Source organism: Hyphomicrobiales bacterium (assembly GCA_002869065.1).
Classification (GTDB): domain Bacteria; phylum Pseudomonadota; class Alphaproteobacteria; order Rhizobiales; family Rhodobiaceae; genus Rhodobium.
The window spans coordinates 1-115,343 of record PKTR01000004.1 but is presented as its reverse complement, the minus strand read 5'-3'; the positions used below and the strand labels follow the sequence as shown (position 1 = coordinate 115,343).

Genomic DNA, 115,343 nt, shown 5'->3' with positions numbered 1-115,343 from the left:
CGTCGACTACCTCTTCCACGACTACAAGAAGGCCGGAGCCGAGAAGGCTGACCTGGAGCGCTGGTGCGCTTCTGCCGGTTGGGAGAAGGTGATCAACCGTGCCGGCATGACGTTCCGCAAGTTGCCGGACGAGGCGAAGGCCGATCTCGATGAGGCCAAGGCGATTGCGCTGATGCTCGACAAGCCGTCGATGATCAAGCGGCCGATTGTCGAAACGGGCGGCACCATCGAGCTCGGCTTCAAGCCCGAGCGCTACGCCGAGATCTTCGGCAAGTAGGTCAGAGGCGGGCGGCAGTCTTTCCGCCCGCGCCACATACTTCATAAAACTCGGGAATTTCAGGCGTCGCCGGTTTCGCCCGTGTCGAGCGATGACACCGCTTCGAAGGTGCGCTCGATGTGGTCGGTCATCAGCCGGCACGCCTCGTCGGCATCGCGGGCAAGGGCGGCTTCGAAGATCGCCTTGTGCTCGGCGTGGACATCGCGCGGCACCGGGTTTTCGACCAGCGCAAGCCGGCGGTAGCGCTCGGACTGCTGGTAGAGCATCTCGCGCAGGCGGAACAGCCAGTTCGACTTCGAGGCCGCGACGAGCGCTTCGTGGAAGCCGCGGTTGCGCTCCTCCCAGTCGTCGGAGAGCGCGCGGCGGTGTTCGTCCATCCGCTCTTCCACCTTCGACAGACGATGATAGGCGGCGACAAGCTCGGCTTCCCAGTCGTCATCGCCATTCTCGATAGACTCGCGAAGGGCGGTCACTTCCATCAGCGTGCGCACGCGCGTGACGTCGCGCAGATCGTCCATGGAGATCGGGGCGACGCGGAATCCGCGCTGGCCTTCCGAGGTCACCAAGGCATCCGACAACAGCAGCGAGAGCGCTTCGCGCAGCGTGCCGGCGCCGACGCCATAGTCGTTTTTCAGATGCTCGACGCGCAGCTTGGCGCCCGGCTTCAGCGCACCGCAGAGAATGTCCCGGCGCAGCCTTTTGTAGGCAAAGTCGACCAGGGTTCGCGCTGAGCGACGCTCTTCTTCCAGGTCGTCCTGGCGTGCCGCCGTCGCGTCGATGGTGATGCTCTGTGCCATGCCGTTTCTGTCGTCTCGCAAAAGCCGTTCGCGGCCAAATGTCCGCGTTGCCTAGGTTTTTCACCGGAATCGAGGTTTCGCGATGCACGGTGTCCGTGTGCTTTCATAACAGAAAGCCTACCCGATGTGAATTTCGATAAAGTGAATATGTTTTGGGAAAAATATAAAATCTCGAGATTTTGATTGACCGCCGAAATTTTACGCCGTATCACACTGCCAACCACAGCCGCATGCGAGGTCGGTCACTAGCCGACACAACAAGAAGCGGCAGAAACAGGGATGAAACGGAGCCAGCGCGATGCAGCAAGGTTCGCTCCAGTTCGAAGCGGCAATGGCAGAAATGCCTGGCTCCGCGCGCGTCATCCCCGGCACTTCCACGAATTGGCATCCGTATGTTCAAGCGCGGCCTTTCGGCCTGCGGCTTGTCGCGGCCTGCCACGGGTGAGGAGAGGGACGATGTTCGCCGTCGGTCCGCATTTCGAGGTCACCATCCTTGAGACCGGCGAACAATATCGTTGCTCGGCTTCCCAGCATCTTCTCGGCGCGATGGTTTCGCTTGGCCGCAAGGGCATCCCTTCAGGGTGCCACGGCGGCGGTTGCGGCGTGTGCAAGGTCAAGGTGACGCGCGGCACCTACACGACGTTGCCGATGAGCCGCGCCCATATCAGCGAAGCCGAAGAACGCGACGGAATCATTCTCGCCTGCCGGGCGCTGCCGACCTCGGATCTCGAGGTCTCGGTGATCGGCAAGCTGAAAAAGGCACTGACCAAACCAAAGAAATACGGCCTGGTCTGATAGCAGGAACGACGAGACAAAAACCGCCCTCGTAAAGGAGAAACACCCATGGGAGTGATGCGCATCGGGCATATCAATCTCCGTGTCTTGGACATGGATGAGGCCCTGAACTACTACGAGAACGTGCTCGGACTGATCCGCACCGACGTTGACGATGCGGGCAACTACTACCTCAAGGGCTGGGATGAATGGGACAAGTACTCCGTCATCCTGACGCAGTCCGATCGCGCCGGCATGAACCACATCGCCTACAAGGTCGAGAAGGACTCCGACCTCGATGAGTTCAAGCAGCGCATCGCCGACTATGGCGTTGCCGTTGAGGAAGTGCCGGCGGGCACCCTGCGCGACACCGGCCGCGCGCTGAAGTTCAACCTGCCGAGCGGCCATGAGTTCTACCTTTATGCCAAGAAGGAAGTCGTCGGTAAGTCGGTTGGCACGACCAATCCGGCGCCGTGGCCGACGGACAAGAAGGGTGCCGGCGCGCACTGGCTCGACCATGCGCTGCTGATGTGCGAACTCGACCCGGAAAAGGGCATCGACAAGGTCAAGGAATCGACCGACTTCATGATGAAGGTGCTCGATTTCCACATGAGCGAGCGCGTTGCGGTCGGCCCCAATCAGGAAATCAACGCCGCCGTCTGGCTGTTCCGCACCTCGACCCCGCACGATCTCGCCTTCGTCGGCGGTCCGGTGATGGGTCTGCACCACGTCGCGTTCTTCCTCGACGAATGGAACGACGTGCTGAAGGCGGCCGACGTCATGGCGATGAACAACGTCAAGATGGACGTCACCCCGCAGCGCCACGGCATCACCCGCGGCTACACGATCTACTGCTTCGACCCGTCGGGCAATCGCATCGAGACCTTCGCCGGCCTTGGCTATCTGGCCCAGCCGGACATGCCGGTGATCACCTGGTCCGAGGATCAGCTGTGGCGCGGCATCTTCTATCACACCGGCGAGGAAGCCGGCGCGTTCACCTCGGTCTACACCTGATCGAAGGAGAGGGCAGGGCCATGCGCCTCACCGAACCCTCACTGACGCTGACCCTCGAGGCTGCGGAGGCGATCGTCTCCGCAGCGATCCGGGCCGGGCTCGATGACGGCTGCAAGTTGAATGTCGCCGTCGCCGATCAGGGCGGCAATCTGCTCGCTTTTCTGAGAGCGCCGGGCGCGTTCCTGGAGTCGGCCAACATCGCTCAGGACAAGGCCCGCACGGCGGCCGGTTTCGGGCTGGCGACCGATACGCTCGGCGAAGCATTGAGCGGAATGGGATCTGACGTCGCGACGGAATCGCGCTGCGCTCGGGCGTTTCCGCCTTCGGCGGCGGCCTTCCGATCCGTGTCGACGGCGTGCTCGTCGGCGGCATCGGCGTTTCCGGCGGCAGTGCCGACGAGGACAAGCGCGCGGCGCTGGCAGGCCTCGCGGCGGTCGGCATCGACGCGAACTGAACACGACAACGGGCCGCGCCTGCCGCGCGGCCAGACCTTTCGACAACGCGGGTGCGGGGCATCCGCGGCGACCGGTGACGAGCCGGCCAGACAATTCCGTTTGGAGGAGATCCAATATGACCCTGCAGGTCGTCAAGGCATCGAGCGGTACGGCTACCGTCGATCGTCTCAACTTCATCGGCGGTGAATTCACCGTCGGCTCGTCCGGCAAGACCTTTGAAAACCGCTCGCCGACCGATGGCCGGCTGCTCGGCCTCGTGCATGAAGCCGGCAAGGCGGATGTCGATGCCGCGGTGCGTGCCGCGCACGATGCGCTGTCGGGTCCGTGGGGCCGCATCAACATCCAGGAGCGGGTCGATCTGCTCTACGGGCTTGTTGACGGCATCAACAAACGGTTCGAGGACTTCCTCGAAGCCGAATGCGCCGACACCGGCAAGCCGCGCTCGCTGGCGTCGCATATCGACATTCCGCGTGGCGCCGCGAACTTCAAGATCTTCGCCGACATCATCAAGAATGTCGGCTCGGAATTCTTCACCATGCCGACGCCGGACGGCACCGGCGCGATCAACTACGCGCTGCGCCGCCCGAAGGGCGTCATCGGCGTCATCTGCCCGTGGAACCTGCCGCTTCTGCTGATGACCTGGAAGGTCGGCCCGGCGCTTGCCTGCGGCAACACGGTTGTCGTCAAGCCGTCGGAAGAGACCCCGTCGACGGCGACGCTCTTGGGTGAAGTCATGAACGAGGTCGGCATCCCGCAGGGCGTCTACAACGTCATCCACGGCTTCGGACCGGATTCCGCCGGCCAGTTCCTTACCCAGCATCCGCTCGTTGACGCGATCACCTTCACCGGTGAGACGCGCACCGGCGAGGCGATCATGCGCGAAGCCGCCAAGGGCGTGCGCGATGTGTCGTTCGAACTGGGCGGCAAGAACCCGGCGATCGTGTTTGCCGACTGCGACATGGAAAAGGCGATCGAGGGCACGCTGCGCTCGGCATTCGCCAATTGCGGCCAGGTTTGCCTCGGCACCGAGCGCGTCTACGTGCAGCGGCCGATCTTCGATGAATTCGTCGCCAAGCTGAAAGAGGGCGTCGAGGTCATGAAGCTCGGCGTGCCGGAGGATCCCGAGACCAATATGGGTCCGCTGATCAGCATGGAGCATCGCGAGAAGGTGCGCGGCTACTACAAGCTCGCGGCCGAACTCGGCGCCAATGTCGTTATCGGCGGCGGCGTGCCGGATATGGGCAGCGACGAACTCAACAACGGTGCATGGATCGAGCCGACCATCTGGACGGGCCTCACCCAGGATACGCCGATCCTGCGCGAGGAAATCTTCGGCCCGTGCTGCCACGTCATGCCGTTCGACACCGAGGAAGAGGCGGTCAATCTCGCCAATGACACGGTCTACGGCCTTGCCGGTGCGCTTTGGACGGAAAACCTGACCCGCGCCCACCGCATCGCGCCGAAGCTCAATGTCGGCATCCTGTGGATCAACTCGTGGTTCCTGCGCGACCTGCGCACGCCGTTCGGCGGTTCCGGCCATTCCGGCATCGGCCGCGAGGGTGGCGTCCACAGCCTCGAATTCTACACCGAGACGTCGAACGTCTGCATCAAGCTCTAGGGGCCAACTATGTCTATCGATACGTCCACTATCGAGCAGGCCGCATTGCGTCTGCGTAACGCGGAAGCCTCCGGCACACCCTGCGATCCGGTGCGCGACCTGATCGGCGAGACCGATCTCGACGCGGCCTATGCGGTGCAGGAACTCAACACGGCGGCACGGATCGAAGGCGGGACCCGTCTCGTCGGCCGCAAGATCGGCCTGACCAGCCGCGCCGTGCAGAAGCAGCTCGGCGTCAGCCAGCCGGATTACGGCATGCTGTTTGCCGACATGGATGTGCCGGAAGGCGAGGCGATCCCGCTCGCCGGCATCATGCAGCCGAAGGCGGAGGCCGAGATCGCCTTCGTCATCGGTGCCGATCTCGACGACGATCAGCTCACTATCGCCGATGTCCTGTCGTCCATTGACTACGCGGTGGCGGCGATCGAGGTGGTCGGCTCGCGTATCGCCAACTGGGATATCCGCATCACCGATACCATCGCCGACAACGGCTCGTCCGGTCTGTTCGTGCTCGGCCATGAGCCGCGCGCGCTCGGCGAGTTCGATCCGCGGCTGTGCGGCATGGTGATGGAACGGCGCGGCGAACCGGTGTCGGTCGGTGCGGGCGCTGCCTGCCTCGGCTCGCCGATCTCCTCGACGCTGTGGCTCGCCCGCGCGATGGTCAAGGCCGGTCGGCCGCTGATGGCCGGCGACGTGGTGCTGTCGGGCGCACTCGGCCCGATGGTCGCGGCTGCCCCCGGCGACGTGTTCGAGGCGCGCATCGAAGGGCTCGGCTCGGTCCGGGCGATCTTCGCCGCCGAGTGATTTCTCCTCCCAAGATTTGGGGCCGTTCTTGTCTGAACGCCCCGACACGACTGGAAAGACCTCTATGTCCAAGATCAAATGCGCGATCATCGGTTCCGGCAATATCGGCACCGATCTGATGATCAAGATCATGCGCCTGTCGAAGTCGCTCGAAATGGCGGCGATGGTCGGTATCGATCCGGCCTCCGATGGTCTGGCGCGCGCCGCCCGTCTCGGCGTTGCCACCACCCATGAAGGCATCGACGGGCTGACCAAGCTCGATTGCTACAAGGATATCCGCATCGTCTTCGACGCGACGAGCGCCGGTGCTCATCACAAGCACAACGAGGTGCTGCAGGCCGACGGCAAGCAGGTCATCGATCTGACGCCGGCCGCGATCGGCCCGTTCACCGTGCCGCCGGTCAATCTCGACGCCAATCTCAGCGAAGCCAACGTCAACATGGTGACCTGCGGTGGTCAGGCGACCATCCCGATGGTTGCCGCGATCAACCGCGTCTCCAAGGTGCATTACGGCGAGATCGTCGCCTCGATCTCGTCGCGCTCGGCGGGGCCGGGCACACGCGCCAATATCGATGAGTTCACCGAGACGACCAGCCACGCCATCGAGGCGGTCGGCGGCGCAACGCGCGGCAAGGCGATCATCATCCTCAACCCGGCGGAGCCGCCGCTGATCATGCGCGACACGGTCTATTGCCTGACCGACGACGCCGACCAGGACGCGATCCGCAAGTCGATCGAGGAGATGGTGGCGGAAGTGCAGAGCTACGTGCCGGGCTACCGGCTGAAGCAGGCGGTGCAGTTCGAGCGTTTCGGCAACAACAAGCCGCTGTTCATCCCGGAAATGGACCGTGAGTTCACCGGCCTGAAAACCACCGTGTTCCTCGAGGTCGAGGGCGCGGCGCATTACCTGCCGGCCTATGCCGGCAATCTCGACATCATGACCAGCGCGGCGATGAAGACCGCCGAACGGCTGGTCGAGAAGCGTAACTGGAGGGACGCGGCATGACCGGCGGCGAACATTTTCAACCGGCTCGCAAGCTCTTTCTGCAGGACGTCACGCTGCGTGACGGCATGCATGCGATCCGCCATCAGTACTCGCTCGACCATGTGCGGGCGATCGCCAAGGCGCTCGACGAGGCCCATGTGGACTCGATCGAAATCGCCCATGGCGACGGCCTGACCGGGTCGACCTTCAACTACGGCTTCGGCGCGACCACCGACTGGAAGTGGATCGAGGCGGTGGCGACGACGGTGAAGAACGCCAAGGTCGCGACGCTGCTCTTGCCGGGGATCGGCACGGTGGAAGACCTGAAGCGGGCGCACGGGCTCGGCGTGTCCTCGGTGCGCGTTGCGACGCATTGCACCGAGGCGGATGTTTCGAAGCAGCACATCCAGGCTGCCCGCGACCTCGGTATGGATGTCGCCGGCTTCCTGATGATGAGCCACATGACGACGCCGGAAAAGCTCGCTGAGCAGGCGAAGATGATGGAAGACTATGGCGCCCATTGCGTCTACGTCACCGACTCCGGCGGCGCGCTGACCATGGACGGCGTTGCCGACCGCTTCGCCGCCTATGACGCGGTGCTGCGGCCGGAAACCGAGCGCGGCATTCACGCCCACCACAATCTGTCGCTTGGCGTCGCCAACTCCATCGTCGCGGTGCAGAACGGCGCGATCCGGGTCGATGCCTCGCTCGCCGGCATGGGCGCCGGCGCCGGCAACTGCCCGCTCGAAGTGTTCATTGCCACCTGCGACACCTATGGCTGGGAACACGGCTGCGATCTCTACAAGCTGATGGATGCGGCCGAAGAGCTGATCCGTCCGCTGCAGGATCGTCCGGTTCGGGTCGACCGCGAGACGCTGACGCTTGGCTATGCCGGTGTCTACTCGTCGTTCCTGCGCCATTCGGAAAAGGCCGCGGCCGATTATGGCATAGACGTGCGTGACATTCTCGTCGAGCTCGGCAAGCGCAAGATGGTCGGCGGTCAGGAAGACATGATCGTCGACGTGGCGCTCGACATTCAGAACCAGCGTGCCGGGGAGGCAGCCCAATGATCGACGTTGCAGAACTCGGGAAATTCGTCGACGACGCGGCGATGTCGGCAACCGCCATTCCGCAGATCACCGAAAAACATCCGGACATGTTCGTCCATGATGCCTATCGCATCCAGAAGGCGTCGATCGACCGTCGGCTTGCCCGCGGCGAAAAGCTGATCGGCGTCAAGATGGGGCTGACCAGCCGCGCCAAGATGGTGCAGGTCGGCGTCGACGAGGTGATCTGGGGCCGGCTGACCGACCGTATGCTGCTGGAAGAGGGCGCCACGCTGAGCCGTGGTTCCTACGTCCATCCGCGCGCTGAACCGGAGATCGCCTTCCTGATCGGCAAGCCGCTTTCGGGTCTGGTCACGGCGATGGAAGCGATGGCGGCGGTCGAAGCGGTTGCTCCGGCGATCGAGATCATCGATTCCCGCTATCAGAACTTCAAGTTCACGCTGCCGGACGTCGTCGCGGACAATTCCTCGTCGTCGGGCGTTATCGTCGGCGACTGGTTCCCGCGGGAAACCCGCATCGACAATCTCGGCATCGTGCTGAGCGAGAACGGTATGCCGGTTCAGATCGGCTCGACGGCCGCGATCCTCGGCAATCCGGTGCGTTCGCTGGTGGCAGCCGCCAAACTCGTCGCGCGCGACGGGCTGGTGCTCGAGCCTGGCATGATCGTGCTCGCGGGCGGCGCCACGGCGGCCCATCCGCTCAGCGTCGGGGCCACCGTTGATGCCACGTTCCAGACCCTTGGCAAGGTGTCCATCACGGTCGCGGAGTAACGTCCGCGGCCAATGCGAAACAGCGTCGTCGCATCCTCCCAAGCGGCGTCCTCCCAGGACTCGGGCACGAACATGAGCGATGGCAGCAACACGGAAACGGAAGTGCTGAACGGCGATGCCGGGCAGGCGGACGGTCCCGTCACGGTGTCGATCGCGCGTCGTGTCCAGGCCGGGCACGAGGCCGAGTACGAAGCCTGGGTGTCGGGGATTTCGCAGACGGCGGCGCAGTTTCCTGGCCACCTCTCGGTTGCCGTGTTGCGGCCGAGCGCGGCAACGCGCGGCGACTATGTCATCATCTACCGCTTCGACAGCTACGAGCATTGCCGGGTCTGGGAAGAATCCCGCGAGCGGGCCGAATGGGTCGAGCGGCTTGCCGATATCGTCGAGGGCGACAGCTCGGTCAAGCGGGTGACGGGGCTCGAATTCTGGTTCGACCTGCCGGAAGTGCCGGCGGCGGCCGCGCCCTCTCAGCACAAGATGGCGCTCGTTCTCGTCGTCGTCGTCTATCTCATTCTGGTCGGGCTCAACTGGGCGCTTGCTCCGCTGATCTCCGATCTGCCGTCGCTGGTGCGCACCTTCATCATCGTCGTGTTGCAGGTTGGGCTGCTCACCTATCTGGTGATGCCACGCGTCACCCGGCTGCTGCGCCCGTGGCTCTTCCGCCGCTAGAAACTGAGGTTTGTCATGGCCGAACCGCAGGACGTCATCCTGTTTTTCAATTTCCGCAGCCCGTACTGCTACCTTGCCAGCAAGACGCTGTGGCGCATCTTCGACGACTACGAGGCGCGGCTCGTCTGGCGGCCGTTTGGCGGCTGGACCGGGCGGTCCGACCCGGAGCGATTCAAGATCAAGGTCAAGGCGGTGCGCCAGGATGTGCGGCGGTTTGCCAAGAAGCTCGGCATTGCGTTCAACCCGCCGCCTGTGACGACGGATCCGACGCGGGCAGGTGCCGGTTCGCTGCTGGCCGAAAAGAAGGGCCTGCTGCGGCCCTACATCATGGAAGTGATGCATGCCGAATGGGCCGAGGGGCAGGACATCGGTGAGACCGACGTGCTGAAGGCGGTCGCGGTCAAGATCGGCCTCGACCCGGACGAACTTGCCGCGGTGGTCGACGATCCGGCCTACCTGGCGATCCTCGATGAACATTCCGCGCAGGCGAAAGAGGCCAATGTGTTCGGTGTGCCGTCCTTCCTCATCGGCGAGGAAATCTTCTGGGGCAACGACCGGGTCGACTTCGTCTGCGATGCGCTGGAGGAGCTCGGCCTGAAAAAGGCCTGAGCGTTTCCTTCGCGCGGGACAAAAGAAAACGGACGCTGCCTTGCCGGCCGCGCCCGTTGTCGTTTCTGAAATCGTGTGCCGTCGATCAGTGATGAATGACGATGCGGGTGCCGCCCTTGCCGTAACGCTTCACGAGGTTGAAGAGCTGCTTGGCGTTGGCCGGATGCAGTCGGATGCAGCCATGCGAGGCCGGACGTCCGAGCGACTTGATGGCGTTGGTGCCGTGGATCGCGTAGCCGCCGAGGAAGAAGATCGAGTGCGGCATCGGCGAGTTGTGATACTTGCGGGAATAGTGCATGCGGCGCAGCACCTTGGGGCGGAACGTGCCCTTTGGGGTGCGATAGCCGCGGCGCGCGGTCGACACCTTCCAGGAATAGGTGTGGCGACCGTTGACGATGACCGACATTTTCTGGCTCGAGATGTCGATCTTGGCGACGACGCCGGCGAATGCCCGTTCGGGCGCCGCGATGACCAGCATCAATGCGGCGATCAGGAACGCGATAGATTTCATAAAAGCCTCCAGCCCTGCTCTGGAAGACGACCAAAGTCGTCGTGATCCGTCCCACCGAAACGTTGCTCATTTCTGGTCGACATTCCGCAATGTCGACCGTTTCGGCAGAGTTGCTCCGTGACCCCCGGAATAGCTTCTAGAATGAAGGGGTTACGAAAACGAATCAAGGCGATCACAAATTCTTGAGGACAGAAGTCCCAGGGACCGGCGCAGAGGGATTTGATTGTCGGGAGCGCGATGAATTGGCTCGGGCGTATATCGTACGCCGCAATTCTTCGATTTGTGGAGAATTGGATTCTCGTGCCGCGCTTTGTCAGGGACAGCGGACGGCATTATTTTTCCCGCGAGGCGGCGCAGGCGATACAGAGCGCCGCGGTCGGGTCGATCTGCAGGCGCTTTTCGGCAATCTCGTCGCCGCAGTCGAGGCAATAACCGTACTCACCTTCGGCGAGGCGGTGCAGGGCGGCGTCGATGCGGGAAAGCTCAGCGGTGCGGGCGCGGTCGTTTGCCTGCGCCATCGCCTGCTGCTGCATGGCGTCCATGCGAGACAGCCGGCCGACGCTCTGCTGGTCGAGCGTCACGGGGCCGCGCGCTTCGGCTGCGCTATCGGCGAGAGCCTGAAGTTCCTCGCGCCGGGCAATCAGCCGGTTGCGTATTGTCGTATCGTCGTCGGTCATGAGATGAGCCTACACGATGTCGTCGAGATCAACGCCGAGGCGCTCGGCGATCGTTTTGAGGACCGAAACGCTGCCCTCCTTCTTGCCGGTCTCGATCTCGGACAGATAGGCCGCGCTGATGCCGACATCTGCGGCGAGTGCTTTGGCGCTCAGCTTGCGGTGTTGTCGCCAGACCCGGACCGGGTTTTCGCCATCGAGAATGCGGTCCACGATATCACCGGGCACGAGTTCATCACGTCCGGCCTCGATATCCGCGCGAGTCCTGTCCGCGGCGGTGATATCTGCCGCGTTCACCAGCGCATCATACGTCGACTTGGGGAGGACCACGAGGGTCTCACCTGCTTCGGTGATGATGGTCTGAACCTCAGTCATAGATACCTCCGCGCGGGCCTATCTTGAGAATGTCGAGTACGTCGCCCTTGTCGTTCATGATGACCCGCCAGTCGCCGACCCGCAGGCGGATATGGGGCGATCCGGTCAGCGCCCTGACATTGTTCGCCAGACTCGCCGGGTCTTGCGCATACTGCCTGACCTTGTCGCGTATGCGTCTTGCGTCATTGGCCGGCATCTTGCGCAGCACTTTCAACGACGATCGGCTGTATGCGACCTGCTTCATTGGGGAAATATACGCCTTAAGCGTGGAAAACTCATCAAGAAAATAGCTATCAGCGAATTTATGGGTTTTTCTGTGCTATCGGTGCCCTTGCCTTTGCCCTCACTCTGGTCCATATGGCTTTCATCGTTGATCGACGATAAACGATGAAGAGTCGAAATCATGAATCTTGAAACCCTGCCGCTGTTGCCGGATGACGAAACGATTGCGCTCCGGCTAAAGGCGCTGAGCCATCCGGTGCGGGTTGCCATTGTGCGTGCGCTCGCCCGGCAGGATCATTGCTGTTGCGGCGAACTGGTGCGGCCGCTCGCACTTGCACAGTCGACCGTATCGCAGCATCTCAAGGTGCTTCGCGAGGCGGGGCTGATCTCGGGCAAGGCGGAAGGCGTGAAATCCTGCTACCGCATCGAGCGGCAGGCGTTCGACGAGCTTGCCGTGATCCTTGACCGTATCCGGGGCGACCTCGATTCCTGCCATGGCGCATTCTCCGGCGGGGCCGGAGCCGATGCGTGTTGTAACGATCCCGCCCTCCTTGCCGCAGCGGATGAGGGATCTGTCCCTGCCGCTTCGAAACAGAATAGCTGAAAGCGAATTTCATGAGCCCACATATGGGAGCCAATCGCCGGGTTTCCGCCGATGAGGGGGAGCTGTTTTCCACCATCGGCAATCTCTGGCCATATATCTGGCCGGCGGATCGGTCCGACCTGAAAGGGCGCGTGGCTGTCGCCATCGTCGCGCTGGTCGTGGCCAAGGTCGTGACGGTTCTGGTGCCCTATACCTACAAATGGGCGACGGAGGCGCTGACGGCGCCGCAGGCCGAGGGCGGGCTCGGTGTACCGGCCTTCCTGACCGTGCCGCTGATGCTGGTGATCGCCTATGGCGTTGGCCGGATCCTGATGATCGGCCTCAATCAGGTGCGCGACGCGCTGTTTGCCAAGGTCGGCCAGCATGCGGTGCGCTCGCTCGCGTTCAAGACCTTTGCCCACATGCACACGCTGTCTCTGCGCTTCCACCTGCAGCGGCGCACCGGCGGCCTGTCGCGGGTGATCGAGCGCGGCATCAAGGGCATCGAGTCGATCGTTCGCTTCACCATCCTAATCACGCTGCCGACGATGCTGGAATTCGCGCTGATGGCGGCCGTGATCGGCTACCAGTTCGACTGGACCTATGTGCTCATCGTCGGCGTGATGATCTGGCTCTACATCTGGTTCACCGTGAAGACCTCGGACTGGCGCATCGCGATTCGCCGGCAGATGAACGAGTCCGATACCGATGCCAATTCGAAGGCGGTCGACTCGCTGCTGAACTTCGAGACGGTCAAATATTTCGGCAATGAGGAACTGGAAACCCGTCGTTTCGACGGTGCGATGAAGGGCTACGAGCACGCGGCGGTGCGGACCTGGACGTCGCTTGCCTGGCTCAACTTCGGCCAGACGGTGATCTTCACCGCCGCCATGGTTGCCTGTATGGGGCTGTCGGCCCAGGCGGTCATTAACGGTACGCAGACGCTCGGCGACTTCGTCATGATCAATGCGCTCTTGATCCAGCTCTATCAGCCGCTCAACTTCATCGGCACGATCTATCGCGAGATCAAGCAGGGGCTCACTGACATCGAGGCGATGTTCGACCTGCTCGACGTGCCGGCCGAGGTTGCCGACAAGCCGAATGCACACACCCTGACGGTGGATGCAGGTGTGATCCGCTTCGAGAATGTCTCGTTCCATTACGATCCGGACCGGGAGATCCTCAAGGACGTGTCGTTCGAGGTGCCGGCCGGCAAGACGGTTGCCATCGTCGGTCCGTCGGGGGCGGGCAAGTCGACGATTTCGCGGCTGCTGTTCCGTTTCTATGACGTGACCGACGGGCGGATCACGATCGACGGCGCCGATTTGCGCGATGTGACGCAGAAATCGTTGCGCGCTGCGATCGGTATGGTTCCGCAGGATACGGTGCTGTTCAACGACACCATTCGCTACAACATCCGCTATGGCCGCGCCGATGCCACCGACGATGAGGTGGCCGAGGCCGCCCGCATGGCGCAGATCGGGCCGTTCATCGATACCCTGCCGAAAGGGTTCGAGACCGAGGTCGGCGAACGCGGGCTGAAACTGTCGGGCGGCGAGAAGCAGCGTGTGGCGATTGCCCGCACCATCCTGAAGGCGCCGCCGATCCTCATTCTCGATGAGGCGACGTCTGCGCTCGACACCCACACCGAGCAGGAAATCCAGACCGCGCTCGACACAGTGTCGCGCAATCGTACGACGCTGGTCATCGCTCACCGGCTTTCGACGGTGGTGGCGGCGGACGAGATTCTCGTGCTCGAGGCGGGTCGTATCGTCGAGCGCGGCACCCATGCGGCACTGCTCGAAAAGGCGGGGCTTTACGCTTCGATGTGGGAACGCCAGCGCGAGGCGACACGGGCGGAAGAAATCCTGCGCGCCGCGCTCGAAGAGGAAGGTGGCGAGGGGGTTCCGATCGCCACGCCGCAATCCGACGGCGTGGGCGAGACCGTATGAGCGGGCGCAACGCGCTCCTTTGACGGCTTCACAAGGCGGGTGGTCTGTGCCAAACCTCGGCAGGCGATGATCGCTGCTGGGGTGGCGAAACGGCGCGGTGCGCCAATATGGAAAAGACTGGGTGCTGGAACTGCCGGCTTTTCGGTAATGGGCAGCCCCGTTTCAGGCGGAAGATATGAGTTCTCTGTACGACACGATCACCAAGTCCCTCGCGCCGGTTCATCGCGAAGGGCGCCCGTTCATTGCGATCGCGGCGGCCGCGGCGCTGTTTCTCGGCTGGTTTTTCACCCCGCTGTTCTGGATCTTCCTGTTCCTGACCGGCTTCATCGCCTTCTTCTTCCGCGATCCGCGGCGCGTGACGGCGGTGCATCCGGGCATACTGGTCAGTCCGGCCGATGGCCGCGTATCGAAGATCGGGCAGTTCACGCCGCCGCCGGAGCTCGGCCTTTCGGACGAGCCGATGCAGCGCATCTCGATCTTCATGAGCGTGTTCGACGTGCATGTGAACCGCGCGCCGATCTCGGGCCGGCTGGCGCGGATCGCCTACAAGCCGGGCATTTTCCTCAATGCCGACCTCGACAAGGCGAGTGAGGACAACGAGCGCAACAGCCTGATCATCGAGACGGATGAGGGCGCGCGCATCGGCGTGGTGCAAATTGCGGGGCTCGTCGCGCGCCGCATCGTTTCCTTCGTGCGCGAGGGCGAGAACGTCGAGATCGGCCAGCGCTTCGGCCTGATCCGGTTCGGCTCACGGCTCGACATTTATCTGCCCGAAGGTGCGACGGCGCTGGTCGCGGAAGGCCAGCGGGCGCTTGCCGGCGAGACCGAAATCGCCGACCTCAGCGGTGCCCGCGCTGCGCCTGCGGCGACGCGCGAAAGCTGAGGGCGCTGCCGTGGAGCCGTTATTTCCCCCCTTTGAACCGGGCGAGCGCAAGAGCGGCACCAGCCGGCGCCAGCGCCGGTTCAACCGGCTCCCGTTGCGCATCATCCTGCCCAATCTGGTGACGCTGCTGGCGCTCTGCTCGGGGCTGACGGCGATCCGGCTGGCGCTGGAAACCCGGTTCGAGCTGGCGATCGTCGCCATTCTCGTCGCCGGCGTCCTCGACGGCGTCGACGGGCGGCTCGCACGGATGTTGAAGGGCACCTCGGAGTTCGGCGCGGAACTGGATTCGCTCGCCGACTTCGTCAATTTCGGCGTTGCGCCAGCGATCATTCTCTACACCTGGGGTCTGCAGGAAGCTGGCTCGCTCGGCTGGATCGCCGTGCTCGTCTTTGCGATTTCGACCGGTCTTCGGCTGGCGCGCTTCAACGTCATGCGCGACGATCCGGGCAAACCGTCCTGGCACGCGGATTTCTTCGTCGGCATGCCGGCGCCGGCCGGTGCGCTGACCGTGCTTTTGCCGGTTTATCTCTACTTCCTCGATCTGCTGCCGCAGTCTGTCGCGATCATTCCGCCGGTGATCGGTTACATTCTTTTTGTGGCCTTCATGATGGTCAGCCGCCTGCCGACCTTTTCCGGCAAGCGCATCGGCGCGCGGATCCAGCGCGAGCATGTGTTGCCGATCCTCGTCGCCATCGTGGTGGTGGTCGGCGTGGTGATCAGCTACCCGTTCGCTTCGCTTGCGCTTGTCGTCTTTGGCTATCTGGCGACGCTGCCCTTTGCCTGGCGCTCCTGGCACAAGAAGGCCGCGGCGATGGCGGACGGCACTCTGGTCGATGATATCGATGATGGGGCCGACGATACCGACGACGATGACGAGGCGGCCAAGAGCTAACCGCCGGTCTGCCAGGCCTTCACCGCCTCGATCGGCCACAACAGCATCAGCACATTGAGGGTGAGGTTGTCGCGGATGACGGCGCCGACAATCAGTTCGGCGGCGATTGCGAGCGTCACCGTCAGCCAGACGGGCGCGCGCCAGGCAATGGCAAAGCCGACCAGCATGGCGATCACGTCGCTGACCGAATTGATGACGCTGTCGCCGAAATAGTCGAGCGCAATCGTCGCTTCGCGGTAGCGGTTGATGATGAAATCGGTGTTTTCGAAGATCTCCCAGGCCGCCTCGATGACGATTGCCGCGAGCGCCCGGTAGCCGACCGGTACACGGCGGGCGACCAGCCAGAGGCCGAAATAGAACAGCATCCCGTGGATGACATGGGAGGGCGTGTACCAGTCGGTCAGGTGCTGGGAGTTTTCCGAACTGAACACCTCGCCATGCCACAGCTTGATCGTGCCGCAGGTGCAGATCGGGGTGCGCCCCATGGCGTAGAGCGTCAGCGCGGTCGCGGCGATCAGCGCTGCGCCGAACAGCCAGAGATGCAGATTGGAACGGGATTGCGGCACGGGCGCTGCTCCGGGGTGATTCTGCGAAATACTGTGTGAGCCTAGTGGACGTCAGGGTGGTGCGCGAGCCGCGATTGTCCTCGAGCCGGGCTGTCGACGAAATGTTGTGTCGCGTAAGAACTTTGTCCGTGGACGTCGGGCGGTCGCTCGCCCAATATGTCTTGCCGGAAATGCTGTCGTCCCGAGTCGGGGCGCGGCGCGCAGAGCGCAAAGTGTGGCCGGCAATGTCAGGGCAGGGAGCAGCGCGATGTCTGACAGCAAAGCCAGCAAGAAAACCGCAAAAGCCGAGCGGGGAAGCGACACGGGAAGCGACACCGGGGAGGCGCTGACGGCGCTGTTCGACGACTACTGCGCCGGGTTCAATGACTTCGATCCCGAAGCGATCATCGATTGCTTTACCTTTCCGGCCACCATCTGGCAGTTCGACAAGGGCTACGTCTTCGACGACGAAGAGGATCTGGCGGAGAATATCGACGCCCTGCTCGCCGCGCTCGACAAGGAAGAGGTCGTCAGCTCGGAATATGCCGTGGTGAAGAGCCACGTTTCCGGCCCGACGGCGCTCGTCACCCTCGACTGGCGCCAGTTCGACGGCGAGGGCGAGCCGGTCTTCGTCTTCACCTGCCACTACCATCTCATTCATGAGCACGGCGAGTGGCTGATCGCCATGATCATCAACGAGGACGAATAGACTCGCTGCGACGCCACGCGGACGCAGCGTCGTCGCCGTGATTTTTTTCGCAGAAAACTCCGACGATCAGCTCGGTGTTGCCGGCGGCTGTTCCTCGGCGCTGGCTTCGACGCGCTCGACGGATTGCACGGCGCCGTTCTGGTCGATCAGGCAGCGGGCCTGGCCGTCTCCGACATTGAGGTCAACGTGGTAGATGCCGGCCTCGGCGACGCCGGAGCTGACCGGCAGGACCTTGGTACTGTCGACGCCAAGGCGTGTGGCTGCCTCGGATGCACACAAGAGCTGCAGGTCCGCCGGCGCGGTCTGTCCGCTGGCGCGTACCGTCGGCTTGTCCGGCGCGCGAATCCCGCCCGACGACGAGCACCCGCCGAACGCCAGAACGCTCATGCCGACAAGCGCCGAAAAGAAAACGCCACCCCGTCCAAAACGCATCACACTGTCCTCCCTGTGGGGCCTGTCCGGCACCCCGATCAGATTCCCCGGTAAAGCGCGGCGCCCTGCATCAGCACCACCACCTTTGCGCCGACCTCGACCCGGTCGAACAGGTCGACGATGTCGTCATTGTTCAAGCGGATGCAGCCGGATGAAATGTTGAGGCCGATCGACCACGGCTCGGTCGTGCCGTGAATGCGGTAGATCGTGTCCGTATTGCCTTCGTAGAGATACATCGCGCGGGGTCCGAGCGGGTTGTCCGGGCCGCCCGGCATGCCGTCCTTGTACTTGGCGGCGAACGGGCTGCGTTCGATCATCTCGGCGGGCGGCGTCCAGGTCGGCCATTCCGCCTTGCGGCCGATCTTGACGATGCCGGCCCAGCCGAAGCCCTCCTTGCCGACGCCGATGCCATAGCGGATCGCCTTGAAGCCGGGCTGCACGAGATAGAGGAAATGACGGTTGCCATCGATGATGATGGTGCCGGGTTTCTCCGCCGTACGGAAGGTCACAAGCTGGCGCTTGAAATCCTCGGGAACGCCGCCGTTCATCTTGTAATAGGACTTGGCCTTGCGGACGTCGTACTTGACCCATTTGCGCGTCTGCGGGTCGAAGATCTCGGAGCGGAAGGCCTGTGCAAAGGCGACGCCTGTGCCGGCAACAATGGTCAGTGCGACCAGCGCCCAGGCGATACCGCGGCGCGCCGTGGTGCCGTGCCGTGCAGCCGTTTGTGTGGTCCGATTGTCGTTTTGCGGCCGATTGCGGCGGAAGAGGTTCATCGTACCCACTCCTCGATGCGGTTCCGGTTGGCAGCGATCCATTCTGCGGCTGCGTCGGCGGGTGTCTTGCGTTCGACCTGAACGGCATAGCTCATCGCTGCGGCGTCCTCGGGCTCCAGAGTGATGCGGCGCAGGAAACCCGCGACCTTGGGGTGCTCGGCGTCGAGCAAAGCTGCGTAGGCAATGTGGAAATGGGAGAGATCCCACGCGGTTTCGGCTTTCGATTTGGCCAGCCAGTCGCTGTCCGCTGCCGGCGCGACGATGGTCCATGTCGCCGGATCGTGCGCCGGTTCGGCGAGCTTGCGGATCTTGTGCAGGTCAAAGACGTGATGCGGGCTGTAGCAGTAGAAGACGATCGGCTGCTCGAGCGACACGGCGACATCGACGGCCGCCATCGCCACCTCTTCCTTCTCGACCAGCAGCGTCATCGTCTTGTCGTAGCCGTAGCTCCTGGCGCGAACCCGCTCGATATTGGTCGATGACCAGCCCTGATCGCCAATCCACATTTCGCCCTTGCCGTCGCCGTCGGTGTCGAATTGTGCTGCGATCTTCGGGTTGGCAAGATCGGCGACGTTTGTGATGCCGGTGTTTTGTGCGGTCGCTTCGGTGACGCACAGGTTCTGAGTCGCGGCGACGCCCTGCGGGCTGACCCGGATAGAATTGGACTTGGCGTTGAACCGCTCGACCGCCTGCTTGTGGTTGGGGAACCAGACTTCGGGATGGATATGGGTCTCGCCGGTCGCCATCCCTGAGAGAATGCCCATGGTGCCGCGGTCGACGAGTTCCGTCTCGACGCCGAGATCGGTTTTGATGACGGAGGCTATCACGTTTGCCGTTACCTGCGCGGACGGCCAGGAAGGGACGCCGACGACGATGTCGGCCGCCGCGGCCGGTGCCGTGAAGGCGAGGCATGCGGCGATGGACAGTGCGGTCCGCCAATGGTGAAACGGTTGCATTCGAACAAACTCCCCATGCTCGCCGGCGTCGGCATCGGCAATCGCCGGTCGATACGGCTCAGCTTAGGTCAACCGTTGGGGATGGTCCAGTTCGCCACCGGCGTTTGGCGCATTGTGCTCGCTAAAAGCGCGTCAGGCGCGCGGCCCCGGTGTCGGGAGAAGTTGAGGCAACTATCCGCCTGGCGCCAAAAACGAATCCGGGCGCCGAAGCGCCCGGACAGAGTTTGCTGCTTTCCTGCAACGGGGGAAAGGGTACCCCCGTCCACCTTCCACGATCAGGAGCAGCCGCTCGTCGAACCGCAGGTGTCGCACTTCAGGCAGGTCCCGTTGCGCACCATGGTGAAGTTGCCGCATTCGCCGCAGGCCTCGCCCTCGTAGCCCTTCAGGCGGGCCAGCGCGACGCGGTCGGCGACATCCGGCGATACCCTGGTTTCACCCTCGGGCGGGGTGTCGATCGCCGGTGCCGGATCAAGCGCTTCGTCGGCATCGATGTCGCGCTTGAAGGCGGTTGCCGTGTTGCCGCCGGTGGCGGACACGACGGTTCCCTTGGCAAGCGTCGTCACCGTGTTGCCGGAGGCCTTGGCGCCGGCGCCGGCTTCACCCTTCGGCTCGCCGGTGAGCACGCGGAAGCGCTCGGTGCGGCCGCGCACCAGACCCTTCGAGACGACGTGTTCGGCGGGCTTGCCCTCGATGACGCCGGAGCCCATCGCGGTGTTGCCGATGTCGTTGGGGTCGACATGGGCGAGGTCGTGGCGGGCGAGGTAGGAGACGGCCAGTTCGCGGAACACATAGTCGAGGATCGACGTCGCGTTCTTGATCGCCTCGTTGCCCTGAACCAGACCCGCCGGCTCGAAGCGGGTGAAGGTGAAGGCATCGACATATTCGTCGAGCGGCACGCCGTACTGCAGGCCGAGCGAGACGGCGATGGCGAAGTTGTTCATCAGCGAGCGGAAGGCCGCGCCTTCCTTGTGCATGTCGATGAAGATCTCGCCGAGGCGGCCGTCATTGTATTCGCCGGTGCGCAGGTAGACCTTGTGGCCGCCAACGATGGCCTTCTGGGTGTAGCCCTTGCGGCGGTCGGGCAGCTTTTCGCGATCGCGCACGTGACGTTCGATGATGCGCTCGACGATGCGTTCGGCAACGGCTGCTGCGCGGCCATTGGCGGATTCGGCGAGCAACGCTTCGGCCGCGTCTTCCGCATCGTCCTCGTCGTCGGCCAGCAACTGCGAGTTGAGCGGCTGCGAGAGCTTGGAGCCGTCGCGGTAGAGTGCGTTGGCCTTCAGCGCGAGCCGCCAGGACAGCTCGTAGGCGTTCATGCAATCCTCGACCGTGGCGTCGTTGGCCATGTTGATGGTCTTGGAAATGGCGCCCGAGATGAACGGCTGTGCCGCGGCCATCATGCGGATGTGGCTTTCCACCGAGAGGTAGCGCTTGCCGATACGGCCGCACGGGTTGGCGCAGTCGAAGACGGGGAGATGCTCGTCCTTGAGCTGAGGCGCGCCCTCAAGCGTCATGGCTCCGCAGCAATAGACGTTCGCAGCGTCGATCTCGCTCTTTGAGAAGCCGAGATGGCTGAGGATGTCGAAGCCCGGATCCGTCATCTTTTCGGCCGGGACTTCCAGCGTCTTGGTGCAGAACTCCTCGCCGAGCGTCCACTTGTTGAAGACGAACTTGATGTCGAAGGCCGAGCCGAGCGCCTTCTCGACCTTGTCGAGCGCGTCGCCGGTGAAGCCTTTCGCCGTCAGCGTCTGGTGGTTGATGCCGGGGGCGTCCTTCAGCGTGCCGCGGCCGACCGCGTAGTCGACGATGGCGCGGATCTGGGCTTCATCATAGCCGAGCGAGCCGAGAGCCTCGGGAACCGCGCGGTTGATGATCTTGAAGTAGCCGCCGCCGGCGAGCTTCTTGAACTTCACCAGCGCGAAGTCCGGTTCGATGCCAGTGGTGTCGCAATCCATCACCAGGCCGATGGTGCCGGTCGGGGCGATCACCGAGACCTGGGCGTTGCGGTAGCCATGCTCTTCGCCCAGTTCGAGCGCGCGATCCCAGGCGTGGCAGGCCGCCTCGACGATCCGCCCATCCGGGCAGGCGCCGTGGTCGAGCGGCACCGGGTCGGTCGACAGCTCTTCGTAGCCTTCGGCCACGCCATGCGCGGCGCGGCGATGGTTGCGGATAACCCGCAGCATCGAGTCGCTGTTCGGGGCGTAGCCCGGGAAGGTGCCGAGCTCACCGGCCATTTCGGCACTGGTGGCGTAGGACACACCGGTCATCAGGGCAGTGATGGCACCGGCCAGCGCGCGGCCTTCCTCGGAGTCGTAAGGCAGGCCCGACGACATCAAGAGGCCGCCGATATTGGCGTAACCGAGGCCAAGCGTGCGGTACTCATAGGAGAGTTCGGCGATGCGTTTGGACGGGAACTGCGCCATCAGCACCGAGATTTCGAGGACGACGGTCCACAGCCGCACGGCATGCTCGAAGGAGACGACGTCGAAGCGCTTCGACTGGTCGCGGAACTGCATCAGGTTGAGCGAGGCGAGGTTACAGGCCGTGTCGTCAAGGAACATGTATTCCGAGCACGGGTTGGAGGCCTGGATCTCACCGGCCGCCGGGCAGGTGTGCCAGTCGTTGATGGTGGTGTGGAACTGGATACCCGGATCGGCCGAGGCCCATGCGGCGTAGCCGATCTGTTCCCACAGCTCGCGCGCCTTGATGGTCTTGTGCACCTTGTTGGTGGTGCGCTGCATCAGATCCCAGTCGCCGTCGGCCTCGACCGCTTCGAGGAAGCCGTCGGTGACGCGCACCGAGTTGTTCGAGTTCTGGCCCGAAACCGTCAGATAGGCTTCCGAATCCCAGTCGGTGTCGTATGTCGGGAACTCGATCTGGGTGTAACCCTGCTTGGCGAACTGGATGACGCGACGGATGTAGTTTTCCGGCACCAGCGCCTTCTTGGCAGCGCGGATCTCGCGCTTCAGCGCCGGGTTCTTGTGCGGATCGAAGCAGTCGTTGCCCGAGCCCTGGCAATTGACGCAGGCGCGCATAATGGCGGTGAGGTGCTTGGCGCAGATTTTCGAGCCGGTGACGAGGGCCGCGACCTTCTGCTCTTCCTTCACCTTCCAGTTCACATAGGTCTCGATGTCGGGGTGATCGACGTCGACGACGACCATTTTGGCGGCGCGGCGGGTGGTGCCGCCCGATTTGATGGCGCCGGCGGCGCGGTCGCCGATCTTGAGGAAGCTCATCAGACCGGAGGAGCGACCGCCGCCCGACAGCGGTTCGCCTTCGCCGCGCAGGCGGGAGAAGTTGGAGCCGGTGCCCGAACCGTATTTGAACAGGCGGGCCTCACGGGTCCACAGATCCATGATGCCGCCGTCATTGACGAGGTCGTCGCCGACCGACTGGATGAAGCAGGCATGCGGCTGCGGATGTTCGTAGGCCGATTCCGAGGCGACCAGTTCGCCGGTCCGGAAGTCGACATAGTGATGGCCCTGGCTCGGGCCGTCGATGCCATAGGCCCAGTGCAGGCCGGTGTTAAACCATTGCGGCGAGTTGGGGGCGATCTTCTGGGTGGCGAGCATGAAGCGCAACTCGTCGAAGAAGGCGCGGGCGTCTTCCTCACCGTCGAAATAGCCGCCCTTCCAGCCCCAGTAGGTCCAGGTGCCGGCGAGACGGTCGAAAACCTGCTTGGCGGAGCGTTCGCCGGTCATGCGGTCGTCGTCACCAAGCTCGGCGAGCTTGTTCTCGTCGGGGATCGAGCGCCACAGCCAGGAGGGAACCGTCGATTCCTCGAAGCAGGCCAGATGCGCCGGCACGCCGGCCTTGCGGAAGTACTTCTGAGCCAGAATGTCGCTGGCTACCTGCGACCACGCCGCCGGTACTTCAATGTCGTCGAGCCGAAAGACGATCGACCCGTCGGGATTGCGAATTTCACTCGTTGCCGAGCGGAATTCGATATCCGCATAAGGTGACCGGCCTTTCGTGGTGTAGCGCCGCTCGATCCGCATCAAATAACCCCCAATAATCCATCGTGCGGGCGCACAAGCCCGCTCCGGTTATCGAAAACCGGCTCCTGGTTTCATCTGTTTGAACTCGCCTCGGCCGCATTCGCGGGCAGCGGACCTTCGACTCAGGCCCGTCTATCTTGTATGCCGACCCTGGCAGTAAATACTATATATAGTGTTAACCGCCGGGCCGGCGCAACGCTTTTGATGACACGGCAGCGCGCAAAAAATCCCTTTTCCCGGTCCTTCGCCATTTTGGCGCCGGATTGAAAAGCCTAGACTTTACAGGAACTTGGAACTTCTTGAGAGTTGCCGCGGCCCGTTGGCTGCGACCGAGGTCCAAGCTAGTCCGACTCGGCCGGAATCGTCAAGCAGTAGTGTCCCGAAAAATAATGCCGGCTAAATCTTGTGTACGGGTTGTGGAAAGCGGGGATGGAATGCCGTTGTGGCCTTGCCGGAAGTTTACCGGGCGAGGCGCCGGGCGGGCTTTTTTCCGCGATAGCTACAATTAGACCGGTTTTTTTCAATTGGGCTTAGTTCGCCTGTGAGACGGTATCGGCTCAGGAGTTTCCGCCTGAAAAAGCTGAAACGGGGAAGCGGGTTACGATGACGCACCATTTGGCCTACGGCCTTTCGACTCAGGACCTCGACATCGTCGTGGTCGAGGATTCGAAGCCGATGCAGACGGTTATGCGCTCGATTCTGGCGCCCATGCGCCCGACGCGCATCCGTGTCTACGACTCGGCCGAATCCGCCCTGCAGGCGATGATTCAGGATCCGCCGAATCTGATCATCACCGATTACCGACTCGGTCAGGTGTCCGGTTACGGCTTGCTGCGCACGATCCGCCAGCAACACATGCAGCCGCTCAGCTTCGTGCCGGTCATTTTCGTCACCGCGCATGCGACGCGTGAGCTTGTGGAAAAGACCCTGCGCGGCGGCGCTCAGCATCTGCTGGTGAAACCGCTGGCACCAGCGCGCCTGCAACAGTGCATTCAGTGGCTGCTGGAAGACGATCGCATCATGCTGTCGGACGAAGAGGGCAGCATCCATGTCGACGGCGTCGAGCGCAAACTCGATCAGGACCGCGAACGCTGGCAGACGGCGGAACGCGCGCGTGCCTACCATCGCCACATGGACAAGCTCGCCGAGGAATTCCAGGTCGAGGTCGACACGATCATATCCGACCCCGAACGCGAGGATGGCGATATCCCGGCGCCCATGCCCGAGCCCTTGCCGATGGTGGCAGAGGAGCCTGAGCAGCCGGCGGATATTGAGCCCGAAACCGTCGAACCGCCGCCGGCGCGTGCACCGACTTTCGCACCTGTGCGGCCGCGAGCGCCGACGAGCGATTTCGCCGATGTGGTCCGCCGTTGCCGGCAGGTGTCGCAGACTGGACAAGGGGCGGCCTAAGGGGCATAGTCCGGCGCGTTCAGCCGGAGTCCCGAGGGATATGAAAAACCTTCTTCTGCAAATCTTCACATGGTGGAACGGCCAGACCCTTGGCACGCGCTTCTTCACGTGGCGCAAGGGGACCTTCGTCGGCGAAGACGAGTTCGGCAACCGCTATTACAAGAACGAGAACATTCCGCCGTTCGGTGAGCGCCGCTGGGTCATCTACAATGGTGTCGCCGAAGCGAGTGCGATCCCGCCGGGCTGGCATGGCTGGATGCATCACCGGGTCGACGTTGCTCCGGTCGATGAAGACTACAAGCCGCGCGAGTGGGAAAAAGCCCATCAGCCGAACCTGACCGGAACGCCCGGCGCCTATCGGCCGCGCGGTTCGATCCTTTCCGGCGACAATCGTCCGACCGTGTCGGGCGACTACGACGCCTGGTCGCCGGGCGCCTGACCGGCGTACCGGTTACCGCAAGAACGTCCTGCGGCGCGGGGCGTTGAGAAAGACATGAACTCATCTCAATCCTGGTCGCCCGATTCCTACAACAGGGATGCGGGCTTCGTTTCCGTGCTTGGATCCGCCGTTCTCGAATGGCTGGCGCCGAAGTCGGGCGAACGCGTTCTCGATCTCGGTTGCGGCGATGGCTCGCTGACCGAACGTCTCGTCGAGGCGGGCGCCGACGTGGCGGGTATCGATGCGAGCCCGGATTTCGTCGAGGCGGCACGGGCGCGCGGGCTTGCGGTCACCTGTGGCGATGGGCACGCGCTTTCTTTCGACAGAGAGTTCGATGCGGTGTTTTCCAACGCGGCTTTGCATTGGATGACGCAGCCCGAAAAGGTCGTGGCCGGTGTCGCGCGGGCCCTCAAGCCGGGCGGGCGGTTCGTTGCCGAATTCGGTGGCCACGGCAATGTTGCGGCAATCGTCACCGCGATGCGGGCCGCCGCACAACGCTTCGGTGGCGATGCGACGCTCGCCGATCCCTGGTTTTTCCCGACCCCTGACGAATACGCGGCGCTGCTCGAAGAAAAAGGCTTTTCGGTCGAGCGGATCGCGCTGATCCCGCGTCCGACGCCGTTGCCGACCGGGATGGCGGCGTGGCTTGAGGTATTTCGGGCGCCGTTTTTCGACCAGTTCGGCGTCGAACGCCAGGCGGTTCTCGATGCGGTTGTGGAGCTGCTCGCGCCGAGCCTGCGCGATGTGTCCGGCAATTGGACGGCGGACTATGTGCGGTTGCGGGTTTCGGCGACGCTTGCGCAAAAATAGTGCGGGCGTTTCCTTTCCACTCACCTTTGCGTGAGCGGTTGGCGGAAATCCGGCTTTCGCAATATTCCGATTTCCGGTTTGCGCATCAAAGCCTTGCCAATGTGTCTGCGCGCTCGTAAATACAGAGTACGGGATTCCTTTTCCGGTCGATTGCTCCCCGTGAGCTTCAGGGAATAAGGCGTGCGCGGTTATCCGGTGCGAATGGCGTGCCGGGCGCGAACGCATGATGCGGTTCTCTGACTGACGGTCTTTCGAAGTCCGGTAAGGCTTTTGGACAGCCCGCGATGCGGGGCCGCCGTGATGGCGTGTTCCGAGGAGTGTGGCGATCCGACCGGTTGATGACCGCGAATGGGAGCATTGCGGTCGGCCTTTTTGAACAGACGCCGGTTTTCGGCGCGACAATTCGCATACTGAGGGTATGAGAACGCTGGCTATTCCCGAGACGAAATACCGTCTCACACAGGACAAACGCGAACCGCACACAAGCCGCCTTGGCGGCGCGGTGTCGCGCGGCCACGACTCTCTGCGTCCCTCTTTCCTTCATCAGAACAACGGCGTCGGGCCTGGAAGGACGGGAAAGCTCATTGAGCGGTCCACTCCGCCGGACAGCCGTGGAGCTTTCGCCACATGGCCAACAAAATGCTTATCGATGCCGCCCACCCGGAAGAGACCCGGGTCGTGGTGGTTCGCGGAAATCGGGTCGAGGAGTTCGACTTCGAGGCCGCAGCCCGCAAGCAATTGCGGGGAAACATCTACCTTGCCAAGGTAACGCGGGTCGAGCCGTCGCTTCAGGCGGCGTTCGTCGATTACGGCGGCAACCGGCACGGGTTCCTCGCCTTCAGTGAAATCCATCCGGATTACTATCAGATTCCGGTCGCAGACCGGCAGGCACTGCTCGACGAAGAGCAGGCGATTGCCGATGCGGAAGCGACCGATCATGACGATGACGTCGAGGCGCAGGCCGCCGATGCCGAGATGGACAAGGTCGAGGATGCCGGCGCCGCCGCTGGTGAAGACAATGCCGACGATGCCGGAGATGACGACGATCACGGCGACGACAACGGCAACGGTGACGATCAGGTCGAGTCGGTCGGCGCCGAGGATGCACTGGAGGAGCTGCCGCGGCGCGGCCCGCGACTGCGCCGCCAGTACAAGATCCAGGAAGTGATCCGCCGCCGGCAGATCCTGCTGGTTCAGGTCGTCAAGGAAGAGCGCGGCAACAAGGGTGCGGCGCTGACCACCTATCTGTCGCTCGCCGGCCGCTATTCGGTGCTTATGCCGAACACGGCGCGTGGCGGCGGGATCAGCCGCAAGATCACCAACCCGACCGATCGCAAGCGTCTGAAGCAGGCGGCGTCGGAGCTTTCGGTGCCCGAAGGCATGGGCGTGATCCTGCGCACGGCCGGTGCAAGCCGCACCAAGGCCGAGATCAAGCGCGACTTCGAATATCTGCTGCGTCTCTGGGAGACCGTGCGGGAACTGACGCTGGAGTCGTCGGCGCCGACGCTGGTCTATGAGGAGGGCAGTCTCATCAAGCGTTCGATACGCGATCTCTACAATCGCGATATCGACGAGGTGCTGGTTGCGGGTGATGACGGCTACCGTGAGGCCAAAGGCTTCATGCGCATGCTGATGCCGAGCCATGCCAAGAACGTGCAGCCCTACAAGGACGCGACGCCGCTGTTCACCCGGTTCGGGGTGGAGCCGCAGCTCGATGCGATGTTCAGCCCGCAGGTGACGCTGAAGTCCGGCGGCTACATCGTCATCAACCAGACCGAAGCGCTGGTCGCGATCGACGTCAACTCGGGGCGTTCGACGCGCGAACACTCGATTGAGGACACCGCGCTTGCGACCAATCTGGAGGCGGCCGAAGAGGTCGCCCGCCAGCTCCGTCTGCGTGACCTTGCCGGCCTGATCGTCATCGACTTCATCGATATGGAGGAGAAGAAGAACAACCGGTCCGTCGAGCGTCGGATGAAGGATTGTCTGAAGTCCGACCGGGCGCGCATCCAGGTTGGCCGGATCTCCCATTTCGGTCTGCTCGAAATGTCGCGGCAGCGTATTCGTACCGGCGTTCTGGAGAGCTCCTCCGAGGTCTGTCCGCACTGCCGCGGTTCGGGCACCGTGCGCTCGACCGAGTCGGTGGCACTGCATGTGCTGCGCGCGCTCGAGGATCATCTGATGCGGGGCGTCAGCCACCATCTGACCGTTCGCACGCGGGGCGCGGTTGCGCTCTATATCCTCAATCAGAAGCGCGCACATCTCTCCGAGATCGAGGAACGCTTCGGCCTGACGATCACGATCGAGGCCGACGAAGCGATCAACGGTCAGCATTACGTGCTTGAGCGCGGCGATCCGATCGACCGGGCGGAAAAGGTCGTGGCGCGAGCCATGATGCCGGTGACCATGGACGATCTCGACGACCTCGACGCGGTTGTCGAGGAGACGAGCGAGAGCGACGAGGAAAAGGCCGAGCAGAGCGAACCGAGCTCGAGCCGTCGCCGCCGCCGCCGCCGTCCGCGGCGCACGTCCGACAGCGACAACGCGCGTGATACGGCAAGTCAGGACACTGACGAAGATGGCGCCGAAGCTGCTGAGGCCGCCGACGCCGCGAGCGAAAACGGCGACGACGAAGGCGAAGACGGCGAGCCGAAGAAGCGCCGCCGTCGCGGTCGCCGTGGCGGTCGCCGCAGTCGCCGCAGCCGCAAGGACGGCGATGGTGCTGAGGCGAGTGCCGAGGGTGAAGCCGGCGAGGAGAGCGAAGGCGAGGCCGAGGCCGAGGGCGACGAAAGCGTTGCAGCGGAAACCTCCGCTGAAGCCCCGGTGGATGACGAAGTGACGGAGGCGGAAGCCGAAACGGACGAGGCCCCGGCCGCCGAGAGTGCTGACGAAGCTGAAACGGGCAGCGAGGATGCGTCTGCGGACGACGCGGGCGAGCCCGACGAGGCGCCGGTGGTGGAAGCTGCTGCGGAAACGTCAAGCGACGTGACTGAAGGTGAGGCTGAGGCTGAGGCTGAGGTGGAATCTTCGAGCGAAGAAGCTGCCGAGAGCGAAGAGCTCGTTGCTGCTGAAGCGGGAGCCGAGGTGGTGGCCACCGAAGAGGCCGCGCCTGCCGAAGAAGCCGCGCCTGCCGATGAGGCAGACGAGGCGCCGAAGGGTGATGGTGAGGCGAGTGAAGACGTCGCCGAGGCCGCCCCGGAGGAGGCTTCGGGCGAAGCCACTGACGCCGAGCCTGCCGGAGACGACGAAGGCGGTGACGATCCCGATGATACCGACCCGGCCGACAAGCGTTCGGGCTGGTGGCAGCGGCGCTCATTCTTCTGATCGCGCAAAGCCGAATAGCTAATAGCTGACAAGGAAAACCCCGCGACCGAGCCCGGCCGCGGGTTTTTTCGTTTCTGTCAGGGCTTCACAAAATGAGTCGTAAAACGGGCGCAACCGGTTGAATATTCGCGCTATTTACGTTCAGTCCGCTTTCAGCCAGCCAGCAAGGCGGTCGATGCCCTCGGCGATGTCGTCGGTGTTGCCGGCAAAGGAAAACCGGATATAGCGGTGGCCTCGGTCGAGATCGAAATCGGGGCCGGGGGTCGCCGCGACGCCGGCCTCGGCCAGCATCTTCTTGGCGAAATCGGTCGAATCGTTGGAGAAGCGGCGGATATCCGCATAGACGTAGAACGCGCCATCGACCGGCAGCAGGTCGTCGAAGCCTATCTGCGGCAGGCGCTCCAGCAGCATGGCGCGGTTGCGCGCATAGACCGCCTTGATCTCCTCAAGCTCCTCGGTGGCATCGAAGGCGGCGATTGCGGCGCGTTGCGACAGCTCCGGCACAGAGATGTAGAGATTCTGTCCGAGCCGCTCGATCGGGCGGATCAGCCGTTCGGGCACAACCATCCAGCCGACACGCCAGCCGGTCATGCAGTAGTATTTCGAGAACGAGTTGATGACGATGGCGTCGTCGGAAAAGGTCAGCGCGGTCTCTGCTTTTCCCTCATAGACGAGGCCGTGATAGATCTCGTCGGAAATGAACCAGATACCGAGATCGTGGCAGGCGTCGATAAGCGCCGACAGCGCGGGGCCCTGCATCATGGTGCCGGTCGGGTTGGCGGGGCTCGCGATCAGCACGCCCTTCAGCGGTTTTTTCGCGTGTTCCTCGGCGATCATTTCCGGCGTCAGCGCCCAGCGGGTCTTCGCCGTCGTTTCGATCTCGACGCATTCGAGCCCGAGCGCGGAGAGGATGTTGCGGTAGGCCGGATAGCCGGGTGCGGGCAGGGCGACACGGTCGCCCGCATCGAAGCCGGCGAGGAAGGCGAGGTTGAAGCCCGCCGACGAGCCGGTCGTGATGACAATACGCTCTGCGGGAACGTCAACGTCGTAGGTGTCGCGGTAGTGCCGCGAAATACGCTCCCGCAACTCGATGATGCCGAGTGCTTCGGTGTAGCGCAGGCGGCCGTGGTTGAGCACTTCGCGGGCGGCATCGAGCACCATTTTCGGGGCAGGCGCGCCGGGCTGGCCGACCTCCATGTGGATAATCTTTTCGCCGGCGGCTTCGCGACGGTTGGCCTCCGCGAGCACATCCATGGCCAGAAACGCGTCGACATTGCTGCGCCGGGAAGGGCCTGGCGGTGTGGTCATGATCTGTCCTTTCGGCGGCGGGTAGGCATGGGCGGGGCTGTTCCCGGAGGTGCTCCGTCGTTCGCTGTCGGTCTAGCCGATCAGGCGACGGCAATCTAGAGCAGCGGGGCCGCAAGTCGGCAAAGCGCGTGGCGCACAACGGGTTTAGGGGTTTGTCGGGCGCTTTTGTCTCAAGCGAAAGTGAAGCGCGCTCGCCCGTAATGCCTTTTGGTGGGCGCAATGGTGACCTATAACCCGGATCACGAGCCAATGATGCGGCCTCTGCCGCTTTCTGGAGGAGAATTCATGATTCACGTTCTGCGCGCCGCTGCCGTGGCGTTTGCTGTCTTCGCCATCGGTGTGCCGGCCGCGTCCGCGCAATCGGTCACGCCCGAGCAGCGCTCGGAATTCGAGACGATCATCCGCGACTATCTCGTCAGCAACCCGGAAGTGATCGAGGAGGCGATTGCCGCCCTGCAAAAGAAGCGCGCCGACGCGGAAGATGCCGAGCGCGCCGCGACCATCTCGAAGAATTCCGACCTGCTGTTCAATTCGACCCGTCAGGTCGTGCTCGGAAATCCGAAGGGCGATGTCACGCTGGTCGAGTTCTTCGACTACAATTGCGGCTACTGCAAGCGCGCCTTCAAGGACATGGTGCGGCTGCTGCATGAAGACAGCAATCTGCGCATTGTACTGAAGGAGTTCCCGGTTCTCGGCCAGGGCTCGGCGGAAGCCGCGCAGGTGGCGATTGCGGTGAAGATGACGGATGAGGCGAAGTACGCCGCGTTCCATCAGGAAATGCTGACGATGAAAGGCCGCGCGGACCGTGCCGCGAGCCTCAAGGCGGCTGAAAAGGCCGGGCTCGACATCGATGCTGTCACGAAGAACATGGAAAGCGACGAAGTCAGCGCGACCATCGAAGAGGTCTATGCGATGGCCAACGATCTCGGCCTGACCGGTACGCCGTCCTACGTGGTCGGCAACGAGGTTCTTGTCGGCGCCGTCGGCTATGATCAGCTCAAGTCGAAGATCAAGTCGATCCGCGCCTGCGGCGAGACCTCCTGCTAGGGGCAGCCGACGGGTCCTGACCCCGTGATCAGGTTTGACAAAGGGCGCGCCGGTTATCTCCGGCGCGCCTTTTTTGTGTGCGAACGGGGACTTGCAACGTTGCTGCGCGGCGTTTTCCCGCCCGCAAATGCGGCATGATGGCGTGTCGAGCCCTTTTTTTTGCCACGGCAGACGCCTATAAGAAACGACGGTCTTAGCGGGTCGCGAGCGATTCCGCGCAACAGGTTGATGCATGGCGAAACCAGTCTTCGTTCTGAACGGTCCCAATCTCAATCGGCTCGGCACCCGTGAACCCGATGTCTATGGCGCGACGACGCTGGCGGACATCGAGGCGATGTGTCATGAGGCTGCCGGCGCGCTCGGGCTTTCCGTCACTTTCCGGCAAAGCAACCATGAGGGCGAGTTGGTCGACTGGGTGCAGGAGGCCGGTGATTCCGCGCAAGGACTCGTGATCAATCCTGGCGCATATACCCACACATCCGTGGCGCTTCATGACGCCATCCGCTCGGCCGGGTTGCCGGTCATCGAGGTACACATATCGAATATTTTCGCCCGCGAAGCGTTTCGGCATCATTCCTATATTTCGCCGGTCGCGCGCGGTGTCATCTGCGGTCTTGGGCCGAACGGCTATCCTCTTGCCCTTCGCGCCCTGGCCGATCTGCTGAGCTAGAGCGGTGCCCGGCGCACGAAGGATCGTGCGGGCCGGGACTGCTTCGTAACGTGAATGCGATCGAGGCCCTTTGTCAGCGGCGAAGCCGCGGCGCAGGCTGAGCGCAATACTGACGGATCGAGAGGCATGTCCAACAAGAAATCAACGATCGATCAGGATCTTATCCGCGAACTCGCCGGACTTCTGGTCGAGACCGATCTCTCCGAAATCGAGATCGAGCAGGACGACCTGCGCATCCGCGTCGCGCGCAATATCACCGTGACGGCGTCCGTGGCGGCGCCTGCTGCTGCGCCTGCCAAGGCCGCGGCTCCCGCGGCGGCCAGCGGCGAAGCCGACCACGCGCAGAACCCCGATGCGGTTCTCTCGCCTATGGTCGGCACCGCCTATCGCTCGCCGGAACCGGGCGCAAAGACCTTCGTCGAGGTCGGAGACCACGTTGCCGAAGGCGCGACGCTGTTGATCGTCGAAGCGATGAAAACCATGAACCAGATCCCGGCGCCGCGTGCCGGCACGGTCAAGAAGATCCTCGTCGAGGACGGTCAGCCGGTCGAGTACGGCGAGCCGCTGGTCATCCTCGAATGAAGGCGGATGCGCCGATGTTTTCCAAGATCCTGATTGCCAATCGCGGCGAAATCGCCCTGCGGATACTTCGCGCCTGCAAGGAGCTCGGCATCTCGACCGTGGCGGTGCACTCGACCGCCGATGGCGACGCCATGCATGTCCGGCTTGCCGACGAAAGCGTCTGCATCGGGCCGCCGGCGGTTCACGAGAGCTACCTCAACATTCCGCAGGTGATGGCTGCCTGCGAGATCACCGGTGCGGACGCGGTGCATCCGGGCTACGGCTTCCTGTCTGAGAATGCTCGTTTCGCCGAGATCCTCGAAGCGCACAACATCACCTTCATCGGCCCGACGGCGGAGCATGTCCGCATCATGGGCGACAAGATCGAAGCCAAGCAGACGGCGGAAAAGCTCGGCATTCCGGTTGTTCCGGGGTCGGACGGCGAAGTCACGACGCTGTCGCGGGCGCGCAAGGTTGCCGCGGAGATCGGCTATCCGGTGCTGATCAAGGCTGCTGCCGGTGGCGGCGGGCGCGGCATGAAGGTCGCGATGACGGCGGAAGACCTCGACATCGCGTTCTCGACGGCACGCGCGGAAGCCCGCGCGGCGTTCGGCGACGATGCGGTTTATATCGAGAAATATCTCGCCAAGCCGCGCCACATCGAAATTCAGGTGCTCGGCGACGGGCGGGGCAACGCCATCCATCTCGGCGAGCGCGACTGCTCGCTGCAACGGCGCCACCAGAAGGTCTGGGAAGAGGCGCCGTCGCCGGCGCTCAACGAGGCGCAGCGGGTCGAGATCGGTGCGACGGTCGCGGCCGCGATGCGCAAGCTGAAGTATCGCGGCGTCGGTACGGTCGAATTCCTCTACGAGGACGGCGAGTTCTATTTCATCGAAATGAACACGCGCCTGCAGGTCGAGCATCCGGTAACGGAGAGCATCACCCGCATCGATCTGGTCAACGAGCAGATCCGCATTGCAGCCGGCGCGCCGCTGACCATCCGTCAGGAAGACATCGTCGTGAACGGGCATGCGATCGAATGCCGGATCAATGCCGAGGATCCGCAGACCTTCACGCCGTCGCCCGGCATGATCACCTATTACCACCCGCCGGGTGGTCTCGGTGTGCGCGTCGATTCCGGTGTCTATCAGGGCTATGTGATCCCGCCCTATTACGACAGCCTGATCGGCAAGCTGATCGTGCACGGGCGTAACCGCGTCGAATGCATGATGCGTCTGCGCCGCTGTCTCGACGAGTTCGTCGTCGACGGTGTGCGCTCGACCATCCCGCTGTTCCGCCGGCTGGTGGAGCATCCGGACATGGCCGATGGCGCCTATGACATTCACTGGCTTGAGAAGTTCCTGGCGGAAAACAAGGCCGAGAATTGATCCGGCAAATGCCGGGTCTTCTGTGGAGCCAGCCAAAAGACCGATGAGCAGGGGGGAAGCGACGGCCGATCATGGCGGGCGCTGACGACATTCTTCTTGAAATCACGCCGCAGGTCCTGCTGAAGGCCTATGCCTGCGGCATCTTCCCGATGGCGGAATCGGCTGACGATCCGGGTCTCTATTGGATCGAGCCGGAGATGCGCGGGGTGGTTCCGCTCGACCGCTTCCATGTCTCCAAACGCTTGCAGCGCACGGTCCGGCAGGATGTGTTCGAGGTCCGCATCGACAGCGATTTCTCCGGCGTGATCGAGGGCTGCGCGGCGCCGGGACCCGGGCGGCGAAAGACCTGGATCAACCAGCGCATTCGCCGGCTCTACGGAGAATTGTTCCGCATCGGACGCTGCCATACCGTTGAGGCGTGGCGGGATGGCAAGCTGGTCGGCGGGCTCTACGGCATCCGGCTCGGCGGCGCGTTTTTCGGCGAAAGTATGTTCTCGCGCGAACGCGATGCCTCCAAAGTGGCGCTGGTGCATCTCGTCGCGCGGCTGAAGGCCGGCGGCTTCCGGCTGCTCGACACGCAGTTCGTCACCGAGCACCTGATGCGCTTCGGCGCGCTCGAAGTGCCGCGCCGGGACTATCACGTCAAGCTGGAGGATGCGCTCGAACTCGAGGGCGACTTCTTCAAATTGCCGAAGGACGTCAAGGGTGCGGATGTGCTCGCCGTGCTGGCCGGTCAGGCTGGCTAGCCGTTGACGGGTTTCCGTCCGGATTTCCGCTCAATCGAACGTAATCACCTTGTGGCCGATATAATTGGTGACGGCGCCGCAGAAGATGGCGATGCCGTGGGCGATCGCTTCGGCGAAGAACAGCGGCAGCACCATCGTCAACAGATACGCGAGCGCCAGCGACAGGCCGAGCACGATGACGGCGGAGAAGGCATTCACCGACAGGAAATGCACGATGCGGGTGTGCGCCTTCTTGGCGTCGTTGCGCGGGCCCTGGAAGACGAAGCGGCTGTAGAGCGTGTAGCCGACGCTCATGCCGATCATGTAGGCAAGCAGCACCGCCAGCCAGAACGGCATGAAGAACGAAAGGCCGATGCGGATCAGCCAGTTGACGGCGGCCGCGAAGCCGCCGGCAAAGAGAAAGCGGACGATCTGCTGCAGCTCGGGGCTGGTGTTGTACCGGGCGATCAGGGTGCTTGCCGCTTGCATCAGCCGATCTGACCTCCGAGCCAGGCAAAGATGAAAAACAGGCCCATGATGCCGCCGAGCGCGAGGCTCGGGCGGTCCTTGACCGCGAACACAACCGGGTCGTCGTCGAGCAGCTGGCGCTGGCACATCAGCCAGATGCGGCCAAGCCACAGGAACAGCACAACCGGAAGACCCCACAGAGCGACGGGCATCGAGTAGAAGGTCGCGTTGAAGGCCTCATTGGTCAGATATAGCACCATGACGAGCACGGCGGCGACACCGCTGGCCGAGCCGAACGCCATCAGCACGGGATCATCACCTTCGGTATAGCCGCGGCCGTGGATGGTCTTGCTCTTGCCCTTGTGGCCGTTGCGGATCACCTCGGTGTAGCGCTTGGCGAGCGACAGCGACAGGAACAGGAACATCGAGAAGACGAACAGCCAGGGCGAGGGCGGTACGTCGACAAGTACGACGCCGAGGCCGAGCCTGAGGGTGAAGAGGCTCGCCAGCATCGCCGTGTCGAGGAACGGGACGCGCTTGAGATAGAGCGAGTAGGTGAGTGTCGCCGCCAGATAGACCAGCAGCGCGAGCACGACATCGCCGCCGATCGCGGCGCCCAGTGCCAGCGATCCGCCGATACCGAGCGGTATCAGCCCGAGTGCGGTGGTAATTCCGAGACGGCCACTGGCCAGCGGACGGAACTTCTTCGACCAGTGGGCGCGGTCGGCGTCGAGGTCCCACAAATCGTTGATGAGATAGGTGGCGGACGCCATCATGCCGAGAGCGATGAAGCCGGCGAAGGCGGCCATCCAGGCGGTCGGGTCGAGCGACAGACCTCCGAGGATGAGCGGCACGAAGAGCAGCGCGTTCTTTGCCCATTGATGCAGGCGCAGCACCTTCACGCCGAATTTCAGCGTTGGTTTCTCACGCGGGAAGACGGTCTTGACGTCGGCGGTCGCCTTGGCCGCGCGCTCCATGCGCTCGCTCGGGTGAACGAGGATCGCCTGGCTGGCGGCGGCGAACACGGGGACGTCCGCCATGCTGTCGCCGGCATACTGGAAGCCTTCGGGGAAGCGCTCCTTCAGGTGCGCCGCCTTGGTCGCCGATTTCAGGTTCACCGTGCCGGTCGAGGCGTGCACCTCGTCGATGAAATCGAGGCGCTCGGCGATGCGATGGGCAATCGACTCGTGCGACGCGGTCGCCAGATGGATCGGCCGGCCGTTTTCCGCCTCCCAGCGGGCATAGGTGATGAGGTCGTCATTGAGCGGCAGATGCTCGATGTCGAGTTCGACGCGACGCGAGAGCTGCTCTTTCAGATGCGCCTTGCCCTTCATCAGCCACAGGCCGAGCTTGTAGAACTGCCAGGGTTCGCGGCGTAGGAAGACAACCACCGACTCGTAGAGCAGGTCGGTGTTGATCACCGTGTGATCGAGATCGAGAATGAGCGGCTGAAGCCGTTCTTCAGCCTGATCGAGCCGCGCGGAAGCTGTCGATTCCATGTCGTCTGACGTCCCTTCGGTCTGTCTTTCCCACCGATTGGCGCTGACGATAAGATAAAGTTGTAAATTTCGGCTGTTCTAACGTGGTTTCAAATCCATTTATATTTGGAAATTGTTTTTATGTTTCAAATAAATATCTGATTAACCCTGTGGCGGCGGACGCGCTCGAGTGCTTTCCCGCAGGGTGCACAAGAATACGCCTATTCGGCTGTTGCTTCTTCGTACTCCGCCGACATTTCGAGCCAGGATTCTTCCGTGCTGGCGATTTCGGCGGCCGTGTCCGAACGCTTCTTGGAAAGCGCTGCGCCCTTGGCGGCGTCGGAGGTGAAAAGCGCGGGGTCGGCGAGTTGCGCGTCGAGCTTTTCGAGTTCTGCGTTCAGCTTTTCGATGCGCTTTTCGGCATCCTGGATCTGCTTGCGAAGCGGTGCCATTTCCTTGCGGCGGGCCGCGGCGGCGCGGCGGCGATCCTGCGCCGAACCTTTCCCGTCATCATCGGATTTTGCCGTGTCATTTGCAGGGGCGCCGCGGCGCAGAACGAGGCGACGGTAATCCTCCATGTCGCCATCGAAGGGCGAGACGGTGCCGTCGGCGACGAGCCACAGCCGGTCGGCTGAGGTTTCGACCAGATGGCGGTCGTGGCTGATGACGATGACGGCGCCGTCATAGGCGGCGAGCGCCTGCACAAGCGCCTCGCGGGCATCGATGTCGAGATGGTTGGTCGGTTCGTCGAGCACCAGCAGGTTCGGCCCGTGGAAGGTGGCGAGGCCGAGCAGCAGGCGGGCCTTTTCACCGCCGGACAGATCGCGCGCCGGCGTTTCCATGCGGTCGGTCGGCAGGCCGAAACGGGCGACGCGAGATCGCACCTTGGCTTCCGCCTCGTTCGGCATCAGCGCGCGAACATGGGCGACCGCCGACTGTTCCGGCTTCAATTCGTCGAGCTGGTGCTGGGCGAAGAAGGCGACGTCGAGCTTCGGCGCGCGGGTGATCGATCCTGCCTCGGCCTCGAGACGGCCGGAGATCAGCTTGGCGAGCGTCGACTTGCCGTTGCCGTTCTGGCCGAGCAGGGCGATGCGGTCGTCATGGTCGATGCGCAGCGACACGCGTGACAGGATCGGCTTGCCCGGCTCGTAGCCGACCGCGACCTTGTCGAAGGCGAGGATCGGTGGGGCGAGCCGCGTCGTCGGTTCCGGGAAGGAGATCGGCTGCATGTGGTCTTCGATGACGGCGGCGATCGGCGTCATCTTTTCCAGCATCTTGAGGCGCGACTGGGCCTGGCGGGCCTTGGTCGCCTTGGCGCGGAAACGGTCGACGAAGGCCTGCAGGTGGGCGCGCTGAACGTCCTGTTTTTCCTTCGCCTTTTGCTGCAGCACGAGCTGTTCTCGGCGCTGACGGTCGAACTGGTCGTAGCCGCCGCGGTAGATGGTGAGCTTGCCGTGCTCCAGATGGGCGATGTGGTCGACGGCGCTATTCAAGAGGTCGCGGTCGTGGCTGATGAGTACGACGGTCTTCGGGTAGCGGGAGAGGTAGTTCTCCAGCCACAGAGTGCCTTCGAGGTCGAGATAGTTGGTCGGTTCATCGAGCAGGAGAAGGTCCGGCTCGCAGAACAGCACGGAGGCGAGCGCGACGCGCATGCGCCAGCCGCCCGAAAAGTCGGAGCAGGGGCGCTGCTGGGCGTCGTTGTCGAAGCCGAGACCGGCAAGGATGGTGGCGGCGCGGGATTCCGCCGCGTGCGCATCGATGTCGGCGAGGCGGGTGTGGATTTCAGCGATGCGGTGCGGATCGTCGGCGGTCTCGGCTTCGGCGAGAAGCGAGGTGCGTTCGCTGTCGGCGGCAAGCACCCAGTCGATCAGCCGGTCCGGTCCGCCGGGGGCCTCTTGCGCGACGCGGCCGAGTTTTGCCGCGCGCGGCATCTCGATCTCGCCGCTTTCGGGCGCGATCTCGCTGCAGATCAGGCGGAACAGGGTGGTCTTGCCCGTGCCGTTGCGGCCGACGAGCCCGACCTTCATGCCGTCGGGGATCGTCAGGGACGCTTTGTCGAACAGGGTGCGTTCGCTGAGCCGGTAGGTGAGATCGGTGATGCGCAACATGGATGCTTGGTGGCCGATCCTGACGCCGCGTGCAAGATCAGAAACGCGCGGTTGCGCCGTTTTTGCATTGCTGTGGTGAATGGGTGAGGGCGGGCGGCCGTGATTTCGCCCTGTCGGCCGTGTAGAGCTTTTCGCAACGCTGCGCCGCTACGGTCGTCGCAGAATGAGAATGGAGGGCTCTGTCGTATGGCTCCAAGGATGTCCGCCTGTTTCGCCGCCGCTCTGTCGATCCTGATCATGGCCGGGCCGGCGCTCGCTGGTGAGGGCGACAGGATCGTTCAGCAGCCGGGCGGTTCCTACCGGCTGGAAGCCACCTATCTGGCGCCGAACGGCTGCTATCGGATCGAAAGCGTCGAGATCAAGCCGGTGATGCAGAGCGGCTACGCGCCGGTGATCGTCGAAATCGGCGCCCATGGCGAGATGTGTACCATGGCGCTGAAGCCGCTGATGGCGACCGCGACGCTGCCGCCGCATCATGCGTTGCGCGGCGCTCTGGTCGATTTCCGGCAGGACGGCCGGCTGCTCGAACAGCGGCGCGTCACGATCGATCCTTGAGATTCAAGAGTCCGGTTTTCGGAGTCTTGAATCCAGTTCCGAATATCAAGAGTCGGCTTTTGGCTTTCAAGACTCTCGTCACGTGCATGGTTGCGGACACAAAAAAGGCGGGCTTTTGGCCCGCCTTCGGTCTGCTGCACTGAGAAGGGGTCAGGCGGCCGCCACGCCGACGCCGATGTCTTCCTGGAAGTGGATCATGTCGATCGGCGCCGGCTTGTAGCCAAGCTGGCGCAGGAAGGCGTGGATCTGGCCACGATGGTGCGCATGGTGGGTAAAGAAGTGCGCCATGGCAGCCAACAGCGGCTTTTCGACCAGTACCGGTCGCCGCGTGGTGCGGAACAGGATCGGCCGCTCGAAGTCGACGTCGGTCATCTGCTGCACCAGCGACAGGATGCGTTCGTCGAGCACGACGCGGGCCTCGCGCAGGTCGGCGAGGTCCTCGAACAGGATATCGTCGACGGAGGTGAGGATCTCGCCCTCATTACTGAACCGCGCCAGCCAGACCATGTCTGCGGCGTACATGTGGTTCAGTGTGCCGTGAACGGAACGGAAATACGCGCCAATGTCGCGGTGATACTCTTCTTCGGAAAGTTCCGCACTGGCCTCGTAAATGATGCCGTTGGCCCAGGCATTGTATTGCGCCTGCATTAAGAAAAATTTCTTCATCGTTCCGCCTCACCCGATGTCGCCCGGCAAGTCGCCGCAGGATTTATTCTATTGGAATGACGGATTTCTGCAATTCCACTGGGACAAAATGGCGCGAATTCAGCGTCTTTAACCGCTCGTTATGGTTAACGTGCCTGTTCCAAGGGCGCTTTCCTGCTGTTGTTTTAGGCAAAAAGGGGAAAGCTGGCGGCGGATTGCGGGGTGGGGCGGCAGGCAGGCTCAGCGTTTCGGCGAAAACGCCCGCTTGCCGGGGCGTTGCGGCACGGCTATACGTCGCCGCAACATTCAACCGACACCCTCTCGATACACAAGGAAGGATCCCATGGCGATCGAACGCACGTTCTCCATGATTAAGCCCGATGCCACCAAGCGTAACATCACGGGCAAGATTGTCGACCGGCTGGAAAGCGCCGGCCTGCGCGTCGTGGCGCAGAAGCGGGTCTGGATGACCCGCGCCGTCGCCGAAGGCTTCTACGCCGTGCACAAGGAACGCCCGTTCTTCGACGAACTGTGCGAATTCATGAGCTCCGGCCCGACCATCGTGCAGGTTCTGGAAGGCGAGAACGCCATTGCCAAGAACCGCGAAGTGATGGGCGCGACCAATCCGGCCGACGCCGCCGAGGGCACCATCCGCAAGGATTTCGCCGAGTCGCTCGGCGAGAACTCGGTGCACGGTTCGGACGGCCCGGACACGGCCGCGGAAGAAATCGCATACTTCTTCGCGCAGACCGAAATCGTCGGCTGACGTTTCTTTCTGCGAATGAATTCGGAACGGGCCGGCCTCTCGCGGGGCTGGCCCGTTTTCTTTTTGGCGCGGCGGTCGACGTTCTTCTTTGTGACGTCGTGGCGGGTTATGCTCTGCGCCACATCGGGGCGGGCCGGCGGCTTGCCCCGCAGCGTTTTTCAGTCAAAGCGCGTCTCCCAAAAGTGGATACCGGTTTTGGGCTAAAGACACGCGGCTCAATGCCTACGAGGTGGTGATGACGTTCCATATCGGTCACTCGACCTGTCCGCATGATTGTCCCTCGACCTGCGCTCTCGATGTCGAAATCGACGAGAACGGCAGGATCGGCCGGCTTCGCGGCGCCAAGGACAACTCCTATACGGCCGGTGTCATCTGCGCCAAAGTCGCGCGCTATGCCGAGCGTCTCTACAATCCGAAGCGGGTGCTGAAACCGCTGAAGCGTACCGGGCCGAAGGGTTCGGGTCAGTTCACGGAAATCTCCTGGGACGACGCGCTCGATATCGTTGCCGAGAATTTCCTCAAGGTCGAGGCCGAGTTCGGCGCGCAGGCGGTGTGGCCGACGCATTACGCCGGCACGATGGGGCTGGTGCAGCGGGATTCCCTGCAGCGGCTGCGCTATTCGAAGAGTTACTCCCGCCAGTTCGACAGTTTCTGTTCCAACATGGCGACCACCGGCTTCGTCGGCGGCACCGGCAAGCTCGCCGGTCCCGACCCGCGCGAGATGGCGAAGTCGGACTGCGTCGTCATCTGGGGCACCAATCCGGTCGCCACCCAGGTCAACGTCATGACGCACGCAGTGGCTGCGCGGAAAAACCGGGGCGCGAAGATCGTCGTCGTCGATGTCTACCGTACCGAGACGGCGAAACAGGCCGACATGGCGCTGATCCTGAAGCCGGGCACCGATGGCGCGCTCGCCTGCGCGGTGATGCATATCCTGTTCCGCGATGGCCATGCGGATCGAGCCTATCTCGAGCGTTACGCGGAAGGCACGGAAGCGCTCGAAGCGCATCTCTCCACGCGTACGCCGCAATGGGCGGCCGAGATCACCGGGCTTTCCGTGGAGGAGATCGAGACCTTTGCGCGGCTGATCGGGACCACCAACAAGACCTTCCTGCGACTCGGTTACGGCTTCACTCGCCAGCGCAACGGCGTGGTCAGCATGCATGCGGCAATGTCGATCGCAACGGTCGCCGGGCTCTGGCAATACGAGGGCGGCGGCGCATTTCACAACAACGGTGCGCTCTACAAGCTCGACAAGACGATGGTCGAAGGGCTCGATGTGCTCGACACTTCGGTGCGTGCGCTCGATCATTCGCGCATGGGCGAGATCCTCACCGGCGAGGCGGAAGCACTGCTCGGCGGGCCTCCGGTCAAGGCGGTGTTCACGCAGAACACCAATCCGGTGCTTGTCGCACCGGACCAGAACAAGGTGCGCAAGGGGTTTTTCCGCGACGATCTGTTCGTCTGCGTGCACGAGCAGGTGATGACGGAAACCGCCAGGATGGCCGACATCGTGCTGCCGGCGACCATGTTCCTCGAGCATGACGATATCTACCGTGGCGGCGGGCACCAGTATTTCATGCTCGGCCCGAAGCTTCTCGAAGCGCCCGGCGAGGCGCGCGAGAATGTCGATGTCATCGCGGAGATTGCCAAACGCGTCGGCGCCGAGCATCCGGGCTTTGCTATGTCGGCCCGTGAGCACATCGACTGGATGCTCCAGCGGGCCGATCTCGGCTCTTACGATGAGTTGAAGGAAAAACGCTGGATCGACATGCAGCCGGACTTCGAGACATCGCACTATCTCAATGGCTTTGCGACGCCGAGCGGGCGCTATCGTTTCGCCGTCGACTGGGCGACGGTTGATTCGCCGTGTAAGGCGGGACCGTTCGGTCCGGTCGAGGCGATGCCGTCGCTGCCGGATTTCTGGCCGGTGATCGAGGCGGCCGACGACGAGCATCCGTTCCGGCTGACGACGTCGCCGGCGCGGAACTTCCTCAACTCGACCTTCAACGAGACGGAAACCTCGCTCGCGCGCGAAGTTCGGCCGGAGGTGATGATCCACCCGAGTGCGGCGGAGCGGCTTGGTATCGCCGAGGGCGATCTGGTCGAGATCGGCAATATGCGCGGCACCGTGCGGCTGCATGCGCGGTTGTTTGACGGTCTGCAGCAAGGGGTTCTGGTGTCCGAGAGCATCTGGCCGAGCGAGGCCTTTGTCGACGGGCGGGGCATCAACTGCCTGACCGGATCGGACCCGATTGCGCCCTATGGCGGACCTGCCTTCCACGACATCAAAGTCTGGCTGAAACCGGCGGCGGCTTGATCCCCGACGGATTTTGTTGAAAAAACAATAGCTCAGGGGCGCGAGTCACAAGATCGGGTGGAGGCCAACGAGCGATGCGGCATTTCAAGACAGTCATGTTGGCGGCAATGAGCGCGAGCGTTCTGGGCGCGGGCATTACGCTCACTGCGAGCCCGGCGGCAGCCGGCAGCGCCGACGAGACGCGGGTGGCCATGGTCGACGACTGTCTCTATAGCGAATGGAAATATCCCGGCCGCCGCAAGAAGGCTGCCACGGCGTGCAAATGTGCGGCGAAGAAGGCGATCGGCACGCTGTCGAAGGCAGACGCCAGCGACACGGGCTGGAGCGGCGGGCTCACCAGCACGCAGAAGGCGGCGTGGCGCGACGCGCTGAAGAGCTGCAAATAATCTTCAAGAATGTTCGAATCTGAGCCGGGCGGGCTGCTAGCTGGCCCGCTCAGTCGTCCTTCGGCCACAGGAAGGGGGGCGGCACCGGGCCGCTGTCGTCGTGGATCACCCGATCGTCGACGACGCGCACGGCGCCCGAGGCAACCAGCGCCAGTGCCTTCGGGTAGATGCGGTGCTCGGCGGCGAGCACGCGTTCGGAGAGCGTGTCTTCGCTATCGGAGCTGAGCACCGGCACAGCGGCCTGGATGATGATCGGGCCGTCGTCCATTTCAGGCCGGACGAAATGCACCGTGCAGCCATGCAGGCGGACGCCTGCCTCGATGGCGCGCGCATGGGTGTTGAGGCCCTTGAACGAGGGCAGCAGCGAGGGATGGATATTGATCATCCGGTCGCGCCAGCGCTCGACGAAATGGGGCGTCAGCAGTCGCATGAAGCCGGCAAGACAAACGATGTCGGCGCCGCTTTCGGAGACCGCGGCTGTCAGGTCGTCCTCGAAGGCCTCGCGGTTCGGATAGTGCTTGTGGTCGACGATGGATGTGGCAATGCCGGCCGCTGCAGCCGTTTCCAGACCCTTGGCGTCGGGCCGGTTGGCGATGACGACGGCGATTTCGGCCGGGTAGTCGGGATCGCGGGCCGCTTCGAGCAGGGCGGCCATGTTCGAGCCGCGCCCGGAAATGAGGATCGCTACCCGTTTCTTGCCCATCAGGCCGCGCCTCCGAGCGTGAGGTGATTGTCGTAGACGACCGCGTCGCTGTCGCGCGGCTCAAGCGTGCCGAGGCGGACGACGGTTTCGCCGGCCTCACCGAGCATCGCCGCAACCTCGTCGGCGCGGTCCGCGGCGACCACGACGGTCATGCCGATGCCGCAGTTGAAGGTCCGCAGCAGTTCGTTCTCGTCGATTTTGCCGAGCTCGGCCAGCCAACCGAAGACCGGCAGGGCGGGAACGGTCGCCAGATCGATACGAGCGGCCAGTTCGTCGGGCAGCACGCGCGGCAGGTTCTCGGTCAGCCCGCCGCCGGTGATGTGGGCGAGCGCCTTGATCGCGTCGCCGGTTGCCTTCAGCGCGGCGATCAGCGGCTTCACATAGATGCGGGTCGGCGTCAGCAGCGCGCGGGCGAGCGACTGCTCCGCGTCGAATGGTGCCGGCGCCTGCCAGTCGAGACCATGATCGGCGACGAGACGGCGGACCAGCGAATAACCGTTCGAGTGCACACCCGATGAGGTGAGGCCAAGCACCACATCGCCTACGGCAAGCGTTGCGCGCGGCAGCACGGCGTCGCGCTCCACCGCGCCGACGGAGAAGCCTGCGAGGTCGAAATCGTCGCCGCCATACATGCCGGGCATTTCGGCCGTTTCGCCGCCGATCAGCGCGCTGCCCGCCTGACGACAGCCTTCGGCGATGCCGGCGACAACAGCGGTGGCGGCCTCGACGTCGAGTTTTCCGCAAGCATAGTAGTCGAGGAAGAACAGCGGTTCGGCACCCTGTACGACGAGGTCGTTGACGCACATGGCGACCAGGTCGATGCCGACCGTGTCGAAGGTCTTGGCTTCGATGGCGACGCGCAGCTTGGTGCCGACGCCGTCGGTCGCGGCGACGAGCAACGGCGATGTGTAGCAGGCCGCGGCGAGGTCGAACAGGCCGCCAAATCCGCCGATGGAGCCCATCACGCCCGGCCGCTCGGTGGAGCGGACAGCGGGGCCAATGGCCTTGACCAGCGCGTTGCCAGCGTCGATATCGACGCCGGCCGCAGCATATGTGTAGCCGCTCGGTGTATCGTCAGAACCGCTCATGACAGCCTGCCTGCCTCACTTGAAAAGCTTGCTTGGAATCGGTGAGGCATCCAAACCATATGGGGCTGAGAAAGCAAGCGGATTGCTCGGTTTTCGGGGGATATGGGCGGCTTTTTTCTTTGCAAAGCGGGCAATCCCCGCACATATGGGGCAAGGGCCTTCGGGAGGAAACCGGGTGACGATACCCAACCTGATAACGGTGCTGCGTCTGTTGCTGGTGCCCGTGATCGTCTGGCTGCTCGGCGCCGGGCACTTCACGGCCGCGTTCTGGGTGTTCGTCGCCGCCGGCATCTCGGACGGAATCGACGGGTTTCTGGCGCGCAGTTTCGACATGGGAAGCGAACTCGGCGGCTATCTCGATCCGATCGCCGACAAGGCGCTGCTGGTGTCGATCTTCGTCATTCTCGCCATGATCGGCGAAATCCCGCTGTGGCTGACATTGATGGTGGTGAGCCGCGATATTCTGATCGTCGGCGGCGTCCTGCTTGCCTGGATGATCGGCCGCCCGGTGGCGATGAGGCCGCTTTTCATCAGCAAGTTCAACACCGCCGCGCAGATCGTTTATGCGTCCGTGGTCGTTGCCGATCTCGCCTTTGCGTTCGATCTGTCGGGCCTGCGCGCGACGGGGCTGGTCTTCGTTGCGGTCTTGACGCTACTTTCGGCGGCAGCCTATCTCATCGACGGGCTGCGCCATCTGACCGAAGACGACGATGTCTCCGGCGATGCACAAGGCGATGGCGGCGCCGGAGACCACCAGTCGGGGAACAGCGGAGCATGACGCTAAGCCGTCAGATATCGTTCTGGATCGGCACCTTCGTGGTGCTGATGCTGTTCCTTTATGTCTTCCGCGACATCCTGCTGCCGTTCATCGCGGGGATGGGGCTCGCCTATCTGCTCGATCCGGTCGCCGACCGGTTGGAACGCATTGGCTTCAGCCGGATGTGGGCGACGGTCTCCATCCTGTTGATGTTCCTTTTGTTGTTTCTTCTGACCCTGATCATTCTCGCGCCGGTGCTCGGCCATCAGCTTGCCGGCTTCATCGAACGGCTGCCGAGCTACGCGTCGGCGCTGCAGACGCTGATCGCCGATTTCGCCGACGGACGCGAGAACACGCTGCTCGGAATGAGCCGCGAGGATCTGCAGGTGCAGATGGGCGACCTGTTGACGCAAGGCGCGAGCTGGCTCGGCAAGCTCATGAAATCGCTATGGAATGGCGGTCAGGCGCTGCTTTCTATCCTGTCTCTGTTCGTGGTCACGCCGGTGGTTGCGTTCTATCTGCTGTACGACTGGGACCGCATGATCGACTCGATCGATTCCTGGCTGCCGCGCGATCATCTTGACGTCATCCGCCGTCTCGCCAACGAGATGAATGACGGCGTCGCCGGCTTCCTGCGCGGCCAGATGGCACTGTGCCTCATTCTCGCGGTCTATTATGCGGTGGGCTTGAGCCTTCTCGGGCTCAATTTCGGCTTGCTGATCGGCCTCACCGCCGGTTTCGTCAGCTTCATTCCCTATGTCGGGGCGTCGCTCGGCTTCGTGCTTTCGGTCGGCGTCGCGCTGGTGCAGTTCATGCCGGACTGGGTGATGATCGTGGCGGTGTTCGTCGTCTTCGTGGTCGGCCAGTTCCTCGAGGGCAATATCCTGCAGCCGAAGCTGGTCGGCCAGAGCGTCGGCCTGCATCCGGTGTGGCTGATGTTCGCGCTGTTTGCCTTCGGTTATCTGTTCGGCTTCGTCGGCATGCTGATCGCCGTGCCCGCAGCGGCGGCGGTCGCCGTCCTCGTCCGCTTCGCCCTGACGCAATACCTTGCCAGTCCGCTCTACCGCGGCAAGGACGCGCCGGCGACGCCGGAGGAGTAGGCGGCAATGGCGGGCAGGGGCGAAGGTCAGCCGGCACAATTGCCGCTCGTGCTGCCGTTAGAGACGGCGCTCGGACGCGATGATTTCCTTATCGGCGACAGCAACCGCGTGGCGATCACGCTGATCGACCGCTGGCCGGACTGGCCCGCGGATGTCGTGCTGCTGGCCGGCCCGGTCGGCGCCGGCAAATCGCATCTGGTGGCGATCTGGCGCGAGCGGGCGAACGCCACGGTGATTACGGGTGCGGATCTCGGTGCGACGGATCCCGTGGCGCTTGTTGCCGGTGGCGCACTGGCGATCGAGGATACCGACAACGGACCGATCGACGAGACGGCACTATTCCACTGCCTAAATGCGGCGCGGGCGGCGGGCGCGAGTGTGCTGATAACCTGCCGGCAATGGCCGCAATCCTGGGGGCTGACCCTGCCGGATCTGGCGTCGCGCCTGCGGGCGGCGGCACCGGTTGAAGTCGGCGAGCCGGACGACGAACTTCTCAAGCATGTTCTCGTGAAGCTGTTCGCCGACCGGCAGCTCTCCGTCGAACCGTCGGTGATCGACTATCTGGCCGTGCGCATGGAACGTTCGCTGGCGGCGGCGGCAACGTTGGTCGATGCGCTCGATCGCGAGGCGCTGGCAAATCGGCGCGGTGTCACGCGGCCGATGGCGGGCACGGTCTTGCAGCGGCTTTGGCAGGGCGGCGCGCATGGTTCCGAGGCGCCGGACGAGGCGCCAGGGTCGGCGTAGGGCGTCAGCCTGGAGCTGGCGACCATCGGGCGCGGGCGGCGAAGAAAAAAACGCGCGGCGTTGGGCGATTTTGTCATATTTTTGCGGTATTGGTGACGTTGATCACATGACACGATCCCGGTCGGATGAGGAGCGCGTCACGGCGCTGGCCGTCTGCGCCTTTTTCATCGATCCCGCGCGCTCTTTGTCGTTTCCACTCTAGCGAAGGCGGACAGGGTTTTCCGGTATCGTGCCGCGCCCGCACGATTGTGTGCGAACCAGAAAAAACATTACGCCGAGGTTGATTGATGGACGCTCCCGATACCGCCAATTCCGGTCATGACGAGAAGCCCGCGCCCGTGAACGACGCGGCCGAGGCGCTTGCCGGCAGTCCGGCGCGTTTCATGAACCGGGAATTGTCGTGGCTGCAGTTCAACCGCCGTGTGCTCGAGGAATCGGCCAATCCGAATCATCCGTTGCTCGAGCGGCTGCGGTTCCTGTCGATCTCGGCGAACAACCTCGATGAGTTCTTCATGGTGCGCGTCGCCGGCCTGAAGGGACAGCAGCGCGAAAAGGTTGAGTCACAGAGCATCGACGGGCTGACGCCGACCGCGCAGCTGGCGCGCATCCGCGATGCCGTGACCGGGCTGCAGAGCGAACAGCAGCAGCGCTGGGTGGCGTTGCGCGACGAACTCGCTTCGGCCGGCATCTTCATCGTGACCGAAGAGAACTTGTCGCAGGCCGATGTGGACTGGCTGACCGATCAGTTCCTGATCAGCATGTTCCCGGCGCTGACGCCGCTTGCGATCGATCCGGCGCATCCGTTCCCGTTCATCCCCAATCTCGGCTTCTCGTTGATCCTCAACCTCGTGCGGGAAGGCGAAGACGAGACGATGACGGCGTTGTTGCGCATCCCGCACAAGCTCGATCGATTCATCCAGCTTCCCGACCCTGAAGACGCGCCGGGCGTTGCCCGTTTCATCGCGCGTGAACATGCCATCAGCCTGTTCATCACCCGCCTGTTCCCGGGCTACACGGTCAAGTCGAAGGGCGCTTTCCGGGTCATTCGCGACTCGGACATGGAAATCGACGAAGAGGCCGAAGATCTCGTGCGTACCTTCGAGACGGCGCTGAAACGCCGGCGTCGCGGTTCGGCGATCTGGCTCGAGATCGAGTCGGCGACGCCTCCGGGTCTGCGCAATTTCGTGGCCCGCGCGCTCGATGTTTCCGAAGAGGAGGTGTTCCTTGTCGATGGTGCCCTGGCGCTCAACGATCTGTCGCAGCTCGTCGATGTCGATCGCCCGGAACTGAAGTTCACGCCGTTTTCCGCGCGTTTCCCCGAACGGATCCGCGAACATGGCGGCGATTGCTTTGCGGCTATCCAGCAGAAGGACATCGTCGTTCACCACCCCTACGAATCGTTTGACGTGGTGGTGCAGTTTCTCAAGCAGGCGGCGGAAGATCCGGACGTCATCGCCATCAAGCAGACACTCTACCGGACCTCGAACAACTCACCGATCGTCAAGGCGCTGTCGGAAGCCGCCGAGGCCGGCAAGTCGGTCACGGCGGTTGTCGAGCTGAAGGCGCGTTTCGACGAAGAGGCCAATATCCGCTGGGCGCGCGACCTGGAACGCGCCGGGGTGCAGGTCGTCTATGGCTTCATTGAATTGAAAACGCACGCAAAATTGTCTCTGATCGCGCGCCGCGAAGGGGGCAAGCTCGCCACCTATTGCCATATCGGAACAGGCAACTACCACCCGGTGACCGCGCGGATCTATACCGACCTGTCGTACTTCACCGCTGATCCGATCATCGCCCGCGATGTCGCCAAGATCTTCAATTTCATCACCGGCTACGCGGCGCCGACGGCGCTGACCAGGATGGCGGTTTCGCCCGTCTCGATGCGCCGGATGATCGTCGACAATACCCGTGCCGAGATCGAAAACGTCAAGGCGGGCAAGCCGGGCCAGGTGTGGGCGAAGATGAATTCGCTGGTCGACCCGGAGATCATCGACACCTTTTACGAGGCCAGTCAGGCGGGCGTTCAGATCGATCTCGTCGTGCGCGGCATCTGCTGCCTGCGTCCGGGCGTGCCGGGCATGTCGGAAAATATCCGGGTCAAGTCGATTGTCGGGCGGTTTCTCGAGCACAGCCGCATCTTCTGCTTCGGCAATGGCGACGCGCTGCCGAACAGGGGCGCGCGTATCTTCATCGGCTCGGCCGATCTGATGCCGCGCAATCTCGACCGGCGGGTCGAATCTGCCGCGCCGATCGAAAACGAGACCGTGCACGAGCAGATTCTCGATCAGATCATGGTCGCCAACCTCCGCGACAATCAGCAAAGCTGGCGGCTCTTGCCCGATGGCAGTCACGAACGCATAGTGTTGGGTGAGAACGAAGAGCCGTTCAATGCTCATCAGTACTTCATGACAAACCCGTCGCTGTCAGGACGTGGCCAATCCCTTGCAGAACATTCCCCACTCTCCTTCACAAGCCGTCGCAAGCGTTGATCCGGCTGCATCGAATCACACCTCGCCCGGGCGCCTGAGCGGATCGGGGCCTGTCGCCGTTGTCGATATCGGGTCGAACTCTGTTCGTCTGGTCATCTACGAACGGCTGACGCGCAGCCCGACGGTGCTTTTCAATGAAAAGGTGCTGGCCGGGCTCGGTCGCGGCGTATCTTCGACGAACCGTCTCGGCGAGGAGAATGTCGAGCGGGCCTTGGCGGCGCTGCGCCGCTTTCGCCGGCTGGCCGATCAGGCTGGCGTAACGCAGATGTGGGTGCTGGCGACGGCTGCCGCGCGCGAGGCCGAGAACGGCCCATCCTTCATTGCCGCGGTTGAAAGCATCGCCGGGGTCAAGGTCGAGGTCCTGTCGGGACGCGAGGAAGCGGAACACGCCGCACTCGGCATCCTGTCGGGTATCTGGCGGGCCAATGGCGTTGCCGGCGATCTCGGTGGCGGCAGTCTCGAACTGGTCGATATCCGCAACAACGAGGTCGGTGACGGCAAAACCTTCCCGCTCGGCGGCATCCGATTGCAGGATCTGGCCGAAAACTCCGTACGCAAGGCGGAACGGATCGCTGAGGAAACCCTGCGCGGCTGCGACCTGCTCGGCGGTTGCGAGGGCCGCACCTTCTACGCCGTCGGCGGGACGTGGCGCTCGCTCGCTCGGCTCCATATGCACGAGACCGGCTATCCGCTTCATGTGATGCATCACTATGCGATCCCGGCGGGCGAAGCGCTCGACTTCTGCCGCATGGTGGCGCGGACGGACCTCGACGCGGTCGATTCGATCGACGTCGTATCGCGCTCGCGCCGTGCGCTGCTGCCGTTTGGGGCTGCCGTGCTCGAGCAGGTGATTCGCATGGGGCGGCCGAACGAGGTTGTCATGTCGGCGCTTGGCGTGCGCGAGGGTCATCTTTTCGGCCAGCTCGGCGCGGAGGAACAGGCACAGGACCCGTTGCTCTCGGCGTGCGAGGAGCTGGCGCTGCTACGCTCGCGGTCGCCGCGCCATGCGGCCGAGCTTGTGTCGTGGACGGAGAAGCTGTTCGAGGTTGCCGGTATCGAGGAAAGCGCCGACGAGCGGCGTCTACGGGCGGCGGCCTGTCTGCTCGCCGACATCGGCTGGCGCGCGCATCCCGATTATCGCGGAGAGCAGAGCCTGAACATCATTGCCCATGCGGCCTTTATCGGTATCGATCATCCGGGCCGGGCGTTTCTGGCGCTGTCGAACTTCTACCGCCATGTCGGGCTGGTCGACGAGGGGCTGAGCCCGCGCATCCGCGAGCTCGCCACGACGCGACTGAAGGAGAGGGCGCGTTTCCTCGGCTCCGCCTTGCGCGTCGCCTATCTGATCTCCGCGTCGATGCCGGGTGTCATCCCGCGCACCGATATCGATTTCGATGAGGAAGACGACGAGCTCGTTTTGCGGTTCCCGTCCGACCTTGCCGATCTCGATGGAGAACGGCTGCGCAAGCGCCTCGTCCAGCTCGGCAAGCTGATTGGATGCTCCACGCGCATGGAGTTCGGTTGACGGCGTTTTCGAAGGTGCGGATGCCTGGAGCTGTTCTGGTTCGAGCGAAACCATTCGCACAAAAGAAGATATTCCTATAAATGGCAGAATATGTTTGCGTGCCATATGAATTTAGCTTCAATGGCTTATAGGAATTTGTTCATTCTCTGATTTAACGCTTGCGGCGCGGGGCCGGGGCAGGGATTTCCTTGCCGGCCTCGATCAGCACGATGCGTGACCCGTTGAAGGCAAGCGCCAGCTCGCCGTGTTTCAACGCCAGCGCCTTCTCGCCGAACAGCTCGCGGCGCCAGCCCTTCATTGCTGCGACGTCGGCGTTGTCGTCGGCGGAAATCTTGTCGAGATCATCCACCGTGGCGATGATCTTGCTGGCGACGCCGTGCTGCTCGCAGGTCAGCTTCAACAGCACTTTCAAGAGGTCGACTGCGGCGCTCGATCCGTTCGGCGCCGAGCGTCCGCCCTTCGGCAGGCGCGGCAGATCGGCATCGGGAATGTCCATCGCCTTGCGGATCGTGGTGACGATCTCCTCGCCGGCGCGTGAGCGCTCGAAGCCCTTGGGCAGGGTGCGCTGGTTGGCGAGCGCCGATTGCGAGGTCGGCTGCTGGGCGGCCAGCTGGTAGATGGTGTCGTCTTTCAGGATGCGGCTGCGCGGTACGTCGCGGCGCTGCGCCTCTTCCTCACGCCAGGCGGCGACGGCCTGCATCACGGCGAGCTCGCGCGGTTTGCGGACGCGCATCTTCAGGCGCTTCCAGGCGTCTTCCGGGTGCAGCCGGTAGGTTTCCTCGGAGGTGAGGATCTTCATCTCCTCGCGCACCCATTCGCTGCGGTCCTGCTCCTCAAGATTGGCCTTGAGGAACTGGTAGACGTCGCGCAGATGGGTGACGTCGGCCAGGGCATAATCGAGCTGCTTTTCCGACAGCGGCCGGCGAGCCCAGTCGGTGAAGCGGGATGACTTGTCGATGCGGGCGCCGGTGACCTTGCCGACAAGCTGGTCGTAGCTGATCGAATCGCCGAAACCGCAAACCATGGCCGCAACCTGGCTGTCGAACACCGGGGCGGGAATGAGTTTGCCGAGGTGGTAGACGATTTCGATGTCCTGGCGCGCGGCATGGAAGACCTTGACCACCGACTCATCGGCCATCAGGTCGAAGAACGGTTTCAGGTCAAGCCCGTCGGCCAGCGCGTCGACAATGACGGCATGGTCAGGGCCTGCCATCTGGATCAGGCACAGTTTGGGCCAGAATGTCGTCTCGCGCAGAAATTCGGTGTCGACAGTGACGTAGTCGTATCGGGCGAATTGAAGGCAGGCTTCGGCGAGAGCGTCGGTCGAGGTGATCGGCGTCATGAAACTGCTATAGCGCAGCAAAAGCCGCTTGTCTCCCACGCTATTGCCGCATTTCGACGAACGGACAACTTCACGGCGATGAAGAGGCGTTCGTTGTGTCCTTTTGCGTGCCGGGGCGGGCAAGGCGACGGGTCAGGCGGAACTGGATCGGCGAGGTGCGCAGCATGGCGACGAAGCGGGTGCGGCGTTCCGACGGCGCTGCCGGGCTGACCGCCATACGCACGATGCTGGCGACGATCAGCGAGCCGTGCATGACGCTGGTGTAGATGAAGAAGGCCGGCGAGCCGAACTGTTCCATGACGATGGAGGCGATGATCGGTCCGATCGAGGCGCCGATCGCGTAGAAAAACAGCAGGCCTGCGGCGATCAGCACGAACTGGCCCTCGCGAGCGCGGTCGTTGGCATGGGCCGCTGCCAGCGAATAGAGCGGCATGGCAAAGGCGCCGAACAGGAACGAGCACAGATAGACGACGATGGCGCCCTGGTCGGCGAAGAAGCTGAGCGCCATGCCGGCAAGTGTCGCTCCGGCGGTGCCGACCATGATCGCGACGCGGCGGTCGAAGCGGTCGGAGAGGAAGCCGAACGGGTATTGCAGCGCGCCGCCGCCGAGAATGCCGGCGCTGAGGAACATGGCAACGCCGCTGATGTCGAGGCCGATATCGCGGGCGTAGACGGGGCCAAGCAGGCGGAAGGCGGCGTTGGTCATGCCGATTGTGAAGGTGACTGCACAGGCGAGCGGCGAAAGCCGCCACACGCCGGCGATGTCGAAATGAAAGTCTTCCGGCGGCTTGGGGCTTGACCTGTCGCCGAGCGAAACCGGCACCAGCGACAGGCAGAACAGGATTGCGGTGATGGCAAAGGCGGTGAAGCCGCCGACGCCGACCGCAGGTAGCAAGAACTGGATGCCGGCGACGGTGAACAGGTCGATCATGCGGTAGACGCTGAGAATGCGGCCGCGGTCGGCGTTGCGCGAGAGTTCGTTGAGCCAGCTTTCGACGATGGTGAAGAGGCCGGAGAAGCAGAAGCCCATGGCGAATCGGATCGCGCCCCAGGTGATCGGCTCGGGGATGAGAACGAGCGACAGGGTGCCGGCGGCGGCCGTTGCGGCGAGGGCGCCGAAGACGCGGATGTGGCCGACACGCTGCACGAGCTTCGGCGCAAGCACACTGGCGGCCATGAACCCGGCGAAGTAAGCCGCGCCGATGAGGCCGACGGTGGTCGGCGAAAAACCTTCCTCGATGGCGCGCAGCGCGATCAGCGTGCCTTGCAGGCCGTTGCCGGCAAGGAGGATCGCCGCGGTCAGCAGCAGGGGGATGAGAGGCGCGAAAACACTCATTGGCGGGCTCGGTTCGGTTTGGGCGAGGAAAGCAGGCCGCAGCGACCGCGTCCAGCACTTTGCGGGGATGGCAGGGGCGCAAACCGCGCCGATTGGCCGGCGAATCGGCAGGGCTCGTTTTTGGCCCTGTTCCGGGCTTTTTTGCGGCGCTGGAAACGGCGCCCGACTTGACAAATCGCGACCCGCATGCGCTTTTCGCCGCGTCCCGGCGTCTCCTCCTTTCAGACCGGCCCAGCGATCGTTCGCGCCAATGCGCAAACCGGCTTCGCGGCGGATTCTCGAAAGGCGGTCAGGCGCCTTTGGTGTTCAATCAATCGAAGCGGGGCTGCAGGCCGGATCGCCGGTCGGTCAGTTCCCGGAAACCGTCCTCGTTACGGGTGATCCCAAATGCATGCTTATAGAAGTCATACCTGTGGTCAGTTGCGCCATTCCGATGTTGGCCAGAGCGTCCGTCTTTCGGGCTGGGTGCACCGGGTGCGCGACCATGGCGGTCTGTTGTTCATCGACCTGCGCGACCATTACGGCGTGACCCAGATCGTTGCCGACCCGGATTCGCCGGCGTTCGCGACGGCCGAAAAGGTGCGTTCGGAGTGGGTGATCCGCATCGACGGCGAGGTCAAGGCGCGCACCGACGAGACCGTCAACGACAAGCTGCCGACCGGCGCGGTCGAGATCTTTGCGCGTGACATCGAGGTGCTGTCGGCGGCCAAGGAACTGCCGTTGCCGGTGTTCGGCGAGCCGGACTATCCGGAAGACATCCGCCTGAAGTATCGCTTCCTCGACCTGCGTCGCGACACGCTGCATTCCAACATCATGACGCGCATGAAGATCATTTCTTCGCTGCGTCAGCGCATGATCGATGGCGGGTTCTTCGAGTTCCAGACGCCGATCCTGACGGCGTCGAGCCCGGAAGGCGCGCGCGACTTCCTGGTGCCGGCCCGTCTGCACCCCGGCAAGTTCTACGCGTTGCCGCAGGCGCCGCAGCAGTTCAAGCAGCTCATCATGATGGCCGGCTTCGACCGCTACTTCCAGATCGCGCCGTGCTTCCGCGATGAGGACGCCCGCGCCGACCGCTCGCCGGGCGAGTTCTACCAGCTCGATATCGAGATGAGCTTCGTCACCCAGGAAGACATCTTCCAGGGCGTCGAGCCGATCCTGCGCGGTATCTTTGAGGAATTCGGCAACGGCAAGTCGGTGACGCAGGAATTCCCGCGCATCCCGTATGCCGAGTCGATGCGCAAATATGGCTGCGACAAGCCGGATTTGCGCAACCCGATCGAGATGCAGGACGTGACCGAGCACTTCCGCGGCTCAGGCTTCAAGATCTTCGCGCGCATGATCGACGAAGACGAGAAGGTCGCAGTTTGGGCCATTCCGGCCAAGACCGGCGGCAGCCGCGCGTTCTGCGACCGCATGAACTCGTGGGCGCAGGGCGAGGGCCAGCCGGGCCTCGGCTACATCTTCTTCCGGGAGGGTGAGGGCGCCGGCCCGGTCGCCAAGAACATCGGCCCGGAGCGCACCGAAGCTATCCGCACCCAGCTCGAGCTTGCCGATGGCGACGCCGTCTTCTTCGTTGCAGGACGGCCCGAAAAATTCGCGCCGTTTGCCGCGGCCGCGCGCCAGAAGGCCGGCTTCGACCTCAACCTCGTTGACGAGGATCGCTTTGAGTTCTGCTGGATCGTCGACTTCCCGATGTTCGAGTGGAACGAGGACGAGAAGAAGGTCGATTTCTCGCACAACCCGTTCTCCATGCCGCAGGGCGGCGAGGAAGTGCTGGACGCGATCAAGGCGGGTACGCAGGATCCGCTCGAAGTGCTCGCCTATCAGTACGACATCGTCTGCAACGGTATCGAACTGTCGTCGGGCGCGATCCGGAACCATCTGCCGGAGATCATGAAGAAGGCGTTCGACATTGCCGGTTACGACATGTCGGTGCTGGAAGAAAAGTTCGGCGGCATGCTGCGCGCGCTCGAATATGGCGCGCCTCCGCACGGTGGCATCGCGCCGGGCATCGATCGTATCGTCATGCTGCTGTGTGGCGAAGAAAACCTGCGCGAAGTGGTGATGTTCCCGATGAACCAGCAGGCGGAAGACCTGCTGATGGGCGCACCGTCCGACGTTAGTGCGCGCCAGCTTCGCGAACTCAACATCCGACTGAACCTGCCGAAGGAATAAGGAAAAGGAGACGCGGCGATGATGTCCCTCGACGATGTCCTCGCCGCGCTCCGTGCTAAGGCGCGGCCGGAAAAGGTCGCGATCTTCCACGCCTATCACAAGGTCGACCGGCCTTATCTCGGCGTCTCCGTTCCCGACATCACCAGCGTTGCCCGCTCCATCGTTGCCTCGTCGAGCGCTGAGGAAGCCTTGGCGCTGGCCGATGCGCTGTGGCGGACGAATATCTTCGAAGCGCGGGTTCTCGCCGCGAAAATCCTTTGCGAAAAGCGGCTGAAGGGCTTTTCAGCGATCTGGGCGCTGATCCGCAACTGGCTCGACGATCTCGATTCCTGGGCAATCGCCGACACCGTCGCCAATGCCGGCTCGCGCTGCCTGCTCGACGATCCTTCACTGCTTGATGAAGTCGAGGGCTGGACCAGGGCCGAGAGTTTCTGGACCCGCCGCGCGGCGCTCGTCTTCACGCTCGACTGGGCGAAACGCGGCCGCGACCCGGAGCGCATGCTGGCCTGGGCATCGTCCTATGTCGGCGACAAAGAATGGTTCATCGGCAAGGCGATCGGCTGGTGGCTGCGCGAGTTGTCGAAGCACAATCCCGACCGCGTTCGGCGCTTCCTTGCCGAGCATGAAGGCCGGCTTGCGTCCGTCACGCGCCGCGAGGCAACGAAATATCTCAAGTGATCGCGTGCGTATCGGGTGGAGCGGGTCAGCCCTTGCGCCAGGGAAGCAGCTCTTTCCAGCTCTTTTCGCCGATATCGTCGAGGCCGAGCGTGCGCGAGGCGCGCGACAGGAACTTGCCGAAGGAATAGAAAAACGCGTGCCGCTTGTCGTCGCGCATGGCGACCAGCCGGTCGACCAGCACTTCGACCGGGCAGGGGATCATCGTCACCGGATCGACGGCGTGGGTGTAGGCGATGAGCGCGCAATAGACCAGTTCGTCGACGCTGCGCTTGCGGGTGCGGCGCGGTGAGGTGGTCAAATCCTCGGTCAGGCCCCAGCCGGCATAGAACGGCATGCCGTGTACGGTGACGTGCTTGCCGCGGATCAGCGCCTCGAAACCGGCGAGCGAGGAAATCGTCTCGAGCCGGGCGCATTGAGTGATCAGCCCGACGATGTCGGCGTCGGCGGCGATGGCGTCGGCGTATTGCAGCGCGACCGCCTCCTCGACCTTTCCCTCGCGCAGGCCCGCTTCGACGTCCGGGTGCGGCTTGAAGATGATGTAGGCATCGGGGTTGCGGGCGCGGGCCGCCTTCAGCAGCTGCAGATTGACGTTTTCGTTGCCTGAACAATCGATTGTGGAGGAGAGCGTCTTGGTGATGCCGGCGTCGTCGGAGACCTGCGCGGTGACGAGAACGCCGGTCTTTCCTTCGGGAAACGCAACCCCGGTGCCGTGGCGCCCAACGTTGTATTTGGTCAGCCGGGCGGCGACGACGGCCTCGCGCAGGCGGGCTGCACGGGCGGTGTCTTCCTCGGAAATGTCGGCGTTTTCCAACAGATATTCGAGGTCGCTCGGCGCGGTCGCGTCGAAATAGATGCCGCGGGAATCGAACGCCGCCGACGCGCCGCGGGCGAGCGCCGCGCCAAGGCCGACCGAGCGCAGGAAGCCGTCTTCGAGCCGCTTGAACGGCACACCCTCGCGGCGGCAGGCGTCGATATAGTCGTCGCGCACCCGCGAGGCCCACATGATGATCTGGCCGCCGGCCGCCTTGGCGTCGCGCAGCGCCTCGTCGAAATCGTTGGTGAAGCGGGTCGGGCCGGCCGGGCTCTCTGTCATCGCGGCGATGCCGGCATGGTTCCAGAACATCACCTTGACGCAGAAGGTCTGGCGGTCGTTCTCGCGGTAGCGGTCGAGGAAGAAGCGATAGAGGTCCATCGCCGCGAAGACGTCGACCGGGCCGTCCTTGAAGGGCGAGCGGTAGTCGCAGACGCCGGCAAGGAGCGCATCGGCGAACTGAGCGGCGGATGGTGTGGCTGTGCCGCTCCATGGCACATCGGCACGGTCGTCGGTGAGGCCCCAGCCGGCATAGAACGGCGCGCGGAACGTCGTCACCGGGCGGCCAGTGAGAACGGCGAGCAACCCGACCGCGTGGTCGCCGACATAGAGACGTTCGACACGCTCAACCAGCGACCAGGGATCGACCGGTTCGGCAACAAGCGTGACGTTGTCGGAAATACCATTCGGTACCGGTGCGCCGAGCGTGCCGTCGTCATTCGCGCCGACAACCACGATGCCCGAGTCGGGGTTTTCCGCTCTGGCGATGTCGATACGACACTGCAGCTCGGCACTGTCGGTCGTGTCCGCAATCACGGCTATGAGCGATTGGTCGTCAGAGACCGTCAGGAGCGCGCTGAGCGGCTGTGGTGCCCGTTGAGACGGGGTTGCGAAGGGGAACAGGTGCAGCGCCCGCAGGCGGGCCGCAATCGCCTCTCCGCGCGCAGGGTCGGTTCCTTCGGCAAGGCGGGCCGCTATGGCGGCGACCATCAGCGGAACGACATCGCCAGGCTTTGCGGATGCGCAATTGACCGAGGAGATCGGAAACGGTGCGTTGAGCGGCAGCAGCGCCGGGAAGGGCGCGGAGCCGGCGGCCAGAGCGTCGCTCGTCACTTCGCCGGCGCGGATGGCAGGTGAAGGCTGGGCCGGTTTCTGGTCCGTTGTCTGCGCCATGCTCGCTTCGTGTGGGTCCTGCCTGAGAGAAATCGGCCGCCACTATGGGAACGCTTCGCCGCCAAGGCAACCGGCGTATTCGCTCACCAGTGCCGGGCGCCTCGCGGTGCGGCTACTTGATGTGGCCGGCGAGAATTTCTTCGTCGGAGCGGTAGGGCAGACCGCGTTTACGGGCTTCGGCCAGCCGCGGCGGCGGGTTCACGAAGGCGCCGGGTTCGTTGATGTGCCCTTCGATCAGTCGCTGCGCGACGTCGCGGACGGCAGCAGCCCGGCCTGCCTTGGTGTAGAAATTGCCCTTCACCTGGATGGTCGCCGCAAGCGCTTTGATGAAATCGGCGCACAGGTCGATGTCCGGCTTCTCGCCATTGGTCCAGAACTCGTCGAGCTCGCCCTGGAAGGCGAGGCCCGGGATGTCGAACATCGCCATGCCGATGATCTTTACCGGGCAGGCGAGGCGGTAGGCATGCAGGCCGACGGTGCTGTTGATGAGCACACAGCCCTCGGCCTTTTCCAGCAGTTGATCGAGCGCGCCGCCATTAATGAAACGGACGCGACCCTTCAGGCCGTTTTTCCTCGCCAGTCGGCGGATGGCCTTCGGCCACTTCTCCATGCCGTTGTCGAGCGGATGGACCTTGAAGATCAGGACGGCGTCTTCCGGCGCGTGCGCCTTGAAAGATTTCATCACCATATCGATCGCGTCGGACTGGTGATTGAAGGGCGAGTTGGAACGAAGCTGGTAGTCGCTCTGCAGCTGCATCGGGAAGACGTAATAGCGCTGCCCGCTCTTGCGGAGCTTGCGGATCACGCGGCGCGCATTGCGGTGATGGACTTTGCCGAGGAACAGCTGCGGCAGGTGGTTCAGATAGTCGATGAACGGGTTGTAGTACTTGTCGGCGTCATAGTTCCAGAATGGCCAGCGGGCGAAGAAGGTCGTCAGATTGTAGACGACCTCGTTGAAGGCTTCCTGGCCGAATGTGTAGGGGTAGTGCGGTTCGAGATCCGGCTCCGGCGCGTCGCGGGCGATTTTTCGGATCTGGTCCGGATCCTTGGGGAAATGCGAATAGGCGGACATGCCGCCGCGCTCGAAGGTGATCCAGTCCGGCCGCAGATAACCGAACTCATAGGTGACGTCGGTGATGCCGAGCTTGCGGGCGACGGACGCAGCGACCCGATGGTAGGGCAGCCGGTCAGCATAATAGAGGACGTCGGTCACGCCTTCGCGGCGGCAGAAATCCTCGAGGAAAGCCGGGAACTCCTGCAGCGTGCCGCGGTAGTTCACCGCGCCCGGCTTGCGCCAGTAGAGCCAGTCGCCAGAGCATAGATTGATCCGCACGGTACGATGACCGAGGCGATCCAACTCATCACTGATTTGCCTGGCAAAGCCGGAAGGAGGGCCCTGCAGGAACAGAAAAACGCGACGCCGCTCAGTTGTCATTGTGCGAATCCGACCGCTCAACTCACCCATATTCGGGAAGCAACTGAAACGGCATTGAAATTGGGACGTGATCGCCTAGCACCGGGGGCTTTGAAGTGTCAACCCAAGCACCGCCGCGAGCGCGCCTTCGGCGCCGGGCATGGTGCCGAGAAGGGCTCCTCGACAGCGCCGTTTTTGGCTGATACCTCTCGCCGGGGCGCTTAGGCCCTTGAAATCAGGAGATGGCCCGCGATGGGCGGCAGAAAGAATCCGTCATCAATTGTGATCACCGGCGCGACCGGCGGCATTGGCAATGCGCTCGCCCGGCACTATGCCGCGCCGGGAGTTTCCCTGTGCCTGACGGGGCGCGACAGGCAACGACTCGAACAGATCGCCGAGGATTGTCGCCAAGCGGGCGCCGAGGTCGTGGCGGCGGCTGTCGATGTTCGCGACCGGGACGCGCTGTACGACGCGCTGCGCGGGTTCGACGAACGCACGCCGGTTGATCTGCTGATCGCAAATGCCGGTGTTTCGGCCGGGCTCAGGGCCGGTGGCCAGCGGGAGACCGACGAGGAGGCCGAGCGCCTCGCAGACATCAACTACAAGGGGACGATCAACACCGTGCATGCGTTGATCGACCAGATGCGCGCGCGAAAGAGCGGTCATATCGCGATGGTCAGTTCGCTCGCCGGCATGCGGGCGTTGCCGGAGATGCCGTCCTACAGCGCCACCAAGGCGGCGATCATCGCCTATGGCGACTCGCTGCGCGGCTGGCTGAAGACGGATCGGATCGACATCACAGTGATTTGTCCGGGGTTTGTGACGTCACCGATGTCGGCCCGGCATATCGGTCCGAAACCGCTTGAAATATCGGCGGAAAAGGCGGCGGGCATCATCTCTCGGGGATTGGCGCGGCGGCGCAGCCGGATCGCCTTCCCGTGGCCGCTGGTGTTCGGCATCTGGCTCAGCAAGTTCCTGCCGCCGAAGATTGCCGATCTGTTCATGAATGGCTTCGCCGCCGAGATCGAGCCGGATCCGCGCGACTGGAGCAAATGAAAACGGGCCGCGAGGCGGCCCGTTTCGCAATCCAGTCAGCGATGACAGCGTTGGTCAGCCGCCCATCTTGTTGATGAGCTTCGCCCATTGCGAGCCTTCCGCGCGGACCTCTTCGAGGCACTTGGCGGTCAGGTCGACCGCTTTGGCGATCTCCTCGTCGGTGTGTTCGCTGGTGATGAAGAAGCGCAGGCGGGCGCTCTTCTCCGCGACCGCGGGGAAGATGATCGGCAGCGCGTTGACACCCTGTTCCAGCAACCGGTTCGACAGCACGACCGACTGCACCGAGTCGCCGACGACGACAGGCACCACGGAATAGCCGGCGCTCGGGCCGGTATCGAGGCCCTTTTCCCTGGCGAGTTCGAGGAAGAGGTGGCCGTTCTCGCGCAGTTTCTTCACCCGCTCCGGCTCGCGCAGCATGATGTCGATGGATGCCATGACGGACGCGGCGAGCGGCGCGGAAAGGCCGACCGAGAAGACGAAGCCGGGGGCCGCGACCTTCAGATAGTCGATCAGCGCCGCCGAGCCGGCAATATAGCCGCCGCAACCGGACAGGGTCTTGGAGAAGGTCCCCATCCACATTTCGACTTCGTTCGGGTCGATGTTGTAGTGCTCGGCGAGACCGCGGCCATGGGCACCCAGCACGCCGACCGAATGCGCCTCGTCTACCATCAGCCAGACGTCGTGACGCCGCTTGATGTCGATCAGCTTCGGCAGGTTCGGGAAGTCGCCGTCCATGCTGTACAGGCCCTCGACAACGACGAGGACGTGTTCATGGCTGTGGCGGACCTTGTTGAGCAGATCCTCGAGCGCGTCGAGATCGTTGTGCGGGAAGGTGAGGCGGGTCGCGCCCGACAGCTTCACGCCTTCGGTCACTGAATTGTGGATCAGCGAGTCGCAGATGATCAGGTCCTTCGGCGACATCAGCGTGCCGATGGCGGTGACGTTGGTCGCATGGCCCGAAACCATGGCGATGGCGTCCTCGACCCCGTGCAGCTCGGCGATCTTCTTTTCGAGCTCGCGGTGGATCGGGCGTTCGCCGGCAACGATGCGGCTCGCCGACACCGAGGTGCCGTACTGGTCGATGGCCGCCTTTGCGGCCGCGCTCACTTCCGGATGCCCGTTGAGACCGAGATAATTATAGGACGCGAAGTTGATGCACTCGCGGCCCTCGATCATCGAGACGTTGCGGGCAATGCCGTCGTGCGGGCGGAAGAACGGGTTGGCGATACCCATCATGTCGGCCGCCGCGCGCTGCATCTTGAACTGCTTGACCTCAGGCAGTTCCGAGAAGTCGAAGGCACGTTTGCCCTTCGGCGCGCTCTTGGGGCGGGCCGGTGCGGGACGGCGGTCCTTGGTCGCTTTCTTGTTTGCCCGCAAATCTGCGAGCAACTGGTCCTTCGCGCCCCCGGTGAGCCCCCCAAGGCTCCTTTGCCGTGTCATTTCAGCATGTTCCTCACGGATTGACTTTTCTCCTCGACCGCCTCGGCGATCGCGGCAACCGTTTGCCCGTCCGCAGTAACCTCACCCACATGTTGTTTATAGAGGCTTTCGGCGGTGTCAGAGAGACCGCTCTCGCCTTCTTCGCCGAGCACCCGCGCCGTTACGCGGCCGGCAATATCGGAAAGTGTCGCGCCGTTTGCGATCGACATCAAGGGGATGTCGATACCGAGCCGCTGTTCGGCGGCCATGCGCAGTTCGAGCGCCATCAGCGAGTCCATGCCAAGTTCGGCGAGCGGCCGGTGCCGGTCGACCTCTTCTGCGGGCAGCCGCAGGATGCGGGCGATTTCGCCGGCAAGCAGCTTGCTGATGGTGTCGATCGCCTGAACCCGGTCGAGACCGGCGATCAGCGCGTGCAGGTCGACGTCGCCGCCGGCGTCGCTCGACTCGGCGTCGATATCGGCCGCGATGTCGGCAAACAGCGGGGTCTTGAGCAGCACAAGTTCCTTGCGCGCCGAGGACCAGTCGATATGGGCGAAGGCCGCCGCGCCGCCCTGATAGTGGGTCAGCAGGCGTTCGAGACCGTCGAGCGCATCCTTGGCGGCCAGCATGTGGCGGCCGAGCTTGCGGCTCAGCATCTCGTTGACCTCGGCGTTGCGGGCCAGATAGCCGGCATCGCCAATCGCGCCCCAGGCAACGGCGAGAGCAGGCAGGCCTTCGGCGCGGCGCTTGTCGGCCAGCGCTTCGAGATAGGCGTTGGCCGCGACATAGTTCGCCTGACCCGGATTGCCGACGATGGTCGTCGCCGAGGAGAACAGCACGAACAGATCGAGATCGAGGCCGCGGGTGACCTGATCGAGCACGTAGGCGCCGGCCACCTTCGGCGCGAGCACCGTCGAAATACGGTCGCCATCGAGGTTGCTGATGAGGGCGTCGTCGAGCACCATCGCCGTGTGCAGGACGCCACGAACTGGCGGCATGTCCTTGGCAAGCTTGGCGAAAAGCGCCTTGGTCGCCTTTTCGTCGGCAACGTCGCAGGCTTCGACCACGACCTTGGCACCGAGCTTTTCGATGTCTGCGATCTCCGCCGCGATCTCTTCGTTGGCGGCGCCGCGGCGACTGGTGAGCACCAGGTTGCGGGCGCCGAGACCGACGAGCCAGCGGGCGGTTTCAAGACCAAAGCCGCCGAGGCCGCCGATGATCGCGTAGGTCGCATCGGCCTTGAGCGCGAGCGGCTCGACCGCCTCACGTTCTTCCTGCTCCTTCGGCGGGGTCAGGATGATCTTGCCGATATGACCGGACTTCTGCATCAGGCGGAAGGCGTGCGTAGCATCCTCGCCGGCAAACACGCGGTATGGCAGCGGCGTCAGCACGCCGCTTTCGAACAGGCCGACGAGATCGCCGAAGATTCGGTCGGCGAGTTTCGGCTGGCGGGTCAGAAGCTGGTCGGCGTCGATGCCGAAATAGGACAGGTTCTGACGGAACGGACGCAGGCCGATACGGGTGTTGGCGTAGTAGTCGCGCTTGCCGAGTTCGAGGAAGCGGCCGAACGGCTTCAGCACGTCGATGGAGCGCTCCATCGCCTCGCCGGACAGCGAGTTCAGCACCACGTCGACGCCCTTGCCATCGGTGAGGGCGAGGATTTCGTCGGCGAAGCTGAGCGAACGCGAGTCGAGCACGTGGTCGGCGCCGAGCATGCGCACGAAATCGCGCTTCTCGTCGGTGCCGGCGGTGGTGAATACGGTTGCGCCGCGCCACTTGGCGATCTGCAGGGCTGCCAGGCCGACGCCGCCGGCGCCGCCATGGATAAGCACCGACTCACCCTCTTCGAGATGGGCGAGATAGACCAGCGCGTAGTACGCGGTGAGGAAGGTGACGGGGATCGTCGCGGCTTCCTCAAGCGAGACCGTCGAGGGCATCGGCGCGCAGGCGCGTTCGTCGACCGTAACGTGGCTGGCGAAGCAGGCCGGCGCGAAGGTCAGCACATGATCGCCCGGCTTCAGACGCGTGGCGTCCGGGCCGACGCGGGTGATGATGCCGGCGCCTTCCATGCCGAGCGTCGGGCCGGCAAAACCGTCTTCCAGCGCTTCTTCCGGCAACAGGCCGAGCGACCACATCACGTCGCGGAAATTCAGGCCGCTCGCGGCCATGGTGATCTCGACCTCGGTGCCGGTCGGTTCCTTGCGCTCGACGCGGCGCCAGACCAGCTCGTCGAGCGAACCCTGACGGGCGATGTCGAGGCGGTAGCCGGCGTTCTCTTCCGGGCCGGTGAACTCTTCCGGGGCCGGCAGCACGCCGCCGTGGGCGATGCGCAGGCCGGTGCGCCGGTCGGCGTCGATGATGATCTCGTGCTCTTCGCCCGGAGCGGCGATCTCGGCGGCGAGACGGCTCGATGCCTCACCCGGCTGCAGGGCCGGCGAGATGTCGACGAGGCGAATTTCCGCGTTCGGGTATTCGTTGGCGGCGACGCGGCCATAGCCCCAGACCGCGGCCTCGACCGGGCGATGGGTGCTGCTGCCGGCGACATGCTGCATGGCGCCCGGAGCGACGATCCACAGGCGGGCCGGCTTGATGCCAAGCGCCTGCAGAAGAACCGTGAGATCGGTCGTGCGGGTCGCAACGGCATCGAGCGGGGCTTCTTCGGAACCGCCGATACCGGCGAAATAGACCAGATCGCGCGGGCCGTCGGCTGCCAGCAGGCCGGCGAGCGAGTCCTTGTTCTCGTCGTCGCTTGCCGACGTGCAGTAGGTCCATTCGTTGTCGGAGACCGACGCCGTCTTGTCGCCGGGAACGGCGGTGATGACGGTGCGTCCCATCTGCTCGAGCGAGGAGGCGAGACCGTCGGCAAAGGCGCGGCTGAGGCCTTCCTCGTCGGCAAGAAGAACCAGCAGCGGCAGCGGCTTGTCGTCTGCGTCGTCCTTCGCCTCGTCTTTGGCTTCGGCCTTGGCGGCTTTGGCGGAATCCGCCACGGTCGCGGAGATCAGCAGGCCTTCGCTGTCGGAGATCGCCATCGATGCGGTCTCGACTCCGGCGAAGCCGGTGCCGTCGAACAGATCGGCCCAATCGGCTGCGCCACGAATGGCGGACACCGGATAAGCCGGATCGACGGTGGTTTCCCACCAGTCGGCGCCGACGCCGAACAGGGCGTCGAACATGATGCCAGGCGCGGGTTCGGCGGCGAGAAGGCCACCACCCGGCGCCAGATTGACGGCAAGGTCGGTGATCGCCTGATCGTCCATGCCGGCAAAGGCATTGGCCGCGACGATGAGGTCAAAGCCGCCGGTGCTTGTGTTGTGCTCGGCGATCTCTTCCAGCGTTGCGTAAGACGTGCCGCGCGGTACATGGGCGCGAACCTTGGCGCGCTCAAGCACATGGCTATCGGTGTCGGTGACGGTCAGCGTGGCGAAATCCGCATCGAGCCGGTTGGCGATCGCGCGGGTCAGGCGTTCGTTGAGGGCGCCGACCTGCAGGATGCGCAGCGGCATCGCCTTCGGCCATGCATCGGCCAGCGAGGCGACGGTGTCGGCGAGGGCGTCGATCGCCGGAACGAAGGACGGCGAACCGGCCACCAGATGTTCGAGCAACGAGCCGGAGAATGCCTTGTCGGCGCTTTCGGCCAGGCCATTCCGCAGCAGGCCGGGAAGGGCGGTGCCGAGATGGGCGAGCAGCGAGACTTCGGCGATACGGGCCGGATGGTCGGCGATCACCGTGCGCAGGATGTCGTCGGCGCCCAACTGATCGGCGTCGTCGGCAATCGACCACACGCCATCGGTTTCTTCGGCAAGGCCGGTGTCTTCCAGTGCCATCAGCAGGCGGACCGCGAAAGCGTGGGCGTTCTCGGCCAGGCGACCGTCGGCAACGGCCGCGATCGGTTCGAACGCGGCGGATTCCTTGCCGGCAATACCGAGCAGCGTGCGCTGCGCAATCGAGCGCACCGAGGCCTCGAGCAAGAGCCAGTCCTCGCCCGTCTCGTGTTCGTCGTCGCTGACATGACCCTGTTTGCCCGCAAGCGCCAACAGCCCGGACGGGCACGCTTCGGCAAGCGCGGAGGGTTCGCCCGGGCGGCCGAGCCGGCGACTCGCCGTGCGGTAGACCAGTTCGTCGGGCAGGGCGGTGCGAGCGAGCGGAACGGCGCGGAAGCGGGTCCCCTCAAGCACGGCCGTCAGTTCGCCATCGGCATCGACGAGCTCGAAGGTCGCTTCGATCGAGCGCGGCGAGGCCCTGGTGACGCGGATGATGCCGTGGTCGGCCTGGACGCCGGTCTTATAGAGACGCAGCGCACCAATACGGACCGGCAGGAAGCTGGTGTTGGCCGGCGTTTCACCGGTCTGACGCAGCAGTGCGAACAGGCCGTGGAACACGCTGTCGAGCAGCGTCGGGTCGAGCAGATAGCCACTCTCAGCCGTCAGATCGGTTGCCGGCGAGAAGGCGACGCGGGCGGTGCGCTCGTCAAAGGTGTCGACATAGGCCGCACGGCGGAAGGCATCGCCATAATTGAGGCCGAACTGCTCGGTGATGCGGTAGAGCGCGTCTGCACCGAGCGAGTCGGCCGAGCCGGACGGCTCGGCGATCTTCGGCGCGGCGCTCGGCAGCTTGCGCAGCAGGCCGCGGCAATGCAGCGACCACTCGTCGCCGCTCAGCCGGGCGCGGCTCATCAGGTCGAACACGGTGCCGTCAGAGGAAATCTGCAGCATCGTTTCGCGGGTGCCGTGATGATCGATGACCAGCGGACGGATGATGTCCATGTTCTGGATTTCGATCTGATCGGTGCCGAGCCAGGCGGTGCCGGCGGCAAGCGCCATTTCGATGTAGCCGGCGGCCGGGAACACGACCGCGTCCTCGACCTTGTGGTCGGCCAGCAGCGGGATCAGTTCGTCATCGACATGGTTGAACCACTCGGCGGATTCCGGGCGGATCCGGAAGCCGAGCAGCGGATGGCTGTCGCCGCCGAAGAAATTGAAATTCTCGTCGGTGTGCCCGATGCGGAATTCCTGATTCTGCCACGGGTAGTAGGGCAGATCGATCGGCGGACCCATGCTCTTGCCGAACAGAGCGGCGTCATCGACCTGACCGCCGGCGGCGAGCGCCAGCGCGACGATGCGACCGATCGGATCGGCTTTGTCGGCGTCGTCCTTGTCGAGCGCGGGCAGGCAGGCGCAGGATTCGTCAAGCGCGCGATAGGTGTCGTTGACATAGGTGGTCAGCACCGGGCGCGGACCGATTTCAACGAATACCCGGTGGCCGAGCATGTTGAGGGTCTTCAGCGAAGCCTCGAAATGGACCGCCTCGCGGACGTTGTCCCACCAGTAGTCGGTGCCGAGCTTGGTGCCGTCGAGCACGACGCCCTTGACCGAAGAGACGAAGGCGACCTTGCCGGCATGCGGCTTGAGATCCTCAAGCGACGCCTTCAGCGGTGCCTCGATCGAATCGATCAGTGCGCAGTGGAACGGGTAGTCGAGATTGAGCTTGCGCAGGGCCCAGCGCTGTTTGCGGGCGTATTTGGCAAAGGCATCAATGGTTTCGACCGGACCGGAAATGGTGACACTGCGCGGGCTGTTGACCGCGGCGAGTTCCAGTCCCTTGAAGCGCGGGTCGTCGATCGCCTCACGGGCGGCTTCCTCGCCAAGCAGCAGGGCGGCCATCGTACCGAGATGGCGGGCCACCTCCTGATGGGTGCTGCGGGCGTGGATGACCTTGACCGCCTGGTCGAGATCCAGCGCGCCTGCGCACCAGGCAGCGGCCACTTCGCCGACACTGTGGCCGGCGACGGCGGTCGGGTTGAGGCCGCGCTTGCGCAGCGCTTCGACGATCGCGACCTGGACGCCGAACAGCAGCGGCTGGGCGATTTCGGTGCGTTCGATCTCGTTTTCGAGTTCGGGCGAGAACAGCATGGTCAGCAGAGACCAGCCGGAAACGCTCATGAAGCGGCGGTCGACATGCTCGAACGCCCGGCGGAAATCGGTGTCGTTCTGATAGGCGGCCTGCGCCATACCGGCCCATTGCGAGCCGTTGCCGGAGAACAGGAACGCAACCGGCGTCGAACGCGTGACAGTGCGCGCTTCGACGACATCCGGCGATTTTTCGCCGGCAATGAAAGCATCGAGACCGGCGAGTTTGGCGTCCTTGCCGGCGCCGAGCACCAGCAGGCGACGGTCCAGACGGTCGCGATTATAGGCGGCCGCATTGACGATGCCGGTGGCCATTGTCTCATCGGCGGCGTCGATGCGCTCGCGATAGGCGGCTGCCAGCTCGGTCAGGGCCTCAGGCGACTGGGCGCTGATGATCAGCGGTGCGCGTTCGTCGACCTTGACCGCGCGCGGCGGCTTGACCGGATCGGGATCGCGCAGGATTGCATGCGCGTTGGTGCCGCCGAAGCCGAAGGAATTGACGCCGGCGTAGCGGGGTTTCTTGCCACGCGGCAGCTTGCGCGGCTTGGTCACCACTTCGAGGTTGAGCTTGTCGAAGGGGATGTCGGGATTCGGTGTTTCGAAATGCAGCGACGGCGGCAGCACGTCGTGTTCCAGCGCCATGACCGCCTTCAACAGGCCGGCAAGGCCGGAAACCGGCTCGAGGTGGCCGATATTCGTCTTTACCGAGCCAATCGGCAGGGCGGATTTGCGCTTCTGGCCCAGAATCGTGCCGAGCGCTTCGGTTTCGGCCGGATCGCCGACGCGGGTGCCGGTGCCGTGCGCTTCAACGAAGGCAAGGCCGTTCGGATCGATCGCGTATTCGTCGTAGACCTTGTCGAGAAGGGCGGCCTGAGACATCGGCGAGGGCAGCGACAGGCCGACCGTGCGGCCGTCGGAATTGATGCCGGAGCCGACGAGAAGCCCGTGAATGCGGTCACCGTTCTTTTCGGCGACGTCGGCGGCGCGAATGACGAATGCGACCGAACCCTCGGAGCGGACATAGCCATCGCCATCGGCATCGAAGGCGCGGCAGAGGCCGGTCGACGACAGCATCGATGCGCGCGAAAAACCGACAAACGCAAACGGGCTCAGCAGAAGATGGACGCCGGCCACGATGGCGGTGTCGATATGACCGGCGCGGATCGCTTCGAGCGCTTCATGCAGAGCGACGAGCGAAGACGAGCACGCCGTATCGACGACGAAGCTCGGGCCGCGAAGGTCGAAAATATACGAGACGCGGTTGGCGACGATCGACAACGTGTTGCCGGTCATCAGCTGCACGTCGGCGGCGGCCGGGTCGAACAGGAAGCCGTTGCCGTAGTCGAGCGACGATGTGCCGACATAAACGCCGGTTTCGGAGCCCGCGAGCTTGCTTGCCGGAATGCCCGCATTTTCGAGCGCTTCCCAGACGACCTGCAACAGCAGGCGCTGCTGCGGGTCCATCTGGGCCGCTTCGCGCGGCGAAATGCCGAAGAATCCGGGGTCGAAACCCCAGACGTCATCGAGCTGTCCCGCAGCCCAGGTATAGCTTTTGCCGGCAGCCGTTCTGTTCGGATGACCGAACCGCTCGGGCGCCCATCTGTCGCTCGAAATAGAGCCGATGGCGCAGCGACCGTCGATCAGCGTCGACCAGAAGGCATCCGGATTCGGGGCCGACGGGAGTCGGCAAGCGTAACCGATTATCGCAATGTCGCGCTTGTCACCGTTCATGGGGGCCGTTGAATTTCCCATATAAACCAACTAGTTGAATCGCCTCAGGTGGCTTCTCTCGACTGTCGGGCGACTTGCTCCCAGCACCGTGGTCAATACACAATAACTGACCTCAGGCTGTCGGAAAACCGGCAGCCATTTCAATGCCGAAAGTCGCAGTCGTCCCTGTCAGACCCTCGCAGTAAGACGATCCCGAAGTTTGGGTCATACTGTATCGGATGCATTGGCGCAAGAAGATGGCAAAGCTGTGTGGAAAGGCGTTTCGAGTTTCGTATTTCAACACGAAAACCGTGTTTTTCTGTAATCCCCACAAGTAATTCAGTTTATCTCCGATGCTCGGGTGGCTGCGTCCGTATTATTTTAGAATAAATCAAATAAAAACGACGGTTTCACAAATTATGATATATTGTTACACGGATTTGCCGGCGCGGCGGGGGAGTGGACAGCTTTCGCGCGCCGTTCAAACGAGAGCCGTGGCGGGAGCCAGCCGCAGGGTTTTCGGGCCCTCGCGAGGTCTCGGTTAGACGTTTCCGGATCAATCCTGTTTGCTTCGCCTCACCCTTTACGCAGGGAGAGCAGGGGGGCTACACTACAAAAAAATACGGGCGGGGGCGACGCCCTTTGAATGCTTTTGACCGGAGCGCCATCCGGTCGTCACGTAGCGTTCTGAGAATTGCGAGCGCATTGGTTCGGAGGCTTCAGCCTCAGGGGGCCGAAAGCGCGCAAATGGGAGGTTGCCATGCCGGGTCTTGTTCGTGGCCTGTCCGTCATCACGACGTTTCTCGCCGTTTCGCTCGTTGCCCTGACCACATGGGTGGGGCCCGTATCAGCGGCCGAGCGCGATCTCATCATCACCCAGGGCGCCGACTATTTCGGCCGCGATTTCGATATCCTCAAGGAGGTCGATCTCGACGCCTGCAAGGCGGCCTGCCTGAAGGACAAGCGCTGCGTTGCCTTTACCTTCAACACCAGCGCGGGCTGGTGTTTCCTGAAGAGCGACTTCACGGAACTGCGCGGTTTCGATGGCGCGGTTGCCGGGCGCATCGTGGCGCGGGCCAAGAAAGCGGATCCCAACCTTGAAAAGACGCGTCTGTCCGAACTCAGCTTCCTGCGTCCGGGCGTCGTCAGCGACGCACAGCGCTTTGCGGCCAAGCTCGGTCAGGCGTTCAACGCCGGCGGCGAAAGCTATGGCGCGCTGCTCGACCGCGGCTGGGGCGCGAGCGGCAATCCGGCCGTTGCGGCGGAAGCTTTCGGGCGGGCGCTGTCGATCAACCCGGACGATTTCGAGCCGTGGTCTTCCTTTGCGGCCGCGCGCATTGCCGACAATGACAAGGATTGGCGCAACCAGCGGCGCAACCGCCAGGAAGCCGTTACCGGTTCGGTGAACGCCTATCTGCGCGCCGGAAATAGCGACGAACAGGTTCGCGCGCTCAATCTGATCGGACGCGCGATGGCCAAGCGGCGCTCGTGGCGCTCGGCGATCCGCTCCTACCGGGCGAGCCTGGCGCTGCGCGAAGATGCCGGTATTCGCTCGACCTATGATTCGCTGGTTGCCGAACATGGCTTCCGCATTGTCGATCATTCGGTCGAATCAGATGCGGCGGCGCCGCGAATCTGTCTGGTGTTCTCCGATCCGTTGCCGAAGAAGCGGGACGGGCTTGCCGACTTCGTCACCGTCAGCGGCGGCGAGGGGCTGTCGATCGAGGTTGAGGACAAGCAGATCTGCGCCGACGGCGTGAAGCATGGCCAGCGCTATGCGATGTCGGTGCGTCCGGGCCTGCCGGGGGCCGACGGCGAGAAGATCGAAAAGCAGATCGATCTCGACATCTACGTGCGCGATCGCGCGCCGTCTGTGCGTTTCATCGGCCGCAACTACGTGCTGCCGGCGGGCGGCAAGCCGGCGCTGCCGGTGATCACCGTCAATGCCGAGGAGATCGAAGCGCAGGTGCATCGCATCGGCGATCGCTCGATTGCCAACGCCGTTGCCGGCGGCACCTTCCTGCGCCAACTCAGCTCCTGGCAGATCGATCAGGTCGAAACCGATCTCGGCGAAAAGGTCTGGTCCGGCATCATCGAGGTCGACACGGTGCTCAATCAGGAGATCACCGCACAGGTCGCCATTGATGATGTGGTCGGTACGCTGAAGCCGGGCGCCTATGTCATGACGGCGCGGGCGAAGGGCAACAACGCGGAAAGCTGGGGCCCGCGCGCGAGCCAGTGGTTCGTCGTCTCCGACCTCGGGCTTGCGGCTTTCTCCGGTAATGACGGGATGCATGCCTTCGTGCGCTCGCTGTCGTCGGCGGATGCGATGTCGGGCGTTCGCGTTCGCCTCGTTGCCAAGAATGACGAAGTGCTCGGTGTCGTCAGCACCGATGCGGCTGGCTATGCGCGCTTCGATGCTGGTCTGATGCGCGGAAGTGGCGGCAACGCGCCGGCCATTCTCGTCGCCGAGACCAATGGCGGCGATTACGGCTTCCTCGATCTGACCAAGAGTCCGTACGATCTGACCGACCGCGGCGTCGATGGCCGGCCGGCGCCGATGCCGATCGACGTGTTCCTGACCACCGAACGCGGCGTCTACCGCGCCGGTGAGACGGTCCATGTCACCACGCTTGCCCGTGATTCCCGCGCCAATGCGGTGCCGGGCCTGCCGCTGACCGTCATCTTCACCCGGCCTGACGGCGTCGAGCACAGCCGTGTGACGAGCGTTGACGGCGGGGCGGGCGGCCATTCGGTCGATCTGCCGCTGCATTCCGGCGTCATGCACGGTACCTGGCGGGTCGCGGCCTATGCCGATCCGAAGGGCGACCGTCTGGCCGAGCAGACCTTCCTCGTCGAGGACTTCCTGCCGGAACGCATCGACGTCGTTGTCGACAGCGATCTGGAAACGCTGGTTGCCGGCGAGCCGGCGTCGTTCAGCGTGACGTCGCATTATCTCTATGGGCCGCCGGCGGGCGATCTGCCGGTCGAAGCGACGCTGACCATGTCGTCGGTCGATACTCTCGACGCCTGGCCGGGCTACCGCTTCGGCCTCAGCGAGGAATCTGCCGAGGCGCTGCGTCAGCCGCTCGATGGTGCCTACACGGATATCGACGGCGCGGCGACGATTTCGTTCGAGGTGCCGGCTGCGCCGTCGCCGACGAAACTCTTCAAGGCTGAGATCCTCACCCGCGTGGTCGACAATGGCGGCCGCGCGGTCGAGCGCAAGATCGACGTGCCGGTGGCGCCGTCGGGTCCGCGTATCGGTATCAAGCCGCTGTTCGAAGATGCCGTCGACGAGGGCGGTACGGCTGGATTCGAGATCATCATGATCGACGAGTCTGGCAAGCGGATCGCCGCCGACAACGTCACCTGGCGTCTCGTCGATATCGATACCTCGTTCCAGTGGTACGAGCAGAACGGCGTGTGGAACTATGAGCCGGTCACCGTTACCAAGCGGATCGCAACGGGGACGCTGTCGATCGGCACGGACGGGCCGGCCAAGGTCGAATCGCCGGTGAAATGGGGCCGCTACCGACTCGAAATCTCTACCGAAGGGGAAGGGGCGACCGCATCGAGCTACGGCTTCAGCGCCGGCTGGTATATGGCGCAGACCGGGGCGGACACGCCTGACCTGTTGCGCGTTGCGCTTGACAAGGATTCTTATGCTGTCGGCGACACCGCGCGGGTTCACATCGAACCGCGTTTCGGCGGCCGAGCGATGGTCATGGTGATCGACGACCGGCTGATATCGGTGCGTGAAGTGGACGTGCCGGAAGAGGGCGCAACCGTCGAGGTTCCGGTCACGGCGGAGTGGGGCGCGGGCGCCTATGTGGCGGCGATGCTCGTACGACCGATGGATCTTGATGCCAAGCGGATGCCGGCGCGTGCGCTCGGCCTTGCCTGGGCGAAGGTCGATCCGGCTGACCGGGCGCTGTCCGTTGCGCTCGATATCGAGGAGCGGGTGCGGCCGCGCGGGCCGTTCGATATCGGCCTGACCATCGACAACCTGCCGAAGGGCAAGGACGCCTATGTCACGATTGCCGCGGTCGATATCGGCATTCTCAACCTGACGGCATTCAAGACGCCGGCACCGGAGAAATGGTATTTCGGCCAGCGCCAGCTCGGTATGGAGATCCGCGACCTCTACGGCCAGCTCATCGACCGCATGCAGGGCGTGCCCGGCCGGGTGCGTTCGGGCGGTGACGAGGGTGGCATGTCGTCGAGCGGTCCGCCGCCGACGGAGCAGCTTATCGCCTTCTTCTCTGGCATCGTGAAGGTCGATGAAAACGGCCGCGCCGACGTTACCTTCGACATGCCGGACTTTAATGGCGCCGTGCGTGTCATGGCGATTGCCTGGAGCGGCGATGGCGTCGGTCACGCCGAGAAGGACGTGATTGTGCGCGACGATATCGTCGTGCTCGCCAGCACGCCGCAATTCATGGCGCCGGGCGATCGCTCGCGCATTCTGGTCGAACTGGCCCATACCGAAGGGCCGGCCGGCACGACCACGATGTCGATCAGCGCGACGGACGAACTGATTCTGCGGCCGGGCGATGCCAATCGTATCGTCGAACTGGCCGAGGGCGGGCGTGAGAAAATCATTGTGCCGGTCGAGGCCGACAGTGTTGGCGATGCCACCATCGATATCGTGGTGACGACGCCGGCCGGGGTTGACCTCACCAAGCGGCTGACCCTTGGGGTGCGTTCCAACGAACAGCCGGTGACGCGTCGCTCCGTGGTCGCGCTGGCGGCCAATGGCGGCAAGCTCACTCTCGACAGCGAGCCGCTGAGCGAGTTCCTTTCCGGAACCGGCTCGGTCTCGGTCGCGGTCAGCGGGGCCGGGCGTATCGACGTGCCGGAGCTCTTGCGTGAGCTCGACCGCTATCCGTATGGCTGTGCCGAGCAGATCACCTCGCGGGCGCTGCCGCTCGTCTATCTCGACGCGGTTTCGCTCGCTGCCGGTTTTGGCCGGGATATCGAGGTGCGCAAACGGATCGAGGATGCCATCGTCAATGTGCTGACCAAGCAGTCGAGCTCCGGCTCGTTCGGGCTGTGGGGGCCGGGATATGACGATCTGTGGCTCGATTCCTACGTCACCGACTTCCTGACGCGGGCGCGCGAAAAGGGCTATGCGATGCCGCAGCTCTCCTTCGACATCGCGCTCGACAACCTGTCGAACCGGATCGCCTACGCGTCGGACTTCAACTATGGCGGCCAGGACCTCGCCTATGCGCTCTATGTTCTGGCGCGCAACGGCCGGGCGTCGATCGGCGACCTTCGCTACTATGTTGGCACCAAGCTCGACTCGTTCGCGACACCGCTTGCCAAGGCCCAGCTCGGCGCGGCGCTTGCGCTGTACGGCGACCGGACGCGTGCCGACCGGGCCTTCAAGGCGGCTTATGCCGACCTGAAGAAGGCGGAAGAGGACCGTCAGACGTCACGTGACGATTACGGTTCGGGCCTGCGCGACCGTTCGGCTCTGCTGACGCTGGTTGCCGAAACCCGCAGCAAGTCGCTCGATCTGGCCGCTCTCGCCAACGAGGTGGCCGATGATCGCGAGGCGCGCAAATACACCAGCACGCAGGAAAAGGCCTGGATGCTGCTGGCGGCGAATGCGTTGCTCAACAGTGCCTCGAAGCCGGACCTCAAGCTCGATGGTCGGGCGGTCGGCGGACAGCTCTTCGAGCGGTTCAACGCGGCTGCGTTGGCATCGGCGCCGGTGACCATCGAAAACGCGGGCGATACGGCGCAGACGGCGATTGCCACCTATACCGGCATTCCGCGCGTGCCTGAGCCGGCGGGCGGCAACGGCTTCTGGATCGAGCGCAACTATTACGATCTGGAAGGCAACGCGATCGACATCTCCCGCATCGGGCAGAACGAACGCTTCGCCGTGATCCTGTCGATCCGCGCACAGTTCGACGTGCGCGGCCGGCTGATGATCGTCGATCCGCTGCCGGCGGGCGTCGAGATCGACAATCCGAACCTGCTGAGCGGCGGCAACGTCAACAATCTCGGGTGGGAAGGGCTGCTGAATTCGGCCGACCACACGGAATATCGCAGCGATCGGTTCGTCGCGGTCTACAACCGCCAGCCGGGCAAGAACCTGACGTTCCGCGTCGGCTATATCGCTCGCGCCGTTTCGCCGGGCACCTTCGCGCATCCGGCGGCGACGATTGAAGATATGTACCGGCCGGACCTGCAGGGTCGCACCGACAGCACACGCATCGAGGTCATCGGCCCGCTGCGTTAGAGCATCGTGCAGCCAATTGGAACAATTGGCGTCGACAAAGATGCGGCTAAACAAAGGAACGGAACATTTTGGCGATCCATCGCGAATGCAAAATGTCCGGGGGGCCGGGGACGGCCGACGATGACGACGGACAGGATTGAGAAAACGGAACGGGTGAGACCGGCGGCAGGCTGGCGATGGCGGCGCGTGGCCGGATCGCTTGGCGTCGCTGCGATCCTTGCCGCTGTTTCTGTTCTGCCGTTCGGCATCGACAAGGCCATCGACGAGACGCCGTTGCCGTCTCTCGATGTTGAGACCTCGACGGTGGTGCTTGACCGCAACGGGCGGCTGCTCAGGCCCTTCCAGGTGGCCGACGGGCGCTGGCGCATGCCGGTGACGCTCGATGAGGTCGATCCGACCTTCATTTCCTTCCTGCTTGCCTATGAAGACCGGCGGTTCCGCGATCACAGGGGCGTCGATGCGAGAGCCGTTGTGCGCGCCGCCGGTCAGTTCGTCGCCGCCGGCGGGCGGATCGTGTCGGGAGCATCCACGATCACCATGCAGGTGGCGCGGCTGATCGAGGATGCCAATACGCGCAGCCTTGCCGGCAAGATGGCCCAGGCGCGCTCGGCGCTGGCCTTGGAACGGCGGCTGACCAAGGACGATATCCTCACGCTCTATCTTACGCTGGCGCCCTATGGCGGCAATCTGGAAGGCATCCGGGCGGCCTCGCTCGCCTATCTCGGCAAGGAGCCGTCGCGGCTGACCATCGGCGAAGCGGCGTTGCTCGTCGCCCTGCCGCAATCGCCGGAGACCCGGCGGCCGGACCGGCACAGGGCGACGGCGGAAGCCGCGCGTAACCGGGTTCTCGAACGGATGGTGTTGGCCGGCGTTATCAATGCCGAAGAGGCCGTGGCGGCGCGACGTGAGCCGATGCCGAAACGGCGCAAGGCCTTTCCGAAATACGCCGCGCACGCCGCCGAGCGAGTCCGATTGGAGGACCCGGAAAAGGGCGCACATCACCTGACCATCGAACGGAGGTTGCAAAAGCGGCTCGAAACCCTGATCGCCGATCGGGTGACCGGGCTCGGCAAGCATATGTCGGCGGCGCTGATCGTTGTCGATCACGAAAACGGCGAGGTGCTGGCGAGCGTCGGGTCGCCGAACCTGCTCGATGGCGAGCGTGGCGGCTTCATCGACATGAGCCGCGCGGTGCGCTCGCCGGGCTCGACGTTGAAACCGCTGATCTACGGCATCGCGCTCGAAGCCGGGTTGGTTCATCCCGAAAGCCTGATCGAGGACCGGCCGACAAGCTTCGGCGGTTATACGCCGACCAATTTCGACGGCGGTTACAATGGCACGGTGACGGTGCGCCAGGCGCTGCAGCGTTCGCTCAACGTGCCCGCCGTGCTGCTGCTCGATGCGGTCGGGCCGGCAAAACTCGTCGGGCGCATGAAGCGGGCAGGGGCAGCGCCGGTGCTGCCCGATCTGTCGGCGCCCAATCTCGCGGTCGGGCTTGGCGGTGTCGGCGTCACCTTGCGCGATCTGGCAATGCTCTACGCGGCGCTCGCGCGGGGCGGGCAGCCCGTTTCGCTCGTCGACCGACTCGATGTGCCACCCGCGACCGAGCGGCCGTCGTCGCAGCGTGTGCTCGACGAAAAGTCGGCCTGGTACGTCAGCGATATTCTTGCCGGCGCACCGCCGCCGGCCAACGCGAGCTCAATCGGCATCGCCTTCAAGACCGGCACCTCCTATGGCTATCGGGACGCCTGGGCGGTTGGTTATGACGGCAGGCACGTGATTGCCGTGTGGGTCGGACGGCCGGACGCTCAGCCGATTTCGCGCATGACCGGGATCGAGGCCGCCGCACCGATCCTGTTCGACGCCTTTGCCCGGCTCGAAAGCGAGCGGGTTCCGTTCGGGCCGGCGCCGCGCGGGACGCTGATTGCCACGAGCCACGATCTGCCGCCGCCGCTGAAGCGCTTCCGGCATCCGAGCGAGGGTATCGTCGAGCGCGAAACCGGGCCGGAGATCGCTTTCCCGCGTGACGGCGTGCGGGTCGATCTCGGGCTTGGCGGCACGCGGGCGATGGAGCTCGCGTTGAAGGTGCGCAATGGCGCGCCGCCTTTCGTCTGGCTGGTCAATGGGCAGCCGCTTGCGCGTGAACCGTTTTCGCGTGAGGCGCGCTGGCAACCGGATAGTCCGGGCTACGCGACCGTGTCGGTTATCGATGCCGACGGCAAGGCCGACCGGGTTACGGTTTTCCTCGAGTAGCGCCGATTCCTGCGCTGGTAGCGGGGCCGCCGCCGCGCGAATTGTCGCGTTTTTCAGCTTGGTGCTTATTTTTTCGCCGTTTCGTTCGAAGAATATTGCGCGCGCCGTTGCGCGTATGTGCGCGGATCGGCGGTTGTTTCTCCTGCCGAAGCACTGGCAATAAATGCATATCGCGCGTGATGTTGAGATCTGGCGCGTGTTTCGTGCGCATTTCTCAGATTAATGAATAAAAACCCTAGGGATAATCCCGTATTTACGCACGCGTTATGTTACCGCTTACTCGGAAAAAATCGATATCCTGTTACATAATGGTGACGGGAACGCAGCAAGCGGGACCCTGGGAGGGAACAACGATGGCGCAAGCAGCCACTGCGGAACGGGCGGAGGTGCTCGCCCGGCCATTGACCGGCAACGAGGCGATCGCCCGAGGCGTGTGGGAGGCCGGTGTGCGTGTCGCCGCGGCCTATCCGGGAACGCCGTCGACGGAAATCCTCGAGAACATCGCGAAATATCCGAAAGAGGACATCGCGGCGCAGTGGGCGACCAACGAGAAGGTCTCGCTGGATGTGGCGATCGGCGCGGCGCTGTCGGGCGTGCGTGCCTTTGCGGCGATGAAGCATGTCGGGCTCAATGTGGCGTCGGACTCTCTGATGTCGCAGACCTATATCGGCGTGCATGCCGGCCTCGTGTTGGCGGTTTGCGACGATCCGGGCATCCATTCCTCGCAGAACGAGCAGGACACGCGACTGATGGCGCAGTTCGCCAACGTCCCGGTGCTGGAGCCGTCCGATGCGCAGGAAGCGCTTGAGTTCACCCGCCTTGCCTTCGACCTGAGCGAGGGTTTCGACACACCGGTGATCGTGCGCTCGACGACGCGCCTGTCGCACACGCGCAGCACGGTGCTGGTCGGCGACCGCGCGGAGCCGGAATCGCGTGGCTTCGGCGGCGATCCCGAAAAGACGGTTTCCATTCCGTCCGTCGCCCGCGCACGCCATCCGCTCGTCATCGAGCGTGAGGCGAAGCTTTCAGCCTATTTCGAGACCTCGCCGCTGACCCGTTGGGAGAAGGGCGATACCCGCGTCGGCATCATCACTCACGGTACGGTCTATCCGTATGTGAAGGAAGTGGCATCGGGCTTCAGCATCCTGAAGCTTGCCGGCTCCTACCCGCTGCCGGCCAACACGATCCGCGACTTCGCGGCGAGTGTCGACCGCGTCATCGTCGTCGAGGAACTGGAGCCGGTGATCGAGAACTCCGTCAAGGCGCTCGGGGTCGCCGCGGAAGGCAAGCGCTTCTTCTCGCGCGTCGGCGAGCTGTCGTCGGAACTGGTTCGCGCCGGCCTTGCCGAAGCCGGCATCGTCGAAGCGCCCCGTAGTGTCGAAACGCTCGATATCCGCCCGGTGGCACGCCCGCCGGTGCTGTGCTCGGGTTGTCCGCACACGGCCAGCTACATGGCGTTGCGTGCGGTCGACGCGCAGGTCGCCGGCGATATCGGCTGCTATACGCTGGCCGCCGTCGAACCGCTGCGCTCCATCGACACGACGGTGTGCATGGGTGCCTCGATCGCCAATGCGGTCGGTATGGCGCTCGCCAAGACCAGCGACAAGCCGATCGTCGCCACTATCGGCGACTCGACCTTCCTGCATTCGGGCATTCCGCCGTTGATTGACGCGGTCTACAACAACGCCGACATCACGGTGGTCATTCTCGACAACCGCATCACCGCGATGACCGGTGGTCAGGATCATCCGGGAACCGGCCGCACGTTGCGCGGTGACGAGACTCACAAGGTGGTTTACGAGGACATCTGTCGCGCCGTTGGCGTCACCGATATCCGTCGTGTCGATCCCTATGAGGTCGCGGGTCTCTACAAGGCGATGCGTGAGGCCGTGGAGCGCAAGGGCGTTTCGGTGGTGATCGTCGAGCGGCCCTGTGTGCTCGATCCGGTCAAGATCAAGGGAACGCCGCTCGAAGTGAAGGAAGAGAACTGCGTGGCCTGCCAGTCGTGCATGAATCTCGGTTGTCCCTCGATCACCTGGTCCGACACCTACTACGAGGGCCATCACAAGGTGCAGATCGACACCACGTCGTGCATCGGCTGTTCGCTGTGTGCCCAGCTTTGCCCGTCCGACGCGATCCGTCCGGTGCTGTCATGACGGCAGTGGCGATGGAAACGGCGATGCCGGCAACGCAGGCGACCCGCAACGTCCTGATCGTCGGTGTTGGCGGTCAGGGCGTCATCATGATCTCGAAGGTGCTGGCGACGATTTGCCAGCTCCAGGGCTATCAGGTGAAGCAGTCCGAAGTGCATGGCATGGCCAAGCGCGGCGGTATCGTCTTCAGCCATGTGCGCTTCGGCTCCGAGGTCTGGTCGCCGACCATTCCGAAGGGCGAGGCGGACGTGCTGATCGCGCTCGAATGGGCGGAAGGCCTGCGCTGGCTCGATCATCTGAAACCCGATACCGGTACTTTCATCTGCGACACAAAGCGGATCGTTCCGCCTTTCGCCTGCCGCAACCGCAAATTCGGCGCGAGCCTGGCCTATGCGCAGGAAACGCCGGCGGAGATCGTCGACCGGGTGGCCGACGGCTATGCGCTCGACGCGAGCCGCATGGCGCAGACGCTCGGCAATGAGCGCGCGGCCAACACGGTGCTGCTCGGTACGCTGTCGGCGACGCTCGACTTCCCGGTCGAAGACTGGCTCAGGGTGATCGAGGCCTCGGTGCCGAAGGGTTCCGAAGAGATCAACCGGCAGGCCTTCCTCGATGGTCGTTCATGGATCGAGAACGCGCGTCTCGACCCGCATCACAGCGTTGAGGGCGTGGCCTACGAGAAGCCCGAAGTGGTCGTGCCGGCCGATACGGCGGTGCGTCTGACGATCAACGAAGACTGGTGCAAGAGCTGCGATATCTGCGTCAAGCTCTGCCCGGAGCGGTGCCTGGCGCTCAATGCGCAGAACATCGCCTATCTGAAAGACCCCGAGGCCTGCACGGGCTGTCGGGTATGTGAGTGGCTCTGTCCGGATTTCGCCATCTCTGTCGACCGGATGACAGTTCTGGAGGCGGCGGAATGACGACGACTGCTCCGCTTGCGGGCAACCATGCCTGCGCCATGGCGGCGATTGCCGCCGGCTGCCGGTTTTTCGCCGGCTATCCCATTACCCCGTCCTCGGAAGTGGCAGAGCGCATGTCGCGCGAGCTACCCAGGGTCGGCGGTACCTTCATCCAGATGGAAGACGAGATCGCCTCGATGGGCGCCATCGTCGGTGCGTCGCTGGGCGGCGCCAAGGTGATGACGGCGACCAGCGGTCCCGGCTTCTCGCTGAAGCAGGAAAACATAGGCTACGCGGCGATGACGGAAGTGCCGTGCGTGATCATCAACGTGATGCGCGGCGGGCCGTCGACCGGTATGCCGACGCGGCCGGCGCAGGGCGACCTGATGCAGGCGCGCTGGGGCACCCATGGCGACCATCCGATCATCGTCATTACGCCGGAATCGGTGCAGGAGATCTATGACGAAACGATCCGCGCCTTCGAGCTCAGCGAGAAGCTGCGCGTGCCGGTGGTCGTGCTCTACGATCAGGTGATCGCGCAGCTGCTCGAGCCGATCGAGCTGCGCCAGCCGGAAACGCTGGTCGAACGAAAATGGGCCGATCCGTCGGACGAAGGCTTCAAACCTTATGCGCTCGATGGCGACGACGTGCCGCCGATGGTGCGGCCGGGCGAGGGGCTTCGCACCCACACCACCGGTCTGACCCACGGAGAAGCCGGTTTCCCGACGCAGGACCCGGCGGCCGTCACGGCGATGATGGATCGCATCCTCAACAAGACCGAGCGGCATCGTGCCGAGATCGAGAAGTTCGAGGCGCTGCAGACCGAGGATGCCGACCTGCTGGTCGTGTCCTACGGCATCAGCGCGCGCGCCGCGCGCCGCGCCGTTTCGTTGCTGCGCGACGCCGGCATCAAGGCTGGACTGTTCCGCCCGATCACCATGTGGCCGTTCCCGGAAGATGCACTGCGGTCCGCGGCGGCGTCGGCCAAGGCCGTGCTGGTGCCGGAAATGAGCGCCGGGCAACTTTCGCTCGAGGTCGAGCGGGTGCTCGCCGGGAAGTGCCCGGTGTCGTCGCTCGGCAAGATCGACGGTGAACCGATCACGCCTGCTGAAATCGTCGCTCGCGGGAAGGACCTGAGCAATGACTGAGATGCCGCGCCCGCCGTTTGAGATCAAGGACTACATCCGCGTCGACCTGATGCCGCACTTCATGTGCCCGGGTTGCGGTCATGGTATCGCGCTGCGCGCGCTGTTGTGGGCCGTGCACGAGAACGGCATCGACAAGAACAAGCTGGCGATCGTGTCCGGCATCGGCTGTTCCGGCCGTGTCGGCGCCTATATCGATGCGAACACCTATCACACCACCCATGGCCGGCCGCTCGCCTTCGCGACCGGTTTGAAGCTCGCTCGGCCCGACCTCCATGTCGTGGTGATCACCGGTGACGGCGACTGTCTGGCAATCGGCGGCAACCACCTGATCCATGCCTGCCGGCGCAACCTCGATATCACCTGCCTGATGCTCAACAACGAGGTCTACGGCATGACCGGCGGCCAGGTGTCGCCGACCACGTCGGAGACGAGGCTGACGACGACGACGCCGACCGGCAATATCGAACCGGTGTTCGATGCCTGTGCACTGGCGTCCGCCGCCGGTGCAGGCATGGTCGGGCGCGAGGTGACGTTGCAGACGCCGGCGTTGAAGAACCTGATCAAGGAAGGGCTTGCCCATCCCGGCTTCTCGTTCCTCGAGATCATTTCCGACTGCACGGAGATCTACGGCCGCAAGAACGACCTCGGCGAGTCGCCGGAAATGGTGCTGTCGCAGAAGAGCGACATGCGACCGGAATCCTTCGGCAACGTCGTCGATCAGCCGTTCCGTCCGCATGCGATGCGCACCGGCGTTCTCGCCCGCAACGAGCGTCCGGAATACGGCGCGCTCTATCGCCAACAGGCGCAGCGTCTGCGCGAACAGGGAAAGGGCTGAGCTATGGACCGCATGGAAATCCGTCTCGCCGGCTCCGGTGGCCAGGGGCTCATCCTCGGCACCCGCACGATGTTCCGCGCGCTCAGCCTTGAAGGCATGCAGGCGGCGCAATCGTCGAGCTATGAGCCGACCTCGCGCGGCGGCTTCTGCCGCTCCGATCTGGTCGTCTCGGACGGGACTCCCGACTACCCGCTCGTCACCGGTATCAACTATCTGATCGCGCTCGATCAGGTCGGCGCCGACCGCTCCAAGGGCTTCATCGCCAGGGATGCGGTCGTCGTCTACGACAGCCGACTGGTGACGGCGCCGCCCGAAGAGGGCAATCGCCGTATCGGCCTGCCGCTGACTGACCGGGCGATTGCGGCCGGCAGCGCCCGTGTCGCCAATATCGTGGCTCTCGGCGCGATGATCGGCATCACCGGGCTGTGCAAGCGGGAATCGCTGATGGAGGCGATCCGCCTCGACACGCCGAAGAAGTTCGCCGCGGTCAATCTTGCTGCTGCCGAAGAGGGCTTCCGGCTTGCCGACGAGGTGCTGGCGCCCGCCGAATAAGCCTTCGGTCGTGCCGCGTCAGGCGTCCAGAAGACGGCCTACCGCTGTCATGAGGAACTCGTCCTGATAGGGGCCGGCGACAAAGGAAAGCCCGGCACGGCAGTCGGCGACGGCAAGAAGCGGGGCGGTTATTTCCGGCAGGCGGCCAACGCCTGAAAAAGATGTGACAGCCATTGTCGGATCGTAGAAGTCGGCGACCGCTTCCAGCGAGGTCAACGTCCCCTTGAGGGGGGCGATCCGCGGCGTGGTCGGGAAACCGATGACGCTGCCGGGTTCTAGGAATGCGCGGATGCTTTCGAACAGGCGTTCGCACAGCTCCAAGCTTTCGATTGCGCTTGTACGCTCGAATGCCCTGACGCTTTTGTAGGCCATCGAGAAAGCAAAGCCGAGTTCGGGTTTCTGGTTCTCGATCCAGTTGCCGACCGTGTTTTGAAACTCTGCCGTTTGAACGTTTCGCAGCGCATCCTTGTTGCAGGCAACAAGGTCCATCTCGCGGCCGACGATGTCGGCGAAATCAACCGTTTCGAGCGTGACGCCCGACCGGCTCGCGATTGAGTCGAGGGCTTCGCGGGCGGCTGCAGCGATTTCAGGCGTAGCGAGACGGAAGGCGTCGTTCAATACGAAGATGCGCTTCACCTCGGCAGGCGCCCGGGGGCCGCTTCGCAGCAGAACGCGCGTCGTCCGCTCGAGGATACCGTGGGAGCGGGCAAGCACGCCGACGGTGCTGACGCTCGGCATGAAGGGCAGTACGCCGGCCTCGGAAATCCGGTGTAGCGACGGGCGGATGCCCCAGACGCCGCAAAGGCTTGCAGGCACGCGCACCGAGCCGCCCGCATCGGTTCCAAGCGAGAAGTCAGCGAGGCCGCAGGCGACGGAGGAAGCCGAGCCGCTCGATGACCCTCCGGGCACGCGGTCAGGTGTCCGAGGATTCAGGGGAGTTCCAAAAAACGGGTTTTCGCCATCGAGGCTGTAGGTGAACTCGTCGGCGATTGCCTTGCCGACGCAAGCTGCACCGGCGGCCAGCACCTGCTCCACGCAGAGGGCGTTGCGAAATGCCGGTGGGTGCCGATCCCGCCAGGCGGGGCTGCCGTAGGAGGTTTTCCTCCCGGCGATGTCGATGTTGTCCTTGACCGTGAATGTCAGGCCATCGAGCGGGCCGGAGTCGTACGGTTCAAGCTCGAGTGACTCGACGAGCGCGCCCGATTGCTCGATTGCCGATTGCGCGCGCTTCATCGTCGGCTCCCCGCGATACGTCTTTCAAAAACGACGGCGACCCGGGACGCTCCTTGCCTGGTCCCGGGTCGCCGATGATGTGCACATCGAGCAATTGCGTCGATTGCGTCTAGGCGCTCAGAGCCTGTTCGAGGTCGGCGATGATGTCGTCGGCGCTTTCGATACCGATCGACACGCGCACCACATCGGGCCCTGCGCCGGCGGCGACCTTCTGCTCGTCGGAAAGCTGGCGATGGGTGGTCGAGGCCGGGTGGATGACCAGGCTGCGCGTGTCGCCGAGATTGGCCACATGCGAGAACAGCTCGACGTTTGAGACCAGCGAAACGCCGGCGTCATAGCCGCCCTTGAGGCCGAAGGTGAAAACCGAGCCGGCACCCTTCGGCATATAGCGCTGCTGCAGCGCGTGGTGCTTGTCGCCTTCGAGGCCGGCATAGGAGACCCAGGCAACCGCGTCGTGGTTCGACAGCCATTCGGCGACCTTCTGGGCATTTTCGCAATGGCGCTGCATGCGCAGCGGCAGGGTCTCGATGCCGGTCAGGATCTGGAAGGCGTTGAACGGCGAGATCGCGGGGCCGAGATCGCGCAGGCCGAGCACGCGGGCGGCGATTGCGAAGGCGAAGTTGCCGAAGGTCTCGTGCAGCACCATGCCGGCATATTCCGGGCGCGGCTTCGACAGCATCGGATAGCGGTCGTCGGCCGACCAGTCGAACGAACCGCCATCGACCAGCACGCCACCCATGGAATTGCCATGGCCGCCGAGGAATTTGGTGGCCGAATGGACGACGATGTCTGCGCCATGCTCGAACGGGCGGCACAGATACGGCGTTGCCATGGTGTTATCGACGATGAGTGGCACATTGGCCTTGCGGGCGATTTCGGCAATCGCGGCGATGTCAGTGACGACGCCGCCCGGATTGGCGAGGCTTTCGATGAAGATCGCCTTGGTCTTGTCGCTGACCGCGGCCTCGAAGGTCGCCAGATCCGACGGATCGGCCCATTTCACGTTCCAGCCGAAGCTCTTGAACGAGTGGTTGAACTGGTTGATCGAGCCGCCATAGAGCTTGTTGGAGGCGATGAACTCGTCGCCCGGCTGCATGATCGTGTGGAAGATCAGCATCTGGGCTGCGTGGCCCGAGGCGACCGCGAGCGAGGCCGTGCCGCCTTCGAGCGCCGCGACGCGCTCCTCCAGCACCGCCGTCGTCGGGTTGGTGATGCGGGTGTAGATGTTGCCGAAGGCCTGCAGGCCGAACAGCGAGGCGGCGTGGTCGACATCGTCGAACACGAAGGACGTGGTCTGGTAGATCGGCGTTGCGCGCGCGCCCGTCGCCGGGTCCGGCTGGGCGCCGGCATGGATGGCGAGCGTTGCGAAATCAGGTACGCGGTCAGTGGTCATTTTTTCGTTCCCCCGTCGTCGAGACGTGCAGTCGTCCCGCTCTGTTGGCGCCTTTCATGGCGCAGGAATTGGCATTCGTCAAATTATCGGCGGCTAATACAAGTCTTTGCGATCAGTTGTCTTTTTTCCTATTTTCGCGAAGACCCAGATGCTGGAAACCGTCTTCCAGCTTTGGCCGTTTCGAGGAAATGGTTTTCGAATTTACGCCCGCCCAGGCGATTTCTCCCGACAGGCGGCCATATTCGATTTTCGGACAGCGGTTCATCACCATCTTGACACCGGCGGCCTCGGCGCGGGCGGCGGCCTCGTCATTGCGCACGGTGAGCTGCATCCACATCACTTTCGGCACCGGCGAGAGCTTGAGCGCCTCGTCGACAACGTGGCCGGCGGCTTCGGAGTTGCGGAAGATGTCGACCATGTCGATGGCTTCCGTGACCTCGGCAAAGGACGAATAAAATTTCGTGCCGAGGATTTCCTTGCCGGCCTGGCCGGGATTGATCGGATAGACGCGGTAGCCTTTGGCGATCATGTATTTCAGCACGAAATAGCTCGGCCGGGTCTCGTTGGCGCTGGCGCCGACCATGGCGATGGTCTTCACCTCGTCGAGGATGCCGCGAATATAGGCGTCGCTGTAATTGTCGTGATCCATCGGGTGTTTTCTCAGGTTTTGTCGTTGTGCAGGAAAGTCAGGAATCGCGTTCGCTCTTCAGCGGTTCGCCGCGCAACAGCTTGATCAGCACGCGGACGACGAGGAACCAGCCGGCAACGGCGAGAGCAAGCCAGACCATGACGAACAGATTGTCGAAACCGAGGCTGCCGCCCGATATGGGTGGCAGCATTTCGGTTGCGGCCATGAAGATGCCGAAAGTCCAGCCCACCAGCCACACCAGCAGGAAGACGATCGCGAACCAGTTCCGGGATGTCGGGCGCGCGGGCGCGGCGGTGCGGTTCTGCGGTTCGCGTGTTGCGGAGCGCGCCGGGACGGGCGGCTGACGGACATCATGATGCGTTCGCGCCAAAGCATCGGAGGCTGTCGGCATCCGGCGTTCCGGCCGCTTGGGACCGTCGCCGCGCAAAAACGCCACGGCGTAGCCGAGCGCAAAGGCGATGGCGCCGATGATTAGATGCGTGTGGTCGAGATTGTCGATGAACTCCATGCGGGCGCGCTACCGGTCTTCCCACTCCGGCTTTTCCTTGCCGATGAAGCAGGCGATGCCGATCTCGGCGTCGCGCATCATGAGGTTGTCGACGATCACCCGGCCCATTAGCGAATAGGCGTCTTCGACACCGAGCTCGACCTGGCGGTAGAAAGCTTCCTTGCCGAGAGCGACGACGGCGCGCGATTTCTGCGCCGCGCGGCGGGCCATCGCCATCGCCGTATCGGCAAGCTCGTCGGGTGCAACGACCTCGTTGACCAGGCCATAGGTGCGGGCGTCGTCGGGGCCGATCATGTGGCCAAGCGTGAGCATCTGCATGGCGACCTTGCGCGGTACATTGCGCGACAGGGCCACCATCGGGGTCGAGCAGAACAGGCCGGCATCGACGCCATTGACGCCGAACTTCGATTCCGTGGAGGCAACAGCCATGTCGCAGGTCGACAGCAACTGGCAGCCGGCGGCTGTCGCTATCCCCTGAACCTCGGCGATGACGACGACGGGCAGGTTGCGGATCGCCATCATGGTGTCGGTGCAGCTTGCGAACAGCGTCTCGAAGAAGGCGCGGCCGCCATCGGGATCGTCGCGATGGGAGGTGATTTCCTTCAGATCGTGGCCGGCGCAGAAGCCGCGCCCGGCGCCGCGCAGGATCACCGCGCGTACCGACTTGTCCTCGCGGATATCGTCGAGCGCCTCGCGCAGGGCATGCAGCAGCGGCAGCGACAGGGCGTTCAGCGCGCGCGGGCGGTTGAGGGTCAGGATCGTGACGCCGTCGTCGTCCTCGCGCAGGACGAGCGGTTCGTCATTCGCGGCTGCGGGCGTGGTCGCGGCGTCGGCTGCGGTGCTCATCGGCTTTCGCCTCCTTGTTTCGTTTCCCCGAATGTTTGTTGCCGACACCATAGTCGCCTTCCGTTACGGCGTCGATTGTCAATGGCGCGGAACAATCGTAGAGGTCGGAAAAGGGCTGCGTCGGACAGTACGGGTGTCCGTCACGGCAAAGCGAAAAGAGGAGGGGAACGCGTGAACCTGAAACCGGTGATGACGGCGGGCGATGTGATCGCGATGCTCGACAAGGAGTTCCCGCAGATCCACGACGGTGGCCAGTGCTACTTCATCGAGGCGATCGGCGAGGGGACCGCGAGTGTGCGTCTGCACGCCTCCGACCGCCATTTGCGGCCGGGCGGCACGGTGTCCGGCCCGTCGATGATGGCGCTCGCCGATCTCGCGGCCTATGCGGTGATCCTCGCCCATATCGGGCCGGTGGCGCTGGCGGTCACCACCAATCTCAACATCAACTTCCTCAACAAGCCGGAGCCGGGCGACATCGTCGCCGATTGCCGATTGTTGAAGCTCGGCAAGCGCTTGGCGGTGACGGAGTCGCGGCTGCACTCGGTTGCGTCCGACACACTGGTGGCACATGCGACGGCGACCTATTCGATTCCGCCGCGTCCGACAACTTAGGTATTATATTACCGCAATTGCAAAGCGCTGTTTTATAACGATGTTTTTCGAATTTTGCGCTTGACGTGAGCGGAGGCATGGCTTAGATCAGCGACGATTGCGGCGGCCGATGTGTCGCCGTCGGCGTTCATTGCGGGCCTCGGCCGGTTTTTCCGAACGAAACCCGCGAAACGCCAGTCACAGTTTCAACCACGACAACGGTTCAAGAGACGCACAATGAAGACCTATTCGGCCAAAGCGGCTGATATCGACAAGAAATGGATCTTGATCGATGCCGAAGGGCTGGTCGTCGGTCGCCTCGCCGCCTTCATCGCTATGCGACTGCGCGGCAAGCACCTCCCGACCTTCACGCCCCACATGGACCTTGGCGACAACGTCATCGTCATCAACGCTGACAAGGTGGTCCTCACGGGCCGCAAGTACAGCGACAAGAAGTATTACTGGCACACCGGTCACCCGGGCGGCATCAAGGAGCGCACCGCGCGCGAAATCCTTGAAGGCCGGTTCCCCGAGCGTGTGCTGGAAAAGGCCGTGCAGCGCATGATGCCGGGCGGTCCGCTGACCCGCGCTCAGCTCAAGAACCTGCGTGTCTACGCCGGTGGCGAGCATCCGCATGAAGCGCAGCAGCCGGTGGCGGTCGATGTCGCCGCTCTCAATCCGAAGAATGCTAGGAGGGCCTGACCATGGCCGATGAGATCCAGACTCTCGAAGATCTCGGCGCTGCGATGGGTACGGAAGCGGCGCCGTCCGAGCCGGAAGCACCGGTTCATGTCCAGAAGCTCGACGCCCAGGGTCGCGCCTATGCCACCGGCAAGCGTAAGGACGCCGTCTCGCGCGTCTGGCTGAAGCCGGGCACGGGCCGCATCATCGTCAACAAGAAGGACTTCACCGAGTATTTCGGTCGTCCGGTGTTGCAGATGATCCTTCAGCAGCCGATCGTCGCGGCCAACCGCGATGGCCAGTACGACATCGAAGCCACCGTCGCCGGTGGCGGTCTGTCGGGCCAGGCCGGTGCGCTGCGCCACGGCATTTCCAAGGCTCTGACCTATTACGAGCCGGATCTGCGCGGCGTTCTCAAGCGCGGCGGCTTCCTGACCCGCGACTCGCGTGTCGTCGAACGTAAGAAGTACGGTCGCGCCAAGGCTCGCCGCAGCTTCCAGTTCTCGAAGCGCTAAGGCGTTTCGCCAGTACGATTTCGGAAAGGCGGTCCGGCAACGGGCCGCCTTTTTGTTTTGGGGGTCGGTATCATTCTGCTTCTCGGGAGGAAGCAAAAAGAGTTCAAATTGCGTGCACCATCCTAACGAGTCGGCAAGGGGAGCCCGTTAGACTGGCCATGGTGGCGATGTTTTCGACATAATTCTTTGGCGTAATTCACAATGAACGTGATTCGCCGGCACTATGCGGAAGCTGCGAGATGAGCCTGACCAAGTCCGAGACCGCGACCAAACTTGGCACCCGGATCGAAACGATGGGGTTGCCGACGGATAATCTGTTCGACGATCAGTGGTACATCGTCAATCAGGTCGATACGCCGCGTGTCGACCTCAATGTCCGTGCGATCTGGGATGAATATACCGGCGAAGGCGTCAAGGTCGGCATCTACGACAGCGGCGTGCAGTATACCCACTCCGATCTTGCCGCGAATTACGACAGCAGCCTTCACGTGACGTTGTCCGGCTCGGTTCACGATCCGATGCCCAACACCAACCGGGACTCGCCGCACGGTACCTCGGTCGCCGGCATCATTGCCTCGGTTCGCAATGGCACCGGAACGGTCGGCGTCGCCTATGACGCGCGGATTGCCGGGGTCAACATCTTCGGTCTGAACGATGCGGATTTCGAAGCCGCGATGCGTACGCAGGCGCGGTTCGACGTCACCAACCACAGCTGGGGCTTCGTCTCGGCCTATGCCGACGATGTCACCAATCCCTATTGGCAGAACTTTTTCTCCGGCATCAGCTACAGCGCCAACAATGGCCGCGACGGGCTCGGCACCGTCATGGTGGTCGCTGCCGGGAACGGCCGCGAGAGCGGCGACGATGCCAACACTTCGGGTTTCATCAACAGCCGCTACACGATCGGCGTGGCCGCGACGGAGCGTGATGGGGACATCACGTTCTACAGCACGCCGGGCGCGAGCGTGCTGATCTCGGCGCCGGTCGATATCGGACAGGTGACGACGACCGATTTCATCGGCTCGGCCGGGTATTCCTCGACCGACTACACCAGCGGGTTTGCCGGCACGTCGGCCGCGACACCGATGATCACCGGCGTCGTTGCGTTGATCCTGGAGGCCAATCCCGATCTCGGCTGGCGCGACGTGCAGGCAATTCTGGCCGCGAGCGCGCGCCATACCGGGAGCGCTGTCGGGGCGACGCCGGAAGGCTACGAAAGCGACCGCTGGGCGATGAACGGGGCCGACAGCTGGAATGGCGGCGGCATGCATTTCAGCAATGACTACGGCTTCGGCCTGGTCGACGCGCGTGCAGCCGTGCGCCTGGCAGAGAGCTGGACCCTGCAGTCGACGTCGAGCAACGAGGCGAAGGCGACCGGGACAAACAGCGGCTATCACGCGATCCCCGATGCCAATCCGCGTGGCGTGACGTTTTCGATCACGCTCGACAAGAATGTCGCGATCGAGTCGATCGCGCTCGATCTGGATATCGACCATACCTATGCCGGCGATCTGATCATCGAACTGACCTCGCCGAGCGGGACGACGAGCCGGCTCGTCTGGGGAGCGGGCGGCAGTACCGATCTGAGCGGCTGGATCTATTCGAGCAACGCCTTTCGCGGCGAGGACAGCAAGGGTACCTGGACGGTCAACATCGTCGACACCTACGCGGCCGATTCAGGCGCGGTGAACGATGCCAAACTGACAGCCTATGGCAGCGGCTCCACCAGGAACGACCTTTACATCTACACCGACGAATACAGCCTCTATGCGGGCGAGAGCGGGCGTTCGACGATCCGTGACACCGATGGCGGCGTCGATACGATCAATGTGGCGGCGGTCAATTCCAAAGCCACCATCGATCTTGCTCCGGGGGCTACGGGCTCCATCGACAACACGAGTTTTCGCATTGCCGACGGTACCGTGATCGAAAACGCGATCGGCGGCGAGCATTCCGACCGAATTCTCGGCAATGGACGCGCCAATCGGCTGTGGGGTATGGACGGCGACGACACGATCGGCGGGCGCGGTGGCGACGACCGGATCGATGGCAAGATCGGCGATGACCGGCTGCTCGGCAGTCTCGGCAACGACACCCTGCGTGGCGCGGTCGGCAAGGACGACCTGTATGGCGGCGTGGGCAACGACCGGCTGGTCGGAAATCTCGGCACGGACACGCTGAGCGGCGGTGGCGGCAACGACACGCTTCTTGGTGGCCGGGCCGATGACGTGCTCGACGGGTTGACCGGCCGCGACAGCCTGCGCGGGGGAGATGACAACGACACGCTACGCGGCGGAGCCGGCAATGATTTCCTGTCGGGGGAAAACGGCTCGGACCGGGTCAACGGCGGCAGCCAGGATGACCTGCTCTTCGGGGTGGGCGGACGCGATACCCTGCTCGGCGGACTTGGCGACGACACGATCAACGGCGGCGCTCACAACGACCTGCTGTGGGGCGGGAAGGGCAACGACATCTTCGTATTCGGCACCAACAGCGGCGACGACAGGATTGGCGATTTCGGCACCGGCAACGACAAGATCGACCTCAGCGCCTACGGAATTCGTTTCCGCGATCTGTCGATCTCGGTTTCGGGCGGCAATACGACGATCGACATCGACGGCACCGGCAACAGCATCGTTCTGGTGAACCACGCGTCCGGTCTCGACGCCGGCGACTTCCTGTTCTGATTGACCTGTCGATGGCGGTTGCGTCGGCATTTCCCGCCATCCTTTCCTCAGTCACAAAAAACTCCCGACCAAGCCTTGGCTTTGGCGCGCCTTTCGGGCATTCGTGGGCGATCCGCGTTCGGCCGGTCCGCGACGACATCATGACCGCCCTTTCCGTGTGGGGTTTTCATGCACGACAAGACTCATCCCCGTCCGACCGACAACGCATTCCTCGGCAAGAGCCTGAAGGGTGGCAGCCATGAGCCGACCTATGGCGGCGCGCTCTCCTTCATGCGCCGCCGCTACACCCGCGACCTGGAAGGCGTCGACGTGGCCGTGTGGGGCATTCCCTTCGATGCCGCCGTTTCCAACCGTCCCGGTGCGCGGTTCGGCCCGCAGGGCATTCGCCGGGCTTCGGCGATCATGGACGGCGATCCGCAATATCCGTTCGGCTTCGACATTTTCGAGGATCTGGCCGTCATCGACTATGGAGATTGCGTTTTCGACTATGGCCGGCATGCGGAGATTCCCGGCTGCATCGAGGCGCAGGCGAAGGAGATCCTCGACGCGGGCGTGCATCTGTTCTCCATGGGCGGCGACCATTTCGTCACCTGGCCGTTGCTGAAGGCGCATGCGGAGAAACACGGGCCGCTGGCGCTCGTTCATTTCGACGCCCATCAGGACACCTGGGACGACGACGGCGAACGGCTCGACCACGGCACGATGATCGGGCGCGCGGTGAAGGCCGGCATCATCGATCCCGAGCACGTCATCCAGGTCGGCATCCGCACCCACGCGCCGGCCGATTTCGGGCTTGAGATCATCTATGGCTGGCAGGTCGAGGAACTGGGCGTCGCCGCTGTTACGGAGCGGATCAAGGCGCGCATCGGCGACCGGCAGGCCTACATGACCTTCGACATCGACTGTCTCGATCCGGCCTATGCGCCGGGGACGGGGACGCCGGTCGCGGGCGGTCTGACGACGCGCGAGGCGCTCGCCATTCTGCGCGGGCTGACCTCGATCGATTTCGTCGGCGGCGACGTTACCGAGGTCGCGCCGGCCTATGATCACGCCGACATCACCTCGATTGCCGGCGCTTCCGTGGCGCAGACCTATCTCGGATTGCTCGCCGAAAGGCGGCGCTGAGCGCCGCCGGCAGGCAGCCGCCCACACGGCATGAATTGCGCCCGCCGCTGATTTGCTCTACATCGCTCGCCGAAGAGGTCGAGCCCTATGGAGGCAATCATGGCGGACAAGATTCGGATCGGTGTTTTGGGTGCGTCCGGTTATACGGGCGCCGATCTGGTGCGCCTTGCCGCCCGACATCCCGAGGTCGAGATCGTTGCGCTGACGGCGAATTCCCACGCCGGCAAGCCGATGGCGGACGTCTTTCCGCATCTCGGCATGCTCGATCTGCCTGACCTCGTGACCTGGGAGCAGACCGACTGGGATGCCATCGATGCGGTGTTCTGCGGCCTGCCGCACGGCACCACGCAGGAGATCACCAAGCGGATCTTCGAGGAGCATCCGAAGGTCAAGATCATCGACATGTCGGCCGACTTCCGGCTGCGCAATGCCGATACCTATGCCGAATGGTACGGTCATGCGCATCAGGCGCTCGGTCTGCAGGGCGAGGCGGTCTACGGGCTCACAGAGCACTACCGCGACGCGATTGCCGGCGCGCGGCTGGTTGCGTGCCCGGGCTGCTACCCGACGGCGGTGCTGACCGCGCTGTTGCCGATTGTCGGCGCGGGCCAGGTCGATGCCGGCGATCTCATCATCGATGCGAAGTCGGGCGTTTCCGGCGCCGGGCGCGGCCTGAAGCAGAACACGCTGTTTTGTGAGGCGGGCGAGGGGATGTCACCCTATTCGGTCGCCAAGCACCGGCATGCGCCGGAAATCGAACAGGAAATCGGCGTGGCTGCCGGCCGGGGCGATATCATCGTCAACTTCACCCCGCATCTGGTGCCGATGAGCCGCGGCGAGCTGGTGACCTGCTACGTCAGGCTCGCCAATGGCGCGTCGCCGGACGATCTTCGGGCGACGCTTTCGGCGCGCTACGATGCCGAGCCGTTCGTGCGCGTTCTGCCGGAGGGGCAGATGCCGGCGACGCAGGCGGTGCGCGGTTCGAACTACGTGTCGATCGGCGTCTTTGCCGACCGCATGCCGGGGCGTGCGATCGTCATCGGCACGCTCGACAATCTGGTCAAGGGATCGGCCGGCCAGGCGCTGCAGAACATGAACGTCATGTTCGGGCTCGAGGAAACGACGGGGCTGACCCAGCTGCCGATGTTCCCGTAAAGCGCTTTCCCAAAAAGTCGGCAGACTTTTTGGACAAGAATACGCGAATGACCGAAGGCTGAAGCGCGTTGCGGGTTTGAAAAAAAACCGGATGCGCTTCAACGCGTTGCCAGCGGCCGCAAACAACGGAACGATCCGGCATGACACTTTCGAAGCTTGCGATTCTGCGCCTCTATGCGGCCGGCCTTGGGCTTTTCACGCTCTTCTGGTGGCCGCTATCGCACTGGTTCTTCCCGGACTGGTATCACGACCTGATGGGGTTCGAGAGTTACGATCTTGCCTTCGTGCGGTTGATCGGGACCATGGGGTTGCTGCCGGTCGGCTGCCTTTTCTGGCTCGCCTACCGGCCGCGCGAGGCCTACGGATTTCTGGTGGTCTTCGTGGTTTGGTCGCTGCTTCTTGCCGCAACATTCGCCTTCCTGATCCTGTTCTCAGGGTTCCCGCAGGCCGAATTCGGCAACGTTGCCCTGCTGGTGATGAATGCCGCAATTCTGGGCTTCCTTGCGCCGAGCGTGCCGCGCAAGCGGCGGTGACACGGTCTCTCTCGACTTCTAGCCAAGCAGCATCTGGCCGAGCAGGCCGAAAGCGAAACCGGCAACGGCGGCAATGGACGGCGCCGTGCGGTTGGCGAGATGGGCCTTGGGCGCGATATCCTGGAACATCAGAAACAGGATGCCGCCTGCGGCCACCATCATGATGACGGCGGTGCCTTCCGGGAAATCGCCGAGCAGGAGATAGCCGGTCGCGCCGGCGACGGGGCCGAGCAAGCCGAGCAGGACGAAGTGGAACAGCGTCCTGTGGCGGGTTTTCCTGCCTTTGCGGGCGGCGAGTTCGCGAAAGGCGTTGAAGCCCTCGGGCAGATTCTGCAAGCCGATCAACAGCGCGAGCAGGCCGGCTTCGGGTGCGCCCGCGGCCAGCATTGCGCCGAGCGCCAGCGCTTCCGGTACGAAATCCGTCAACATGGCCCAGAACTGGGCTTTGTCTCCGGCATTCGAGGCTTTTTCGAAGTAGGCAAACGCCAATCCTCCGGCAACGAAGGCGCCAAGCGCGACGCCGGCCGACAGATGCTTCATTCCCTCCGGGATCAGGACCAGGGACACCGCTGCGATCAGCACGCCGCCGCCGAAGGCCATGACGCTGTGGCGGAATTCGGTTTCGAGCCAGGTCGGGCGCAGGCGCTCGATCAGCGCGAGTATGCCGCCGAGCGGGATCATCATTCCGGCGAACAGGCTGAACAGAACGGCAGCGAGCAGGTCGGGTATCGGCAGTCCGGTCATGCCGGGTTATCGCCGTTCGCGCTTTCGCGGGCGCGTCGCCGCGCGGGAGCCGTTGTCGTTGCCCGCCGTTCGCGTCCATGAGCGGTAGACCGGGTCGCGCAGCTTCATGTCCTCATAGAGCCAGACCATGCGGTCGAGAAACCACAGCTTGGCGAGGATGAGGACGGCGGTGCCGAACATCATCGGCCAGAAGGCGGTGACGAAGGCCGACCACAGCGCGATGACGGCGCCGATGCCGGTGACGAGGGCGAGGAGATGGGCCATCAGCGCGTGATGGCGCGGGATCGGCACGCGATTGCGGTTCAGCCAGACCCGTTCGCCGAAGGTGGCGCGGGCATGCCAGGCGTCGGTGCGGCCCGGCGCATTGAACAGGCGCGGATTGAGCCATGTCCACACAAGGACGATTGCGACGAGAATGGTGGCGGCGAGGGTGCCGATCCAGACATGGCTCCAGATCGCGACCAGCATCAGCGGCAGGCTGAAGAAGCGCGACCAGACGCTCCAGCCGCTCGCATGGCGCTCCCAGACGGTGTCGTCCATGCGCATGAGGCTGGCGAGCCATTGATCGTAGCGGAACCGGTTGTCCATGAACTTCCGTTGTTTATCGGAATTTATTCACATTTCACTTCAGGTCTGGCGCCGTCCGAGAACGCCAAGCCCCAATGGGGGCTCGGCGAGCTTCGCGGCTAGCTGCGCACCTTGACGTAGCTACCGGGCGCATCCTCAATCGGCTTCACCTTGCCGCCGCCGGGTTTGCGCGCCTTTACCTTCTTGTCGTCAAGGTCCTCGATCCATTTCTGCCAGTGCGGCCACCAGGAGCCGGGCGTTTCCTTTGCCTTCTCGAACCAGCTATCCAGTGTGCCGCGCGCCTTGCCGCCGGTCCAGTACTGATACTTGTTCTTCTCCGGCGGATTGACGACGCCAGCGATGTGACCGGAGCCCGAAAGGACATATTCCACCGGGCCGCCGAACTTCTTGCACCCCTCGAAAACCGAGATCGCGGGGGCGATATGGTCCTCACGGGTGGCTAGATTGTAGATCGGCACCTTGACCTTTTTCAGGTCGAGCTTCTGGTCGGCGATCACCATTTCGCCCTTGCTGAGCCGGTTCTCCAGATAGCAGTTGCGCAGGTAGTAGGAATGGTTTGCGGCCGGCATGCGGGTCGCGTCGGAGTTCCAGTAGAGCAGGTCGAAGGGGAAGGGTTCCTTGCCTTTCAGATAGTTGTTGATGACGTAGGGCCAGATCAGGTCGTTGGAGCGTAGCAGATTGAAGGCGGCGGCCATGCGCTTGCCCTCGAGATAGCCGCGTTCGGCCATCTGGTCCTCGAGCGCCTTGATCTGGTCCTCGTCGACGAAGACCTTGAGATCGCCGGCATGGGCGAAGTCGACCTGCGTGGTGAACAGGGTGGCGCTTTTGATGCGGTCGTCGCCCTTGGCGGCGGCATAGGCAAGCGTGATCGCCAGCAACGTGCCGCCGACGCAATAGCCGATGGTGTTTACCTCGCGGACGCCGGTGATCTTTTCAATCACGTCGAGCGCTTCGAGCGGTCCCTTCGTCATGTAGGCGTCGAAGCCTTCGCGGGCCTGATGCTCGTCCGGGTTCACCCAGGAGATGACGAACACCGTGTGGCCTTGCCCGACCGCCCAGCGCATGAAGGATTTCTCGGGGTTGAGGTCGAGGATGTAGAACTTGTTGATCCACGGCGGCACGATCAGCAAGGGCCGCTTCAGCACTTCCTTGGTGGTCGGCTCGTATTGCAGAAGCTGGCAAATCTCGTTCTGCCAGATGACCTTACCCGGAGTTAGCGCGAGGTTCTTGCCGATCTCGAATTTGGTCGGATCGGACTGGCGAATGCGCAGTTCGCCGCCGCCGGCCTCGATATCCTCGGCAAGCAGCTTCATGCCGCGCACGAGGTTTTCGCCGTTGGACTCCATCGTTTCGCGCAGCAGTTCTGGATTGGTCAGCACGAAATTCGACGGCGACAGGGCGTTGGCGATCTGGCGGACGTAGAACTCGGCCTTGTGCTTGGTGTGCTCGTCGAGATCGGTGGCGTCGGCCACCATCTGCTCGGCCCAGCGCGAGGTAATCAGGTAGACCTGCTTGATGAAATCGAAGAACTGGTTTTTCTGCCAGTCGTCGTCCTTGAAGCGCTTGTCGCGGGGATCGGGTTCGGCGGTCGGTTCGGCGGCTTCGCCGACCATGCGCCGCATGGCGTTGCCCCACAGGTCCATGTAGCCGACCCACAGGCGCATCTGAGCCTCGATCGCGCGCTGGGGATCGGAGAACCAGTATTCGCCGACCTGCGCGAGCGTCTTGACGATCTCGGTCAGTTCGTCGGCGACCTCGGAATCGACCTTGCCTTCCTCGCGCGGGCGGACATAGGCGGCCATTGCCTTGCCGCCTTCTTCGAAAATGCGGGCAAGATTCTGCGCGAAGGCTTCAGGATTCTTGATCGCGTAGGGCAGCTCTTGTTTCGGGCTGTCCTCGTTCATGCGGCGTTCTCCCCCTCCGTCACGGCGCTTGCGAACCGTTCTGCCACGTCGTACGACGTCCGGCGTCCGGTTCCACCCTTGTCTTGCCATATTAGGACGGTACGACCACACGCATGCAAGAGGGGGAATATATCCCCTCGACAAAAACGCATCTGAAACACCGCCGCTATGACCGATATTACCACGACGAGATTGTCAGCCGACTGCGACATTGGTCGATCCGCAGCTGCACGGACTTTGTCCGGTGGAAAACGGATCGCGGTCGCGGCTGCGTTTGTCGTTGTGTCGTTCAGTGCGACCCACGCCGGCGAGCCGATGGGATTGCTGCCGCCGTCTGGCCAGGCGCCGTCGGCGGCGATCGGGGCGTCGACTGTGGCAGCACCGGCGGCGCGGGCTCCCGCTCCAGTGTCTGCGGTGCTTCCGCCGGCAAATGCTGCGTCCCTCGGGCCGGATGGCTACCCCAATATCGGCTACGATCCGGCGAAAACGGTCGTGCCGCTGAAATCCACCGACGAGCAGGAACGCGAGAAGGAAGCGCTCAGGGCATTGTCGCAGGCAAATGGCCGTGAGGGCGCGAGTGCCGGTGGACCGTCTTTCGCGTCCGGCCTGAGGGCGTTGCGCAACCGACACGGGGCCGACGCGTTGCGCAAGATCGAGGGCGGTTCCTGATTCCGGTCCTTCGGGCTGCGTATTTCGCCAAAAGGCGATACCTGAAACCGCAGGAAAACGGCGACGGCTTTCGCGAATAATGTTACAAATCATAGACAGGCAGGACAGTGATGTGCCGGCCGGAAATCCAGACTGACAAGGCGCCTTAGTGATGGACCAATTCTACAAGATCCGCAGACTGCCCCCGTATGTGTTCGAACAGGTCAACCGACTGAAGGCGAGCGCGCGGGCAGCAGGCGCCGACATCATCGATCTTGGCATGGGCAATCCGGACCTGCCGACGCCGCAGCACATTATCGACAAGCTGGTCGAGACGGTGCAGAACCCGCGCACGCACCGCTATTCGATGTCGCGCGGCATTCCCGGTCTGCGGCGCGCGCAGGCGGCCTATTACGACCGCCGTTTCGGCGTCAAGCTCAACCCGGAAAGCCAGGTCGTCGTCACACTCGGCTCGAAGGAAGGCTTCGCCAACATGGCGCAGGCGATCACGGCGCCGGGCGACGTGGTGCTGGTGCCCAATCCGAGCTATCCGATCCACGCCTTCGGCTTCCTGATGGCCGGTGGGTCGATCCGCTCGGTGCCGGCGGAGCCGGGGCCGGAGTTCTTCCACGCGCTGGAGCGGGCGATCCACCATTCGATACCGAAGCCGATCGCGGTGATCCTGTGCTACCCGTCGAACCCGACGGCCTGCGTGGCCGATATCGAGTTCTATCGCGACGTCGTCGCCTTCGCGAAGAAGCACGAGATCTTCGTGCTGTCGGATCTCGCCTATTCGGAAATCTATTTCGGCGAGACGCCGCCGCCGTCGGTGCTGCAGGTGCCGGGCGCGATGGATGTCGCGGTCGAGTTCAATTCGCTGTCGAAGACGTTCTCGATGCCGGGCTGGCGTATCGGCTTCGCGGTCGGTAACGAGGCGCTGATCGGCGCGCTGGCGCGCGTGAAATCCTACCTCGACTACGGCGCGTTCACGCCGATCCAGGTCGCTGCCACCGCGGCGCTCAACGGCTCGGAAGACTGCATCAAGGAAGTGCGTGAGGTTTACCGCCGCCGCCGCGACGTGATGGTTGATTCGTTCGGCCGGGCTGGCTGGGCGGTCCCTGCACCGGAGGCCTCGATGTTTGCCTGGGCACCGATCCCGGAAAAATTCCGCAAGCTCGGTTCGCTCGAATTCGCCAAACTTCTGGTCGAAAAAGCCGACGTTGCGGTGTCGCCGGGGATCGGTTTCGGCGAACATGGCGACGATTACGTGCGCATTGCCATGGTCGAGAACGAACAGCGCATTCGTCAGGCCGCGCGGAATATCCGTCGCTTCCTTGAAACCGCCGACGAAACGTTGCACAACGTGATCCCCATCAGCGCTCAGCGTTAGTCCGTGAGACGGCGTTGAGCGCCGCACTCCCGGCGGAGCGGATCACATTCTATGAAAGACAAATTGCGCGTTGGCCTGGCGGGCCTGGGAACGGTCGGAACATCCGTCGTCGAGCTTGTTCTGCGGCACGGAAACGATCTCGGTGCCCGCTGCGGCCGGCCGATCGCCATCACGGCGGTTTCGGCGCGCAATCGCACTCGTGACAGGGGCGTCGATCTCAGCGGGTATGCCTGGCACGACGACCCGGTCGCGCTCGCGACGTCTGACGATATCGACGTCTTTGCCGAGCTGATCGGCGGCGCCTCGGGCGTTGCCTATGACGCGGTGCGTGCCGCTCTCGAAGCGGGCAAGCATGTCGTCACCGCCAACAAGGCGCTGCTGGCCGCACATGGCGTCGAACTGGCCAAATTGGCGGAAGAAAAGGGCGTCAGCCTCAATTTCGAAGCGGCCGTCGCCGGTGGCATTCCGGTCGTCAAGACGATCCGCGAAGGGCTCGCCGGCAATGCGGTCGAGCGCGTCTACGGCATTCTCAACGGCACCTGCAATTACATCCTGACCCAGATGGAGAAGGACAACCGTTCGTTCGAGGACTGCCTCGCCGAAGCGCAGGCGCTCGGCTATGCCGAAGCGGATCCGACCTTCGATGTCGAGGGTTTCGATACCGCGCACAAGCTTGCCATTCTGACCAGCCTTGCCTTTGGCTGCGAGATCGATGCCGAGGCGATCTATGTCGAGGGTATCTCGTCGATTTCGCTCGCCGACATCGAGGCCGCCGACGAGCTCGGCTATCGCATCAAGCTGCTCGGTGTGGCGCAGCGTACCGATACCGGTATCGAGCAGCGGGTCCACCCGACCATGGTGCCGAAGGAATCCTCCATTGCGCGCATCGACGGCGTGCTCAATGCCGTTGCGGTCGATTGCGATTTCGTCGGCGAGATCGTCCTCGTCGGCCCGGGTGCGGGCGGCAATGCGACGGCCTCGGCCGTTGTCGGCGATCTGGCCGATCTTGCTCGTGGTGACGTGATCCCGGCTCTTGGCCGCCCGGTCGGGGCGCTTGAGCCGTACCGTCGTGCTCGCATGCGCCTGCATGAGGGCGGCTATTACATTCGCCTCAGCGTCAATGACCGCCCCGGCGCCTTCGCCTCGATTGCAACTCGTATGGCGGAACAGGGCATTTCGCTCGAGTCGATCGTGCAGCGCCACCGGGCAAAGCGCGCCGACAAGGGCAAGGGCGACGACGCCGCGGCGCCGGTCGTTCTCATCACCTATGAGACGACGGAAGAAGCCATTCGCGTGGCGCTCGAGCGGATCGCCGAGGACAAGGTGATTGCCGAGACGCCGAAGATGATCCGGATTGAAAAGCTGGTCTGACCGAATTCAGGGAATGGTCCGACCGCACCAGCGGAAGAGAGGAAGCGATGAGCAGCCAAGACAACGTCGTGAAGGCGGAAAAGGAAATTCTCGACCGTATCCTGACGCTGGAGCTTGTGCGCGTCACCGAGCGCGCGGCCGTCTCGGCGGCGCGTCTGCGTGGTCACGGCGACGAAAAGGCCGCGGACCAGGCCGCTGTCGACGCCATGCGCCGCGAGCTCAACCAGCTGCCGATCGACGGCACGGTGGTGATCGGCGAGGGCGAGCGCGACGAGGCGCCGATGCTCTATATCGGTGAGAAGGTCGGCACCGGCAAAGGGCCGAAAGTCGACATCGCGCTCGATCCGCTGGAAGGCACGACGATCTGCGCCAAGAACCTGCCCAACTCCATCGCGGTCATCGCCATGGCGGTCGAGGGCGGGCTTTTGAACGCGCCGGACTGCTACATGGACAAGATCGCCATCGGGCCGGGCTATCCGAAGGGTCTCGTCGATCTCGACGCGTCAGCGTCCGACAACATCAACGCGCTGGCGAAGGAAAAGGGTGTTCCGGTAAACGAGATCACGGCCTGTATCCTCGACCGTCCGCGCCATGCACGCCTCATCGAGGAAGTGCGCGCGACCGGCGTTTCCGTACGTCTTATCGGCGACGGCGACGTTGCCGGCGTCATCCACACGACCGACCCGGACGAGACCGGCATCGACATCTACATGGGCATTGGCGGCGCGCCGGAAGGCGTGCTGGCCGCCGCTGCGCTGCGCTGCATTGGCGGCCAGATGCAGGGCCGGCTGGTCATCACCCGCGACGAGCAGCGTGAGCGCGCGCTACGCATGGGTGTCGAGGACATCAACAAGAAGTACCTGATGGAAGAAATGGCCGGCGACGATGTCTACTTCGCCGCGACCGGCGTGACAGATGGCAACTTCCTGAAGGGTGTTCGCTTCGGCCGTGAGGACATCCGCACCCACACCGTAGTGATGCGGTCGTCGACGGGTACGGTGCGCTTCATCGAAGCGACGCACACCGAGTTCGGCAAGTTCCACCTCGATTGATCGCGGTGGAGGAACGGCCGGCTCGTCGATTTCCCCGGTGGGGCGGGGCATGAAATTGGGAGCCATGGACGGATTTCGCGAAGACCCGGCAACCCGGACCGTGCTCGGCGTCGAACGCTCGGTCAACGGCCGGGTCTGGCGTGAGCGGCTTGATGCGCGCGGCGCGCTGTGGGCGGAGGCTATCTCGCAACGCCACGGCCTGCCCGACATCATCGCCCGTGTGCTGGCCGCGCGGGGCGTCGATCCCGATCAGGCCGAGGGCTTTCTGGAACCGCGTCTCAAGGCGCTGATGCCCGACCCCTCGCGGCTCACCGATATGGATCTCGCCGCCGAGCGCATCGCCGATGCGATCATGGCGGGCGAGCGGATCGCGATCTTCGCCGACTACGACGTCGATGGCGCGACCTCCGCGGCGCTGATGGTGCGCTTTCTGCGCAATTTTGGTCAGGACCCGCAGGTCTATATCCCCGACCGTCTGACCGAGGGCTACGGCCCCAATGTCGGCGCCATGCGAGCGTTGGCCAACGGCGGGGCGCAGCTCATCGTCACGCTCGATTGCGGCACTACGAGTATCGAGCCGCTTGCCGAGGCCGTCTCGCTCGGCGTCGATGTCGTCGTGCTCGACCATCATCAGACCGGCGAGGAGCTGCCGCCGGCGCGCGCGCTGGTCAATCCGAACCGGCAGGACGATTTGTCGGGCGAGGGGCATCTCGCCGCCGTCGGCGTCACGTTCCTGACGCTGGTCGCGGTCAATCGCGAGCTTCGCCGGCGCGGGACCTATTCCGGCCATCAGAAAGAACCGGACCTGCTGGCGCTGCTCGACCTCGTCGCGCTCGGCACGGTCGCCGACGTGGTGCCGCTGCTCGGCCTCAACCGCGCCTATGTCCGCCAAGGCCTCAGTGTTCTGGCGCAGCGGGGAAATATCGGCCTGACGGCGCTTTCGGCCATCGCGCGCATGAGTGGGCCACCGTCACCCTATCATCTCGGCTTCCTTCTCGGTCCGCGCATCAATGCGGGCGGGCGGATCGGCGAGCCGGGGCTCGGCGTGTCGCTGTTGACCGCCACCGATCCGGCGCTTGCCGAACGGATCGCGGTGCAGCTCGATCAGCTCAACAGCGAGCGCCAGGCGATGGAAGCCGAGATGCTGGAAGCCGCCGACGCGCGCGCCGCCGTCGAGGTGGCGCAGTCCGATCCTGCTGTCGTTGTGGCGCATGGCGATGACTGGCACATGGGTGTCGTCGGCGTTGTTGCTTCCCGTCTAAAGGAAAAATACCGCCGGCCGGCCTGTGCAATTGCCTTCAATGCCGACGGGGTCGGCACCGGCTCGGGCCGCTCGGTCTCGGGCGTCGATCTCGGGCGCGTGGTGCGGCGTGCGGTCGAAGAGGGGATTGCGATCAAGGGGGGCGGGCATGTCATGGCGGCCGGCCTCAGCCTGCGCCGTGAACGGCTCAACGATCTCAAAGCCTTTTTCGAAACGGAACTGGCGGCGGATGTGCGTTCGGCGCGCGCCGTCGATGCGCTATCGATCGATGGTCCACTGACCGCGGCGGGGGCCAATGCCGATCTGGTTTCGCTCATCGAGCGGGCTGGGCCCTACGGCTCCGGTCATCCGCAGCCGATATTCGCGCTGCCCGCGCACCGTGTCGCCTATGCCGAGCCGGTCGGGAAGGGCCATGTGCGCTGCACGCTGGCCGCCGGCGACGGATCGAAGCTGAAGGGTATCGCCTTCCGTGCTCTCGGCGAGCCGCTCGGCGATCTGCTCTTGTCGGCGCGCGGGCGCGCGGTGCATCTCGCCGGAACCCTCGGTCTCGACTACTGGCAGGGGCAGCCGCGGGTTCAGATCCGTCTGATCGACGGCGCCGATCCGGTTGCCGGGCGCTAAACTTCTGCTATCGCGACAAACAAAAACGCGCGGGACGATGCCCCGCGCGCTTTGAAAATCAGCTGCCGGTGTTCCGGCGGGATCAGATGCCGCCGTTGTTGAGGCCGCCAAGCGGGTTGATCCGCCCGGCGCCGGCAAGAATCTGCGAGATGAAGCCGTAGTCTTCGCCACCGGTGCGCGTCTTGCGGCCGATGAAGTCGAACAACTTGCCGTCCTGCATGCCGTAATTGGCGATCTCACGGACCTGGTCGTTGTCATCGAAATAGACGGCCAGAACGCGCTGATCGATGATCTCGGACTCCATGAACGCGGCCTTCTGCTCGCGCATCTGCGAAATGTAGTAGAGCGTGCGGGTGCTGGTCGTGCCGATTGCGGACGGCGTGCCGAGGATCAGTTCGACCTTCTCGCGGCTCGAGCCGACAGGAACCTGTTCAAGCGCGTCTTCGGACAGCACGTAGCCGGATGTAAAGGTGCGGCCGACGCCGACATTCGGGCCGGCGCCGCAGCCGGCGAGCAGCACGGCGGAGCCGAACATCAGCCCGCACGCGGCGGCTCGCGCAATACGCCGATGCCGGTTACGCAACACGGCAGCATCGACACTATTCTTCACCATATCTGGCCTCCTCCGGCCGAAACGTGCATTAGAGGATGTCGCGCCTGTTCGGGTTCATGCGACATGCTCTATCTCTTTGTTTAGTCCGGTGTCGTTGTCCCAAACCCAGCATCCACTTTTGGGCGACACACTTCGAATGTCTAGCCGCGTGTCTTTAGCCCAAAACCGGTATCCACTTTTGGGGCGACACGCTCCAGGTGGATTTCCTCTCGATCAATGACCTAACTTGCGTTAGGTCTCGACGCAACACCTCAGTAGCAGAACCCTGGACGGGACGGATGATCTTCAGTCTGTTCAAACGCCGTGGCGATCCGACGGCCGACTCCCTTTACGCATCGATCGTGGCGCAGGCGCGGCAGCCGGCGTTCTATCTCGATTTTGCCGTCGCCGATACCGTCGATGGTCGATTTGACATGATCGTGCTGCATCTGGCGCTGGTTATCGAGCGGCTGAAGGACGGCGATGCGACGGCGCGGGAGTGCGCGCGGAACGTCTCGGAGACGTTCTTTTCCGACATGGATCGCAGCCTGCGGGAAATGGGTGTCGGCGACCTGTCGGTGCCGAAAAAGGTGCGCAAGATGGCCGACGCCTTCTACGGCCGGGTCAAGGCCTACGAGGCGGGGCTTGCCACGGACGGCGACGAAGACCTTGTAGCTGCGCTCAAACGCAATATCTGGCCTGACGCGGAGAACGCGAGCGCGCCGGCGAAAGGACTCGCCGGCTATGTGCGCGCAGCCGCCGCGGTTTTGGCCGATATGCCGAGTGAAACCGTTATCGCGGGTGAGGTCGTGTGGCCGAATCCCGCTGCATTTTTCAAGCAGGATGCTTCGTCATGACCGATGTCGAAAACCCGCTCAGCCACATTTTCGATGTGGATACGCTGTCCGGTGAGGGCACGATTGTCCGGTTCTCCGCGACGGAGGAGGAGTGCGCCGCGCTTGCGAAGCTCTGCGATATTCCGGCGGTCGAGAGTCTGACTGCGGAGTTCCAGCTTCGGCCTTACCGCAAGGACGGGGCGACGGTTATCGGCGCCGTCGACGCGACAGTCGTACAGACCTGCGTCGTTACGCTGGAGCCGGTCACCAAGACGGTGCATGAGGAGGTCGATCAGCGCTATTTGCCGGCCGCCGCGCTCGTCGCCTATCAGCAGGCGCTTGAGGTGGATGTCGATCCGCTCGGCGAAGATCCGCCGGAAGAGCTGGAGAGCCGCAAGCTCGACCTTGGGGCGATTGCGGCGGAGTTTTTCGCGCTCGGCCTCGATCCCTATCCGCGGGCGCCCGGCGTGGCGTTCGAGGTGCCAAACGATGGAGACGACGAGGACGACTCGCCGTTTGCCATGTTGCGCGACAAGGTCGGGAAAGCGGACGAGAACTGAAGCGGGTCAGAAGCGCCGCCGTTCAAGGGGAGCCGTTTTGCCGGGAAGGCGCGGCTCCGACATTTCCAGCAGTGCTGAAAATGCAAAACGCCCGCCGTGGGGGGGAGAGTCGGCGGGCGTTTCAGACGTCGGAACTGGGAGAGGTTGCCGACGTTATGATGGCGGCCACGTCAGCGCGAGGCGCGACGGGCAGCAAACGGGATATCACCGCGCTGCAGGCCAATGTCTTTGAGTTCGTCGGAAGACAGACGCATCAACTCGGTGTAGGTGGCGCGATATTTCCGCCACGAACGATAATTGCGAACCATGTTGTCAAACATTTCGGTCACCTAGAAACAGGGTCTCAGATTTTTGAATTGCTTCGGGCTGGCGTTGGCTCGCCAGTGCCGATAACGCATAGCTAGGCGATTTGATCGGCGTTGTGCAGATGCGAAATTGCATAGCTGTGATGCATTTTAGTCAGGGATTATTGCAATCGAATTAACGGCTTGTCACAATTTAGACACGACCGCCCAAAAACTGAGCATTTGTGCGCTGCGATATTCATCAAGCGCACAGAAGCGGCAGCGGCGCCTCGGTCGCGCCGCTGGTGCGTGCCGTTAGGGAAGTCCTGACAGGCTTTATTTGCGCGGCTTGAGCAGCGGCTTCAGGTAGCGCCCTGTATAGCTCTCGTCGCACACGGCGACCTCTTCCGGGGTTCCCGTCGCGACGACGCGGCCACCGCCGTCGCCACCTTCGGGGCCGAGATCGACGATCCAGTCGGCCGTTTTGATGACTTCGAGATTGTGCTCGATGACGACCACCGTGTTGCCCTGTTCGACCAGCTCGTGCAGCACTTCGAGCAGCTTTTCCACGTCGGCGAAATGGAGCCCCGTGGTCGGTTCATCGAGGATGTAGAGCGTACGTCCGGTGGCGCGCCGCGACAGTTCCTTGGCGAGCTTGACGCGCTGCGCTTCGCCGCCCGACAAGGTGGTGGCCTGCTGGCCGACATGGATATAGCCGAGACCGACGCGCGACAGGGTCTCGAGCTTGTCGCGCACGGCCGGCACGGCGGAGAAGAAGGCGGCGCCTTCCTCGACCGTCATATCGAGCACGTCGGCGATCGATTTCCCCTTGAACAGCACTTCGAGCGTTTCGCGGTTGTAGCGGCGGCCCTGGCAGACGTCGCAGGTCACGTAGACATCCGGCAGGAAGTGCATTTCGATCTTGATGACGCCGTCGCCCTGACACGCCTCGCAACGGCCGCCCTTGACGTTGAAGGAGAAACGGCCGGGCGCGTAGCCGCGCGCCTTGGCTTCCGGCAGGCCCGCGAACCATTCCCGGATCGGCGTGAAGGCGCCGGTATAGGTCGCAGGGTTGGAGCGCGGCGTGCGGCCGATCGGCGACTGGTCGATGTCGATGACCTTGTCGAGGAACTCGAGCCCGTCGATCCGGTCGTGGGCGGCGGGTTGTTCGCGCGAGCCGGAGATGCGCCGCGCGGCGGCCTTGTAGAGGGTGTCGATGAGGAAGGTCGACTTGCCGCCGCCGGAGACGCCGGTCACTGAGGTGAAGACGCCGAGCGGGATATCGGCGGTGATATCCTGAAGATTGTTGCCACGTGCGCCGACGACCTTGAGCCGCTTGGTTTTCGACGGCTTGCGCCGCTTGGCCGGGATCGGAATGGCACGGGTGCCGGAAAGATATTGTCCGGTCAGGGAATTCGGATTCGACATGACGTCGGCCGGCGTGCCCTCGGCGATGATCTCGCCGCCATGGATGCCGGCGCCGGGGCCGATGTCGACGACATGGTCTGCCGTGCGGATGGCGTCCTCGTCATGCTCGACGACGATCACCGTGTTGCCGAGGTCGCGCAGATGGCGCAGCGTGCCGAGCAGGCGGTCGTTGTCGCGCTGGTGCAGACCAATCGACGGTTCGTCGAGCACGTAGAGCACGCCGGTCAGGCCGGAGCCGATCTGCGAGGCAAGGCGGATGCGCTGGCTTTCACCGCCCGACAGCGTACCGGACGCGCGCGACAGGGTGAGATATTCGAGCCCGACATCGTTGAGGAAGGTCAGGCGCTCGCGGATTTCCTTCAGGATCCGGCCGGCGATCTCGTTCTGCTTGTCGGTCAGCTTGTCGGGCAGATCGGTGAACCAGGGCGCTGCCTGGCGGATCGACATCTGTGCGACGTTGCCGATGTGGTGATCGGCGATCTTGACCGCGAGTGCTTCGGGCTTCAGCCGGTGGCCGCCGCACGCGTCGCAGGGGTGGTCGGACTGGTAGCGCGACAGTTCCTCACGGACCCAGGAGGACTCGGTCTCGCGCCAGCGCCGCTCGATGTTGACGATAACGCCCTCGAAGGGTTTCGAGGTCTGATAGCGGCGCACGCCGTCATCATAGACGAAGGTGATGTCCTGGCGCTTCGAGCCGTAGAGGATGCAGTCGCGCATCTCTTCGGGCAGATCCTGCCAGGGTTTCGTCATCGGCTGTTTGAAGTGTCGGGCGATTGCTTCGAGCGTCTGCGCGTAATAGGGCGAGGTGTTGCCGGTGCGCGCCCAGGGCAGCACCGCGCCGTCGCGTAGCGACAGGGCTGCGTCCGGCACCACAAGGTCGGCCTCGAATTCGAGCGTCGTGCCGAGCCCGTCGCAGGTCGGGCAGGCGCCGAAAGGGTTGTTGAAGGAAAACAGGCGCGGCTCGATCTCGGCGATGGTGAAGCCGGAGACCGGGCAGGCGAATTTCTCCGAGAACATGATGCGCTTCGGGCCGCCGGTCTCGTCGACCTCGTCGGCGAGTTCGGCAACGGCGATGCCGTCGGCAAGGCCGAGCGCGGTTTCCAGCGAATCCGCCAGCCGGGTCGCCATGTCCGGTCGCACGACGATGCGGTCGACGACGACGTCGATGTCGTGCTTGAACTTCTTGTCGAGGGTAGGGGCTTCGCCAATCTCGCAATAGGTGCCGTTGACCTTGAGGCGCTGGAAGCCCTTCTTTTGCAGTTCGGCCAGTTCCTTGCGGAACTCGCCCTTGCGGCCGCGCACGATCGGGGCATTGAGGTAGAGTCGGGTGCCTTCCGGCAAAGCGAGAATGCGGTCGACCATCTGGCTGACGGTCTGGCTTTCGATCGGCAGGCCGGTCGCCGGCGAATAGGGAATGCCGACGCGGGCGAACAAAAGCCGCATGTAATCGTAGATCTCGGTGACGGTGCCGACCGTCGAGCGCGGGTTGCGCGAGGTCGTCTTCTGCTCGATTGAAATCGCGGGCGAGAGACCATCGATCTGGTCGACGTCCGGCTTCTGCATCATTTCGAGGAACTGGCGGGCATAGGCCGAGAGGGACTCGACGTAGCGGCGCTGCCCTTCCGCATAGATGGTGTCGAAGGCGAGCGAGGATTTGCCCGAGCCCGACAGGCCGGTCATCACGATCAGGCTGTCGCGCGGCAGTTCTAGATCGACGTTTTTCAGATTGTGCTCGCGCGCGCCGCGGATCGAGATCGTCTTACTGGACATGGTCGAGAACTCTCCTGGCGACGGGCGCGCCTCGATCGTGGACTGTGGCTGGGAGGTGCCGATTGCACGCGTCTAGATAGGGGCGCGAGCCGGTTCTCGGCAACGGCAAATGGGATTTTTCTCTGCCGCGGTGCCCATCTTGAAGGAAAATTAAATCAATTGCGGCAAACTCGCCCATCATCGTGTGGGACGTGATAATCGGCACCGCTATAGCAGGTGGTTCGGACAAACTGGGGAACCGGGGACAAGGCATGGACAACGCTCAGGGGCAAGAGCAGATCCGCAAGCGGATACAGGAAATGGCTGAGGAACTGCGCAATTCACCGCGCCGCCGGGTCGTTAAGCAGGCCAAGGTGGTGTACGGCAATTTCATGTTCGTGCTCGACTGCTATATCCGCGATCTGTCCGAGGACGGCGCGCGACTCAAGATCGACAATCCGAGCGAAGTGCCCGACCAGTTCCATCTGTTCATTCCGTCCGAATATCTGATCTTCAAGTCACATGTGCGCTGGAAGAAGGATGGCGAAATCGGGATCGAATTCGATGGCCTTCCGCGCAATGTGTTGACGGACACCGATCCGCGGCTTTCCCGGTTCAAATTCTCCAGCTGACGGTCGCCGTGTCGGTTCATCCGGCACTTGCAAGGCGGTCTGTCAGGAGGCGTTCTCTCCCTTCTGCATAGTTGAGTTCTCCAGCTTGCGCGCGGCATGTGCCTGCGCGCCTGCCCAAACGTTTGGGTTGGACAACTCGAAAGTTGATTCCCGGTCTTGCGGGTTCTTTTTTTGTGAAATAGAACAAAAAAAGAACATTGTCCAGAAGGCGGTCCCCTGTGGAAATCTTCGGGCAGACGAGACGCGGGCGTGCTGAACGGCTAGTCTGCGCGCAACCGACACATTCGCAAGAACAGGAGAGCGCCGTCATGGCCGGCAGCGTCAACAAAGTCATTCTGATTGGCAATCTGGGTGCCGATCCCGAAATCAAGCGGATGCAGGATGGACGCCCCGTCGTCAATCTGCGCATCGCCACCAGCGAGTCCTGGCGCGACAAGAATACGGGCGAGCGCCGGGAGCGCACCGAGTGGCACCGTGTGGTGATCTTCAACGAAGGCCTGTGCCGGATTGCCGAGCAATACCTGCGCAAGGGCTCGAAGGTCTATCTCGAAGGCCAGCTGCAGACCCGCGAATGGGAAGATCAGACCGGCAACAAGCGCTGGACCACTGAAATCGTGCTGCAGGGCTTCAATAGCTCGCTGACCATGCTCGACGGGCGCAGCGGTGGCTCGGAAGGCGGCGGCTTCGGTGGCGGCGGCGGCGGATATGGCGGAGGCGGAGGCTCTGATTTCGGTCGCTCCGGGCCGATGGACCAGGGTTCCGGCGGCGGCGGCGGACGCGGCGGTCCCTCGCGGCAGGACGATATGGACGACGAAATTCCGTTCTAGATCCCACGGGGTCTGTGATTTGGCTCGCACGAGCCGGTATTGAAGTCTGAGGAACCGCGCTGTCTATGGCAGCGCGGTTTTTTTGTGCAGCCGGGGCGGTCCGCCGGCGCCGAGTTGGGGGTCTCGAATCGGCGTTCCGATGGCGGCTGTGGGCCGGGGGGCTCAATGAGACGAAATTCGCATAAAAGAGTGAGTTTTCTGCGGCTTGTCGTTTGCGGCGTGTGATAGCGGTCCGGCGGGTGTGAACTTCTTGCGTCGCAACATTCGAGATGATGAATGTGATTTAGAAGTATGAAATAAAACAAATAGTTACAAGTTTTATGTGGTCTTTCTATGTCGTGTGGCTGGTCGAGGGGCCGCTTGCCTGAAGGCAAATTTCGAGGGTGTTTTTGGTCAAATTGTCGCAGGAATTTTGTGGGACTGTCTCGGTTTCAGTGACAATTTGGCAGGCGTTAAAACGAAGATGTTCAGTGATTTATCTCCGGCGCATGGGTTCGCATGACACTATGACATGTTTGGTAGCGTCGCGCTCCATCTAACTTACGGAAATATAAGATAATTATCACCTTCACAGCGATCTGGTTTTGTCTGTAACCTCTCTTTCAACAGGTGGTCATCGATCCGATTGGGATGTGATGATGAAGCCTTCTAAATTGGAAAGGGCAGGGCGTCATGATGCGATTGGCGATGCGGATTTCGGTTTTGGCTGCTGTCGCAGCAGTCGGGGTTTCAACTGCCAGTGCCGAGTATCCGATCGCCGGCGTCACACCTAATGCCCGCCCGGAGGGCGCTCCCGTCATCACGACGGTCGAGAAAACCGCCGCCTGGTATGAAAATGCCCTGCGCGGGGTCGAAAAGCCCTATCCGAACAGCCTCGTTTTTCTGGACAACCAGGGCAACTGGTACACGCCGTTCACGCGTCCGGGGATGCCTGGGCCCTACGACATTCGTGGGCTCCACGCGAAATAACCCGGGGCGGCGCCGAACAGTGGGGGGGCCGCACGGAGTCGGCACTTCATTGAAGATCGTGGGTCGCGATCAAAAACGGGTTCGTTTCGACCTCGTGGAAACGGATCAGCTTTCTCTTGGAGGGAAACAAGGATGTTGAAGACTTTTAAAAAGGCTGCTCTGGCGACGGCCGTTGCTGGCGTGGTGGCTTATGCCATCCCGGCGATCGCCGCCAGCCAGCAGGGCATGTCCGGTATGGGTGGCATGTCTGGTATGTCCGGCATGGGTGGCATGTCCGGTATGGGTGGCATGTCTGGCATGGGCGGCATGGGCGGCATGTCCGGTATGGCCGGTATGGGTGGCATGTCCGGCATGGGTGGCATGTCTGGTATGTCCGGCATGGGTGGCATGAGCGGCATGTCCGGCATGGGCGGCATGTCTGGTATGGCCGGTAAGGGCGGCGGCTGGGTTTGCACCCAGTGGACCTATGGCCAGAGCGGAATGTCCGGCATGGGCGGCATGTCTGGTATGTCCGGCATGGGTGGCATGTCCGGCATGGGTGGCATGTCTGGTATGTCCGGCATGGGCGGAATGTCCGGCATGGGTGGCATGTCCGGCATGGGCGGTATGTCCGGCATGGGTGGCATGTCTGGCATGAGCGGCATGGGCGGAATGTCCGGCATGGGTGGCATGTCCGGCATGGGCGGAATGTCCG

Annotated in this window: 96 protein-coding genes and 1 pseudogene (1 of these 97 running past the window's edge); 62 read left to right on the top strand and 35 right to left on the bottom strand. The window is 63.6% G+C overall.

The genetic code is table 11. From position 1 onward, the window contains the following. Positions 1-277, top strand: partial view of an arsenate reductase gene (locus tag C0606_13030; protein ID PLX36739.1) — the 3' portion only. 74 nt of this gene lie to the left of the window's left edge; 277 of the gene's 351 nt are visible here — the last part of the coding sequence; its start codon lies off the left edge, out of view; the stop codon is at positions 275-277. 59 nt (positions 278-336) lie between these two features. Here the strand turns inward: C0606_13030 and C0606_13025 are convergent, their stop codons facing one another. Further along, on the bottom strand, positions 337-1,074 hold the full coding sequence (locus C0606_13025) for a transcriptional regulator (GenBank protein PLX36738.1): 738 nt from the start codon (positions 1,072-1,074) through the stop codon (positions 337-339). Positions 1,075-1,530: 456 nt separating this feature from the next. Here C0606_13025 and C0606_13020 point away from each other — a divergent pair, with 456 nt between their 5' ends. The 10 genes and pseudogenes from C0606_13020 to C0606_12975 all read left to right on the top strand — a co-directional run bounded on the left by C0606_13020 (position 1,531) and on the right by C0606_12975 (position 9,839). After that, entirely contained in the window at positions 1,531-1,869 is a 339-nt protein-coding gene (locus C0606_13020; protein ID PLX36737.1) for a ferredoxin, read from the top strand. Positions 1,870-1,917: 48 nt separating this feature from the next. Then, positions 1,918-2,862, top strand: coding sequence for a catechol 2,3-dioxygenase (locus C0606_13015; GenBank protein ID PLX36736.1), 945 nt, complete (start codon positions 1,918-1,920; stop codon positions 2,860-2,862). Positions 2,863-2,882: 20 nt separating this feature from the next. Continuing rightward, positions 2,883-3,316, top strand: a pseudogene (locus C0606_13010) (cobalamin adenosyltransferase). A gap of 116 nt (positions 3,317-3,432) precedes the next feature. After that, positions 3,433-4,935: a 2-hydroxymuconic semialdehyde dehydrogenase gene (locus C0606_13005; protein PLX36735.1), complete on the top strand. Its 1,503-nt coding sequence runs from the start codon at positions 3,433-3,435 to the stop codon at positions 4,933-4,935. Between the two features lie 9 nt (positions 4,936-4,944). Then, positions 4,945-5,739 (top strand): 2-keto-4-pentenoate hydratase, encoded by a 795-nt coding sequence (locus C0606_13000; GenBank protein PLX36734.1) that lies wholly within the window; start codon positions 4,945-4,947, stop codon positions 5,737-5,739. A 64-nt stretch (positions 5,740-5,803) separates the two neighbouring features. After that, positions 5,804-6,745, top strand: coding sequence for an acetaldehyde dehydrogenase (acetylating) (locus tag C0606_12995; GenBank protein PLX36733.1), 942 nt, complete (start codon positions 5,804-5,806; stop codon positions 6,743-6,745). Further along, the gene (dmpG, locus tag C0606_12990) at positions 6,742-7,794 is read left to right on the top strand and encodes a 4-hydroxy-2-oxovalerate aldolase (GenBank protein ID PLX36732.1); all 1,053 of its coding nucleotides are present in this window, start codon (positions 6,742-6,744) and stop codon (positions 7,792-7,794) included. The genes C0606_12995 and dmpG overlap by 4 nt, the downstream gene beginning before the upstream one ends. Further along, complete coding sequence (locus C0606_12985; protein PLX36731.1) at positions 7,791-8,561, top strand: 4-oxalocrotonate decarboxylase; 771 nt, start codon at positions 7,791-7,793, stop codon at positions 8,559-8,561. Before dmpG ends, C0606_12985 begins: the two co-directional genes overlap by 4 nt. Positions 8,562-8,633: 72 nt before the next feature. Beyond that, complete coding sequence (locus C0606_12980; GenBank protein ID PLX36730.1) at positions 8,634-9,230, top strand: antibiotic biosynthesis monooxygenase; 597 nt, start codon at positions 8,634-8,636, stop codon at positions 9,228-9,230. Between the two features lie 15 nt (positions 9,231-9,245). Then, the gene (locus C0606_12975) at positions 9,246-9,839 is read left to right on the top strand and encodes a disulfide bond formation protein DsbA (protein PLX36729.1); all 594 of its coding nucleotides are present in this window, start codon (positions 9,246-9,248) and stop codon (positions 9,837-9,839) included. An 85-nt stretch (positions 9,840-9,924) separates the two neighbouring features. Here the strand turns inward: C0606_12975 and C0606_12970 are convergent, their stop codons facing one another. The 4 genes from C0606_12970 to C0606_12955 form a co-directional block, all read right to left on the bottom strand. Next, positions 9,925-10,350 carry a hypothetical protein gene (locus C0606_12970; GenBank protein ID PLX36728.1) on the bottom strand — a complete coding sequence of 142 codons (426 nt, stop codon included), beginning with the start codon at positions 10,348-10,350 and terminating at the stop codon, positions 9,925-9,927. Positions 10,351-10,682: 332 nt separating this feature from the next. After that, complete coding sequence (locus C0606_12965; GenBank protein ID PLX36727.1) at positions 10,683-11,027, bottom strand: molecular chaperone DnaK; 345 nt, start codon at positions 11,025-11,027, stop codon at positions 10,683-10,685. Between the two features lie 9 nt (positions 11,028-11,036). Then, a complete protein-coding gene (locus tag C0606_12960) occupies positions 11,037-11,399 on the bottom strand; it encodes a transcriptional regulator (GenBank protein ID PLX36726.1) in 363 nt (120 codons plus the stop codon). Beyond that, complete coding sequence (locus C0606_12955) at positions 11,392-11,643, bottom strand: cytotoxic translational repressor of toxin-antitoxin stability system (GenBank protein PLX36725.1); 252 nt, start codon at positions 11,641-11,643, stop codon at positions 11,392-11,394. The genes C0606_12960 and C0606_12955 overlap by 8 nt, the downstream gene beginning before the upstream one ends. A 159-nt stretch (positions 11,644-11,802) precedes the next feature. Between C0606_12955 and C0606_12950 the strand changes: the two genes are divergently transcribed. From C0606_12950 to C0606_12935, 4 genes are all read left to right on the top strand, one after another. Then, positions 11,803-12,225 (top strand): transcriptional regulator, encoded by a 423-nt coding sequence (locus C0606_12950; protein PLX36724.1) that lies wholly within the window; start codon positions 11,803-11,805, stop codon positions 12,223-12,225. 11 nt (positions 12,226-12,236) lie between these two features. Then, positions 12,237-14,156, top strand: coding sequence for a metal ABC transporter permease (locus C0606_12945; GenBank protein ID PLX36723.1), 1,920 nt, complete (start codon positions 12,237-12,239; stop codon positions 14,154-14,156). Positions 14,157-14,331: 175 nt separating this feature from the next. Next, the gene (locus C0606_12940) at positions 14,332-15,039 is read left to right on the top strand and encodes a phosphatidylserine decarboxylase family protein (GenBank protein PLX36722.1); all 708 of its coding nucleotides are present in this window, start codon (positions 14,332-14,334) and stop codon (positions 15,037-15,039) included. 10 nt (positions 15,040-15,049) lie between these two features. After that, complete coding sequence (locus C0606_12935; GenBank protein PLX36926.1) at positions 15,050-15,931, top strand: CDP-diacylglycerol--serine O-phosphatidyltransferase; 882 nt, start codon at positions 15,050-15,052, stop codon at positions 15,929-15,931. Here the strand turns inward: C0606_12935 and C0606_12930 are convergent. Then, entirely contained in the window at positions 15,928-16,497 is a 570-nt protein-coding gene (locus tag C0606_12930; protein ID PLX36721.1) for a hypothetical protein, read from the bottom strand. The genes C0606_12935 and C0606_12930 overlap by 4 nt on opposite strands. A gap of 325 nt (positions 16,498-16,822) precedes the next feature. Between C0606_12930 and C0606_12925 the strand changes: the two genes are divergently transcribed. Next, positions 16,823-17,185: a hypothetical protein gene (locus C0606_12925; GenBank protein ID PLX36925.1), complete on the top strand. Its 363-nt coding sequence runs from the start codon at positions 16,823-16,825 to the stop codon at positions 17,183-17,185. Between the two features lie 66 nt (positions 17,186-17,251). On the opposite strand, the gene C0606_12920 is transcribed toward C0606_12925, so the two are convergent. The 4 genes from C0606_12920 to C0606_12905 form a co-directional block, all read right to left on the bottom strand. Then, the gene (locus tag C0606_12920) at positions 17,252-17,617 is read right to left on the bottom strand and encodes a hypothetical protein (GenBank protein ID PLX36720.1); all 366 of its coding nucleotides are present in this window, start codon (positions 17,615-17,617) and stop codon (positions 17,252-17,254) included. Positions 17,618-17,655: 38 nt separating this feature from the next. Continuing rightward, positions 17,656-18,393 carry a L,D-transpeptidase gene (locus C0606_12915; GenBank protein ID PLX36719.1) on the bottom strand — a complete coding sequence of 246 codons (738 nt, stop codon included), beginning with the start codon at positions 18,391-18,393 and terminating at the stop codon, positions 17,656-17,658. Continuing rightward, positions 18,390-19,349 (bottom strand): amino acid-binding protein, encoded by a 960-nt coding sequence (locus C0606_12910; GenBank protein PLX36718.1) that lies wholly within the window; start codon positions 19,347-19,349, stop codon positions 18,390-18,392. The genes C0606_12915 and C0606_12910 overlap by 4 nt, the downstream gene beginning before the upstream one ends. 275 nt (positions 19,350-19,624) lie before the next feature. Next, a complete protein-coding gene (locus tag C0606_12905) occupies positions 19,625-23,347 on the bottom strand; it encodes a ribonucleoside-diphosphate reductase, adenosylcobalamin-dependent (protein PLX36717.1) in 3,723 nt (1,240 codons plus the stop codon). 603 nt (positions 23,348-23,950) lie between these two features. Between C0606_12905 and C0606_12900 the strand changes: the two genes are divergently transcribed. The 4 genes from C0606_12900 to C0606_12885 all read left to right on the top strand — a co-directional run bounded on the left by C0606_12900 (position 23,951) and on the right by C0606_12885 (position 29,330). Further along, positions 23,951-24,757: a response regulator gene (locus C0606_12900; protein ID PLX36716.1), complete on the top strand. Its 807-nt coding sequence runs from the start codon at positions 23,951-23,953 to the stop codon at positions 24,755-24,757. A gap of 40 nt (positions 24,758-24,797) precedes the next feature. Beyond that, complete coding sequence (locus tag C0606_12895) at positions 24,798-25,196, top strand: NADH:ubiquinone oxidoreductase subunit NDUFA12 (protein ID PLX36715.1); 399 nt, start codon at positions 24,798-24,800, stop codon at positions 25,194-25,196. Between the two features lie 54 nt (positions 25,197-25,250). Next, entirely contained in the window at positions 25,251-26,006 is a 756-nt protein-coding gene (locus C0606_12890; protein PLX36714.1) for an SAM-dependent methyltransferase, read from the top strand. Positions 26,007-26,633: 627 nt separating this feature from the next. Further along, the gene (locus C0606_12885; GenBank protein PLX36713.1) at positions 26,634-29,330 is read left to right on the top strand and encodes a ribonuclease E/G; all 2,697 of its coding nucleotides are present in this window, start codon (positions 26,634-26,636) and stop codon (positions 29,328-29,330) included. A gap of 141 nt (positions 29,331-29,471) precedes the next feature. Here the strand turns inward: C0606_12885 and C0606_12880 are convergent, their stop codons facing one another. Next, entirely contained in the window at positions 29,472-30,638 is a 1,167-nt protein-coding gene (locus C0606_12880; GenBank protein PLX36712.1) for a 1-aminocyclopropane-1-carboxylate deaminase, read from the bottom strand. A 285-nt stretch (positions 30,639-30,923) separates the two neighbouring features. On the opposite strand from C0606_12880, the gene C0606_12875 reads away from it, so the two are divergent. The 5 genes from C0606_12875 (at position 30,924) to C0606_12855 (ending at position 35,050) form a co-directional block, all read left to right on the top strand. Next, complete coding sequence (locus C0606_12875; protein ID PLX36711.1) at positions 30,924-31,685, top strand: disulfide bond formation protein DsbA; 762 nt, start codon at positions 30,924-30,926, stop codon at positions 31,683-31,685. Positions 31,686-31,917: 232 nt separating this feature from the next. Beyond that, positions 31,918-32,355: a type II 3-dehydroquinate dehydratase gene (gene aroQ, locus C0606_12870; protein PLX36710.1), complete on the top strand. Its 438-nt coding sequence runs from the start codon at positions 31,918-31,920 to the stop codon at positions 32,353-32,355. Between the two features lie 126 nt (positions 32,356-32,481). Further along, the gene (locus C0606_12865; GenBank protein PLX36709.1) at positions 32,482-32,937 is read left to right on the top strand and encodes an acetyl-CoA carboxylase biotin carboxyl carrier protein; all 456 of its coding nucleotides are present in this window, start codon (positions 32,482-32,484) and stop codon (positions 32,935-32,937) included. A gap of 14 nt (positions 32,938-32,951) precedes the next feature. Further along, on the top strand, positions 32,952-34,304 hold the full coding sequence (gene accC, locus C0606_12860; protein ID PLX36924.1) for an acetyl-CoA carboxylase biotin carboxylase subunit: 1,353 nt from the start codon (positions 32,952-32,954) through the stop codon (positions 34,302-34,304). Between the two features lie 71 nt (positions 34,305-34,375). Beyond that, positions 34,376-35,050 (top strand): leucyl/phenylalanyl-tRNA--protein transferase, encoded by a 675-nt coding sequence (locus C0606_12855; protein ID PLX36708.1) that lies wholly within the window; start codon positions 34,376-34,378, stop codon positions 35,048-35,050. A gap of 30 nt (positions 35,051-35,080) precedes the next feature. On the opposite strand, the gene C0606_12850 is transcribed toward C0606_12855, so the two are convergent. The 3 genes from C0606_12850 to C0606_12840 form a co-directional block, all read right to left on the bottom strand. After that, on the bottom strand, positions 35,081-35,518 hold the full coding sequence (locus C0606_12850; protein PLX36707.1) for a GtrA family protein: 438 nt from the start codon (positions 35,516-35,518) through the stop codon (positions 35,081-35,083). Beyond that, the gene (locus C0606_12845) at positions 35,518-36,996 is read right to left on the bottom strand and encodes a prenyltransferase (protein PLX36706.1); all 1,479 of its coding nucleotides are present in this window, start codon (positions 36,994-36,996) and stop codon (positions 35,518-35,520) included. The genes C0606_12850 and C0606_12845 overlap by 1 nt, the downstream gene beginning before the upstream one ends. Before the next feature lie 200 nt (positions 36,997-37,196). Further along, the gene (locus C0606_12840) at positions 37,197-39,083 is read right to left on the bottom strand and encodes a glycosyl transferase family 1 (GenBank protein PLX36705.1); all 1,887 of its coding nucleotides are present in this window, start codon (positions 39,081-39,083) and stop codon (positions 37,197-37,199) included. 198 nt (positions 39,084-39,281) lie between these two features. Here C0606_12840 and C0606_12835 point away from each other — a divergent pair, with 198 nt between their 5' ends. Next, positions 39,282-39,638, top strand: coding sequence for a hypothetical protein (locus C0606_12835; protein PLX36704.1), 357 nt, complete (start codon positions 39,282-39,284; stop codon positions 39,636-39,638). A gap of 150 nt (positions 39,639-39,788) precedes the next feature. Here C0606_12835 and C0606_12830 read toward each other — a convergent pair whose 3' ends face one another. Next, the gene (locus tag C0606_12830) at positions 39,789-40,304 is read right to left on the bottom strand and encodes a damage-inducible protein DinB (protein ID PLX36703.1); all 516 of its coding nucleotides are present in this window, start codon (positions 40,302-40,304) and stop codon (positions 39,789-39,791) included. Positions 40,305-40,626: 322 nt separating this feature from the next. Between C0606_12830 and C0606_12825 the strand changes: the two genes are divergently transcribed. The 3 genes from C0606_12825 to C0606_12815 all read left to right on the top strand — a co-directional run bounded on the left by C0606_12825 (position 40,627) and on the right by C0606_12815 (position 43,755). Then, complete coding sequence (locus C0606_12825) at positions 40,627-41,049, top strand: nucleoside-diphosphate kinase (GenBank protein ID PLX36702.1); 423 nt, start codon at positions 40,627-40,629, stop codon at positions 41,047-41,049. A 235-nt stretch (positions 41,050-41,284) separates the two neighbouring features. Then, positions 41,285-43,369 (top strand): dehydrogenase, encoded by a 2,085-nt coding sequence (locus C0606_12820; protein PLX36701.1) that lies wholly within the window; start codon positions 41,285-41,287, stop codon positions 43,367-43,369. A 74-nt stretch (positions 43,370-43,443) separates the two neighbouring features. Further along, entirely contained in the window at positions 43,444-43,755 is a 312-nt protein-coding gene (locus C0606_12815; GenBank protein PLX36700.1) for a hypothetical protein, read from the top strand. Between the two features lie 49 nt (positions 43,756-43,804). On the opposite strand, the gene C0606_12810 is transcribed toward C0606_12815, so the two are convergent. Further along, positions 43,805-44,458 (bottom strand): phosphoribosylglycinamide formyltransferase, encoded by a 654-nt coding sequence (locus C0606_12810; protein PLX36699.1) that lies wholly within the window; start codon positions 44,456-44,458, stop codon positions 43,805-43,807. Continuing rightward, positions 44,458-45,546 carry a phosphoribosylformylglycinamidine cyclo-ligase gene (locus C0606_12805; protein PLX36698.1) on the bottom strand — a complete coding sequence of 363 codons (1,089 nt, stop codon included), beginning with the start codon at positions 45,544-45,546 and terminating at the stop codon, positions 44,458-44,460. Before C0606_12805 ends, C0606_12810 begins: the two co-directional genes overlap by 1 nt. 145 nt (positions 45,547-45,691) lie before the next feature. Here C0606_12805 and C0606_12800 point away from each other — a divergent pair, with 145 nt between their 5' ends. The 5 genes from C0606_12800 to C0606_12780 all read left to right on the top strand — a co-directional run bounded on the left by C0606_12800 (position 45,692) and on the right by C0606_12780 (position 52,161). Continuing rightward, positions 45,692-46,324: a CDP-alcohol phosphatidyltransferase gene (locus C0606_12800; GenBank protein ID PLX36697.1), complete on the top strand. Its 633-nt coding sequence runs from the start codon at positions 45,692-45,694 to the stop codon at positions 46,322-46,324. Then, entirely contained in the window at positions 46,321-47,403 is a 1,083-nt protein-coding gene (locus C0606_12795; GenBank protein PLX36696.1) for an AI-2E family transporter, read from the top strand. The genes C0606_12800 and C0606_12795 overlap by 4 nt, the downstream gene beginning before the upstream one ends. A gap of 6 nt (positions 47,404-47,409) precedes the next feature. Beyond that, positions 47,410-48,147, top strand: a complete 738-nt coding sequence (locus C0606_12790; protein PLX36695.1) for a hypothetical protein — start codon at positions 47,410-47,412, stop codon at positions 48,145-48,147. 287 nt (positions 48,148-48,434) lie between these two features. Continuing rightward, a complete protein-coding gene (locus C0606_12785; protein ID PLX36694.1) occupies positions 48,435-50,636 on the top strand; it encodes an RNA degradosome polyphosphate kinase in 2,202 nt (733 codons plus the stop codon). Continuing rightward, the gene (locus C0606_12780; GenBank protein ID PLX36923.1) at positions 50,599-52,161 is read left to right on the top strand and encodes an exopolyphosphatase; all 1,563 of its coding nucleotides are present in this window, start codon (positions 50,599-50,601) and stop codon (positions 52,159-52,161) included. The genes C0606_12785 and C0606_12780 overlap by 38 nt, the downstream gene beginning before the upstream one ends. Before the next feature lie 151 nt (positions 52,162-52,312). Here C0606_12780 and rnd read toward each other — a convergent pair whose 3' ends face one another. Together rnd and C0606_12770 are read right to left on the bottom strand one after the other, a co-directional pair. Continuing rightward, positions 52,313-53,503, bottom strand: a complete 1,191-nt coding sequence (gene rnd, locus C0606_12775) for a ribonuclease D (protein PLX36922.1) — start codon at positions 53,501-53,503, stop codon at positions 52,313-52,315. A 70-nt stretch (positions 53,504-53,573) separates the two neighbouring features. After that, positions 53,574-54,839 (bottom strand): MFS transporter, encoded by a 1,266-nt coding sequence (locus C0606_12770; GenBank protein PLX36693.1) that lies wholly within the window; start codon positions 54,837-54,839, stop codon positions 53,574-53,576. Between the two features lie 387 nt (positions 54,840-55,226). On the opposite strand from C0606_12770, the gene C0606_12765 reads away from it, so the two are divergent. Continuing rightward, positions 55,227-57,014 carry an aspartate--tRNA ligase gene (locus C0606_12765; protein ID PLX36692.1) on the top strand — a complete coding sequence of 596 codons (1,788 nt, stop codon included), beginning with the start codon at positions 55,227-55,229 and terminating at the stop codon, positions 57,012-57,014. Between the two features lie 21 nt (positions 57,015-57,035). Beyond that, complete coding sequence (locus tag C0606_12760) at positions 57,036-57,692, top strand: DNA alkylation repair protein (protein PLX36921.1); 657 nt, start codon at positions 57,036-57,038, stop codon at positions 57,690-57,692. A gap of 25 nt (positions 57,693-57,717) precedes the next feature. Here the strand turns inward: C0606_12760 and C0606_12755 are convergent, their stop codons facing one another. Further along, a complete protein-coding gene (locus C0606_12755; protein PLX36691.1) occupies positions 57,718-59,676 on the bottom strand; it encodes a capsular biosynthesis protein in 1,959 nt (652 codons plus the stop codon). A gap of 112 nt (positions 59,677-59,788) precedes the next feature. After that, on the bottom strand, positions 59,789-61,141 hold the full coding sequence (locus C0606_12750; protein PLX36690.1) for a capsular biosynthesis protein: 1,353 nt from the start codon (positions 61,139-61,141) through the stop codon (positions 59,789-59,791). Positions 61,142-61,342: 201 nt separating this feature from the next. On the opposite strand from C0606_12750, the gene C0606_12745 reads away from it, so the two are divergent. Then, positions 61,343-62,146 carry an oxidoreductase gene (locus tag C0606_12745; protein PLX36689.1) on the top strand — a complete coding sequence of 268 codons (804 nt, stop codon included), beginning with the start codon at positions 61,343-61,345 and terminating at the stop codon, positions 62,144-62,146. 54 nt (positions 62,147-62,200) lie between these two features. Here C0606_12745 and C0606_12740 read toward each other — a convergent pair whose 3' ends face one another. Further along, the gene (locus C0606_12740) at positions 62,201-63,586 is read right to left on the bottom strand and encodes an 8-amino-7-oxononanoate synthase (GenBank protein ID PLX36688.1); all 1,386 of its coding nucleotides are present in this window, start codon (positions 63,584-63,586) and stop codon (positions 62,201-62,203) included. Further along, positions 63,583-71,202 (bottom strand): fatty acid synthase, encoded by a 7,620-nt coding sequence (locus C0606_12735; protein ID PLX36687.1) that lies wholly within the window; start codon positions 71,200-71,202, stop codon positions 63,583-63,585. The genes C0606_12740 and C0606_12735 overlap by 4 nt, the downstream gene beginning before the upstream one ends. Positions 71,203-71,941: 739 nt before the next feature. Between C0606_12735 and C0606_12730 the strand changes: the two genes are divergently transcribed. The 7 genes from C0606_12730 to C0606_12700 all read left to right on the top strand — a co-directional run bounded on the left by C0606_12730 (position 71,942) and on the right by C0606_12700 (position 85,277). Next, the gene (locus tag C0606_12730) at positions 71,942-77,437 is read left to right on the top strand and encodes an alpha-2-macroglobulin (GenBank protein PLX36686.1); all 5,496 of its coding nucleotides are present in this window, start codon (positions 71,942-71,944) and stop codon (positions 77,435-77,437) included. A 120-nt stretch (positions 77,438-77,557) separates the two neighbouring features. Next, positions 77,558-79,690, top strand: a complete 2,133-nt coding sequence (gene pbpC / locus C0606_12725; protein ID PLX36685.1) for a penicillin-binding protein 1C — start codon at positions 77,558-77,560, stop codon at positions 79,688-79,690. A gap of 353 nt (positions 79,691-80,043) precedes the next feature. Then, positions 80,044-81,846, top strand: coding sequence for an indolepyruvate ferredoxin oxidoreductase subunit alpha (gene iorA, locus C0606_12720; protein ID PLX36684.1), 1,803 nt, complete (start codon positions 80,044-80,046; stop codon positions 81,844-81,846). Next, complete coding sequence (locus C0606_12715; protein PLX36683.1) at positions 81,843-82,763, top strand: pyruvate ferredoxin oxidoreductase; 921 nt, start codon at positions 81,843-81,845, stop codon at positions 82,761-82,763. The genes iorA and C0606_12715 overlap by 4 nt, the downstream gene beginning before the upstream one ends. Further along, the gene (locus tag C0606_12710; GenBank protein ID PLX36682.1) at positions 82,760-83,890 is read left to right on the top strand and encodes a 2-oxoglutarate synthase subunit alpha; all 1,131 of its coding nucleotides are present in this window, start codon (positions 82,760-82,762) and stop codon (positions 83,888-83,890) included. The genes C0606_12715 and C0606_12710 overlap by 4 nt, the downstream gene beginning before the upstream one ends. 1 nt (position 83,891) lies before the next feature. Then, positions 83,892-84,725, top strand: coding sequence for a 2-oxoacid:ferredoxin oxidoreductase subunit beta (locus C0606_12705; GenBank protein ID PLX36681.1), 834 nt, complete (start codon positions 83,892-83,894; stop codon positions 84,723-84,725). Positions 84,726-84,728: 3 nt separating this feature from the next. Continuing rightward, entirely contained in the window at positions 84,729-85,277 is a 549-nt protein-coding gene (locus tag C0606_12700) for a pyruvate ferredoxin oxidoreductase (protein ID PLX36680.1), read from the top strand. Positions 85,278-85,295: 18 nt separating this feature from the next. On the opposite strand, the gene C0606_12695 is transcribed toward C0606_12700, so the two are convergent. The 5 genes from C0606_12695 to C0606_12675 form a co-directional block, all read right to left on the bottom strand. Next, positions 85,296-86,510: a glutamyl-tRNA amidotransferase gene (locus C0606_12695; protein ID PLX36679.1), complete on the bottom strand. Its 1,215-nt coding sequence runs from the start codon at positions 86,508-86,510 to the stop codon at positions 85,296-85,298. Positions 86,511-86,619: 109 nt separating this feature from the next. Next, on the bottom strand, positions 86,620-87,903 hold the full coding sequence (locus tag C0606_12690; protein ID PLX36678.1) for an O-acetylhomoserine aminocarboxypropyltransferase: 1,284 nt from the start codon (positions 87,901-87,903) through the stop codon (positions 86,620-86,622). Between the two features lie 112 nt (positions 87,904-88,015). After that, positions 88,016-88,552: a CoA-binding protein gene (locus C0606_12685; protein ID PLX36677.1), complete on the bottom strand. Its 537-nt coding sequence runs from the start codon at positions 88,550-88,552 to the stop codon at positions 88,016-88,018. A 37-nt stretch (positions 88,553-88,589) separates the two neighbouring features. Next, positions 88,590-89,060 (bottom strand): hypothetical protein, encoded by a 471-nt coding sequence (locus C0606_12680; GenBank protein PLX36676.1) that lies wholly within the window; start codon positions 89,058-89,060, stop codon positions 88,590-88,592. Positions 89,061-89,069: 9 nt separating this feature from the next. Continuing rightward, positions 89,070-89,906, bottom strand: coding sequence for an enoyl-CoA hydratase (locus C0606_12675; protein PLX36675.1), 837 nt, complete (start codon positions 89,904-89,906; stop codon positions 89,070-89,072). A gap of 81 nt (positions 89,907-89,987) precedes the next feature. Here C0606_12675 and C0606_12670 point away from each other — a divergent pair, with 81 nt between their 5' ends. The 7 genes from C0606_12670 (at position 89,988) to C0606_12640 (ending at position 97,193) form a co-directional block, all read left to right on the top strand. Further along, positions 89,988-90,518, top strand: coding sequence for a thioesterase (locus tag C0606_12670; protein ID PLX36674.1), 531 nt, complete (start codon positions 89,988-89,990; stop codon positions 90,516-90,518). Positions 90,519-90,734: 216 nt separating this feature from the next. Continuing rightward, complete coding sequence (locus C0606_12665; GenBank protein ID PLX36673.1) at positions 90,735-91,199, top strand: 50S ribosomal protein L13; 465 nt, start codon at positions 90,735-90,737, stop codon at positions 91,197-91,199. Positions 91,200-91,201: 2 nt separating this feature from the next. Next, positions 91,202-91,693 (top strand): 30S ribosomal protein S9, encoded by a 492-nt coding sequence (locus tag C0606_12660; protein ID PLX36672.1) that lies wholly within the window; start codon positions 91,202-91,204, stop codon positions 91,691-91,693. Positions 91,694-91,932: 239 nt separating this feature from the next. Then, positions 91,933-94,380 (top strand): furin, encoded by a 2,448-nt coding sequence (locus C0606_12655; protein ID PLX36671.1) that lies wholly within the window; start codon positions 91,933-91,935, stop codon positions 94,378-94,380. A gap of 168 nt (positions 94,381-94,548) precedes the next feature. Further along, positions 94,549-95,505, top strand: a complete 957-nt coding sequence (gene speB / locus C0606_12650; protein PLX36670.1) for an agmatinase — start codon at positions 94,549-94,551, stop codon at positions 95,503-95,505. A gap of 99 nt (positions 95,506-95,604) precedes the next feature. Next, on the top strand, positions 95,605-96,660 hold the full coding sequence (locus C0606_12645) for an N-acetyl-gamma-glutamyl-phosphate reductase (protein ID PLX36920.1): 1,056 nt from the start codon (positions 95,605-95,607) through the stop codon (positions 96,658-96,660). A gap of 140 nt (positions 96,661-96,800) precedes the next feature. Beyond that, the gene (locus C0606_12640) at positions 96,801-97,193 is read left to right on the top strand and encodes a hypothetical protein (protein ID PLX36669.1); all 393 of its coding nucleotides are present in this window, start codon (positions 96,801-96,803) and stop codon (positions 97,191-97,193) included. An 18-nt stretch (positions 97,194-97,211) separates the two neighbouring features. Here the strand turns inward: C0606_12640 and C0606_12635 are convergent, their stop codons facing one another. The 4 genes from C0606_12635 to C0606_12620 form a co-directional block, all read right to left on the bottom strand. Continuing rightward, complete coding sequence (locus C0606_12635; protein ID PLX36919.1) at positions 97,212-97,877, bottom strand: divalent cation transporter; 666 nt, start codon at positions 97,875-97,877, stop codon at positions 97,212-97,214. 66 nt (positions 97,878-97,943) lie between these two features. Further along, entirely contained in the window at positions 97,944-98,483 is a 540-nt protein-coding gene (locus tag C0606_12630) for a hypothetical protein (GenBank protein PLX36918.1), read from the bottom strand. Between the two features lie 140 nt (positions 98,484-98,623). After that, positions 98,624-100,429: a class I poly(R)-hydroxyalkanoic acid synthase gene (locus C0606_12625; protein PLX36668.1), complete on the bottom strand. Its 1,806-nt coding sequence runs from the start codon at positions 100,427-100,429 to the stop codon at positions 98,624-98,626. Beyond that, positions 100,426-100,641, bottom strand: a complete 216-nt coding sequence (locus C0606_12620; GenBank protein PLX36667.1) for a hypothetical protein — start codon at positions 100,639-100,641, stop codon at positions 100,426-100,428. Before C0606_12620 ends, C0606_12625 begins: the two co-directional genes overlap by 4 nt. A gap of 25 nt (positions 100,642-100,666) precedes the next feature. On the opposite strand from C0606_12620, the gene C0606_12615 reads away from it, so the two are divergent. The 5 genes from C0606_12615 (at position 100,667) to recJ (ending at position 106,772) form a co-directional block, all read left to right on the top strand. Next, positions 100,667-101,098 (top strand): hypothetical protein, encoded by a 432-nt coding sequence (locus C0606_12615; GenBank protein ID PLX36666.1) that lies wholly within the window; start codon positions 100,667-100,669, stop codon positions 101,096-101,098. Between the two features lie 151 nt (positions 101,099-101,249). Then, positions 101,250-102,467, top strand: coding sequence for an aminotransferase (locus tag C0606_12610; protein PLX36665.1), 1,218 nt, complete (start codon positions 101,250-101,252; stop codon positions 102,465-102,467). 51 nt (positions 102,468-102,518) lie between these two features. Next, on the top strand, positions 102,519-103,838 hold the full coding sequence (locus C0606_12605) for a homoserine dehydrogenase (protein PLX36664.1): 1,320 nt from the start codon (positions 102,519-102,521) through the stop codon (positions 103,836-103,838). Between the two features lie 47 nt (positions 103,839-103,885). Next, on the top strand, positions 103,886-104,890 hold the full coding sequence (gene glpX / locus C0606_12600; protein ID PLX36663.1) for a fructose-bisphosphatase class II: 1,005 nt from the start codon (positions 103,886-103,888) through the stop codon (positions 104,888-104,890). 64 nt (positions 104,891-104,954) lie between these two features. Beyond that, on the top strand, positions 104,955-106,772 hold the full coding sequence (recJ, locus tag C0606_12595) for a single-stranded-DNA-specific exonuclease RecJ (protein PLX36662.1): 1,818 nt from the start codon (positions 104,955-104,957) through the stop codon (positions 106,770-106,772). Positions 106,773-106,854: 82 nt separating this feature from the next. Here the strand turns inward: recJ and C0606_12590 are convergent, their stop codons facing one another. After that, a complete protein-coding gene (locus tag C0606_12590) occupies positions 106,855-107,385 on the bottom strand; it encodes an outer membrane assembly protein BamE (protein PLX36661.1) in 531 nt (176 codons plus the stop codon). 278 nt (positions 107,386-107,663) lie between these two features. On the opposite strand from C0606_12590, the gene C0606_12585 reads away from it, so the two are divergent. Next, positions 107,664-108,221, top strand: coding sequence for a ubiquinol-cytochrome C chaperone (locus C0606_12585; GenBank protein PLX36660.1), 558 nt, complete (start codon positions 107,664-107,666; stop codon positions 108,219-108,221). Beyond that, positions 108,218-108,760, top strand: a complete 543-nt coding sequence (locus tag C0606_12580; protein ID PLX36659.1) for a hypothetical protein — start codon at positions 108,218-108,220, stop codon at positions 108,758-108,760. Before C0606_12585 ends, C0606_12580 begins: the two co-directional genes overlap by 4 nt. Before the next feature lie 170 nt (positions 108,761-108,930). Here C0606_12580 and C0606_12575 read toward each other — a convergent pair whose 3' ends face one another. Further along, positions 108,931-109,080, bottom strand: a complete 150-nt coding sequence (locus tag C0606_12575; protein PLX36658.1) for a DUF1127 domain-containing protein — start codon at positions 109,078-109,080, stop codon at positions 108,931-108,933. A gap of 300 nt (positions 109,081-109,380) precedes the next feature. Then, positions 109,381-112,242, bottom strand: a complete 2,862-nt coding sequence (locus C0606_12570) for an excinuclease ABC subunit A (GenBank protein PLX36657.1) — start codon at positions 112,240-112,242, stop codon at positions 109,381-109,383. Positions 112,243-112,493: 251 nt separating this feature from the next. Between C0606_12570 and C0606_12565 the strand changes: the two genes are divergently transcribed. From C0606_12565 to C0606_12550, 4 genes are all read left to right on the top strand, one after another. Then, complete coding sequence (locus tag C0606_12565; protein PLX36656.1) at positions 112,494-112,853, top strand: PilZ domain-containing protein; 360 nt, start codon at positions 112,494-112,496, stop codon at positions 112,851-112,853. 308 nt (positions 112,854-113,161) lie between these two features. Continuing rightward, complete coding sequence (locus tag C0606_12560; GenBank protein PLX36655.1) at positions 113,162-113,680, top strand: single-stranded DNA-binding protein; 519 nt, start codon at positions 113,162-113,164, stop codon at positions 113,678-113,680. A gap of 672 nt (positions 113,681-114,352) precedes the next feature. After that, positions 114,353-114,649, top strand: coding sequence for a hypothetical protein (locus C0606_12555; protein PLX36654.1), 297 nt, complete (start codon positions 114,353-114,355; stop codon positions 114,647-114,649). Positions 114,650-114,874: 225 nt separating this feature from the next. Continuing rightward, positions 114,875-115,343: hypothetical protein (locus tag C0606_12550; GenBank protein ID PLX36917.1), on the top strand; the 469-nt coding region annotated here is incomplete at its 3' end.

Bases quoted from the DNA above. Each gene is read 5' to 3' on its own strand.
- C0606_13025 (PLX36738.1), bottom strand. From the start codon at position 1,074: ATGGCACAGAGCATCACCATCGACGCGACGGCGGCACGCCAGGACGAC.
- C0606_13020 (PLX36737.1), top strand. From the start codon at position 1,531: ATGTTCGCCGTCGGTCCGCATTTCGAGGTCACCATCCTTGAGACCGGC.
- C0606_13015 (PLX36736.1), top strand. From the start codon at position 1,918: ATGGGAGTGATGCGCATCGGGCATATCAATCTCCGTGTCTTGGACATG.
- C0606_13005 (PLX36735.1), top strand. From the start codon at position 3,433: ATGACCCTGCAGGTCGTCAAGGCATCGAGCGGTACGGCTACCGTCGAT.
- C0606_13000 (PLX36734.1), top strand. From the start codon at position 4,945: ATGTCTATCGATACGTCCACTATCGAGCAGGCCGCATTGCGTCTGCGT.
- C0606_12995 (PLX36733.1), top strand. From the start codon at position 5,804: ATGTCCAAGATCAAATGCGCGATCATCGGTTCCGGCAATATCGGCACC.
- dmpG (PLX36732.1), top strand. From the start codon at position 6,742: ATGACCGGCGGCGAACATTTTCAACCGGCTCGCAAGCTCTTTCTGCAG.
- C0606_12985 (PLX36731.1), top strand. From the start codon at position 7,791: ATGATCGACGTTGCAGAACTCGGGAAATTCGTCGACGACGCGGCGATG.
- C0606_12980 (PLX36730.1), top strand. From the start codon at position 8,634: ATGAGCGATGGCAGCAACACGGAAACGGAAGTGCTGAACGGCGATGCC.
- C0606_12975 (PLX36729.1), top strand. From the start codon at position 9,246: ATGGCCGAACCGCAGGACGTCATCCTGTTTTTCAATTTCCGCAGCCCG.
- C0606_12970 (PLX36728.1), bottom strand. From the start codon at position 10,350: ATGAAATCTATCGCGTTCCTGATCGCCGCATTGATGCTGGTCATCGCG.
- C0606_12965 (PLX36727.1), bottom strand. From the start codon at position 11,027: ATGACCGACGACGATACGACAATACGCAACCGGCTGATTGCCCGGCGC.
- C0606_12960 (PLX36726.1), bottom strand. From the start codon at position 11,399: ATGACTGAGGTTCAGACCATCATCACCGAAGCAGGTGAGACCCTCGTG.
- C0606_12955 (PLX36725.1), bottom strand. From the start codon at position 11,643: ATGAAGCAGGTCGCATACAGCCGATCGTCGTTGAAAGTGCTGCGCAAG.
- C0606_12950 (PLX36724.1), top strand. From the start codon at position 11,803: ATGAATCTTGAAACCCTGCCGCTGTTGCCGGATGACGAAACGATTGCG.
- C0606_12945 (PLX36723.1), top strand. From the start codon at position 12,237: ATGAGCCCACATATGGGAGCCAATCGCCGGGTTTCCGCCGATGAGGGG.
- C0606_12940 (PLX36722.1), top strand. From the start codon at position 14,332: ATGAGTTCTCTGTACGACACGATCACCAAGTCCCTCGCGCCGGTTCAT.
- C0606_12920 (PLX36720.1), bottom strand. From the start codon at position 17,617: ATGCGTTTTGGACGGGGTGGCGTTTTCTTTTCGGCGCTTGTCGGCATG.
- C0606_12915 (PLX36719.1), bottom strand. From the start codon at position 18,393: ATGAACCTCTTCCGCCGCAATCGGCCGCAAAACGACAATCGGACCACA.
- C0606_12910 (PLX36718.1), bottom strand. From the start codon at position 19,349: ATGCAACCGTTTCACCATTGGCGGACCGCACTGTCCATCGCCGCATGC.
- C0606_12905 (PLX36717.1), bottom strand. From the start codon at position 23,347: ATGCGGATCGAGCGGCGCTACACCACGAAAGGCCGGTCACCTTATGCG.
- C0606_12900 (PLX36716.1), top strand. From the start codon at position 23,951: ATGACGCACCATTTGGCCTACGGCCTTTCGACTCAGGACCTCGACATC.
- C0606_12895 (PLX36715.1), top strand. From the start codon at position 24,798: ATGAAAAACCTTCTTCTGCAAATCTTCACATGGTGGAACGGCCAGACC.
- C0606_12890 (PLX36714.1), top strand. From the start codon at position 25,251: ATGAACTCATCTCAATCCTGGTCGCCCGATTCCTACAACAGGGATGCG.
- C0606_12885 (PLX36713.1), top strand. From the start codon at position 26,634: ATGGCCAACAAAATGCTTATCGATGCCGCCCACCCGGAAGAGACCCGG.
- C0606_12880 (PLX36712.1), bottom strand. From the start codon at position 30,638: ATGACCACACCGCCAGGCCCTTCCCGGCGCAGCAATGTCGACGCGTTT.
- C0606_12875 (PLX36711.1), top strand. From the start codon at position 30,924: ATGATTCACGTTCTGCGCGCCGCTGCCGTGGCGTTTGCTGTCTTCGCC.
- aroQ (PLX36710.1), top strand. From the start codon at position 31,918: ATGGCGAAACCAGTCTTCGTTCTGAACGGTCCCAATCTCAATCGGCTC.
- C0606_12865 (PLX36709.1), top strand. From the start codon at position 32,482: ATGTCCAACAAGAAATCAACGATCGATCAGGATCTTATCCGCGAACTC.
- accC (PLX36924.1), top strand. From the start codon at position 32,952: ATGTTTTCCAAGATCCTGATTGCCAATCGCGGCGAAATCGCCCTGCGG.
- C0606_12855 (PLX36708.1), top strand. From the start codon at position 34,376: ATGGCGGGCGCTGACGACATTCTTCTTGAAATCACGCCGCAGGTCCTG.
- C0606_12850 (PLX36707.1), bottom strand. From the start codon at position 35,518: ATGCAAGCGGCAAGCACCCTGATCGCCCGGTACAACACCAGCCCCGAG.
- C0606_12845 (PLX36706.1), bottom strand. From the start codon at position 36,996: ATGGAATCGACAGCTTCCGCGCGGCTCGATCAGGCTGAAGAACGGCTT.
- C0606_12840 (PLX36705.1), bottom strand. From the start codon at position 39,083: ATGTTGCGCATCACCGATCTCACCTACCGGCTCAGCGAACGCACCCTG.
- C0606_12835 (PLX36704.1), top strand. From the start codon at position 39,282: ATGTCCGCCTGTTTCGCCGCCGCTCTGTCGATCCTGATCATGGCCGGG.
- C0606_12830 (PLX36703.1), bottom strand. From the start codon at position 40,304: ATGAAGAAATTTTTCTTAATGCAGGCGCAATACAATGCCTGGGCCAAC.
- C0606_12825 (PLX36702.1), top strand. From the start codon at position 40,627: ATGGCGATCGAACGCACGTTCTCCATGATTAAGCCCGATGCCACCAAG.
- C0606_12820 (PLX36701.1), top strand. From the start codon at position 41,285: ATGACGTTCCATATCGGTCACTCGACCTGTCCGCATGATTGTCCCTCG.
- C0606_12815 (PLX36700.1), top strand. From the start codon at position 43,444: ATGCGGCATTTCAAGACAGTCATGTTGGCGGCAATGAGCGCGAGCGTT.
- C0606_12810 (PLX36699.1), bottom strand. From the start codon at position 44,458: ATGGGCAAGAAACGGGTAGCGATCCTCATTTCCGGGCGCGGCTCGAAC.
- C0606_12805 (PLX36698.1), bottom strand. From the start codon at position 45,546: ATGAGCGGTTCTGACGATACACCGAGCGGCTACACATATGCTGCGGCC.
- C0606_12800 (PLX36697.1), top strand. From the start codon at position 45,692: ATGGGGCAAGGGCCTTCGGGAGGAAACCGGGTGACGATACCCAACCTG.
- C0606_12795 (PLX36696.1), top strand. From the start codon at position 46,321: ATGACGCTAAGCCGTCAGATATCGTTCTGGATCGGCACCTTCGTGGTG.
- C0606_12790 (PLX36695.1), top strand. From the start codon at position 47,410: ATGGCGGGCAGGGGCGAAGGTCAGCCGGCACAATTGCCGCTCGTGCTG.
- C0606_12785 (PLX36694.1), top strand. From the start codon at position 48,435: ATGGACGCTCCCGATACCGCCAATTCCGGTCATGACGAGAAGCCCGCG.
- rnd (PLX36922.1), bottom strand. From the start codon at position 53,503: ATGACGCCGATCACCTCGACCGACGCTCTCGCCGAAGCCTGCCTTCAA.
- C0606_12770 (PLX36693.1), bottom strand. From the start codon at position 54,839: ATGAGTGTTTTCGCGCCTCTCATCCCCCTGCTGCTGACCGCGGCGATC.
- C0606_12765 (PLX36692.1), top strand. From the start codon at position 55,227: ATGCATGCTTATAGAAGTCATACCTGTGGTCAGTTGCGCCATTCCGAT.
- C0606_12760 (PLX36921.1), top strand. From the start codon at position 57,036: ATGTCCCTCGACGATGTCCTCGCCGCGCTCCGTGCTAAGGCGCGGCCG.
- C0606_12755 (PLX36691.1), bottom strand. From the start codon at position 59,676: ATGGCGCAGACAACGGACCAGAAACCGGCCCAGCCTTCACCTGCCATC.
- C0606_12750 (PLX36690.1), bottom strand. From the start codon at position 61,141: ATGGGTGAGTTGAGCGGTCGGATTCGCACAATGACAACTGAGCGGCGT.
- C0606_12745 (PLX36689.1), top strand. From the start codon at position 61,343: ATGGGCGGCAGAAAGAATCCGTCATCAATTGTGATCACCGGCGCGACC.
- C0606_12740 (PLX36688.1), bottom strand. From the start codon at position 63,586: ATGACACGGCAAAGGAGCCTTGGGGGGCTCACCGGGGGCGCGAAGGAC.
- C0606_12735 (PLX36687.1), bottom strand. From the start codon at position 71,202: ATGAACGGTGACAAGCGCGACATTGCGATAATCGGTTACGCTTGCCGA.
- C0606_12730 (PLX36686.1), top strand. From the start codon at position 71,942: ATGCCGGGTCTTGTTCGTGGCCTGTCCGTCATCACGACGTTTCTCGCC.
- pbpC (PLX36685.1), top strand. From the start codon at position 77,558: ATGACGACGGACAGGATTGAGAAAACGGAACGGGTGAGACCGGCGGCA.
- iorA (PLX36684.1), top strand. From the start codon at position 80,044: ATGGCGCAAGCAGCCACTGCGGAACGGGCGGAGGTGCTCGCCCGGCCA.
- C0606_12715 (PLX36683.1), top strand. From the start codon at position 81,843: ATGACGGCAGTGGCGATGGAAACGGCGATGCCGGCAACGCAGGCGACC.
- C0606_12710 (PLX36682.1), top strand. From the start codon at position 82,760: ATGACGACGACTGCTCCGCTTGCGGGCAACCATGCCTGCGCCATGGCG.
- C0606_12705 (PLX36681.1), top strand. From the start codon at position 83,892: ATGCCGCGCCCGCCGTTTGAGATCAAGGACTACATCCGCGTCGACCTG.
- C0606_12700 (PLX36680.1), top strand. From the start codon at position 84,729: ATGGACCGCATGGAAATCCGTCTCGCCGGCTCCGGTGGCCAGGGGCTC.
- C0606_12695 (PLX36679.1), bottom strand. From the start codon at position 86,510: ATGAAGCGCGCGCAATCGGCAATCGAGCAATCGGGCGCGCTCGTCGAG.
- C0606_12690 (PLX36678.1), bottom strand. From the start codon at position 87,903: ATGACCACTGACCGCGTACCTGATTTCGCAACGCTCGCCATCCATGCC.
- C0606_12685 (PLX36677.1), bottom strand. From the start codon at position 88,552: ATGGATCACGACAATTACAGCGACGCCTATATTCGCGGCATCCTCGAC.
- C0606_12680 (PLX36676.1), bottom strand. From the start codon at position 89,060: ATGGAGTTCATCGACAATCTCGACCACACGCATCTAATCATCGGCGCC.
- C0606_12675 (PLX36675.1), bottom strand. From the start codon at position 89,906: ATGAGCACCGCAGCCGACGCCGCGACCACGCCCGCAGCCGCGAATGAC.
- C0606_12670 (PLX36674.1), top strand. From the start codon at position 89,988: ATGGCGCGGAACAATCGTAGAGGTCGGAAAAGGGCTGCGTCGGACAGT.
- C0606_12665 (PLX36673.1), top strand. From the start codon at position 90,735: ATGAAGACCTATTCGGCCAAAGCGGCTGATATCGACAAGAAATGGATC.
- C0606_12660 (PLX36672.1), top strand. From the start codon at position 91,202: ATGGCCGATGAGATCCAGACTCTCGAAGATCTCGGCGCTGCGATGGGT.
- C0606_12655 (PLX36671.1), top strand. From the start codon at position 91,933: ATGAGCCTGACCAAGTCCGAGACCGCGACCAAACTTGGCACCCGGATC.
- speB (PLX36670.1), top strand. From the start codon at position 94,549: ATGCACGACAAGACTCATCCCCGTCCGACCGACAACGCATTCCTCGGC.
- C0606_12645 (PLX36920.1), top strand. From the start codon at position 95,605: ATGGCGGACAAGATTCGGATCGGTGTTTTGGGTGCGTCCGGTTATACG.
- C0606_12640 (PLX36669.1), top strand. From the start codon at position 96,801: ATGACACTTTCGAAGCTTGCGATTCTGCGCCTCTATGCGGCCGGCCTT.
- C0606_12635 (PLX36919.1), bottom strand. From the start codon at position 97,877: ATGATGATCCCGCTCGGCGGCATACTCGCGCTGATCGAGCGCCTGCGC.
- C0606_12630 (PLX36918.1), bottom strand. From the start codon at position 98,483: ATGCGCATGGACGACACCGTCTGGGAGCGCCATGCGAGCGGCTGGAGC.
- C0606_12625 (PLX36668.1), bottom strand. From the start codon at position 100,429: ATGAACGAGGACAGCCCGAAACAAGAGCTGCCCTACGCGATCAAGAAT.
- C0606_12620 (PLX36667.1), bottom strand. From the start codon at position 100,641: ATGTCGCAGTCGGCTGACAATCTCGTCGTGGTAATATCGGTCATAGCG.
- C0606_12610 (PLX36665.1), top strand. From the start codon at position 101,250: ATGGACCAATTCTACAAGATCCGCAGACTGCCCCCGTATGTGTTCGAA.
- C0606_12605 (PLX36664.1), top strand. From the start codon at position 102,519: ATGAAAGACAAATTGCGCGTTGGCCTGGCGGGCCTGGGAACGGTCGGA.
- glpX (PLX36663.1), top strand. From the start codon at position 103,886: ATGAGCAGCCAAGACAACGTCGTGAAGGCGGAAAAGGAAATTCTCGAC.
- recJ (PLX36662.1), top strand. From the start codon at position 104,955: ATGGACGGATTTCGCGAAGACCCGGCAACCCGGACCGTGCTCGGCGTC.
- C0606_12590 (PLX36661.1), bottom strand. From the start codon at position 107,385: ATGGTGAAGAATAGTGTCGATGCTGCCGTGTTGCGTAACCGGCATCGG.
- C0606_12585 (PLX36660.1), top strand. From the start codon at position 107,664: ATGATCTTCAGTCTGTTCAAACGCCGTGGCGATCCGACGGCCGACTCC.
- C0606_12580 (PLX36659.1), top strand. From the start codon at position 108,218: ATGACCGATGTCGAAAACCCGCTCAGCCACATTTTCGATGTGGATACG.
- C0606_12575 (PLX36658.1), bottom strand. From the start codon at position 109,080: ATGTTTGACAACATGGTTCGCAATTATCGTTCGTGGCGGAAATATCGC.
- C0606_12570 (PLX36657.1), bottom strand. From the start codon at position 112,242: ATGTCCAGTAAGACGATCTCGATCCGCGGCGCGCGCGAGCACAATCTG.
- C0606_12565 (PLX36656.1), top strand. From the start codon at position 112,494: ATGGACAACGCTCAGGGGCAAGAGCAGATCCGCAAGCGGATACAGGAA.
- C0606_12560 (PLX36655.1), top strand. From the start codon at position 113,162: ATGGCCGGCAGCGTCAACAAAGTCATTCTGATTGGCAATCTGGGTGCC.
- C0606_12555 (PLX36654.1), top strand. From the start codon at position 114,353: ATGATGCGATTGGCGATGCGGATTTCGGTTTTGGCTGCTGTCGCAGCA.